This is a genomic window from Psychrobacillus sp. FSL W7-1493 (assembly GCF_038004905.1).
Taxonomy (GTDB): domain Bacteria; phylum Bacillota; class Bacilli; order Bacillales_A; family Planococcaceae; genus Psychrobacillus.
This window is the reverse complement of record NZ_JBBOSB010000001.1, coordinates 1461542-1576884: the sequence shown is the minus strand read 5'-3', so window position 1 is coordinate 1576884 and position 115343 is coordinate 1461542. Positions and strand designations below refer to the sequence as shown.

112 protein-coding genes, 2 tRNA genes, 1 pseudogene, 1 riboswitch and 2 other annotated features (2 of these 118 running past the window's edge) are annotated in these 115343 nt (G+C 36.8%); of the genes and pseudogenes, 18 read left to right on the top strand and 97 right to left on the bottom strand.

Features of this window, described 5'->3' with window-relative positions; translation table 11 throughout:
• From MKX96_RS07990 to MKX96_RS07915, 16 genes are all read right to left on the bottom strand, one after another.
• Positions 1-139, bottom strand: partial view of a MurR/RpiR family transcriptional regulator gene (locus tag MKX96_RS07990; RefSeq protein WP_251553447.1) — the 5' portion only. The gene continues 728 nt to the left of window position 1, outside the view; only the first 139 of its 867 coding nucleotides appear in the window; it begins with the start codon at positions 137-139; its stop codon lies off the left edge, out of view.
• Between the two features lie 63 nt (positions 140-202).
• Positions 203-2041 carry a metallophosphoesterase family protein gene (locus MKX96_RS07985; RefSeq protein WP_340883131.1) on the bottom strand — a complete coding sequence of 613 codons (1839 nt, stop codon included), beginning with the start codon at positions 2039-2041 and terminating at the stop codon, positions 203-205.
• A gap of 14 nt (positions 2042-2055) precedes the next feature.
• On the bottom strand, positions 2056-2976 hold the full coding sequence (gene murQ / locus MKX96_RS07980) for an N-acetylmuramic acid 6-phosphate etherase (RefSeq protein ID WP_340883130.1): 921 nt from the start codon (positions 2974-2976) through the stop codon (positions 2056-2058).
• 10 nt (positions 2977-2986) lie between these two features.
• Positions 2987-4135 (bottom strand): exo-beta-N-acetylmuramidase NamZ family protein, encoded by a 1149-nt coding sequence (locus tag MKX96_RS07975; protein ID WP_340883129.1) that lies wholly within the window; start codon positions 4133-4135, stop codon positions 2987-2989.
• 17 nt (positions 4136-4152) lie between these two features.
• The gene (locus MKX96_RS07970) at positions 4153-4770 is read right to left on the bottom strand and encodes a YesL family protein (protein WP_169359856.1); all 618 of its coding nucleotides are present in this window, start codon (positions 4768-4770) and stop codon (positions 4153-4155) included.
• 654 nt (positions 4771-5424) lie between these two features.
• Positions 5425-6315 carry a carbohydrate ABC transporter permease gene (locus MKX96_RS07965; protein WP_340883128.1) on the bottom strand — a complete coding sequence of 297 codons (891 nt, stop codon included), beginning with the start codon at positions 6313-6315 and terminating at the stop codon, positions 5425-5427.
• 12 nt (positions 6316-6327) lie between these two features.
• Positions 6328-7284: an ABC transporter permease gene (locus tag MKX96_RS07960; protein ID WP_169359854.1), complete on the bottom strand. Its 957-nt coding sequence runs from the start codon at positions 7282-7284 to the stop codon at positions 6328-6330.
• Between the two features lie 79 nt (positions 7285-7363).
• Positions 7364-8965 carry an extracellular solute-binding protein gene (locus MKX96_RS07955; protein WP_169359853.1) on the bottom strand — a complete coding sequence of 534 codons (1602 nt, stop codon included), beginning with the start codon at positions 8963-8965 and terminating at the stop codon, positions 7364-7366.
• An 87-nt stretch (positions 8966-9052) separates the two neighbouring features.
• Positions 9053-10645 carry a glycoside hydrolase family 3 protein gene (locus MKX96_RS07950; protein ID WP_340883127.1) on the bottom strand — a complete coding sequence of 531 codons (1593 nt, stop codon included), beginning with the start codon at positions 10643-10645 and terminating at the stop codon, positions 9053-9055.
• A gap of 227 nt (positions 10646-10872) precedes the next feature.
• Positions 10873-12402 (bottom strand): glycoside hydrolase family 10 protein, encoded by a 1530-nt coding sequence (locus MKX96_RS07945; protein ID WP_340883126.1) that lies wholly within the window; start codon positions 12400-12402, stop codon positions 10873-10875.
• 428 nt (positions 12403-12830) lie between these two features.
• Positions 12831-13826: a DUF3196 family protein gene (locus tag MKX96_RS07940; protein ID WP_340883125.1), complete on the bottom strand. Its 996-nt coding sequence runs from the start codon at positions 13824-13826 to the stop codon at positions 12831-12833.
• Between the two features lie 314 nt (positions 13827-14140).
• Positions 14141-14308 (bottom strand): hypothetical protein, encoded by a 168-nt coding sequence (locus MKX96_RS07935; RefSeq protein WP_298471596.1) that lies wholly within the window; start codon positions 14306-14308, stop codon positions 14141-14143.
• Between the two features lie 115 nt (positions 14309-14423).
• A complete protein-coding gene (locus MKX96_RS07930; protein WP_340883124.1) occupies positions 14424-14981 on the bottom strand; it encodes an integrase in 558 nt (185 codons plus the stop codon).
• Between the two features lie 505 nt (positions 14982-15486).
• Entirely contained in the window at positions 15487-15702 is a 216-nt protein-coding gene (locus tag MKX96_RS07925; RefSeq protein WP_445678182.1) for a KGG domain-containing protein, read from the bottom strand.
• 114 nt (positions 15703-15816) lie between these two features.
• Positions 15817-16056: a KGG domain-containing protein gene (locus MKX96_RS07920; protein WP_340883123.1), complete on the bottom strand. Its 240-nt coding sequence runs from the start codon at positions 16054-16056 to the stop codon at positions 15817-15819.
• A gap of 118 nt (positions 16057-16174) precedes the next feature.
• The gene (locus tag MKX96_RS07915) at positions 16175-18031 is read right to left on the bottom strand and encodes a DNA ligase D (protein WP_340883122.1); all 1857 of its coding nucleotides are present in this window, start codon (positions 18029-18031) and stop codon (positions 16175-16177) included.
• Positions 18032-18117: 86 nt separating this feature from the next.
• On the opposite strand from MKX96_RS07915, the gene ku reads away from it, so the two are divergent.
• Positions 18118-18948 (top strand): non-homologous end joining protein Ku, encoded by an 831-nt coding sequence (gene ku / locus MKX96_RS07910; protein ID WP_340883121.1) that lies wholly within the window; start codon positions 18118-18120, stop codon positions 18946-18948.
• A gap of 123 nt (positions 18949-19071) precedes the next feature.
• On the opposite strand, the gene MKX96_RS07905 is transcribed toward ku, so the two are convergent.
• Complete coding sequence (locus MKX96_RS07905) at positions 19072-19362, bottom strand: hypothetical protein (RefSeq protein ID WP_340883120.1); 291 nt, start codon at positions 19360-19362, stop codon at positions 19072-19074.
• 207 nt (positions 19363-19569) lie between these two features.
• Here MKX96_RS07905 and MKX96_RS07900 point away from each other — a divergent pair, with 207 nt between their 5' ends.
• From MKX96_RS07900 to MKX96_RS07890, 3 genes are all read left to right on the top strand, one after another.
• A complete protein-coding gene (locus MKX96_RS07900) occupies positions 19570-19857 on the top strand; it encodes a transposase (RefSeq protein ID WP_340883119.1) in 288 nt (95 codons plus the stop codon).
• Complete coding sequence (locus MKX96_RS07895) at positions 19854-20741, top strand: IS3 family transposase (protein WP_340883118.1); 888 nt, start codon at positions 19854-19856, stop codon at positions 20739-20741. Before MKX96_RS07900 ends, MKX96_RS07895 begins: the two co-directional genes overlap by 4 nt.
• Positions 20742-21073: 332 nt before the next feature.
• Complete coding sequence (locus tag MKX96_RS07890) at positions 21074-21469, top strand: pyrimidine dimer DNA glycosylase/endonuclease V (protein ID WP_340883117.1); 396 nt, start codon at positions 21074-21076, stop codon at positions 21467-21469.
• Positions 21470-21528: 59 nt separating this feature from the next.
• Here the strand turns inward: MKX96_RS07890 and MKX96_RS07885 are convergent, their stop codons facing one another.
• The 7 genes from MKX96_RS07885 to MKX96_RS07855 all read right to left on the bottom strand — a co-directional run bounded on the left by MKX96_RS07885 (position 21529) and on the right by MKX96_RS07855 (position 29317).
• The gene (locus MKX96_RS07885) at positions 21529-22989 is read right to left on the bottom strand and encodes an alanine/glycine:cation symporter family protein (RefSeq protein ID WP_340883116.1); all 1461 of its coding nucleotides are present in this window, start codon (positions 22987-22989) and stop codon (positions 21529-21531) included.
• 20 nt (positions 22990-23009) lie between these two features.
• A complete protein-coding gene (locus tag MKX96_RS07880; RefSeq protein ID WP_340883115.1) occupies positions 23010-24605 on the bottom strand; it encodes an amidohydrolase in 1596 nt (531 codons plus the stop codon).
• 136 nt (positions 24606-24741) lie between these two features.
• Positions 24742-25347, bottom strand: coding sequence for a YitT family protein (locus MKX96_RS07875; protein ID WP_340883114.1), 606 nt, complete (start codon positions 25345-25347; stop codon positions 24742-24744).
• Positions 25348-25479: 132 nt separating this feature from the next.
• Positions 25480-26727, bottom strand: coding sequence for an ATP-binding protein (locus MKX96_RS07870; protein ID WP_340883113.1), 1248 nt, complete (start codon positions 26725-26727; stop codon positions 25480-25482).
• A 4-nt stretch (positions 26728-26731) separates the two neighbouring features.
• Complete coding sequence (locus tag MKX96_RS07865; protein ID WP_340883112.1) at positions 26732-27601, bottom strand: tetratricopeptide repeat protein; 870 nt, start codon at positions 27599-27601, stop codon at positions 26732-26734.
• Between the two features lie 23 nt (positions 27602-27624).
• The gene (locus tag MKX96_RS07860; protein WP_340883111.1) at positions 27625-28077 is read right to left on the bottom strand and encodes a hypothetical protein; all 453 of its coding nucleotides are present in this window, start codon (positions 28075-28077) and stop codon (positions 27625-27627) included.
• A 334-nt stretch (positions 28078-28411) separates the two neighbouring features.
• Entirely contained in the window at positions 28412-29317 is a 906-nt protein-coding gene (locus MKX96_RS07855) for an HNH endonuclease (RefSeq protein WP_340883110.1), read from the bottom strand.
• Between the two features lie 233 nt (positions 29318-29550).
• On the opposite strand from MKX96_RS07855, the gene MKX96_RS07850 reads away from it, so the two are divergent.
• Positions 29551-30555 carry a hypothetical protein gene (locus MKX96_RS07850; RefSeq protein ID WP_340883109.1) on the top strand — a complete coding sequence of 335 codons (1005 nt, stop codon included), beginning with the start codon at positions 29551-29553 and terminating at the stop codon, positions 30553-30555.
• 78 nt (positions 30556-30633) lie between these two features.
• On the opposite strand, the gene MKX96_RS07845 is transcribed toward MKX96_RS07850, so the two are convergent.
• The 3 genes from MKX96_RS07845 to MKX96_RS07835 all read right to left on the bottom strand — a co-directional run bounded on the left by MKX96_RS07845 (position 30634) and on the right by MKX96_RS07835 (position 35302).
• A complete protein-coding gene (locus MKX96_RS07845; protein WP_340883108.1) occupies positions 30634-31881 on the bottom strand; it encodes a dicarboxylate/amino acid:cation symporter in 1248 nt (415 codons plus the stop codon).
• 401 nt (positions 31882-32282) lie between these two features.
• Complete coding sequence (locus MKX96_RS07840; RefSeq protein WP_340883107.1) at positions 32283-33464, bottom strand: NupC/NupG family nucleoside CNT transporter; 1182 nt, start codon at positions 33462-33464, stop codon at positions 32283-32285.
• 614 nt (positions 33465-34078) lie between these two features.
• On the bottom strand, positions 34079-35302 hold the full coding sequence (locus MKX96_RS07835; RefSeq protein ID WP_340883106.1) for a DUF819 family protein: 1224 nt from the start codon (positions 35300-35302) through the stop codon (positions 34079-34081).
• A 190-nt stretch (positions 35303-35492) separates the two neighbouring features.
• On the opposite strand from MKX96_RS07835, the gene dhaK reads away from it, so the two are divergent.
• On the top strand, positions 35493-37244 hold the full coding sequence (gene dhaK / locus MKX96_RS07830) for a dihydroxyacetone kinase subunit DhaK (RefSeq protein ID WP_340883105.1): 1752 nt from the start codon (positions 35493-35495) through the stop codon (positions 37242-37244).
• Positions 37245-37318: 74 nt separating this feature from the next.
• On the opposite strand, the gene MKX96_RS07825 is transcribed toward dhaK, so the two are convergent.
• The 25 genes from MKX96_RS07825 to MKX96_RS07705 all read right to left on the bottom strand — a co-directional run bounded on the left by MKX96_RS07825 (position 37319) and on the right by MKX96_RS07705 (position 59865).
• The gene (locus MKX96_RS07825) at positions 37319-37852 is read right to left on the bottom strand and encodes a glycosyl-4,4'-diaponeurosporenoate acyltransferase CrtO family protein (RefSeq protein ID WP_340883104.1); all 534 of its coding nucleotides are present in this window, start codon (positions 37850-37852) and stop codon (positions 37319-37321) included.
• Positions 37845-38969 (bottom strand): glycosyltransferase, encoded by a 1125-nt coding sequence (locus tag MKX96_RS07820; RefSeq protein WP_340883103.1) that lies wholly within the window; start codon positions 38967-38969, stop codon positions 37845-37847. Before MKX96_RS07820 ends, MKX96_RS07825 begins: the two co-directional genes overlap by 8 nt.
• Positions 38970-38984: 15 nt before the next feature.
• Entirely contained in the window at positions 38985-40487 is a 1503-nt protein-coding gene (locus MKX96_RS07815) for a phytoene desaturase family protein (protein WP_340883102.1), read from the bottom strand.
• The gene (locus MKX96_RS07810; RefSeq protein ID WP_340885922.1) at positions 40487-41371 is read right to left on the bottom strand and encodes a phytoene/squalene synthase family protein; all 885 of its coding nucleotides are present in this window, start codon (positions 41369-41371) and stop codon (positions 40487-40489) included. Before MKX96_RS07810 ends, MKX96_RS07815 begins: the two co-directional genes overlap by 1 nt.
• 121 nt (positions 41372-41492) lie before the next feature.
• Positions 41493-43046 carry a phytoene desaturase family protein gene (locus tag MKX96_RS07805; RefSeq protein WP_340883101.1) on the bottom strand — a complete coding sequence of 518 codons (1554 nt, stop codon included), beginning with the start codon at positions 43044-43046 and terminating at the stop codon, positions 41493-41495.
• A gap of 218 nt (positions 43047-43264) precedes the next feature.
• Positions 43265-43402 carry a YfhE family protein gene (locus MKX96_RS07800; RefSeq protein WP_251553420.1) on the bottom strand — a complete coding sequence of 46 codons (138 nt, stop codon included), beginning with the start codon at positions 43400-43402 and terminating at the stop codon, positions 43265-43267.
• A 154-nt stretch (positions 43403-43556) separates the two neighbouring features.
• The gene (locus MKX96_RS07795) at positions 43557-44522 is read right to left on the bottom strand and encodes a tRNA dihydrouridine synthase (protein WP_340883100.1); all 966 of its coding nucleotides are present in this window, start codon (positions 44520-44522) and stop codon (positions 43557-43559) included.
• Between the two features lie 377 nt (positions 44523-44899).
• Positions 44900-44973 (bottom strand) — tRNA-Arg (locus MKX96_RS07790).
• Between the two features lie 161 nt (positions 44974-45134).
• Positions 45135-46286 (bottom strand): Ger(x)C family spore germination protein, encoded by a 1152-nt coding sequence (locus tag MKX96_RS07785; protein ID WP_340883099.1) that lies wholly within the window; start codon positions 46284-46286, stop codon positions 45135-45137.
• Positions 46267-47733 carry a spore germination protein gene (locus MKX96_RS07780; RefSeq protein ID WP_340883098.1) on the bottom strand — a complete coding sequence of 489 codons (1467 nt, stop codon included), beginning with the start codon at positions 47731-47733 and terminating at the stop codon, positions 46267-46269. Before MKX96_RS07780 ends, MKX96_RS07785 begins: the two co-directional genes overlap by 20 nt.
• The gene (locus MKX96_RS07775; protein ID WP_340883097.1) at positions 47672-48844 is read right to left on the bottom strand and encodes a GerAB/ArcD/ProY family transporter; all 1173 of its coding nucleotides are present in this window, start codon (positions 48842-48844) and stop codon (positions 47672-47674) included. Before MKX96_RS07775 ends, MKX96_RS07780 begins: the two co-directional genes overlap by 62 nt.
• A gap of 453 nt (positions 48845-49297) precedes the next feature.
• Positions 49298-49630 carry an antibiotic biosynthesis monooxygenase family protein gene (locus MKX96_RS07770; RefSeq protein WP_340883096.1) on the bottom strand — a complete coding sequence of 111 codons (333 nt, stop codon included), beginning with the start codon at positions 49628-49630 and terminating at the stop codon, positions 49298-49300.
• A gap of 45 nt (positions 49631-49675) precedes the next feature.
• A complete protein-coding gene (locus MKX96_RS07765; protein ID WP_340883095.1) occupies positions 49676-49993 on the bottom strand; it encodes a hypothetical protein in 318 nt (105 codons plus the stop codon).
• A gap of 214 nt (positions 49994-50207) precedes the next feature.
• Positions 50208-51503: a cation:dicarboxylate symporter family transporter gene (locus tag MKX96_RS07760; protein WP_340883094.1), complete on the bottom strand. Its 1296-nt coding sequence runs from the start codon at positions 51501-51503 to the stop codon at positions 50208-50210.
• Positions 51504-52262: 759 nt separating this feature from the next.
• Positions 52263-52336, bottom strand: a tRNA-Arg gene (locus tag MKX96_RS07755).
• Between the two features lie 76 nt (positions 52337-52412).
• Positions 52413-52916: a metallophosphoesterase family protein gene (locus MKX96_RS07750; protein ID WP_340883093.1), complete on the bottom strand. Its 504-nt coding sequence runs from the start codon at positions 52914-52916 to the stop codon at positions 52413-52415.
• 16 nt (positions 52917-52932) lie between these two features.
• Positions 52933-53526 carry an XTP/dITP diphosphatase gene (locus tag MKX96_RS07745; protein ID WP_340883092.1) on the bottom strand — a complete coding sequence of 198 codons (594 nt, stop codon included), beginning with the start codon at positions 53524-53526 and terminating at the stop codon, positions 52933-52935.
• A 7-nt stretch (positions 53527-53533) separates the two neighbouring features.
• On the bottom strand, positions 53534-54283 hold the full coding sequence (gene rph, locus MKX96_RS07740; RefSeq protein WP_340883091.1) for a ribonuclease PH: 750 nt from the start codon (positions 54281-54283) through the stop codon (positions 53534-53536).
• Between the two features lie 66 nt (positions 54284-54349).
• Positions 54350-55147 (bottom strand): glutamate racemase, encoded by a 798-nt coding sequence (racE, locus tag MKX96_RS07735; protein ID WP_169360996.1) that lies wholly within the window; start codon positions 55145-55147, stop codon positions 54350-54352.
• 9 nt (positions 55148-55156) lie between these two features.
• The gene (locus tag MKX96_RS07730; protein ID WP_169360995.1) at positions 55157-55615 is read right to left on the bottom strand and encodes a MarR family winged helix-turn-helix transcriptional regulator; all 459 of its coding nucleotides are present in this window, start codon (positions 55613-55615) and stop codon (positions 55157-55159) included.
• Between the two features lie 73 nt (positions 55616-55688).
• Complete coding sequence (locus MKX96_RS07725) at positions 55689-55913, bottom strand: helix-turn-helix domain-containing protein (protein WP_225215939.1); 225 nt, start codon at positions 55911-55913, stop codon at positions 55689-55691.
• A 61-nt stretch (positions 55914-55974) separates the two neighbouring features.
• A complete protein-coding gene (locus tag MKX96_RS07720) occupies positions 55975-56427 on the bottom strand; it encodes an acyl-CoA thioesterase (RefSeq protein WP_169360994.1) in 453 nt (150 codons plus the stop codon).
• A gap of 240 nt (positions 56428-56667) precedes the next feature.
• Positions 56668-57444, bottom strand: coding sequence for a succinate dehydrogenase iron-sulfur subunit (sdhB, locus tag MKX96_RS07715; RefSeq protein ID WP_205964149.1), 777 nt, complete (start codon positions 57442-57444; stop codon positions 56668-56670).
• A 2-nt stretch (positions 57445-57446) separates the two neighbouring features.
• Positions 57447-59207: a succinate dehydrogenase flavoprotein subunit gene (sdhA, locus tag MKX96_RS07710; RefSeq protein WP_251553408.1), complete on the bottom strand. Its 1761-nt coding sequence runs from the start codon at positions 59205-59207 to the stop codon at positions 57447-57449.
• Between the two features lie 46 nt (positions 59208-59253).
• A complete protein-coding gene (locus tag MKX96_RS07705; RefSeq protein ID WP_277347138.1) occupies positions 59254-59865 on the bottom strand; it encodes a succinate dehydrogenase cytochrome b558 subunit in 612 nt (203 codons plus the stop codon).
• Positions 59866-60149: 284 nt separating this feature from the next.
• Here MKX96_RS07705 and MKX96_RS07700 point away from each other — a divergent pair, with 284 nt between their 5' ends.
• Positions 60150-60563 carry a YslB family protein gene (locus MKX96_RS07700; RefSeq protein WP_340883090.1) on the top strand — a complete coding sequence of 138 codons (414 nt, stop codon included), beginning with the start codon at positions 60150-60152 and terminating at the stop codon, positions 60561-60563.
• A gap of 391 nt (positions 60564-60954) precedes the next feature.
• On the opposite strand, the gene MKX96_RS07695 is transcribed toward MKX96_RS07700, so the two are convergent.
• The 13 genes from MKX96_RS07695 to zapA form a co-directional block, all read right to left on the bottom strand.
• Complete coding sequence (locus MKX96_RS07695) at positions 60955-62172, bottom strand: aspartate kinase (protein ID WP_340883089.1); 1218 nt, start codon at positions 62170-62172, stop codon at positions 60955-60957.
• Between the two features lie 202 nt (positions 62173-62374).
• Positions 62375-62550, bottom strand: a riboswitch (Lysine riboswitch).
• A gap of 43 nt (positions 62551-62593) precedes the next feature.
• On the bottom strand, positions 62594-64384 hold the full coding sequence (gene uvrC / locus MKX96_RS07690; protein ID WP_340883088.1) for an excinuclease ABC subunit UvrC: 1791 nt from the start codon (positions 64382-64384) through the stop codon (positions 62594-62596).
• A 52-nt stretch (positions 64385-64436) separates the two neighbouring features.
• A complete protein-coding gene (trxA, locus tag MKX96_RS07685) occupies positions 64437-64751 on the bottom strand; it encodes a thioredoxin (RefSeq protein WP_053588706.1) in 315 nt (104 codons plus the stop codon).
• Positions 64752-64883: 132 nt separating this feature from the next.
• A complete protein-coding gene (locus MKX96_RS07680) occupies positions 64884-65861 on the bottom strand; it encodes an electron transfer flavoprotein subunit alpha/FixB family protein (protein WP_169361110.1) in 978 nt (325 codons plus the stop codon).
• Between the two features lie 78 nt (positions 65862-65939).
• Positions 65940-66713, bottom strand: coding sequence for an electron transfer flavoprotein subunit beta/FixA family protein (locus tag MKX96_RS07675; protein ID WP_340883087.1), 774 nt, complete (start codon positions 66711-66713; stop codon positions 65940-65942).
• Between the two features lie 21 nt (positions 66714-66734).
• A complete protein-coding gene (locus MKX96_RS07670; protein WP_340883086.1) occupies positions 66735-67508 on the bottom strand; it encodes an enoyl-CoA hydratase in 774 nt (257 codons plus the stop codon).
• Positions 67509-67524: 16 nt separating this feature from the next.
• A complete protein-coding gene (locus tag MKX96_RS07665; RefSeq protein WP_340883085.1) occupies positions 67525-68106 on the bottom strand; it encodes a TetR/AcrR family transcriptional regulator in 582 nt (193 codons plus the stop codon).
• 88 nt (positions 68107-68194) lie between these two features.
• Positions 68195-69892, bottom strand: coding sequence for an AMP-binding protein (locus MKX96_RS07660; RefSeq protein ID WP_340883084.1), 1698 nt, complete (start codon positions 69890-69892; stop codon positions 68195-68197).
• A gap of 370 nt (positions 69893-70262) precedes the next feature.
• Entirely contained in the window at positions 70263-70673 is a 411-nt protein-coding gene (locus MKX96_RS07655) for a DUF350 domain-containing protein (RefSeq protein WP_169361105.1), read from the bottom strand.
• A 195-nt stretch (positions 70674-70868) separates the two neighbouring features.
• Positions 70869-73232, bottom strand: a complete 2364-nt coding sequence (locus MKX96_RS07650; RefSeq protein WP_340883083.1) for an endonuclease MutS2 — start codon at positions 73230-73232, stop codon at positions 70869-70871.
• Positions 73233-73243: 11 nt separating this feature from the next.
• The gene (gene polX, locus MKX96_RS07645; RefSeq protein WP_340883082.1) at positions 73244-74950 is read right to left on the bottom strand and encodes a DNA polymerase/3'-5' exonuclease PolX; all 1707 of its coding nucleotides are present in this window, start codon (positions 74948-74950) and stop codon (positions 73244-73246) included.
• A gap of 103 nt (positions 74951-75053) precedes the next feature.
• Positions 75054-75596, bottom strand: coding sequence for a CvpA family protein (locus MKX96_RS07640; RefSeq protein ID WP_169361102.1), 543 nt, complete (start codon positions 75594-75596; stop codon positions 75054-75056).
• Positions 75597-75600: 4 nt separating this feature from the next.
• Positions 75601-75861 carry a cell division protein ZapA gene (gene zapA / locus MKX96_RS07635; protein ID WP_340883081.1) on the bottom strand — a complete coding sequence of 87 codons (261 nt, stop codon included), beginning with the start codon at positions 75859-75861 and terminating at the stop codon, positions 75601-75603.
• 78 nt (positions 75862-75939) lie between these two features.
• On the opposite strand from zapA, the gene rnhC reads away from it, so the two are divergent.
• Complete coding sequence (gene rnhC, locus MKX96_RS07630; protein WP_340883080.1) at positions 75940-76881, top strand: ribonuclease HIII; 942 nt, start codon at positions 75940-75942, stop codon at positions 76879-76881.
• A 15-nt stretch (positions 76882-76896) separates the two neighbouring features.
• A complete protein-coding gene (locus MKX96_RS07625) occupies positions 76897-77421 on the top strand; it encodes a GNAT family N-acetyltransferase (RefSeq protein ID WP_340883079.1) in 525 nt (174 codons plus the stop codon).
• A gap of 493 nt (positions 77422-77914) precedes the next feature.
• On the opposite strand, the gene MKX96_RS07620 is transcribed toward MKX96_RS07625, so the two are convergent.
• The 6 genes and pseudogenes from MKX96_RS07620 to MKX96_RS07595 all read right to left on the bottom strand — a co-directional run bounded on the left by MKX96_RS07620 (position 77915) and on the right by MKX96_RS07595 (position 81322).
• Positions 77915-78988: an NAD(P)H-dependent flavin oxidoreductase gene (locus tag MKX96_RS07620; protein WP_340883078.1), complete on the bottom strand. Its 1074-nt coding sequence runs from the start codon at positions 78986-78988 to the stop codon at positions 77915-77917.
• Positions 78989-79006: 18 nt separating this feature from the next.
• Positions 79007-79510: an NUDIX hydrolase gene (locus tag MKX96_RS07615; RefSeq protein WP_340885919.1), complete on the bottom strand. Its 504-nt coding sequence runs from the start codon at positions 79508-79510 to the stop codon at positions 79007-79009.
• A gap of 18 nt (positions 79511-79528) precedes the next feature.
• A pseudogene (locus MKX96_RS07610) lies at positions 79529-80002 on the bottom strand (GrpB family protein); the annotation flags it as partial.
• Between the two features lie 15 nt (positions 80003-80017).
• Positions 80018-80560 (bottom strand): DUF402 domain-containing protein, encoded by a 543-nt coding sequence (locus MKX96_RS07605; RefSeq protein WP_340883077.1) that lies wholly within the window; start codon positions 80558-80560, stop codon positions 80018-80020.
• 12 nt (positions 80561-80572) lie between these two features.
• Positions 80573-80896 carry a hypothetical protein gene (locus MKX96_RS07600; protein ID WP_340883076.1) on the bottom strand — a complete coding sequence of 108 codons (324 nt, stop codon included), beginning with the start codon at positions 80894-80896 and terminating at the stop codon, positions 80573-80575.
• Between the two features lie 12 nt (positions 80897-80908).
• Positions 80909-81322 carry an NUDIX hydrolase gene (locus MKX96_RS07595; RefSeq protein ID WP_340883075.1) on the bottom strand — a complete coding sequence of 138 codons (414 nt, stop codon included), beginning with the start codon at positions 81320-81322 and terminating at the stop codon, positions 80909-80911.
• A 269-nt stretch (positions 81323-81591) separates the two neighbouring features.
• Here MKX96_RS07595 and MKX96_RS07590 point away from each other — a divergent pair, with 269 nt between their 5' ends.
• Positions 81592-81783, top strand: a complete 192-nt coding sequence (locus MKX96_RS07590; RefSeq protein WP_169361093.1) for a hypothetical protein — start codon at positions 81592-81594, stop codon at positions 81781-81783.
• Positions 81784-81833: 50 nt separating this feature from the next.
• Here the strand turns inward: MKX96_RS07590 and MKX96_RS07585 are convergent, their stop codons facing one another.
• Together MKX96_RS07585 and MKX96_RS07580 are read right to left on the bottom strand one after the other, a co-directional pair.
• On the bottom strand, positions 81834-82550 hold the full coding sequence (locus tag MKX96_RS07585) for a Fe-S oxidoreductase (RefSeq protein ID WP_340883074.1): 717 nt from the start codon (positions 82548-82550) through the stop codon (positions 81834-81836).
• A gap of 129 nt (positions 82551-82679) precedes the next feature.
• Positions 82680-84101, bottom strand: a complete 1422-nt coding sequence (locus MKX96_RS07580; RefSeq protein ID WP_340883073.1) for a sodium:solute symporter family protein — start codon at positions 84099-84101, stop codon at positions 82680-82682.
• A 923-nt stretch (positions 84102-85024) separates the two neighbouring features.
• On the opposite strand from MKX96_RS07580, the gene MKX96_RS07575 reads away from it, so the two are divergent.
• Both MKX96_RS07575 and MKX96_RS07570 read left to right on the top strand, forming a co-directional pair.
• On the top strand, positions 85025-85552 hold the full coding sequence (locus MKX96_RS07575) for an AAA family ATPase (RefSeq protein ID WP_340883072.1): 528 nt from the start codon (positions 85025-85027) through the stop codon (positions 85550-85552).
• A gap of 135 nt (positions 85553-85687) precedes the next feature.
• A complete protein-coding gene (locus MKX96_RS07570) occupies positions 85688-86020 on the top strand; it encodes a cytidine deaminase (RefSeq protein WP_340883071.1) in 333 nt (110 codons plus the stop codon).
• Between the two features lie 335 nt (positions 86021-86355).
• Here MKX96_RS07570 and MKX96_RS07565 read toward each other — a convergent pair whose 3' ends face one another.
• On the bottom strand, positions 86356-87195 hold the full coding sequence (locus tag MKX96_RS07565; RefSeq protein WP_340883070.1) for a PHP domain-containing protein: 840 nt from the start codon (positions 87193-87195) through the stop codon (positions 86356-86358).
• A 487-nt stretch (positions 87196-87682) separates the two neighbouring features.
• Here MKX96_RS07565 and MKX96_RS07560 point away from each other — a divergent pair, with 487 nt between their 5' ends.
• Positions 87683-88039: a hypothetical protein gene (locus MKX96_RS07560; RefSeq protein ID WP_340883069.1), complete on the top strand. Its 357-nt coding sequence runs from the start codon at positions 87683-87685 to the stop codon at positions 88037-88039.
• Positions 88040-88096: 57 nt separating this feature from the next.
• On the opposite strand, the gene MKX96_RS07555 is transcribed toward MKX96_RS07560, so the two are convergent.
• The 6 genes from MKX96_RS07555 to MKX96_RS07530 form a co-directional block, all read right to left on the bottom strand.
• Positions 88097-88312 (bottom strand): glycosyl transferase, encoded by a 216-nt coding sequence (locus MKX96_RS07555; protein WP_251553390.1) that lies wholly within the window; start codon positions 88310-88312, stop codon positions 88097-88099.
• Positions 88313-88464: 152 nt separating this feature from the next.
• A complete protein-coding gene (locus MKX96_RS07550; RefSeq protein WP_340883068.1) occupies positions 88465-89028 on the bottom strand; it encodes a hypothetical protein in 564 nt (187 codons plus the stop codon).
• Between the two features lie 126 nt (positions 89029-89154).
• Complete coding sequence (locus tag MKX96_RS07545) at positions 89155-89658, bottom strand: hypothetical protein (RefSeq protein WP_340883067.1); 504 nt, start codon at positions 89656-89658, stop codon at positions 89155-89157.
• A gap of 319 nt (positions 89659-89977) precedes the next feature.
• Positions 89978-92389, bottom strand: coding sequence for a phenylalanine--tRNA ligase subunit beta (gene pheT, locus MKX96_RS07540; protein ID WP_340883066.1), 2412 nt, complete (start codon positions 92387-92389; stop codon positions 89978-89980).
• 12 nt (positions 92390-92401) lie between these two features.
• The gene (gene pheS / locus MKX96_RS07535) at positions 92402-93439 is read right to left on the bottom strand and encodes a phenylalanine--tRNA ligase subunit alpha (RefSeq protein ID WP_169360282.1); all 1038 of its coding nucleotides are present in this window, start codon (positions 93437-93439) and stop codon (positions 92402-92404) included.
• Positions 93440-93486: 47 nt separating this feature from the next.
• Positions 93487-93719 (bottom strand) — a binding site (T-box leader).
• 55 nt (positions 93720-93774) lie between these two features.
• Complete coding sequence (locus tag MKX96_RS07530) at positions 93775-94539, bottom strand: TrmH family RNA methyltransferase (RefSeq protein ID WP_340883065.1); 765 nt, start codon at positions 94537-94539, stop codon at positions 93775-93777.
• A gap of 171 nt (positions 94540-94710) precedes the next feature.
• Here MKX96_RS07530 and sspI point away from each other — a divergent pair, with 171 nt between their 5' ends.
• Entirely contained in the window at positions 94711-94920 is a 210-nt protein-coding gene (gene sspI, locus MKX96_RS07525) for a small acid-soluble spore protein SspI (RefSeq protein ID WP_169360284.1), read from the top strand.
• Between the two features lie 26 nt (positions 94921-94946).
• Here the strand turns inward: sspI and MKX96_RS07520 are convergent, their stop codons facing one another.
• Entirely contained in the window at positions 94947-95285 is a 339-nt protein-coding gene (locus MKX96_RS07520; protein ID WP_340883064.1) for a DUF3221 domain-containing protein, read from the bottom strand.
• A 17-nt stretch (positions 95286-95302) separates the two neighbouring features.
• Complete coding sequence (locus MKX96_RS07515; RefSeq protein WP_340883063.1) at positions 95303-95893, bottom strand: DUF2441 domain-containing protein; 591 nt, start codon at positions 95891-95893, stop codon at positions 95303-95305.
• A 189-nt stretch (positions 95894-96082) separates the two neighbouring features.
• Here MKX96_RS07515 and MKX96_RS07510 point away from each other — a divergent pair, with 189 nt between their 5' ends.
• On the top strand, positions 96083-97477 hold the full coding sequence (locus MKX96_RS07510; protein WP_340883062.1) for an FAD-binding oxidoreductase: 1395 nt from the start codon (positions 96083-96085) through the stop codon (positions 97475-97477).
• A gap of 1 nt (position 97478) precedes the next feature.
• Positions 97479-98459, top strand: coding sequence for a bile acid:sodium symporter family protein (locus MKX96_RS07505; RefSeq protein ID WP_340883061.1), 981 nt, complete (start codon positions 97479-97481; stop codon positions 98457-98459).
• A 68-nt stretch (positions 98460-98527) separates the two neighbouring features.
• Here the strand turns inward: MKX96_RS07505 and MKX96_RS07500 are convergent, their stop codons facing one another.
• The 5 genes from MKX96_RS07500 to MKX96_RS07480 form a co-directional block, all read right to left on the bottom strand.
• The gene (locus tag MKX96_RS07500; RefSeq protein ID WP_340883060.1) at positions 98528-99838 is read right to left on the bottom strand and encodes a DUF4179 domain-containing protein; all 1311 of its coding nucleotides are present in this window, start codon (positions 99836-99838) and stop codon (positions 98528-98530) included.
• Complete coding sequence (locus MKX96_RS07495; protein WP_340885917.1) at positions 99831-100346, bottom strand: sigma-70 family RNA polymerase sigma factor; 516 nt, start codon at positions 100344-100346, stop codon at positions 99831-99833. The genes MKX96_RS07500 and MKX96_RS07495 overlap by 8 nt, the downstream gene beginning before the upstream one ends.
• Before the next feature lie 632 nt (positions 100347-100978).
• Positions 100979-101944 carry an ornithine carbamoyltransferase gene (gene argF / locus MKX96_RS07490; protein ID WP_340883059.1) on the bottom strand — a complete coding sequence of 322 codons (966 nt, stop codon included), beginning with the start codon at positions 101942-101944 and terminating at the stop codon, positions 100979-100981.
• A 143-nt stretch (positions 101945-102087) separates the two neighbouring features.
• A complete protein-coding gene (locus MKX96_RS07485) occupies positions 102088-103176 on the bottom strand; it encodes a M42 family metallopeptidase (protein ID WP_340883058.1) in 1089 nt (362 codons plus the stop codon).
• A gap of 103 nt (positions 103177-103279) precedes the next feature.
• Positions 103280-105202 (bottom strand): DUF2207 domain-containing protein, encoded by a 1923-nt coding sequence (locus MKX96_RS07480; protein WP_340883057.1) that lies wholly within the window; start codon positions 105200-105202, stop codon positions 103280-103282.
• Between the two features lie 198 nt (positions 105203-105400).
• Between MKX96_RS07480 and MKX96_RS07475 the strand changes: the two genes are divergently transcribed.
• Positions 105401-105907: a hypothetical protein gene (locus MKX96_RS07475; protein WP_340883056.1), complete on the top strand. Its 507-nt coding sequence runs from the start codon at positions 105401-105403 to the stop codon at positions 105905-105907.
• A 174-nt stretch (positions 105908-106081) separates the two neighbouring features.
• On the opposite strand, the gene dut is transcribed toward MKX96_RS07475, so the two are convergent.
• Positions 106082-106516 (bottom strand): dUTP diphosphatase, encoded by a 435-nt coding sequence (dut, locus tag MKX96_RS07470; protein ID WP_340883055.1) that lies wholly within the window; start codon positions 106514-106516, stop codon positions 106082-106084.
• A gap of 147 nt (positions 106517-106663) precedes the next feature.
• Here dut and MKX96_RS07465 point away from each other — a divergent pair, with 147 nt between their 5' ends.
• Complete coding sequence (locus tag MKX96_RS07465; protein WP_340883054.1) at positions 106664-107050, top strand: sigma-w pathway protein ysdB; 387 nt, start codon at positions 106664-106666, stop codon at positions 107048-107050.
• A gap of 231 nt (positions 107051-107281) precedes the next feature.
• Here MKX96_RS07465 and MKX96_RS07460 read toward each other — a convergent pair whose 3' ends face one another.
• The 9 genes from MKX96_RS07460 to MKX96_RS07420 all read right to left on the bottom strand — a co-directional run.
• A complete protein-coding gene (locus MKX96_RS07460) occupies positions 107282-107824 on the bottom strand; it encodes an ATP-binding protein (protein ID WP_340883053.1) in 543 nt (180 codons plus the stop codon).
• Positions 107821-108591: a hypothetical protein gene (locus tag MKX96_RS07455; RefSeq protein ID WP_340883052.1), complete on the bottom strand. Its 771-nt coding sequence runs from the start codon at positions 108589-108591 to the stop codon at positions 107821-107823. Before MKX96_RS07455 ends, MKX96_RS07460 begins: the two co-directional genes overlap by 4 nt.
• Before the next feature lie 574 nt (positions 108592-109165).
• Positions 109166-109450 (bottom strand): DUF1294 domain-containing protein, encoded by a 285-nt coding sequence (locus MKX96_RS07450; RefSeq protein ID WP_340883051.1) that lies wholly within the window; start codon positions 109448-109450, stop codon positions 109166-109168.
• Positions 109451-109683: 233 nt separating this feature from the next.
• Positions 109684-110043: a 50S ribosomal protein L20 gene (gene rplT, locus MKX96_RS07445; RefSeq protein ID WP_169360298.1), complete on the bottom strand. Its 360-nt coding sequence runs from the start codon at positions 110041-110043 to the stop codon at positions 109684-109686.
• A 47-nt stretch (positions 110044-110090) separates the two neighbouring features.
• Positions 110091-110291 (bottom strand): 50S ribosomal protein L35, encoded by a 201-nt coding sequence (gene rpmI / locus MKX96_RS07440; RefSeq protein ID WP_053588661.1) that lies wholly within the window; start codon positions 110289-110291, stop codon positions 110091-110093.
• A 30-nt stretch (positions 110292-110321) separates the two neighbouring features.
• Positions 110322-110843 (bottom strand): translation initiation factor IF-3, encoded by a 522-nt coding sequence (gene infC, locus MKX96_RS07435; RefSeq protein WP_251553479.1) that lies wholly within the window; start codon positions 110841-110843, stop codon positions 110322-110324.
• A 299-nt stretch (positions 110844-111142) separates the two neighbouring features.
• On the bottom strand, positions 111143-113071 hold the full coding sequence (gene thrS / locus MKX96_RS07430) for a threonine--tRNA ligase (protein WP_340883050.1): 1929 nt from the start codon (positions 113069-113071) through the stop codon (positions 111143-111145).
• Between the two features lie 293 nt (positions 113072-113364).
• Positions 113365-113591, bottom strand: a binding site (T-box leader).
• A gap of 50 nt (positions 113592-113641) precedes the next feature.
• The gene (gene dnaI, locus MKX96_RS07425; RefSeq protein ID WP_340883049.1) at positions 113642-114583 is read right to left on the bottom strand and encodes a primosomal protein DnaI; all 942 of its coding nucleotides are present in this window, start codon (positions 114581-114583) and stop codon (positions 113642-113644) included.
• 9 nt (positions 114584-114592) lie between these two features.
• A protein-coding gene (locus MKX96_RS07420; RefSeq protein ID WP_340885913.1) for a replication initiation and membrane attachment family protein crosses the window boundary here: on the bottom strand, positions 114593-115343 show its 3' portion. 605 nt of this gene lie beyond the right edge of the window; 751 of the gene's 1356 nt are visible here — the last part of the coding sequence; its start codon lies off the right edge, out of view; the stop codon is at positions 114593-114595.

Genomic DNA, 115343 nt, shown 5'->3' with positions numbered 1-115343 from the left:
TTTTCCCTAATTCGACTGCAGTTAAAGAAATTGCCTCTTGAGGATGATTTAATATATATCTTGCAATTTTCTTCTCAGAGGGTGGCAATGTATTCACCATTTCATTTAGCATAACTAGTCCACCGTTGGCAGATGACATAATTTATCCACTCATTTCTTCCTTGAAATAGCTATTTAACTCTACCTCTCCCTTTGGACTAGGTCACTGAGGTATTAAGTTAAAAGGCTTGTATTCATAATATATACCGTTAGATTGTAAATGGAGGAGCCCGTAACCGATGTTATTCTCCTGCTTCATCACATATTTTTTTGGTGAGGCATTGCCTGTAATAATGTATCTCACATCGCTAACTTCCCATTGGTCTTGCGTATGTAAATGTCCAAATAAAACTACAATGTCTCTAGAAGGTAATTCTTTTTTGTATTCGCTAAGTATATCTACTAATTGAACGGAATCTTCATATACCATTTCATGTGCAGTTCCAAAATGGTCCTTAGTAGGTACATGAGTAAGTACTACAATATGCTTTTGCTCATGGGTAGATAATACTTCCCTCAGGTAAGTTAACTGGGTTGAGTCTGAAAGCGTGAGACTTTGCCCTAAAGCACTATTTAAAATGATAAACAGTACTTTCCCATAAGTAAAATGATAGGATGGTGAACCCATAAAGCTCTGATATAGCGTTAAGTTTCCTCGAAATGCTTCATGATTCCCAGCAAGCGTTAATATGGGTATGTGTTTCTTCATATCCGAAAATAGAGATGTCTTCGCTAACTTAAATTCCTCTTCTGTCCCTTGATCTACAAAGTCACCCATATGTATGATAAACTCAGGTGCTTCATCCAATGAATGTACTAAAGCAGCTTTTCCATGCTCCAGCGTATGTGTATCTGGAATTATACCTACTATAAAGTTGTCCTCGTCTATTGGCCCTTTTATAGATTGAACAACAAAATTTTGCTGATATGGGTCCATTTCATTTCCTGCTCGATCCTTTGCATGAATAGAAAGGTAATGTGGACCATCTATTAAATGAGTACTAGATATCGCAAATCCCCAGCCTGTTTCTTCATCATAGAACACTTTTTGCTTTTCATTATTAATAGTAAGAATTATATCGTTCTTTTCAATCCCACTATGTTCATCACAAAGTCGAAAGCCAATCCGCGGTGTAGCTGTATAAATAACAGCGGAATCAGTTGGTGTGACATCAGATATAATGGGACATTCATAATCTTCACTTAAATCTATTAAATAATTTTTTTCTAGATGCGGTACCGACCAATTACCAGCCAAATCTTTTACTTGGATGCTAACTTTACAATTTCCCTCTTGAAGTTCTTTTACATGATAAGATATTTTGTTCGCTTGAATAGAAGGAACAACCAATTTATTATTGATTTTCATGATTAAAGAATCGAAATCTACACCTGACATGTCATCGCTCACTACTGCAGAAAAGACAAAGGAATTTCTATATACCTTCTCCTTTTGAGGTAATATGTCACTAAAAATTGGTCCCGTTAAGTCTTGATCATCAACATATACAAATGTAATATGATCCAAATAGAACTTTCCATTAATACTGGAGTCTTTTTGATTAACCAAATTTGTTTCTACTGCATATATTTGCTCCAACCTTAATGGAAGCTTCCAGTTTTGCTCCAAGTCTGCATCTAAGTATTTCCATCCATTCCAGCTAATATTTCCATTTGTTAAGTTAATTATCTTCCGTTCATTATCTCCATCTATTATTGTTGCTCGTAGCCATGGTGTTTTTCCATCACTATGTACCCAAACTGCCAGCTTTTTTGGCATCTGCTTTGTCACTAACTTCTTTTTAAACTTGATATACATAGCTCCATTTCCTTTAACCCAACCTCCGTAGTTAAAGTTAACCTCTAAGCTATACTTTCCATGTTTGACGTGATCCTTGTTTAAAGATAAATAATAGGAGGAGACAAAGGAATGATTGGTTTCATAGTCACTAAGATTGGCATTATTGAAATCGTCCAAGATTAGCTTCTTATGTTCCTTCATCCTTTTCCCTCCTCTTATAATTTCATATCCGCTATTTCTATAGCTTTTCTTACAAAACCGTTTGCCTGTTTAATATAATCTATTGCCTCTTCATAATTAACATTAGCTTTCATCATTACTATCGCAGGTTTTACTTCATTATTTGCAAGCTCTAAAAATTCTTCTGCCTCTTTATATGACCGGTTAGTAATCGTTTGAATAATACCCTTCGCTCGCTCTTTAAGCTTTTCATTACTAACGGAAACATCTACCATTAAGTTTTCATAAACCTTACCTAGCTTAATCATAACCGTTGTTGAAATCATATTTAAAATGAGCTTATGTGCAGTAGCTGCTTTCATCCTTGTAGACCCCGTAATTACCTCTGGTCCAGTCTCTACCTCAATTTTAATAGTAGCATGTTCACTGATAGAGGAATTTTTGTTTGCAGTTAAACTGATTGTTTGTGCACCAACCTCATTAGCGTATTCCAATGCCCCAATTACATATGGTGTTCTTCCACTCGCTGCTATTCCTATCACTACATCATAACTAGACAAAGCTCTTTCTCTTAAATCCTCTTTACCTTTCTCTGGACTATCCTCGGCACCCTCTACCGCTTTTTCGAAAGCTGAAAGTCCACCTGCCATAACAGCCTGCACTAAATTGGGCGGTGTCCCAAAGGTGGGTGGACATTCGACCGCATCTAAAATACCTAGTCTCCCACTTGTTCCTGCTCCAACATAAAATAGTCTCCCACCAGATTTCAATGAGTTGAATACAGCCTCTGCAGCCCTTTCAATATCATCTATTTCATCCTGTACACATTCAGCAACACGTTTATCCTCTTCATTAATCATTGCTAAAATGCTTTTAGTAGACATATGATCAATGTTTATGGAATGGCTATTTCTCTGTTCAGTTGACAGTTTATTCAAATTAGATAAATCATTCATTTTAATCATCCTAGTTATATATGTCGTATATTTTCTTTTCTTTTTGAAAGCCTTCTATTAAATCTTGACAATTCTCTATATATTCTTTTGTCGTTCCATTCCAAATACGTTCCCTTATGCTTTTAGAACCAGCCAACAAGTCAAAGAAATACTTCTTCTGCTCATTTTCTATAAATGAGAAGTCATTTGGATACATTTCTGCGATTGTTTCTATAAGCAACAGACCAGTTTCCCATGCATTTAATGTGCGACGATCGACAATATGTAGCTGAATTCCGCTGCAAATGACATTCATATACTTTTGATAGGTTGGCTTAAAAGAAATGGGCCTTGCGATAATTCCTTCTATCTTTTTCTCATTAAATGCCTTTGCAAGCCTTTGCCCATCCACATAAGGAGCACCAATCCATTCAAAGGGTCTTGTAGTGCCTCTCCCTTCAGATAAGTTAGTTCCTTCTATTAAACAGGTTCCAGGATATAATACATTCATATCAATGTTAGTAGTATTTGGAGAAGGGGGTACCCACAATACAGGAGTGTCATCAAAGTACATAGCACGATGCCATCCCTCCATTGGAACAACTGTTAAATCACAATTATAGCCAAACTTATATTTAAATAACTGTGCAAGTTCCCCTACAGTCATCCCATGCCTATTTGGAATAGGTAGCAAACCAACAAAGGAGCGAACATCCTCTTCCACAAGATTTCCTTCTATTCGGTCACCAGAAATCGGATTTGGTCGATCCAATACAACAAACTGCTTTCCTTGCTCTCCACAGGCTTCCATTACATACGCCATTGTATAGATGTACGTGAAGTATCTTGAACCAATATCCTGTAGATCAAAAACAATTACATCAACAGATTCTAACATCTCTTGTGTAGGCTTCCTTGAATCACCATATAGACTGTAAACCGGAAGATTTGTGAAAGGGTCTATCGATGACTGGACTCCCTCTCCTTCTTTCGCATCTCCACGAATCCCATGTTCTGGTCCATATAATGCTGTAAGATTTATGCCAGGATGATCGACAAATAATTCAATAGTCGGAGTGAGCTTTTGGTTTACCCCCGTCATATTTGTCACCAAGCCTATACTTTTCCCCATAAAAGGTTTATAGCCATCTTCCAAAAATACTTCTACCCCTAACTTCATGTGCTTCCTCCATTAAATTAGACATTTGAGGGTTCATACTTTGTAAATGTTTTAGACGCTCCCCATGTGAGGATAAAGGCAGTTACACTTCCGCCAAAGAAAAAGAGCAAAGCAGGAATGGTTATAAAAGTTACATAGTGAACAAATAATAATATGGCAATCAATGCAATCGTTAGTATAGGATGAATGACTCCTATCACAAATGCCCATTTAATATTCTGTAAGGTGCTTATATTAAAATGTACAAAGATTGGGAACGAATATAACAATACAATCAGTAAAACTATAAATAACGCAATTACCCCATAGCTAGCCACAAAGTAAACCATATTCTCCTGAGCTCTTAAAATTTGCAGCTCGATATATAGTAGGTATCCTATACCGGCAAGTATGTATCCGAGTAGATTAGCTTTAAAAAATTCTTGACGATAAGATTTCCAAAAGGTTTGAAATACGGGAATATCGGTATCTCCAGAAACCCATTTTCTTACTACTGCAAACATACCCGCCGTTGCAGGCATGAGCCCAAAAAAGAACAAGCCTACTAGTGTGAATACAAACCAAAGTATGTTCAAGTATGCTAACCTCATTGCCCATACTGCGAACTGATAGTATCCATTAACAAAACTGTTCATAGTAGACTCTCCCTTCTATGTTTATATTGAAAAGCGTAGGCGCCTATTCCTGCCCCGACAGGCAAATGGAAAAAAGCGAGGAGGCAGCTCTTCAGCCACCGTAGCTTTTAACCATTTGACCCGAGGGGCAAGGCGCCGAAGCCAGACACCATGAAAAGCGGAGGCGCCTATCCCTGCCCCGACAGGCAAATGGAATAAAGCGAGGAGGCAGCTCTTCAGCCACTGCAGCTTTTAACCATTTGACCCGAGGGGCAAGGCGCCGAAGCCAGACACCATGAAAAGCGTAGGCGCCTATCCCTGCCCCGACAGGCAAATGGAATAAAGCGAGGAGGCAGCTCTTCAGCCACCGCAGCTTTTAACCATTTGACCCGAGGGGCAAGGCGCCGAAGCCAGACACCATGAAAAGCGTAGGCGCCTATCCCTGCCCCGACAGGCAAATGGAATAAAGCGAGGAGGCAGCTCTTCAGCCACCGCAGCTTTTAACCATTTGACCCGAGGGGCAAGGCGCCGAAGCCAGACACCATGAAAAGCGGAGGCGCCTATCCCTGCCCCGACAGGCAAATGGAATAAAGCGAGGAGGCAGCTCTTCAGCCACCGCAGCTTTTAACCATTTGACCCGAGGGGCAAGGCGCCGAAGCCAGACACCATGAAAAGCTATTCTTTAATCGAACCGATTAATACACCTTGGACAAAGAACCGTTGTAAAAATGGGTAAACAATTAGTAGTGGCAAAGAGGAGATAATGATGACCGCATATTTAATAAGGCCACCTGTCCTCACCTGTTGGATGAGCGATTCAGTTTGCTCCCCAGATCCTTCACCTAGTTGTGCCTGATTTACTACTAAAATTTCCCTCAAAATGAGCTGCAGAGGATATTTATCCCGATCAGACAAATAAATTAACGCATTAAAATATTGATTCCATAAGCCAACTGCATGGAACAATGCCATAACCGCTATAATTGGCAATGATAGTGGTAATACAATTTTGATAAACATATAAAAATCAGATGCTCCGTCAATTTTAGCCGCTTCTACTAACTGATCTGGAATACTACTTTGGAAGAAAGTTCTCGCTACTAAAATAGACCAAGCCCCAACCACTCCAGGTATTACAATAGCCCAAATGGTATCAAGCATTCCTAAATTTTTAATCACTAAATAAGTTGGAATCAAACCACCGCTGAACATCATTGTGAATAGAACAAACCATAAGATATACTTACTTCCCATCAACTCTTTTCTAGAAAGTGCATAAGCACATGGCAATAGCACAAATAAATGGAGAAGTGTTCCTACTGCGGTATATAAAATGGTATTGCGATACCCTAACCAAATAGAGTCATTTTGTAATATTTTTCTATACCCTTCAAACGTAATATCAACTGGCCATAACCACATTTTCCCTGAGCTTACGGCTAAGGGATCACTTATGGAGGCACTGATAACAAAGACAAGTGGATAAACTATTAAAATGACGATGAACGTTAAGAATATTTTGTTTAGCACGTCAAAGCCTTTATCAGACAAACTAACTTTTTTCATTTGAACCCCTCCTTACCATAAGCTGTTATTGCTAGTTTTTCTTGCAACATAATTGAAGGTTATTAATAAAGCTATGTTAATGATGGAGTCAAATAAACCAATAGCTGCTGCAAAACTATATTGACCTTCTAGTAACCCAGCTTGATATACATAGGTTTGTATGACATCTGAGGTTTCAGAGTTCAAGCTATTTTGTAATAATAAAACTTTTTCAAATCCTACAGACATAAAACTACCAATGTTTAAAATTAGAAGCACGACAATTGTTGGAAAAATGCCCGGTATGTTGATATGTAGAATTCGTTGTAATTTGGACGCCCCGTCGACTTCTGCTGCTTCATGTAGTTCTGGGTTAATGCCCGCTAATGCAGCTAAGTAAATAATGGAGCTCCATCCTAATGTTTGCCATACTCCAGACCAAACAAATATATGTCTAAACCAACTAGCCTCATCTAAAAAGCGAATTTGTTCCCCGCCAAATAGAGTAATGATTTGATTGACTAAACCGTTTACAGGATCCAAGAAAATAACAATCATCCCAACTACTACAACTACGGATATAAAGTGAGGAGCATATGTAAGTGTTTGAGCCCATTTTTTAAAAGCACCATTTTTCAGCTCGTTTAATGAAAGGGCCAAAATAATTGGCAAAGGGAATAATAACAATTGATATAGACTAAGAATGATTGTATTTTTTATTAATCTCCAAAAGTAGTATGAATCAAAAAAGCGCGTAAAATGATCAAATCCAATCCATGGACTTCCCCAAATCCCTTGATTAGCCATAAAGTTTTTAAAGGCTATTTGTACTCCATACATAGGAACATAGTGAAAGATTAAAAAATATAAAAGCGCAGGAAGTAAGAAAACATAGAGCTGCCAGCTTTTTAGGAAATTTCTTTTGATTTTAGCAAAACGACTCACTTTCGGAACAACCCCATGCTTTGCTTTTGTTTCATTAATGTGCATATTTTTACCCCCTTCTCCCCGTTTTTCTAATATTGCAGAGGAAGATACTTCCTCTGCAAATTAGAAAGCAACTCATTTATTAATCTTTGTATCTTTCATACGCCTTTTGTTGAAGCTCCATGAAGTCCTTTAATCCCATTTTTTCAATGGTTCCCACATAAGAGTCCCATTCAGTTAAAGGAGTTTCTCCTGTTATAAATTTCGCTTGCATTTCTTGTACGTATTTATCAATATCTGCTTTTAAAACTGATACTCGATCATTTTCCTCTGCAGTATAGGTAAAGTTAGGCCATACTTCATCTATTAAATATGGTTCAAGCTCTTTCGTAGCCTCTTTATCACCTGGTGCATTCTCTGATCCAGTGAAGTAATCATCTGTAATCATTACGGGATGATTTCCACCTGGATTGATTAAATATTTTGCTAGTTCTTGTGTCATAGTAAGTCCGTCTTTACTATTTGTGATTTTATCTAATAGCTTCGGTCCATCAGCTGTTTGTTCAAATGTTTCTCCTTCAATTCCCATGAAGAACATTAAAGCTCCCTCATCACTGTAGAAATGATCTAACCATCTTACCGTTTCAGCAGGGTATTTATTTTCACTCGTAATAGCAAAGTTCCCTAAATCTCTTAATGGAGAGGTAATTCCTGTGTATAATTTTTCCCCACTCGGGCCAGCTAGTGCATTACCTACCACATAGTCCTTACCGATTTCTTCTCCAAATAGTTCAACAGGGTTGTAGAATTGAGTAGCTCCATACAACTCCTCAGCTGCAGCTGCCAAATATTTAGGTACGTCAATGGAGTAAATTCCTTGATCGATTAAGCCCTCTGAGTATAATTTATGCATATACTCTAACATTTCTTTATACTCTGGAGCAGTTGGGAAGAAACGAAGCTCACCAGCTGAGTCGGTATCAAGTAAGGTGTGAAGAGATCCTTTGTTTTGTACACCGAATGCACCGGAAATCCAATGTAGTATACGAGTCATAGAAACACTACTTAAAGGAATCTCGTCATTTTTTCCATTTCCATTCAAGTCAGTTTCTTTTACTGCCTTCAAGTAAGCATATAGCTCATCTAAATTCTCAGGGTTTTTCATACCTAATTGATCTAACCAATCTTGTTTGATCCAAGGCTTAGCACCTATTAATAGAGAAGTGAACTCTGGTGAATAAATAGTAGGGAACGAATAAATATTCCCATCTGGGAAAGTAAGTCCTTTCTTAATTTCCGGATTTGCTTCTAACACTTTACTTAGGTTAGGTGCATAATCCTCAATTAAGTCGTTTAATGGAATAAATGTGCCTTGTTGGCCGTATTTCTGTAAATCCCCTACTGGAATTGTTGCCGCATAAAACACGTCAGGCAATGTTCCACTAGCTAAAGCAAGATTTCGTTTTTCTTGTAATCCATCGGCTGGTACCTGCTGCCAGGTGATATCTATATTTGACATTTTTTCATATTCATTAAGTATTAATACATCGTTCCAGTCATCAGCTGTAGTAGCTGACTTACCAGCAAAAATGTCCAATTTAATTGTTTCGTTTACAATGGGCATTCCAGTTTTGTTAAAATTTTTGCTATCTGGTTCTACAGTACCTTTTGCTTCATCATCCGAACATGCTGCTAAGGCTAATGCTGCTATAAGTGCTAACGAAATTATCTTTTTACCTCTCATTTGTAATACCCCCTAGTTTTTTTAAAATAGTCAATGCGCTATTTCTGTAAACATATCTTCCCTCCCTGCTTATGTATCCCTCACCCCCTAAAATGTCTGATTTTCAAGTAAAGTTACTGGAAGTTTTCCACTAACGGAGACTTTTCCAAATATTGCTTGAGCTGCGGTTCTTAGTGCAAGATAAGTAAACTCGTAGGTTGCTAAGTATGCAGCTACCTTTGGGAAAAACCTTAAATCATACGGATTTCTCATTGCTACACCAACAATCGGAATATCTATTTTTAAAAGTCTATTAAACAACTCCATCTCAGAACTTGAACCCGAGACGGAAAGAGTACCAATAACAATTACATCAAATTCTTTTGCTCTTTGAATGAGTAAATCCATATCATTTAGAGTGAATGATTCAGGAAAATCATAAGCCTCTACTTGATCACTAAATTCCTTCATTGCATCACTTAGTGTTGTTTTTATTTCCTTTACATCCTCAACACCGTAAATAGTTTGGTTAGGTGGATTAATTACTAATATATTTTGATCCATCTTTAAAGGAAGTAGGCCCTCATTCTTCACGATTGTAATGCTCTCTTTAAATACCTTCTCAGCTAATATTTTATGTTCTTCACTACCAAGGGAAACAAACTCGGAATGGAAGGGAGTGTTTTCCCAAGACAAATATTTTTCCTTAAGTCTATTAATGCGATTAAGGGAAGCCTTTAAGCTCTCTTCTTGTAATACACCCTGAGCTAAGGCTAGCTCTAATTCCTTTATCGTACGTAGCTGTACTTCATGTGTATGTGAGACCATTACTAAGTCTACGCCTGCATTAAGGGCCTCAACGGCACCTTTTTCAGTACCAATTGTTTCTGAAATTGCCTTCATTTCCAGACAATCTGTTGTGACCACACCGTCAAATCCAAGTTCCTCTCTCAACAGCCCACTAATCACTTTTTTGGACAAAGTAGCAGGGACATTTTCTCCATCCTCAATTGCAGGAAAATAAACATGAGCAGACATAATAGTATCTGCCCCTTCTGCAATGCAAGCTTTGAATGGTACAAGCTCTACTTCATCTAACCTTTCTCTTGTATGACCAATCACCGGTAAGGATAAATGAGAATCTACATTTGAATCACCGTGGCCTGGGAAATGCTTTAGCGTAGTGATCACTCCAGCACTTTGCAATCCCTTCATCGCATTTTTTCCAAATTCAGCTACTAAATGTGGATTTTCTCCAAAAGAACGAACCCCAATAACCGGATTATCCGGGTTATTATTTACATCTAGTACAGGTGCTAAATTCCAATTAACCCCTAACTCTTTTAGCTCTTTTCCAGTGGCAAGGCTTATATCAAAAGCATTTTCTGAGTTTTCCGTTGCCCCAATGGACATTGCTCCAGGGAATGTAGTTGCACCTTTCCCCAATCTACGCACTACCCCATTCTCTTGATCCAAGCAAATCAGAAGAGGATATTCATAGCCTGCTTTTTGTGCTTCACGCTGAAGAGAAGAGGTTAAATTTAAGAGTTCCTGAGGTGTTCCAACATTATGACTGAACAATATAATTCCACCAATTCGGTGTCGATGGATCTGCTCAACGATACTCTTTGGTGCAATTTTCCCTTTAAATCCTACAACCATTAATTGTCCAACTTGAATAGACGCAACCTGTTGACTCAAATAAACACCTTCTTTATATTAATCAATTTAAAAAATAGTTCTCATAAAAACAACTTTTCTATTAAGTCTGAATATTAAATAACATATCATATTTATTTTGAAAATGAAACATGATTTTTGAAATTTATAATTATTTTCGTTTTAATATTTCAATTTATGTTTTAATAAAGATAGATTTCATCCATATAAAAAACCTGAAGCCTAAACGGCTTCAGGTTTTGAATAGCTTACTTTTTGGTTTTTGTTTCCTCGGCATTCTTGCTTTCCATCCCTGTGTAAGAAATAGATGTTACACCATAAGTGTAACGCTTATTCGGATCCACGTTCTGATCTTGAAAGTTAGCAAAGCCGTTTTGGTCAAAAACTACCCCGACAATATTTTTAGGGTCATTGTAATCCCCAGCGTGATTGCCCTCGAAGCGGTAAATCACATATTTCCTAGCATCTTTCCGCTTCTTATTGTCGATTGATATTTGAACAGAGTTCCCATCATTTTTAGCAGTCACTAGTATAGGTTTTTTAGGTTCTTCTGCTCCGTTCCATGGAGTAGGAGGGGTTAAGGATTTTGTCTGATAAATTTCATTTTCTACTATATCAGCATAGCCAAGCTTATTTGCAAGGATATCCCGGAGAGTAAAATGCATTTGGCCCATCGTCTTTCCATTTATACGGTTGTCCAAAATTTGCTCTGGTAATTCATACGGATTGTCCCACGCCGTATCAAAGTTAGCATTTACTTTGTAATCTGCCATTCCAATGTAAAGATTTATCGGATATCCTTCTGTTTGTCTACTCCACCACTCTAGAAGTACCGAATAGTTTGCTATAGCCAACTGACGAGACCAGTATACTTGCGGTGTAATATAGTCTATATACCCTGATTGAATCCACTTTCTACTGTCTGCGAAAAGTGAGTCATAGTGTGCAGATCCATTTGTCTCGCTTCCATTCGGATCATCCTTACTATTTCTCCAAATTCCTGATGGAGAAATACCAAATTGTACCCAAGGCTTAATTTGTTTGATATTACTATTAATATGTTGAACTAGCTCATTCACATTATTACGTCTCCAGTCACCGATGTCGTTAAAGTCAGTACCATACTGTGCGTATGTTGCAGCGTCATCAAAATTAACTCCTGGATAGAAATAATCATCCATATGAACCGCATCCACGTCATAATTTGACACTAGTTCTTTTACAGTGTCTATTAAGTAACTTTGGACACCTGGAATTCCTGGATTTAAGTAATATTGAGTCCCATGCTTAACTACCCATTCAGGATGAATAGAAGCTATATTATTTGATGCTAGTTCCTCTAGTTTTTGATTAGCCATCGTAACTCGGTAAGGATTGATCCAAGCATGTAACTCCATACCATGTTCATGTGCAGTATCTAGCATAATTTGCAACGGGTCGTACCCTGGGTTTGTCCCTTGCTTACTACCTGTGATGTAACGTGACCAAGGTGCTAACTCAGATGGATATAATGCATCTGCAGTTGGTTTAACTTGAAAAACAACCGTATTAAAATTTTTTCTTTCTAACTCTTTGATGGTAGAGCGAGCCCATGATGTATAAGCAGCTTCATCCATACCTGGCTTCAAGTCTATATTTGCTACAGTAGAAATCCATGAAGCTCTCATTTCAACCTTAGGAGAGATTGTACTCACCGCACTTCCTGTTTCGATACTTGTAAAGAATAGAGTAAACGTAAGTAACACAGCAATAAAGGCTTTAAAATACCTTCTGTTCATTCTTTTCCTCCTCTTTCCAATTTATATTTTATAAAACTAAAAAATACCCTCCTTTTCCATAAGATTTATATAATACTAAGTTATTAGTGTGATGCTAGAGAAGGAAAATCTATAATTCACTACCACATGTAATTGTGGTTTCTTCTTGGCTCACTTTCTCCACTTTAGATACTTATTACCGCTACAAAACTATTACTTCACAACACTATTACTCAAAATAACTAAATTTTACAAAATATTAGCAATAATTTGTATATTATTTGAATTGATAAAAAAAGTCAATATAATTCTTTTTAAATAAAATATAGTTTCATTATTTTCCAATAAAAAAACTCATTAATTACTACTTAAACTTAAGTGTAACGAATGAGTTTCTTATATTTATGAAATAAAGATTTATTTTCCTTTGAAAAACGCGAGAAATTAACTTAAGGCTTTTCTATCGAATTTTCTATTGTCTCAATAAATTCCAACAAGGAATTTAAATGCACGTTTTCTTCCCCAAACATAATTTTAATAAAATCAATGTACGCCATTGCAACCTCTTCATTTTTGTACCCTTGCCAGTCAAAAGGAAAAAGAGCATATGCATGGCGGTGTAAAAGCTCCGTCGTAAGCATTTGTTTAGACGGGTCTTTTTGAAGATATTCTTGTACATGCTGATTTATTTCTTCCATTCGATCTACTCCTGTTTGAGGAGGAGGAGAAGAAGGATTTACCTGCTGAGTCAAACCAAACTTACTAATTGTGATAGTATCAGTAATTCCAGCACTACCCAAAAGTAAAAGTGCTAGTGTTTGAACGGTCGGAGAAACGTCAGGATATTCTACAATTGCCTTAATTTCAGGAATAGCTGAATGGATGTCTTTATAAAAAGCTTGCTGTAGGATTTGCTCCTGTTCAACAAAGCTTAGTTGTTTAAACGTTTTTAACTCAAGTTGCTCCTTCTCAATAGGTATAAGAGCATTTCCCTCATTATCATCTATAAGCGGTTGCTCATTAGCAAGGCGATTACTTAAATCTTTTAGCTGATTAAAATTGGTCTTTCTTTCATCTGAAAAATTATATTCAGTTAAAATTCGGTTAATCACTTGATTTAACTCGTAATACTCCTTTAAATCTAATAATATAGTCAAATAAAGCTCTACTATCTGTTCAAAAACCGGAGATTTTTCTTCTAGTAGGCCCTCACATATTTGCTTTGCCTCTTTGGCCCTCCTAGTTTCTAACAAGGTAAGCACATAAACACTTAGAATCACATCATCGAGCACCACATATTTCTTCGCTTCGTCAAAGCAAGCTGCTGCTTTAACATAATTATTAGCCTCCGCATAGGCAAGCCCATCACTTATTAATGTGTCCACCATTCCCGGAAACACAATTACATTTTCATTTGTTTGGAGGTTATGTTTTTTCTTCTTCAATATATTCAGCCGCCTTTTATATTCACTATGTATATGTATTATTTTATACTAACTCTTACTTATGTACTAACTACAAACTGTAAAAAAGGCAATTCATTTATAATCGCAAGAAATAAAATCAGCCTGGTTATATTTTACCTATTATAAAAATAACTATGTGAGAAATTAACGTTATTAAGATAGGGTATTATTATTATTATATAAAAATAAAAGGATATCCCTAAATAATTCTTTCAAGGAATACCCTTTCAAACACTCACTTATTTATTGAAGCTATCTTCTTGTCTACTAATTGTATCATTCATCGGAAAGTCTTAGTTTTCTTTGGCTTTTTGTGTATGGTTTTTTTCCGTATTTGGAGGCTGCTCCTGGAAACTATTAGGCTGTCTAGTATCTTTTTCATCTTTGGGATGAGCAGAATTACCTTGCTCTTGAAAGCTATTTGGTTGTCTCATATCTTTTTGTTCGTTTTTTTGTTGCATTAAGATTTCCTTCTTTCTCTAGATGGATTTACTATATATATTCCCTTTTAGAGATTAGTGAAACCCTTAGAGAAAAAATTAAGCCATCTGTATATAGATTACAGATGACTAGGACTTACGCGATTTGTTCATTGTTTTCTTCCATAAGACTGTTATAAATAGAAAAATCAGCCTCGTATGAATCTATATAGGTAGACAAGCTATGTTTTTTAACAAATTCTAAATGAACAGGATCTACTATTTTATATGTTTCGTTAAGTGTCCCCGCATTAGTCCAGGCTGTTTCCTCAAAGACAAGATTCATTTCATGTTCTTCCAAAATCACAGATAACATTTCTAAATTATTGTAAATTTCTTTTATCGAATGATTTCGTTTCATATGAAAAATTTCTTTTGTTCGCTCCAGAGTATTCATTAATGCAACACGATCCATGGCATGACCTAGCTCATGCATTGTTAGTATTTTAACATATAACTCCATTGTTAAAGAGCAAGGCATCTCTTCTATGGCTATAAATAATCTGTGCAAATCTACTCCGATATAATTGCCTATAAAGTTGTAGCTCATATTAATCCCTGAATTGTCTTTATAAACCTCCATTGTCATGTTAACCGAGTGCACTGTTGAATGGATTATTTCTTCTATATTATTTTGTGTTTTAACATCTGTCATTTTGTTTCTTTTTTACCCCTTGTAAGTTTATTCTAAGGACGAGTTTTCAATGAGTAATACTATATAACAACAACTAAAATTTTACAATATTTTAGCATATAATCTTCAAGCACAATTCAAGTAAGTGCATAATGAGCTTAATATGCTTTTTAATAAGCAATTAGAAGTGATTTTCACTTATCTGTATCATTATCCATGGGCACGCTAGTTGCGATCTCTTTTTACCTTTTACAATGCAGTTTGGATACTATACCTAACATTAAATCGTTATGAAGTGACTAATGAAGATGTAATTATACTTATATCATTTCCGAGGAAATAAACAATATTCTATCTTTGAATACAATAAGGAATTCTTTGTACCTTTGCTTAAAAGTCAATAACCTGCTTGTAAGTAGGTCTTATATAAAGTTCCTTACAACATTCTAATACAAAAAATACCCGAGTCATAATCGACTCGGGTATTTCAGATATGTTCTTCTTTTTGTATATCAGATTGTAGTAATTAGTTATTACCTTGTTGACGAGTTTCCCCGCCCTTACGTCCAATTTCCTTATAGACGTCTTTATTATGGTTACCGGTTGTTGCTTCTCCGCCTTTACGTCCGATTTCCTCGTAGAATTCTTGTCCGTGATTATTGGATGTGGCTTCTCCACCTTTACGTCCTGCTTCTTCTACAGACATTTTACCATTATTGTTTCCTCGATTGTTTGTAGCCATTAAAATCATCCTCCTAGTAATACTTAATACTCACTATTTAGATTCTTTTTTAAATTTCATCTTACTATAATTTGATCTGGGATTAATTATTGTTCGGTTTCGTATAACTTAGGTTTAGTTGTTACTATTGTTGCCGGAATTACTTTGTGACTCTCCGCCTTTACGGCCAATTTCCTTATAAAAGTCTTTGTTATGATTATCGGAAGTGGCTTCTCCACCTTTGCGTCCGATTTCCTCGTAAAATTCTTGCCCAAGATTATTGGAGGTAGCTTCTCCACCTTTACGTCCTGCTTCTTCAAACGACATGTTTCCATTGTTATTTCTTCCGCGATTGTTTTGGTTGTTGTTAGCCATATTAATTCCTCCTTTTGCTTGTTTTGAGCTTTTATCTCAAGCTCACTAATCATATTCCCATCTAATAATTGCTGAAACATTTTCTTGTTAAAATAGTACCTTCCTCTTAAGTGTATAATTAAATTAGTATGTTTTTTAACTGTTCTATTACTTTTTTGAATGCACGTTGATTGTCTACATGTCTAAACGTATGAAATATATCTCCATGCTTACTAACTCTTTCTAAAACAATTGGAATTGTAAACAAAGTGGGACTCAGCTCTTTATTTACCTCATCCCAATTTACTGGAGTAGCAACATAGCCACCCACGTTACCGCGTGTAGAATAGGGAGCAATAATTGTTTTCCCTTCATGGTGCTGCACGTAATCCAGGTAAAGCTTGTTATCTCTATTTTTTTTCATGCGTTCAGTCGTAAAAAGGTTTGGCTCCTGCTCACATAGAAAATCGCAAACAAACTTAGTAAAAACCCTAGTGTTCTCGTAGGAGAAAATACCTTTAGGTAGTGGAATATAAATTTGCAATCCCTTTCCCCCTGATGTCTTAATAAATGAAACAAGAGAAAATTCATCGAAAATAGCTTTCATTCTAACTGCTGCTTCAACTGCCATCCAAAAATAATCCACGGACGGGGGATCTAAGTCAAATACAATTTCTGTTGGCATTTCTGTATCAACTGTTTGAAAAGGAATATGGAATTCTAGTGCTAGCTTATTTCCCAGCCAAAGAAGAGTTTCGATATTATTACAAATAACATACCTATTATCTTCAAAAAGTTTGGTTTCTACATATTTAGGGATGTTATCCTCCCAATTTTTTTGATAAAATCGTTCTTCCCTTATCGTTCCATGTGGGTATCTAATGACAGTCAAGAGTCTATTTTTTAAAAAAGGTATCATATAAGAAGAGACTCGTTGAAGGTAATAGAGATAGTCCTCTTTTCTAATATCATTTGAAAGCCATATAGGCTTGTCCGGATGAGTTACTTTCACTTTTTCGGGCAGAGGATATAACTGTAAATTAAATTGTCTTTTTGTACACTCAGCTGGTTCACAATCAAAATTAAATCGATGGAACCTTGGTTCTCTCAAACTTTTTCCATCAAAATCGATTGAAGCAATATCCACGCATATCGAAGGTTCTATGACCCACTTATTTTTCCCAACCATTTGACCGTTAGTATAAAAAAAGTTTTGAAGCGTTAGAAGCTCTTCTTCCTTTAGACCGTGGCTAAAGTTGACCACTTCTATTAATTTATCCTGTTCATAGATAGCTCCAAAAAAATAATTATTGTTCTTATCAAATGAGGTTAGGATGATGGTTGCAATCTTCCAATTTTTGATTTTGAGCCAATCAGTTGAACGCTTTCCAATAGTCCAAAAACTATTCTTTTTCTTAGCAACCATTCCTTCTCCATTATGAGCTACAATCCTTCCCCATAGTTGTTGACTCAATTTACTTTGTTCAATTATTTGTAGTCGTTTATTATTTTCACAATCAGCAGTAGGTAGACTAAGCTTCTTAAACATTAGACTAAGCTTCTCTCTTCGTGTAACAAGTGGAAGACTATGAATGCCATCTCCATTAATGGTCATGAGATCAAAAATTACTAGGTGGCAAGGGAATTTAGCAGCATGCTGTTCAATTGCATCTTTAGTTCTCATCCTGCCTCTTGTTTGAACGACTGTAAAATTACTCTTATAATTATTTACTAAATGTACAATCTCCCCGTCCATCACTATTGGTAAGTATGGTTTTATTTTGTCCTGAATGGAAATGCAAAATTGGATAATTTCTGGAAACATTTTATTAAGAACGTTCTCATTTCTACTTTTTATTATAGGTTCCTCATGCCATTCTAATATACATCGAAAACCATCATATTTAGTTTCATATATCCAATCCTCATCTAAAGGAATATCGTCACTAGGAGTTAAAAGCATAGGTTTAATATTTTTTCCTACTTTCTTTTTCATTAGCTTTTGATAAATTTATCTTCCTCATACATAAAAACTGTCGAAAGATATCATAGTAAGGGAAAAGAAAAGCAGGTGTAACACATATGCATACAGTTTGGAAAGGAAGCATCAGTTTTGGACTTGTCAATATTCCTGTAAAGCTTCATACTGCAACTGACAATAAAGATATTAAATTACGCCAACTTCATAAGGAATGCATGAAGCCTATTTCCTATAAAAAGGTTTGTGAGGGCTGTAGTGAAGAAGTGAAAGCTGAAGATATCGTGAGGGCTTACGAGTATTCTAAAAACAAGTTTGTCGTCTTGGATGATGAGGAACTTGAAAAGCTACGAAAGGAAAATGAGGATAAAGCCGTACAAATAATCGATTTTGTGAAACTAGAAGAAATTGATCCTATATATTTTGAAAAAAGCTATTTTTTAGCTCCTGACAATGGTGGCTCTAAGGCATATTCCCTTTTAAGAAAAGCTTTAGAGGAATCTGGCAAAATTGGCGTAGCTAAAATTATTATAAGAGCTAAAGAACAGCTAGCAGTTGTGCGTGTATACAAGGAATTGCTCGTCATGGAAACCATTCATTTCCCTGATGAAGTGAGAAAGGCTTCAGACGTTCCAAATATCCCACTTGACCAAACAGTCGTACAAAAGGAATTAGAAACTGCCTTGCTATTAGTCGATCAGCTAACTACTGAATTTAACCCTGAAAAATACACAGATGATTACCGCACTGCACTTATGGAATTAATCGAAGAGAAAAAAGTTAGCAGTCCGCCTATTGAAACGGACAGTAAACAACAGCCTGCAGCCGCATCAAATGTTACGGATTTAATGGCAGCGTTACAGGCTTCATTAGATAAAACAAAAAAGAAAAAGACGCCTGCTCGGAAAAGAACTCCAAAAGCAAAGACATCTTAAGCTTATTTTATATCAAAGCATACTTCCTAGATTCAATATACACATAATTTATTGAAAACAGCTTAAGCTAGTCCCAAGCTCTCTATATATTACGAGGGCTTTGTTTTGATTTTAGGAACTCCTTTAACCTACAATAAAAGGAGAGAGAATCATAAAAACTGACACTGTAGCAATAACATAAGTAACTGAATTGGGTAATTTTTTTCTTCCTTCTCCTTTATACCAACCTGAGAATTGAAGTCTATTCCTATATAGTACAAATAGTAATAATAAAATCGCCACGCCACCTAACCAAGAATAAGTTCCAACCTCGAACCTAATATAGAGTGCATTCAGTAAACCACTCAAAATTACACCAAGGATTGCAAAAATGAAAATGATACGAAGAATTTCTAAAAGCATTCTTATAAGCATTTAGATGCATCTCTCCTTTAAAATCACCTAGAAGGTCATCCTTTTTTAGTTTTACTTGTAGCCATAAAGATAATAATAAGTGCTATGATTGCTATAAAAGCAAGAACTATAATAGTAAATAAAAAACCAGGCTAGAGATAGTATAAAAAGTAGACATGTTAAAACACGACCTTCATACTTATAGAAAATAAAGGGAGCGTGTTTATTATGATAAGGACAAGTAGAGAAATGCGTGATTATCTGGTGAAATTGGTAATCGAAGATGGAAGAAAGGCAACCGAATTAGGATATGAACATGGGATCAAGCCGCAAAGAATTCGTGCCTGGGTAAGGGCCTACAACAAGAAGCAGGAGCTTTCAAATAATGAACAGCTCATCTCTTCTACAGAACTGAAAAGACGCATAGCAGAGCTAGAGAAGAACGAAAAAGAACTGAAGGAGGAAAATGAAATCTTAAAAAAGGCCATGCATGTCTTCGCCAAAGGCCACACGTGATATTTACGTTCATAGAGGAACATCAAAATGAGTTTCGCGTGGTGAAGATGTCTGAAGTTTTAAAGGTTTCAACTAGTGGTTATTACAAATGGTTGAGAGAAAAAGAGAAACGGAACAGAATTCAAGAGGAAAAAGAAGAAATCAACCAACTGATCCGAACCAGCTTCATTGAAAGTCATGGAACTTATGGCAGCCCGCGAATCGCAAAAGATTTGGAGGCGCAAGGTGTTCACGTGTGTGAGCGGACAATAGGGAAACGAATGAACGAGATGGGACTCCGTGCGACATCAGCGACCCCTTACGTGGTGACGACGGATTCCAATCACCAACATCCTATCTATCCAAATCTGCTTGAACGCAAATTCTTGGCGGAAGCACCTAATACCGTATGGGTAACAGATATAACGTATATCTGGACTATACAGGGGTGGTTATATCTGGCGAGCGTGATGGACCTTTTTTCACGAAAAATTATTGGCTGGAGTATTAGAGACAATATGAAAAAAGAATTACCCTTCGAAGCCCTCCAACAGGCAATTATGATAAGGGACCCAGGGGAAGGACTAATTCATCACTCGGACCGTGGATCGCAATATTGTTCGCAGGATTATACCGGATTATTGACCGAAAGAGAAATGAAGGGCAGCATGAGTCGCAAGGGAGATCCTTATGACAATGCCTGTATCGAGTCGTTCCATGCGACGATCAAGAAAGAGTTGATCTACCGCCATAAATGGGAGACGCGTGAGCAAGCAATCAAAGCGGTTGGGCATTATATTGACCAATTCTATAATACGAGAAGAAGGCATTCCACGTTGGGTTATGTGAGTCCTGTAGACTTTGAACAAGCGTTCATTAAAAGTTGTCTTTTGGCTGCAGGGTGAGAAAATCAGAGATGGTGGAAATAGGATAGGTATGGTTGTGACCTATCCTGTTTTCACCATCCCAGCAAGCGACAGCGCGGTAGTGGAAGAAAAAAAGTTGTGAATTAATTTGTCTACTTTCTTTACAGAAGACCAAGGCAATGCTATTGTTGGCATTCCGGCACCTCCATTTACCTAATATTAGCACAGTTATTTTACATTTCCCACCATATCTCAATTCCCTACAACAAACAAACGCGAAAATTCAAACATTCATCATTGTTTGAAATAACATGAATGTTTCTAACACAGGGGCAACTTCACAGGGGCACTTTATAAAGGAGATGTTTTATTTGCGCTTATGGCATCAACATTTACTAAGCTCTTTACCGAAATCCCAGCTGTTGGCACAATGGCGTGAGTTAAACAGTATTTTTGCGAAAGAAGATCGCCATATTTTAATAAACTATATCTATGACTACCCAAAAGATGATCTGTTTGCTTATACCCAATTGGTCTTACTGGAAATGCGTAAACGCAACATAAATATACGTACAGTAGACAAAATGGAAAAATATTTTGAAGGTCGCTCTTATAAAACGCTAGCAGATCCATTTGAGCATCATCATACGAAAGAATATTTAGAGATATGTTTTTTCAATCTAAAAGAAAAATTTATGCGTGGGCAGAAGGATTTTAATACTGAACAGTATGAATCCTTAATGTCCGTGTACAAAAAGGAAACGTGAATGTAAATACATTCACGTTTCCTTGAACCTTCATGTGTGTTTCTCATCCATGGCGAAAATCATTTTTTCTTCTTCAAACGATCCTCATAAAACACATTAAAGTTTGGATCCACCACGCCTATATTTAAATATCTAGCCTTGTAATCTCTTAATAACTCAAAGAATTTCTTGCTTAAAAATAGTAAGACAACTAAGTTTACGAAGGTAGGGATCGCTGTAGTAATATCAGCAAAGTACCATACCGCCTTCCCTGGCAGATTATACATCACAGCATAAACAACCATTAGGAATCCAGGTATTGGGTAAAGCCATTTAAACCAAAGCAAAATCTTATATTTTAACGTTAACTTCTTCTCATCTCCAAATACTTGTCTTAACAAAATTTCGTAATACGTATACCAGCCTGTAGATGTAGTTAGACCGAAAAGGAAAATAGAAATAGTGATTACATATCTACCAAACTCACCAATTCCAATTTCAAAAGCTGACAGTGTCAGCGCTGCTCCATCTAATCCTGATGACCAGACACCAGTGATAATTATAGTAAATGCTGTTATTGTACAAACGATAATTGTATCTACAAATACTTCTACTGCTCCCCACATTCCTTGTTTAATGGGATGACTAGTTTTAGCTGTTGAGTGAATCATTGGGGATGTCCCCCATCCAGCCTCATTACTATAAACTGCTCTTGCCACTCCCATGCGTATTACTTGAGCGATTGCAGCACCAGCAAATCCTCCTACTGCAGCAGTTCCAGTGAAGGCACTTTCAAATATTAAAGCAAAAACGGGAATAATCTCAGAGTAATTTTTTAAAATTATAAATAACCCCGCTAGCACGTAAAAAATACACATAAAAGGTACAAGTCGGCCAGCGATTTCTCCAATCCGTTTAATTCCTCCATAAATAATAATATAAATGAGAACTAGATAAATGAAGGATGCAGGAATCATACCTATATTAAATGAAGAACTTAATGCCTCGGAAATCGTATAATTTTGAAGCGTGATGAAGAATGTAGTAAAAATCCCAATGCCAAAAAGAATGGCAGGTATCTTCCAAAACTTAAAGTTTTTCTCTTCTCCTAGACCCTTCTCCATATAATAAGTGGGTCCACCAAAGGGCTGTCCTTTTTCATCTGTATTTCGATAATGGACTGATAAAGTTACCTCAACTGTTTTGGTAATCATCCCTAGTAAAGCAGTAAGCCACATCCACAGGACAGCACCCGGTCCACCAATAGCTATAGCGGTTGCGACACCGCCTATATTCCCAACACCGACGCTACCTCCTATCGCTGTGCTTACAGCTTGAAATGGCGTTAATATACCCTTTGTATCAGCTGATTTATCTTTCTTTTTAAATAGTTCCCCGAAAGTTACCTTGAAAATATGAGGCAGATAGCCAAATTGAAACAATTTACTTCCTATCGTAAAGTAGAGTCCTACAAAGAGAACTGTAAATATTAATGGTAAACCCCATAGCCATGCTACTATCGTTTCCAATAATGCTTCCATGCTGTAACCCCCTTATTCTATTATTTTCTATATTTTATTTCTCCGCCAATAATAGTCATTTCTACTTCTGTTTCTAAAAGTTGATCTGCATTTTCCATAGTAAATGGATTTTTGTTTAATACAGTCATATCCCCAAACTTTCCTCTTTCTAAAGTTCCTTTGGTATGTTCTTCATTAGTAGCAAAAGCCCCTCCAATAGTAAACATTTTAAACGCCTGATACATGGTAATTTTCTCTGCTTCATTATAGCCATTATGTACTTCCCCTATCTTTTTACGAGTAACGGCTGCATGAATTCCTAGCAAAGGATTTAATGGCTCTATTGGTGCATCAGAGCTACCCGCAGTGATTACACCTCGTTCAAGTAAAGTTTTAAATGGATAGGACATATTAGCACGAGTCTCCCCGATACGGTCGACAATCCAAGGATAATCGCTTGCTACAAATCGAGGTTGTACATCTATTATTCGATGAGGACTGCCCAGTCGTTCAATTAAGTCATTATTTAAAATAGACACATGTATTAGCCTATCTCTAAAAGCAACTGGCTTTAAATGGTCCAGGTTATCCAAAACGTCTATTAATGCCTGATCACCAATGGTATGCACTGCAATTGGCATGTTAAATTCTCTACAATTTTTCATAAGTTGCAAAAGCTCTTCCTTATCGTACATCGCGCTTCCATAATTACCTGGATTGTCCGCATAAGGCTCAGATAACAGCGCCGTTCTTCCTCCCAATGCACCATCAGCAAAAAACTTTATCGCCCCGATCGTCACCTTATCATTACCAAACCCAGCAGACATACCGGCATCCTTTAGTTCTTCCAGATATTTATAGTCCATTAATAGATTACTTCGTGGACCCATTCCTTCTTGATTGATAAGTTCATCAAAGAGCTTGTAAGTTTGCTTTGCACCATTCAAATATGTAGGATCGTTCGTATGAATACTTGTCATGCCAAATTTTAGAGCTTCCTTTAAGCCCAACTTTAAAGCAACTTTGAGCTGATCATAGCTTTTTGTTGGAATTTTTTCTGTAATTAAATCTGAGGCTGTCTCAAGCAATAATCCAGTCGGTTTATTCGTTTCCAAACTAGTTACGACTGTTCCTCCAAAAGGTACTTGCATATCCGAATGATACCCACTTTGCTCTAAAGCCTTTGAATTCACAAGGAAGGCATGACCACAAATTCTAGGTAAAAATAATGGTGACCCGGGTGAGACATAATCTAATTCTTCAATGGAAGGAATTTGCTTGTCGGGAAAAATATTTTCATCCCAGCCTCTACCTAAGATCCATTCACCAGGTTGAATAGAGCTAGCCTTGTTACTAATAACATTTAGTAGTTTCTCTTTCGTTTCAATTCCAGTCAGGTCTAACTCCTGTGCATTAATCCCTACACTCGAAATATGTAAATGACTGTCTATCAATCCTGGAAATACGTACTTACCATCCAAATCGATTACGGTCGTATGATCTCTCCCCCATTGAAGGAGCATATCCTCACTCGTTCCTAAATCTATAATTTTTTCATTTTCTATCACAATGGACTGGACAAGCGGCTCCTCCAAGTTCATCGTGAAAATGTTGCCGTTAGTATACATTATTCGCATCTACATTTTCCTCCCTTTTTCGTCACTACTTTATTCTAACAATTTATTTAATATTCAGATATATATTATTGAATTTTTATCGTGATTTTGATGAATAAAAGCAAATTAGAACTAGAAAGAAAAACCTTAGATAAATCTAATGTACTACAGTTTCCTTAGGAATCGGCTTAGACATTGTCTTTCTAACAATGAGACTCGTAGTCATTGCCACTGATAATATAGTCATAATCGAGAGTAAAAAAGAATCCATGGAAAGTAAAAGTCCTCCTACTACTAACACTAGTGAATCGATTACAAAGATATTAATCCCTACATTTACACCTGTTTTGGCACTTATAAACTGCGCGATTAAATCCGTTCCACCTGTACTTGTCCGGTACCTAAGCATGAAACCTATCCCGATGCCTACCATCGAACCACCGACTAAAGCACTTGGAACAGAATCGAAAACTACTAATGTACTGAAAGGTTTAAGTAAATCAATAAAAAAAGAAGAAATAATCATTCCGTGCAAACTATTATAGAAATACTCACGGTACTTAAACCAGGCAATCACAAATATTGGAATACTAAAAAATATAATAGTAGCACCTGTTTTAAAACCCCATAAATAATTTAAGATTAACCCTATACCTATTACTCCACCGTCTAATATCTCATAGGGGACTAAAAACATATTTATTCCAAGTGCGATAAAAATACTGCCAAAGATAATTACTAAACCCTTTTTAAATAAATACATATGAACCTCCATTGTCTGGATATGTATTTAATTTATGTACAGTAGGAGGACAAAATGTCTAAATCTTATTTGTTCTAAACAAAAAGAAGGTTAGTAGCGTCAAACACTACTAACTTTCTTTTTAGTGAACTATTATATACTTCTACTATGCTTTTGAAGATACTTTTCAATGTCGTTATATAAGCCACCTTGATTGGAATATCTAACATAATTCTTGGCTGTCCGTAGCCAATCCAATGTAGAAGGCTGCTGATTACTTAGTGCCTCCAGCATATCATCTGTACTTAAAGGTCTTTCGTTCCCAGTAGTTAAAATTTCAGAAAGGACATTTTCTGATGCTATTTCTATGACGTTTTCTATATCTGCACCAGAGAAAAACTCTGTTTTTTGGGCTAATAGCGCTACGTCAATTTTTTCCGCATACCGATCACTCAGTTTAAGCTGAAAGATTTGCTTCCTCGCTTCTTCATCGGGAGGTGCCACAAATATGAGTCTGTCAAATCTTCCGGGACGCTTGAGTGCATTATCTACATCCCACGGAGTATTAGTAGCAGCCATGACTAGCACTTCATCTGTACTTGTATCAATACCCTCCATTTCGGAAAGAAATGTATCGATTATCCCCCTATGAGTTGCAGAGGATTTAGAACGGCTAAAGCCGATTGTATCTACCTCATCAAAGAACATAATGCTTGGTTTCTGGAAGCGTGCTTTGTCAAAGATACCTTTTAAATTTCTTTCGCTAACACCTATGTAAGGATCAATGATGTCCGTAATATGCACCGGATAGAAGTTTGCTTTACATTCTCCCGCTGTTGCTCTCGCAATAAATGTTTTACCACAACCTGGAGGACCATAGAGCAGCACCCCACCACCTGATTTTTTCTTAAACTTTGCAAACAACCCTTTATTGTAAAAGGGACTAATGATACGGAGCGTGATCGTTTTCTTTAAATCCTCTAAGCCAGCGACGTCTTCAAAAGTAATATGGTGAGACTTCTTATTAACTACCTTAGGCTTTTCATCTCCATCGATTACCTTTAGTTTTGTCTTTAATAAACTCAGGTTATCTTTTTGTTCAACTAAATAATCTGCTTCTACTTCTTCCACTTCTTCTGATTCTACATTTTCCTGTACGTTAGTAGTAAAAACCATTTCATTGTTCACTGGTTTTTGCAAGTTCATACTTACGATAGATAACTCTTGAATTATTTCCTTTCGAAGTTCCTCGTCTTCACAGCAAGAAAGAGCAGTAGAGAGGGATTGCACTGCCTCAAAAAGATTTCCACTTTCTGCTTGTTCCTTCGCTAGCCAGTAATGTGCTTGAGGATCCTGTGGGCTTTTTTTTACCATTTCATGTAGCCACTCTATTTTTTCCACTTACTCACCTTCTCTTCTTTAATAATAACTTCACTATTGGTTCGGACACCCATATATAGATACAAAAAACCACATACAAGGAAAATAAAGCTCCTCCTGCAGTATCAAAATCTAATGAAAACAAGAGAATAGAGACACCAATGCCCACAATCCATGTATAGTGCATACCTATTTTATGAGCCCAGCGACTAATGGCTAGTAATGGATGGTTTATAATCTCTAATTCTTGAAGAATATTTAATAGCTTCTCATTATTCGGATCTAATGCAAATGCCTGGCGAAAATATTCCTCTGCCTCTTTTGTTTTATTTCGATTTTTGGCCGTTACCCCTAAGTGAAGAAGTTTGTTCAGTTCGTTATCATTTGAATTAATATAAGTTTGAATGGTATCTAAATGATCTTTTTCTTTTTTTTCGTCACCTTCGATTAAATAATGTAACCGTAGAATACGTCCGTCCTCAGGATCTAATTCAATCGCTTTTTTTATTAACCTCGAAGCCTTTTTGTTTTGACCTACACTCTTCATCAAATATGCATAGCTAGCATGAATATCTGCATTATTAGGATTCAGTCGAAGTGCTTCAAGAAATGCTTTTTCAGACTCCGGCCACTCTTCCATGGAATAATAGATTAAACCCAACAGATGAAAAGCAGATTCCTCATTTATACCTAATCGTAGAGCTTCTTTTACTTCCTTCTCAGCTAACTCAAAATTGTTTAGACTATAATGACTGTATCCAAGATAATACCAGGCTTTCTCATTATTCATGTGCTCATCCATATTATTCTCTAGCATTTCTATAACCTGTTCATAACGGTCCATTTGAAAATAATGTTCTATTAAATCAAATGAATTCATCTCTTTCTGAATCATTCTATAGTCACCTTCCCCAGCATCTATATAAGAGAAATAGTTATTATTAATATCATTTCTACTGCCACACTGGTAATACACCAAATGATGCCAGGAACAACAAGTGACTTAGTATCACCCTTTGTAGACACATGTAAATTAAATGAGCCCTTTAACAAATTATAAACAGCTGCGAAGCATATAATTGCCATTACACTCCCCATTAATCTATAAGTAGATCTTTCAATATCAATCATTTGATGGGTATAGGCATAGATTAAAAAAAATTTCAAAATAAACAGCACAGAAATTATGCTTAAAAGTGTATACAAAACCTTCTTTTTAACTTTAAGCCAAATAGCATTCTGTAAACCAAGTGCGCTAATCGCTACAAGCTGCCCAAGAGCCGCCACGACAAATAAACTCGATAAATTATAGCTTTTCGTTTCCTCTATTTGTTCTCCTGATAAACTAGGAGAATAAAGATCTCCCTCCATTTAGTATTTCCTCCCTTCCTACTTATGGTATATACATAATTTTCTATTTATTCCCTTGTAAAGTCAAATATTTATATAATAATCGTGCAGCAATTTCATAAACCCCATTTTTACTGTAAAATACGAACATTAAAGAGAAAATCATTTTACCGAGCTTATAAATTCGTATAATTTTAATTGCTATAATATTCTAACGGTTCATTTAGTCAAAAAGACAGGAAAAAACAAAAAAGCTTTCCATCCCTGTTAGAATGGAAAGCTAGCAACAAGATTAAATTTTTCCTTAGCCAAATAGATTGCAGACTGTTTTAGTCGCAGTTTGCTAGTTGATTAATTACTTTAAAACATTTTTCTTATGCCACTTAAGATACTTTTTATGCTCTTCCTGTCGTTTTATACGTATTTTCGAATGAATCATATATTTTTCATAATCCATTTCTTTTATACGATCTGAAATATGGATTTTACCTTGACCATCAAATGCAATATACCCCTTTCTATATAATGCATCATGGTTTGAGCAAAGCAAGATTCCATTAAAGGGATCGAGTTTTTCTTCCTCTGTACTGTCTTTCCAAGCCTTTGCTGGTGAAGCATGTAACAAATCTGAAGAATTAATGCTACAGATAGCACATTCATTATCCCATATCGGAGAAAGGGCTAGCTTAAACCTTTGCTTACCTTTACGGATTTTCGACTTTGCCTCCGACTCCATTATTGCTATGATTTGTAGTAGGAGATTGCGTTCCTTAAACAGAACTGGACTGATCGCAAATTCCAGCTGTTCTTGTTTTTCAAGGTTTACATTCATCTCGGCTATTAACTCTAGAAGCTTGATAGCCAATAGCTCGTTACAGGGATAAAGATACCCTTGGTTTCCATCCCCATTTTCTTGAAAAGCTGAATACTTTATCGGGAGTAATAACTCTATCTCTTGAAAATATTCCTTAATACTTAATGGGTTATGTAACTCCTCATAAGATGTTTCTACTAGATATCCCTTTTTCTGATATTCCTTGTCATAAGGGTTAACTGCCTCGTAGTAATCTCTTTTAGCAATACTAACTGCCACAATATCACCTTTTACATAATGGAAAATGCAGTCCCCTGCTTGCACTTCTTTCATACGCTCCCAAAACGGTGGACGCATCCCACTCTTATCAACCTGTTTGGACCAAATAATACTGTGCTGTTTTTCTTCTATATACGTTTGTCCTTGCATGACAATATAAAAATTCATATCAATACCTCTACTCTCCAATAAACCATTACAAATATTATAGCAAAAAAACAACAAAATATTATAGGTTAATACCTCTTCCAATTTTAGTTAGATTATTAAAAAAAGTTCGAAAAGCATATATATAACAGCTCTTTCCATTCATAACAAAATGAAGAGAAAAAATATATGAAAATAACTACTATAATATGATAAGGTAGAATATCTAGAAATTAAATTTAGAAGGTGAAGAAGTGTTAGAAGTAAATGAAAGTAAGTTAGATCAATATATAGTGCATTATGCAGGAGATTCACTCATTTTAGGTGACGAAGCTTATCCCCAGCCTGAGGTTATACTAGAAGCAGCGTTCACTCAGCTAGCATTTAACAAAGTGGATTTTGAACAACAATATGATTTTTTCCACCAAACAGATTTAGGCTTAAACGAAGTATACACATACGTGAAAACTATCTTTGAAAATAAAAATAGCTTCTTAGAACAATCCAAGAATATAGCAGTTCATTTACAAAGTGTGTCCCAGCACCCTAATATTAAAAACGGTGAATTATTTATCGGACTGTTTGAAAACTGCATTTGGAATACAGAAGCTAAAAGAGCTATTTCCATCGTTAAAATCGATGAAAAAGAAATGTATTTAGACGTTAAAAATGAACAAGAAAAAGTTATTGTAAACGGTGTAGATGGTATAAACGTAAAGAAAATAAACAACATAGCGGTAATTCTAGATATGGGTGCAGACGCACCACCAGCTGTTTTTATGAAAACGAAGAAAAAGGAAGATGTTGTTTACTGGCAAGAACGTTTTTTAAATATTAGAGTCGCGGACGAGCATTTCCAAAAAACTAGTCTTGCTCTAACAGAGTGCAAAAAATATATCGTAAAAGAAGAGAGCTTTACGAATACAGAAAAGCTAGGACTTCTTAATAAGACACTCGATTACTTTAGAAACGAAGAAGCATTTGAAGTAGACGAATATATAGAAACGGTATTTGAAAAAGCGGATCAAGTACAAAAGGATATTATTATAAATTCAGTAAAACCTTTTGAAACTGTTATTTCAGAAAGTGCGATTGCTAAGATTGAAAAGAATTATAAGCGTAAAATCAAGCTAGATTCTAATATTGAAATACAAGTGAACGTTAGAGATATCGAGCAAGTTGAACAGCTGATTGAGGTTGGTTATGATGAAGTGACCAATCGTAAATTTTATAAGATTTACTTCCAAGAAGAGCTATAAAAGAATACTATCTTGTTTATTATAAAAAAGGCTATCTAAGAGATGAGTAGATTCATCTCTTAGATAGCTTATTTGATATTATTGAATTGTCTCCGTCGATTGAACTGCTTCGGGTTTCTGATGTTTCTTTTCACTTTCTGTCACATATAGGGCACATGTTAAATCTCCAGTACAATTGACCATTGTTCGTGTCATGTCTAGTAAGCGGTCGATACCAATGATTAACGCGATACCTTCTACTGGTAAATTAACAGATTCCAGCACCATAGCCAGCATGATCATGCCTGCTCCCGGTACAGCCGCAGTTCCTATAGAGGCAAGTACAGCCGTTATTACAACAGTAAGCATTTGGACAAACGTTAAATCAACGCCATATACCTGAGCAATAAAAATGGTTGCAACCCCTTGCATAATAGCTGTTCCATCCATGTTAACTGTTGCTCCTAAAGGTTGTACGAAACTACTAATCCCCTTTGGAACTCCAAGTTTATTTTGTGCAATATCCATAGAAACTGGCAAAGTAGCACTACTACTTGAAGTACCGAAAGCGACAGTTAAAGCAGGGATATATTCTTTAATGACCTTCACTGGGTTTTGTTTAGCTAAAACCTTCAATGCCCCCCCGTAGACGATAACTGAATGAACAGCTAATGCTAAGAATACGACAAACATATACATAAGCATTACTTTTAATGCGTCAAATCCTTGTTTACCTACAGCCGAAGCTAATAACCCAAATGTACCGATCGGCGCAAATTTCATAACTAATGTCACCAAAAACATCATCAGCTCATTTGCCTGCTCCATAAGTCTTTGAACACTTTCTACCTTGCTTCCTAAATAGCTAATACCTAAACCAATAAATACAGCAAAGAAAATAATTTGGAGCATATCTCCGCTAGCCATTGCTTCAATTGGATTAGCTGGGATTATACCTAGAAGTGTTTCAGAAACTGGTGGTGCTTCTGCCGCTTCATAATCAGTTGCTCCGACTTCAAATTGCCCACTTTCTCCTGGTTGGAAAACTAATGCAAGTATTATTCCTATTGTAATCGCTATAGCTGTTGTAGTTAAAAAGAAAAGCATAGCCTTTGCGCCCATGCGCCCCAGCGATTTAGGATCTCCTATATTAGCAACCCCTACTGCTATGGAGAAAAATACTAAAGGTACAATCAACATTTTTATGAGATTTAAAAATATTGTTCCTAATGGTGTAAACAAATAATTGTCTGCCGTTTTAAAAAAATCAGGTGCAGCTAAATTCAAAATCACCCCAACGAGTGCACCCAGTACTAATGCCCACAAAATCTTAGTTGCTAACTTCATTTGACCACCCTTTACTTTAAAATATTATATAAAAAAAACTATTAGCAGGTTAGTGATCTCTTTGTTTAAATAACTGCCGCATCCTTAACACGAATAAAGAAAATAATACTATAAGTATTTGATCGAATCTTCTATTATGTAAATCCTTTAATCTCATTATTCGATGTTTTCTAAAAACAAGATACCCAATTAAACTAATCACTTACTTGCTAATACTTTTTATTAATTTAACTTAACTTTCTACTTTATAAGTTCCACAAAATAATAGATTCTAATCCTAAATATTAAAAAGTTTAGATTTTTTAGCTTAAAAAGTTATTTTAGGCACTAAATACTAATTGTCTTTTATACCAAAATAGCATCATTCCCAGTAAAGAGAGTGATGCTATTTAAAATGTAATTTAAATAAAGATACCAACTAAAGTTGCTGTTAAGAAAGATACCATAGTAGCAGCGACTAATAACTTAAGACCATGTTTCGAAATAATAGAAGCTTTCTCTCCATTAATTGCTTGAAGAGAACCACTGACAATTCCGATAGAACTGAAATTTGCAAAACTAATCAAGAATACAGAAACTACTGCAACTGTTTTCTCCGATAGGTTAGGAATTTGATCTCTAAATTGTAGCATTGCTACGAATTCATTTGTTGCAAGCTTAGTACCCATCGTTTGACCTGCTATTAAAATCTCACTTGCAGGAACACCCATTAACCAAGCAATTGGAGCAAATACATATCCTAAGATCTCAGTAAATGTGATACCGACTGTAGCTTGGAACCCTGCATCGATTAACGCCATTAAACCTACATAAGCAACAAGCATAGCAGCAACGATTAATGCCACTCTACCACCATCTAAAGCACCCATTGAGATAGATTCAAATAATGATTTAGCCTGTGACGCTTCCTTGATGTCAATAACTTCTTCTTCTGTTGAAGAATCCGGAGCAATAATTATACCGATGATCAAACCTGATAAAGCATTTAGAGCCATGGCACCTAAAACATATTTAGCTGGCAGCATCGTAATATATGAACCCATTATAGATGCGGATGCAGATGCCATAGATGTAATAGCCATCACAAATAATTTGTTTTTATCCATCTTAAGGACATGTGATTTAATAGCTAAAATACCTTCTGATTGACCGAAGAAAATATTATTTACCGCATGGAAAGTACTTACACGAGATAACCCTGTAATTTTAGATAAGAATCCACCTAAATACTTAATAATGATTGGTAAAACACGTAAGTAAGTTAAAACCGAAAGTAGCATAGATGTAAAGATAAGAATCACTAATACATTTATAAAGAATACGGATCCACCTTCTGGTACCCATCCACCTACTACAAAGTTAACCCCTTCTCGTCCAATGTTAATGACTTTAGTAAACCCATTCCCAATTCCTTCTATTACAGTTAATCCTACTGTAGTTTTAAACATGATTAATGTTAAAACCACTTGAAGAACCAACATAACCCCAACAGCTCTATAATTAATTGCTTTCTTATTATTGCTTATTAGATAAGCTAATCCTAAGACTACAACTAACCCCAGTATTCCAATTAAAATTGACATTCTCTCTACCTCAATTTTTCTATATTTTAGTTTCAACAGCTATTACTTGTTGTATTTTGTTAGTTCGCAAAAGCACTAAAGTCTCTTTCTAAAGAAGTACAGAGTAAGTTCTAAATAATTTTAGAAAACGTGATTGGGACCGCTTTCAAAACCATGTGAAATGTAGATTGATGTCTCAACTGATTTCCATTATCGTTTAAAATTAGTAAACAAAAACGCTTTCAAAAAATAATATTTTAAAATTACTGGATGTGCTTCCTCTGCGTTGCTTCTAGTACTTTTACTCGTTTTGTCATTCTACATTGAAAATATTATTTTAGTCAAATAATTAATATTTTAAAATTTTTAAAACAACTAAATGCCTAATATTCAAAATTTTCCCTTGGAATAAGCATTAGGAACTACGGAACACTAATAATTTCTATTTAATAGAAATTTTTATAGGTCATATTTCTCTCCACAAAAAAAGAAAGAAGGAGTTGTTAGTAAACTCACTTCTTTCTAATGGAAGTTAATAGTAATATTATTCAATATTTCTGTGTTTTTTAGGAAGGTATTACCACAATATAATTTGAAATTATACGCTTTACTCACATATCTATACTTTAATAATCCTACATAAAACCGCTAAACCAAATTCCTAAGAATGTTCCAACGTAATTCCCAATAATATATCCTAATGTCCCAACTATTAAGATTGGGCCTACTAAATTACTCCATCCCTTCGCTATTGCCAGCGCTGCAGCTGTGGTTGGTCCTCCAATATTGGCATTTACGGCGAGTAGTGTTTCTTCTAATTCGAATTTGAATACCTTCGCCCCTACTAAAGAAATAGTAAGATTAATAGCTACAATGATAAAAGCAAAAACTAACAACAAAGGAGCATTATTAATAATTAATGGTATGGACGCTGGAATACCTATTACAACAAAGAAAATATGAATGAGATAAGTTCCAATTTCTTGGCTTCCTCTTAACGAATCAAAGAATTTTGGAAACAATAATAGAGCAAGGAAAGTAAATGTCGTTAACAACAAATACTGATCTCCTATTAATCCGTTCAAAAGATTGAAAAGAAAATTTACATCTTCTCCTGATGGGATAAGCGTATCAAACCAAGTTGATACCTTTTTTGCTAAAATCACTAATGCAAATGCTATTCCCACTGACAGAGCTATATCTTTTAATGATATCTCTTTCGGTTTCCAGTAAGTCTTCGCCTGATTATCCTTGTCGTAATTCCCTCTAGATTCTAACTCATCTATATGAGGTGTCTTATACTTTTTACGGAAAAATTGCATGGTAGGAATGATCATTAATATCACAAACAAAAGCGCCATGTTCAAATTATCAGCAACTACTGCTGAGGATACAAGCTCACCAGGTGTCTCAAACTTAGCAGACATAGCTGCGAAGTTAACTCCCCCTCCTATATAACTAGCACTAAACATTGCAGCTAGCTTATCCAGCAGTGGTATATAATCCTTTAATATAAAAAATGCAATAATCGTTCCAGCAACAGTCCCAATGGAGCTAATCAAGAAAATCATTAAGAGCCTGCCACTTTCTTTAAATAGCTTCTTAATATTTACATGAAAAAGGAGCAGTGGTATAGCAAGAGGAACAATTATAGTCCATACCGAATCATAAACTGCAGATTCCGTTGGTATGATCCCTGTATTAGAGAGTAATATAGCAATCAATAATGCAATAATGGCTCCAGTTATTTTGGCTGCCCAACTAAACCTCTGCTCCAAAAAGATACTTAATGAAGCAACGATAACAATGATTCCCCAAAGTGTAAGGGTATCATCCGCTTGTATTAATGTATTTCCCATATTCTCCTCCTAATTTAAACATAGTTATGTAAAGGTTTCTCAAAAATACCTCCTTTCTTTTATCTATTATATTATTAATATTTAAATTTTCAAAATATATGCCATACCGAAACATTGGATAGCTTTTAAAGGATGTATTATAATTTACTGTGCTACATCAAAGAAGAGATTAGACGAGGAGCAATACATAATGAAAAAATTTATGAACCAACCTGAGAATATGGTGATGGAAATGTGTAACGGATTAGTCCTAGCACATCCAGAGCTAGAATTTTTAAAGAAGTATAAAATTATTAAAAAGAAAACGATTGATAATAACAAAGTAAGCCTAATTAGTGGTGGAGGTAGCGGACATGAGCCTGCACACGCTGGATTTGTAGGCAAAGGTATGCTCGATGCAGCTGTTTGTGGAGATGTATTTGCCTCCCCTTCTCAAATCCAAGTGTACCAAGCTATTAAGGCAACAGCTGGTGAAAAAGGTCTTTTAATGATCATCAAAAACTATAGCGGTGATATGATGAATTTTAAAAATGGTGCTGCTTTAGCCATAGAAGATGGTATTCAGGTGGACTATGTGAAGGTAGACGATGATATTGCTGTAGAAGACAGCTTGTATACAGTAGGAAGACGAGGAGTTGCCGGTACTGTTTTTGTTCACAAATTAGCCGGAGCTGCTGCAGCGGAAGGTAAAGATTTAAATGAAGTCAAAATAGTAGCCGAAAAAGCTGCATCTAACGTACGGAGCATTGGTGTAGCTTTTACGTCTTGTACCGTGCCTGCAAAAGGAACACCAACCTTTAAATTAGCTGAGGACGAAATAGAATACGGTGTAGGTATCCATGGAGAGCCTGGTATAAAACGAGAAAAAATGCTTTCTGCGGATGAGCTAGCAGATCGAATGACTACTGACCTTATAATAGATTTAGGTATTAACGAAGAGGATGAAATTGCAGTATTAGTAAATGGCTTTGGAGCAACTCCTTTACAAGAATTGTACTTGTTAAACAACTCAGTTACACGAGTACTATCACATAAGAACATTAAAGTGAATCGCATGTTCGTAGGCAATTATATGACGAGCATCGATATGGCCGGGGCTTCTCTAACATTTCTAAAATTAGATGATGAACTAAAGGACTTACTGTCAAAACCTAGTGACACTCCAGCCTTTAGAGTAGACGGACCAGTTGATCCAATTGAATATACGGAAGTGTTAGAGGAAAAGACAGAAAAGCTAGTATCCTTTAAAACTGAAACTGATGAAGGCTATGCGTTAATACAGAACGAAAAATTAACCTTACACAACATGATTTACTTAATAGATAAAATGAGTGAAGTTATTATACTAAACGAGGTGCCTTTTTGCGAATTAGATTCCCATGCTGGAGACGGTGATTTTGGGATGAGTGTGGCTAAAGGTTTTAAGCAATTGAAAAGAGATTGGAATGACATTATTCAGCAGCGCGACCTAAACATCGGATCATTTTTACACAGTTGTTCCCTAGTAATTATGGAATATTGCGGAGGAGCATCAGGACCTATTTGGGGATCTGCATTCAGAGCGGCTGGAAAAGCGACAATGGATAAACATGAATTGTCCTTAACTGAGTTTGCTGACATGCTTCAGGAAGCTGTAAAAGGAATACAAGCTACTGGAGAACGTTCCTTTGGCCGTGGTGCAGAAGTAGGAGATAAAACATTAATTGATGCTTTAATACCCTGTGCAGAATCTTGGATGGATAGCAGCTCTTCAGAAAAAACATTTAAAATAGCGTTTGAACAAGGTGCTATTGCTGCAGTTGAAGGTGCCGAAAAGACAAAAGACATTGTAGCTCGTATGGGACGAGCAGGCACAGTAGGTGAACGAAGCCTCGGTTACCCCGATGCAGGTGCCTATGGCTTAGGAGTAATCTTTACAGAGCTTTCCAACTCTATCAAATAACGATAAACGACCTATCTCTCCATAAGGAGGATAGGTCGTTTTAAATTATATTCTTTTTATTTTTACATTGGTAATCAATTCAACACCTTTTCTCTTTTTACCACGCTTTTTCTCTTACTGGATAATATTCTCTCCAAACGATTCCGATTATATCGTTGTGCTATTATAATTGGACCATTAAATAATAAGGCATACGCGACCATGACCCATCCTGCCCACAAAGGATTCCAAAGAAAAAAGAAAATTGAAGGTAAGATAGATAGCCAATGGGTCAGTTCTGCCCTTCTAGACTCTATTAAAAACTTGAAAAGATAATCCCTATTTTTACTTATAAGACTCTTTTTCTCAAAGCCCTTTTGGATGATTTTTGTTCCATCAGGTATCAGATGCTTCCATTTTTTAACTTGGAAAAGTCGTGACCATAGCTGATTTGATTTTTCCCATTCTCTTATACGATATAAATTATTATCATTTTCAAATTTACTTGAAGGAATAGCCGCCATGCAAAGCGATATAGCTATGTGAAAAAAAGCCCATGCTACTATATCTATTAAAACAGTTTCCATTATAGGTAACTCTACTAGCTGTATTGGATTCCCTTTATACATTTATTTTTCTACCTTTCCAAGTAACCGTACGAAACACCTTTGTTCGCACCAGTGACCAGGAGAAGATTCCAATAAAAAAGAAAAATAATATTGGATAAATTATAAATACATAAAGTCTAAAGTTACCAGTACGTCGTGCCATTAAATAGACTTGTACCATAAACCCTATATAACAAATACAAGCAATAGCAATCCATGAGAGAGAACCAATGTAAAATCCTAATATCAGTAATGCAATGGGAAGAAAACTTCCAGTGATCCAAGTACTTATTAACGACATTACAAGTGGATGCGTAGACCGAGAGGCAGTACCAAAGTTTTTTGTCCATCCTTCGATTAATGAGTTCATGCCTTCCGGATACATTTGAAAATTAAGTACTCCTCTACCGCTAACACATCGCACAGGTATACCAATTTTTTTAAAAGCCTTAGCAAGCTCAAAATCATCCATAATCGCCTCACCAACAACAAAATGTCCTCCAGCATCCATATAGTCCTTTCGGGATGTTAGAATACAGGGACCGAATGCTCCAGCACTTTCCAATCGCGTACTCCACACAGTAAAGACATTCATGCCAGTTATCACAATAATATTAAAAATGGCAGAAAAGTTTTCATACAGCTTACTAACCTTGTGATAAGGCTGAACTGATAAAATACCTCTCTCTTTTTGCGATTGATAGTTTAAAGCTAACGTTTTTAAGCTATTCTCGTTTTCCAGCCTTGTGTCAGCATCTAAAAATAATAACCATTCTCCAGTTGCAGCCTTTGAGCCGATCCAGCAAGCGGCAGATTTTCCCTTCCAGCTAAGGTCTCCTTCATGGGTTTGTATAACCCTGCATCTAAAGTCTTTCGCAATTTGTACTGTCCTGTCAGTGGATTCATCATCAACAACAATAATTTCCTTCGGCTTTAGAGACTGTTTTTGTAATGATTCAAGCAATGGTTGTAAGCGCCCCTCCTCATTTCTTGCTGGAATAATAACTGTGATAGAAGGGTTTCCAGATAGTTCTTCTTTTATTTGTCCCGGTACTGGGATTTTCCAAAGCATCAGAACACCACAAACCATTGCTAGGATGAGAAAAGCAACTATAATCATAAAAAGTAACTGTAACATAAGCCCACCTCTTCCTTATGATTCTTTTCTGTCTCTCTCCTCTATCATCCCGCTCACCTGCTGACCACTTAGTGTAACCATAGGCATACCGCCACCTGGATTCACTGTGCCGCCTACAAAGTATAGATTATCGTAAAGCTCACTATGTTTAGTATTCTTAAATCCGTGATTTTTCTTTTTCGAGGAAACTGTTCCATAAATAGAACCTCTATGGGAATAATACGTACGTTCAATGTCATGTGGTGTCCACATATCCTCCGTGACAATATGCTGTCGAAGCCCTTCCAATCCCATTTTTTCAAGCTTAATCAATACTCGTTCCCTTAGCTCTAAATAATCTTTATCCGTAAAGGGCTTATCTTGTATATAAGGAATATGAGGTAATATTTTTATATTTTCATGTCCAGGAGGCGCCTGACTCGGGTCTGTTTTATTTGTATTTACCAAATAGATCGTTGGGTCATCAGGTAGCTCATAGCGATGAAAAACCTGATTCATTTGTTCTTTCAAGTTATCCGAAAAGAAAAAGTTATGGTGAGCTAATTGAGGATATTTTTTATTAACTCCTAGATGTAATACTAAACCCGAGCTTGAAGGTTCAAACTTATCCTCCAGCTTTTCTACATAGGCTGGCTCTTCTTCTAATAACTTTTCATATGCAGGAATTACCTCCATATTAGAGATAAAATAATCTGCACTAACTCTTGTTCCATCGGCAAGCTCTGCAGAAGCAATACGCTTAGCTCCGTCTCTATGTAATTGCTTTACCTCTTTTCCAGTGTGGAATGATATTCCAAGCTCCTTGCCAAGCTTCACCATCCCACGGGCGATTCCATGCATACCTCCCGGAACATACCATACACCCTGTGCATGCTGCATATAAATCATCATATTTAGTACTGCGGGTGCATCATACGGAGATGAGCCAACATACTTAATAAAGTAAGAAAGCATAGTTCTTAAATTAGGATTGCTTATTCTCTTTTTTATCCCATCATACATAGTAGAAAAATAATCAAAGCCTTTTAGTGACTCTATGAATCCATGCTGCTTAAATACGTCCATGGTGCTATCTAATCCTTTACCTAAATACCCTTCTTCTGTTACTTCATATATTCTTTTTGCATATAGAAGGAATGCCTCGTACTCTCGTATATCCTTTGCTGACAAGCTCATATTTTCCTTTGCCATCTTTTCAAGATCCCCGTATAGATCAATAGTTGTTCCATCTGTAAAAAAGGAACGCCACTCATGCTCTAATCTAAATGTCGATATATAATCTGACATATTACGGTCACTACGTGTAAATAGTCGGTTAAAGATATGTGGCATTGTAAGAATAGAGGGACCTAAATCAAATCCAAAACCATCTTGTTCTAGTCGATTTAGCTTTCCGCCTAGATGATTGTTTTTCTCATAAAGGGAAACAGAATAACCTGCCTGTGCCAATGAAATAGCCGCAGATAGTCCACCTAATCCCCCACCTATTATTACGACAGTTTTTTGTTGTTCTACCATTATGAAAGCACCTTCCTATTCACTACAAAACGAGCTGCCTGATGGATTTTTTGCATCTCAGTTGGTGAAACATAATTTTTCACATGAAAACAATCATAATTATTTTTTCTCACCGCATTTAATATACCGCGATAAACCTTTGCTGCTAGTAATACCTGAAAACGACTATCCTCATCAAAATAAAAGATAGAATGAAAGAAATGGTCGTATAACTCCTCCGCATGGTGCGCTAGGGATTCCCAAATGCGAATAAAACTGGAGTTAATCGAGGCATTCTTCAAATCATCTGCGCTGTATAACTCTGAAGCTAAAAGAGACTGAGGTATATAAATTCTATTTTTTACCTGGTAATCTTCGCCGATGTCTCGCAGAATATTCGTAATTTGCATAGCTATACCGAGGCTAATAGCCTGCTCTGTTAAATCTATGCTACTGCCTTGTGCGAGGACAGGTAAAAGCATTAAGCCAACTGTTCCAGCTACATAATAGCTGTATTTCTCCAATTCCTTAAGCGTCATTGGTTCAGTAAAATTTATATCCATCCGCTGACCCTCCAATTGCTCATAAAAGGGTTCAATGCTCATGTTATATCTATTAAATACATCCCGAAGTGCTAGCCACATCGGATGTTGTATTTCTTCGCCTTTCTCAAAAAGCTGCAGCTCCTTTTTTAAGCGTTCCAGTTCTTCCTTTTGTCTAACCTTGGAACCATTCTCGTCGACACTGTCGTCTGCTCTCCTGCAAAAAGTATAAATAGCAAATACAGCATTCGCTTTATCCTCTGGCAGCTGGCTAAATGCGAAATAAAAGCTCCTCGAGTTCTTTTTAATGACTTCTTCACAATACCGATAGTAATCCTTTACAGTTGTATCCTGTTTTCTCACCAAATCCTTCGCCTCCTTCTAATATTCATAGGACTTGCGCATCCACTCTCTTAGCCTAGTAATAACAATAGCTAGAGAATAATTGGAGCAAGTGGAACAAGATTTTCATAGTTCCATTTTTTTAATTGGTCACAAGTTCTGGAAAGCCCGTTTTATTTTTTTCTTTTATTCCATCATCCAGCAGCAGTTCTTCGGTTGCGATCTTAGCAGAGAGCAATACTATAGGCACTCCTGCTCCTGGATGCGTGCTACTTCCAGTAAAATAAAGATTTTCACAGTTTTTTGCTTTACTCTGCGGACGCATATGGTTGCTTTGCGTAAGCGTTGGCTGTAGACCAAAGCAAGCACCGTTATATGCATTAAATTTCGACTCAAAATCTAATGGAGTCATGTACGTTTCAGAAACAATTTCCTCTTCTATATTTTCTAACCCTTTAACATTCTTTAGAGAATCCATTACTTTTTTTCGATAATATTGTACCGTTTCATCTGTCCAATCATACTTCGAGGAAGATAGCTCAGGAACTGGTACAAGAATATAAAGCCCATCCTTTCCTTCTGGTGCAAGACTAGGATCTAATTTAGAGCCAACGTAAACATAGAAAGAAGGCTGCTCTAACTTGTTCCCATCAAATATATCAGTGAGGTTCTTCTCTAACTCTTCAGTGATAAAGAAATTGTGGACATTGTCCAGCTCATCGTATTTTCTATCCATTCCTAAATACATCACGAAGCAGGAACAGGAATATTTCATACTATCTATTTTTTTATCCGTATACTTTCCTTTGGATTTAGTATCCTTGACTAAATTTTTCATTGCATAAGGGAAATCAGCATTGCACATAACAAAATCAGAAAGAACTTCTTTTCCTTTTACTCGGATACCATAAGCCTGTTGATCTTTTATTAGCACCTCATCTACAGATGCATTGTAATAAACTTTGCCACCTAGTTCCTTAAACAAACGCTCCATTGAAGAAGCCATTGTATACATTCCACCTTTGATAAACCAAACGCCATAGAGCATTTCTATCATTGGGATAATTGTGTATAAAGAAGGTCCATTGTATGGCGACACTCCTATGTATAACGTTTGAAAGCTTAGAATTTGCTTTATGCGTTCATTCTTTACATACTTCCCGATAAAATGGTCTGCACTATCAAACGTTTTTAGCTTAAGCATTTGACGAATCGTATTTGGATTATAAAAATCAGTGAAGTTACGGAAAGGTCTTTGAAGAAAATGATTTTTTGCTACAAGATAACGTTGGTAAATTTCCTGAAGATAGTTTAAAAAGCCTTTTGAATCTTCCTCTGATATATTCTCCAGCGTCTTCATAAGTTCTACCAAATCAGATGAAATGTCGTATTTTTCCTCTGCATTTGCTCCGAAGTATGTTGAATACATTGGATCAATTTTTTGCATAGGGATATAATCGTCCGGATCTCTTCCCGTTAACTCAAATACTTCCCTATATAGCTCAGGCATCATCACAATACTTGGCCCAAGATCAAATTGATAACCATCCATGTCAATTCGATTCATTTTGCCACCTGGTAAAGCCTCTTTTTCGTATAACTCCACTTCATATCCAGCATGCTGAAGGCGAATGGCACTTGCTAATCCAGCTACCCCTGCTCCAATAACTACTACTCTCTTTTTACTTTTTGGCATTATTTATTCTTCCTCTCCGGTCAAATGTCGTCTCTTTCCAACAAACTATATTTGTTTTAATTATTCACAAACATTATACAAAAGTCAATAATTTTGTCTAACCTTTATTTAAATTACATTATACAAACATTATATATAATTAATTCCTTCTCATCTGAATAAAAAAACCCCCTTGTGCTCCTTTAAGCACAAGAGGGTTCTATACTAAGATTTAGTTTTCACTTTTTTCGTGAATTATTTTTTTGTGTCGCTTGATCAGCCTTTTTAAATTCCTGCTGATACAAAACTTCTTGAGTTGATGTTAATCCATTGTCTTTTACAGTTAACTGCTCATGTGGCGGTTTACGGTCTGGCATCATACCACTCCTTTCAACGTATATTATTATGTTGTTCTTTGAAAGGAGAGATATACTACAACATGCTAATTTTAAGAAAGTGTAATAATCCCGGCAGGGACATGTTATCCAAAATCCCTGTGCTTTTTTACTTAAATCATGGCACCTTCAGCTATTAATCGTGTTTTAATTCCACATTATCAAGCAACATACGAACTTCATCCGTTGACTTTGTATTCATCAATTGATTTCTTAATTCACTTGCCCCTGGGAAGCCTTTAACATATATTTTGAAGAAACGATGAAGTGCCGAGATAGAGCGTGGCAATTCTTCTGCATATTTGTCCTGTAAATCCAATTGCAATCTTAAAAGGTCAAGGTATTCCTGTGTACTATGCTCTTTTGGCTCTTTTTCAAACGCAAACGGATTTTTAAAAATACCGCGTCCAATCATAACTCCATCAACGCCATATTGTTCTACTAGCTTAAGCCCAGTTTCTCTATCAGGAATATCACCATTTATAGTTAAAAGTGTGTTTGGCGCAATACGATCACGTAGCTTTTTAATTTCTGGAATCAGCTCCCAATGTGCGTCAACTTGGCTCATTTCCTTTCTAGTACGTAAATGAATAGAAAGGTTCGCAATATCCTGTTCAAGAATATGCGTTAGCCATTCTTGCCATTCATCTATTTCTGTATATCCAAGTCTTGTCTTTACACTTACTGGCAATCCACCTGCTTTTGCTGCTTCTATAAGTTCTGCTGCTGTGTCTGGACGAAGGATTAGACCACTGCCCTTTCCTCTTGTTGCTACATTCGGTACAGGACAGCCCATATTTATATCAATACCTTTAAAACCTAGCTCAGCCATTCCGATACTCATTTGACGGAAAAATTCGGGTTTATCTCCCCAAATATGCGCAACCATTGGCTGTTCGTCCTCAGTAAAAAGTAATCTTCCGCGCACACTTTTTTGGCCCTCTGGATGACAATAGCTCTCCGTGTTTGTAAATTCCGTAAAGAAGACATCAGGTCTACCTGCTTTACTAACAACTTGACGAAAAACTACATCTGTCACATCTTCCATTGGTGCAAGTACAAAAAAAGGTTTAGGCAATTCCTGCCAAAAATTTTTAGTCATATTTATATTCCAACCCTCTCGTAATGGGATTCATCTTCAACCACAGATCCCAGTGTTATTAAAAATTATGATTTAATTTACATATAAAAAGTTATTGCACATATAAAGAGAGCTATAAAGATCTCGTTTGGCTAGGCAATAAAGTCATTTTTATAGTATAACCTAGCTTTTTCAATTTATCTTCATACATGTTTCTCTTATAAAGATTTTCATTTTGCAAGAAGGAAATTTGGTAGTTCTGCTCTTTATTAATTTTCATAATGACACATTTAAAACAAGGAGCCAAAAGACAGAAAAAATGCCCCAAATCCCTTTATATAAAAGGATTTGAAGCACTTTCAGTTAGGTTCAAAACTTCAATCATCTGAACCCATCTACGTCCCAGGAGAGATTCGAACTCCCGACCGACGCCTTAGAAGGGCGTTGCTCTATCCAGCTGAGCTACTGAGACAATATTTTCTTTCCTAAATAAAATACTGGAAAGACAATATTTATTATCATGTATTTTTGATTTATTGTCAAGGGTATTTATCATTTTTTATAAATTAATAAGGAAAATAAAACATTTTTTCCTAACCTATCCCCTTATTTCCTACAGAACAAGCAATTAAGCTATTTAATTGTTTCTTTAAATGCTTTTCTCCCTGTATAAACCTTATTAACTTCTATAGTTATGCTGCTAATAGAACTTTCTGTCAAAGGAACTTTGCCATCCTTCTGTACTTTTTTCCAATTCTTCACATCACTTCTATACAAATATTCCGATAGACGATAAATATCCACGTCTTTTTCCAGTCCTTCTAAATAGGTTTCTTCGATTTCTTTTTTAATTTGCTTCTTCACAAATTGTCGAATCTCTTTCTCTGTAATCTTCCCCTCAAAGCTACTTAGTAAAGCATTCATATTTAATTTCACTTCAAATTTCACTTCGTCGCCTTGTACTTTAGGTTTTACTTTTACTTTGAGATTATCTATCGTAATCGAAACAAACTTATCGTTACGAGGAATCGTAATTTCCCCTTTTTTTGTTTCCTTAGTCATCCATTGTAATCCATTAATCTTTTCGCCTGAGATAAAGCCTTTAAATTCGTCTGGAGTAACGACACCTACCCCCTCGAATTTCGGTAGTTTATCTTTTTCTTTTTCATTCTCCCAATTATCGTCTATTTTCACATAGGGTATGTTTACTTCGTAACTAGGTTCATTTAAACGGATAACAAGCTTCCGAAAATCTATTGGTTCTATAAAGGACTCTTGTTGGTATGAACTCATAGGATCGGCTAGTTTAAGTCTAGTCATGGCACTGTTAAAAAGAGGATTTAACAACATAATTTCACCGATAGGATCTTTCGTTGTATATACCCACGTTTGATATCTAATCTCTCTAAATCTTAAAAAGGCGTTAATAACAATATTAGCTCTTCCTTCTTTCAGTGCTTCCTCAGAAAGAACCATATACGTCATATGTCCCCAGAAAAGCTTCAAATCCATTGATTTATATAATTCGAAGAATGCCTCTTCTATGGTGTCACCTTTAGCCTTTCCAACTTCCACCTGAATAGCATCCTGGTTTGGTTGCTCAGTCTTTGCAATATTGATGAAGTCGATGATTTGAGCATGTATTTCATACTTATCCTCTTTATAATCTATCCCTATTGCATAAATGTATCGTATTCTATTTGGTTCATCCACATCCCAACAGCTGGTAAGTAGAGGTAGAACTAAGCAAAGAATGCACAGCTGTTTAGTTATCCCCTTCATCATCTGCCCCTCCAATTCGAGTAGAATCCTGAGGACTTAAAGCATGTGGGCGCTCTTTATAGTTTTTGGGTGCTGACCTTATAAGCGACTTTTTAATGGTAGCCCAACTCAAATCGGTTGCAATATTCATATATGGAACTCCAAATATTCTAATACTTGATAAATAAAGAAGTAAAAAATATAAAGAAATAAAAAACCCAAACAATCCTAATATAGAAGTAATCAGTATGAGTATGATTCGAACTATACTTACAGCTGTGACAAGCGACTGATTCACTAAAGTGAAGGTAGCGATGGTAGATATAGCTATCACCACAATCATGGCGGGGCTTGTTAAACCTGCTCTTATAGCTGCATCCCCTACAATTAGGCCTCCTACCACACTAATGGTTCCTCCGATTACAGTTGGCAATCGTAAGCTTGCCTCTCTAAATAACTCGAACATAACTAGCATCGTCAGCATTTCAAGGGCTGAAGGCAACGGAAGTCCAGAATTATTTTGAACAACAGTGGCTAGTAATTGAAAGGGTAGTTGGTCCTGATGAAAAGTAGTAAGCGCTAGCCAAAAGGCAGGTAAGGCTAATCCTATCATTAGACCAATTATTCTCAGAACTCTTTCAGCACTACTAAAAGCCATCGGATATTCTACGTCTTCCCCTGATTTTAATAGCAAAAATAAGTTGACTGGGGTTATTACTACATAAGCCACGCCATCAACTAGAATAAGAAACCTTCCCCTTACCAAGGCTTGTACAGCAAAATCTGGCCTTCCAGTATAATCATTTCTAGGGAAGATGGGAGATTTTTTATTTATTTTTTCCAGCAAAAGTTCTCCACTAAAAACAATATCAATATCCACTTCCTTTAATTGACTCATAATATCCTTTAGGATGTCCTTGCTAGCAATATCATCCATATAAAGTACAGCAACTGTTGTCTTTGATCTTTTCCCTAGTTCCAGTTTTTCCACATTCAAGGAGTTTGTAGGTAATCTTTTTCTTATTAAAGCAATATTAACCGAAATATCCTCAATAAAATTATCCCTTGGCCCCTTAATAAGTACTTCCATCCTGGATTCCTCAGGACTTCTATTAGGCTTTTTAGCAATATTACTTGAGAGCGTAAGATTTTCATCCTCAAAATAAAGAATTAGAAAACCATTAAAGATTCTTGAGATTAAATCTTCTTTTGTCTCAACCTTTTGTAAATCTGGTATATAAAGCTTATTCAAAATGAACTCTTCAAGTGGTTCCTCGCTAACCTCACTACACGTTTCTTGTACCCTAGGAACAATGGTCTCATTTAGTAGTTGAAGATCGATCATAGAATCACAGGTGATAAAATGGACTTTATATTTCCCGTAGTTGTACAACTGAAATATGACATCTTCATTCTTCTTGAATAGTTCCTTTATTGTGTGAAGATTTAGTATCCCCTCCGGTGATTTCACTTTGTTTATCTCCTTTCCTACGTTTTTTCTCTTTTTTAGTTGTTTTTTTATGAAAGAAAGCTATCAAGAACAGGAAGATTGATACGAATAAAAAGAACACGAACGTAGTTATCAGAAAGTAGTTACCTTTAATGTAAAGAAATAAGTTGTCGTTTATTACCGTTAATATCATACAAATGATAAAAAACGCTGGGGCTAAGATGAACCATACAGACTTCTTTTTATTCATTTTAAGAAGGTCAACTGTGATGAATAAGAGAAGTCCAACACGTATAAAGGCCCCGGTTAACCATTGGTAGATGGAAAAAAAGTCTAGATGTTCAATGAACTGCCCAATGGTAACTAAACTCCATTCCTCATATGCCGGATAATTTTGTTCGGCTGCCTCGTGAGGTCCAAACTCTGTAATAGCCCCCAATAATGGACCTAAGGTTAGCCCCATTAACAAGAACAGAATGATTGCAAAATGGAACCATCTCATTTTGTCCTTAATATGTTGTTGTAAAAAGAGAAGTAGTATTAGCTCGATATAACCTGCAGCAGGAAAAACACTGGCTTTTAGCACTGGCTCCCAGCCATGCTCCAAAAAAGGTCGTAGTAATGAATAATCCTTCACTTGAATATTCACAAAGGCTACAAAAAAACCTAAAACTAAAACACCAAACAAGACCATGACATTTACAATGGCAATAGTTTGAATACTGCTAGTTGCTAATAGGATGCACAAAACGATATAAATTATTAATAAGACGATAATGGAGGTGGTAGGCAAGAAGGTTGTTTTCACCCATTGCATCGCTTCACGCATTGTAAAGGCCGCCAATACGAACAGATAGATCCCTACTACGTAACGAAAAATTGTACTAGTTTTGGGACCTGTTGCCTCCTGAAGCCACTCCAACAATGGCCTCTGTTTAGCTTGCTTATAAATATAAACAAGTATAAAAATCCAGAAGCCCATGATTACTGCAGCCAATATGACAGAAATCCACCCATCTCTACCTCCTACCTCTAAAATAGGAGGTAGAATAGTGACATGATTTTTTAATCCAATCATAGTCATGGATAAAGCAACAACGTGTAAAATACTTATTGGACCGACTTTTTTCAAATTCATACCTTCTAACGTTTTATAATACTTTATAGTTTTGACAACTTTTAAAGTGTTTATAAGGTAAAATAGATATAAATTGAGAACTATCCATAAATAAACTAAGTGGAGTTAAAATAGGATGTGTTTTTTCGAAATCGATAACATCCTGATACAACTTATTACTAGAGAAATTTATCTTTACGCAGAGATAACCTTCGAGCTAAGGATTGCTCTAAAACCGAAAATAAAAAGCCTCGCAAACTTTACTAGGTCGTAAAGTTTGCGAGGCTTTAATTACAATTTTTTATAGTTTTTTATTACAGCGGATGCTTACCAGGATAAGGATATCTCCCAAACAACTACAATGGAGTATTTCTTACAAGAAATAAGCTACCAAAAAAAACGTGAAATCAAGTTGACCTATTTCACTTTTTTTTTATTGATAGACTAGCTATGTCCCAGTCTCTATTCTTATTCAACTACTGAATAGTTTCCGTGCTCCATGGAAATCACATATTCAGGCTTCGGTGGTTTTCCACCGTGCTCTTTAATTTTATTTTTGTGACCAGCGATATGTTCAGGGCTCTTTTCCCATGCTTTCCATGCTTCTTCCGATTCCCAACGAACGATCATAATGACTTCTTCTTCACCGCGACGAACATTTTTTACTAATAGCTCACGGCCGATAAATCCTTCTCTTTGCTCTATTAGAGATGGCCCTTGATCAGGCTTTTTCTTAAAACGCTCTAATACCTTCACTGAATTTCCTTCTGTTACTGTCCATTTGCGAATTTGTACGAACATTGTCATCCCTCCAAATTATAACGATTGTATGTAATATCTCTCTTATTACTCTTCTAATTCGTCCACTCTAATCTGTTGACTTGGTTCGTCAACTTCTACTAATTCAAATAACTGGGCAAATTCATCCATTAACATTTCCACAGCTTTCAGCTCCCCCACTAACACCGAGTTTACTGACTGCAGCTCTGGAGTAGCGAGCTGTTTTTTTAGAGAATTCGATTTCGTCTGCATTATTTCATAGAAGGCCAAAGCTCTTCCCCGACGAAATGTTTTTGCTCCACGTCTTTTTCCATTTCCTCTATACGAACCATTTTGTTCTTCACAGTGATTAGAGATTCTTTCTCTATGGGAATCATTTTTCATTTTTCATTCCCCTTCTGTATACATTTGTATACTTAAAATTGTATACCGATGTATACAATTTGTCAATTAGAAGTAATAAAATATACTAAATAGTATACCAATTTCCATTTAATTCACGCTAAAGTATATTATTCACCATCACCTAAAAAAAACGCCTTAAATCCTTAATATTAAGGGGCTTAAAGCGTTTTTTAGATGGTTTACTTTTGTGCAATTAATTCTCTTTAACTGAAGCATCTACTGTTTCGTTATTAAAGTAGTTATTATACTTGTCCATATCAAGACGACCTTCCCATTTCGCCATGACTAATGCTGCTAATGTATTACCACATATGTTAACTACTGTACGCATCATATCTAATAGACGGTCAATTCCAAGAATGAAGGCTAGCCCTTCTAAAGGAATACCTACTGCACCGAGTGTTGAAAGAAGCACCACAAATGATACTCCCGGCACACCTGCTATGCCTTTCGATGTGACCATTAACGTTAAAACTAAAATAATTTGATCTGTTAAAGACAAATCAATATTGTACATTTGTGCAATGAATAATGCTGCAATTGCTTGGTATAAAGTAGAGCCATCTAAATTAAACGAATAACCTGTTGGAATAACAAATGACCCAATATCTTTTGGTACACCTGCTTTTTCTGTTTTCAGCATAATACGCGGCAATACAGTTTCAGAGCTTGCAGTGGAAAATCCTAATATGAGCTCATCTTTAATCATTTTGATAATGCGGAACATGCTTAACCCAACAATTTTAGCCGTAATGCCCAATACAACTACAATAAAGAAAATCATCGCAAAATAAACTAAAATCATTAGTTTCCCTAATGGAATTAAAGAAGATAACCCAAATGTGGAAACAGTTGTTGCAATTAATGCAAAAACACCAATTGGCGCAAATTTCATAATTAAATTCGTTACCCAGAACATCGCGTCAGCTACACCATGGGCCAATGCTAACACCGGTTTACCTTTATCGCCAATAGCTGCAACCCCTAAACCAAACAATACGGAGAAGAAGATGATTGGCAACATGTCCCCCGCTGCCATGGAGGAGACAATGTTTGTAGGTACGATACCGACAATTGTATCCATTATGGTATGATCTTCCTTTGCCATTTCTTCCGACGTTTCAACATACGAAGAAATGTCTCCTTTTGTTAACTCATTCATATCGACTCCGCTACCAAATTGCGTTAGGTCAGCTAACAATATACCTAATATAATAGCCACTGTGGTAATGATTTCAAAATAAATAAGTGTTTTAACACCTAGTTTTCCAACTTGTTTTAAAGAACCTTGACCGGCTACACCAACAATTAATGTCGAAACAATAATTGGGACTACAATCATTTTAATCATATTCATAAAAATCGTTCCGAATGGAGTGATGTATTTTAGAATATTATCGTTTCCATAAAATATACCGCCAACAATAATACCTAAAATCAACCCGATTAAAATTTGCCAAGCTAGACCAATTTTTATACGCTTGCTCATTTCTTTTAATACCCCCTCAATACTGTAGTTAAAGAATAAATTATCTTAAAATAATATATAGTTTTTCATTATACTAGAATAGAAACGAAAAGTTAAGTTTTTAAATACTATATAAATAATTGGTAAGAATAATTTAATTCTTTCGATTATAAAAAATGTATCAACGGATGATATTGACATCATCAACAGTTAGTACCGCAAATAAACTAGAATGCCCAACTGGAAAAGTTGCGGTTATTTTAATGTTTTAGTTAATGGACCAAACATAATCTGACTGTATAGGAAAGAAGGCTATTTGCGAGGTTCTTTGCTAGGACACCTTGTAGTTTTGGAGCTAGTAAATGGGGTATCAAGCTTTCAAAGAGTTTACTCCTACTGCAATGCTTAGGAATTTTATTTGTAGTAATTGCTGCGGTTTCTCATGAAGCCTCTTATTGTTATGGCAATTGGCAATGACTTTAATACATATGCACTCCAAACAAGTATTGAAAATTATGTTTATTATGTAATTGTTTAAATACATTAATCGTTGAATGATAAGCTTCTTATTGTTTAAAAATTACGGAAGTCGACAACTCGTAGAGTTTACCCAAGCTAGAATTGGAATCATCCCCATGAAATGTAGATTTTGAATAGTAAAAGGGTCTGATCTGAATTAACTCTCTGGTCAAACCCAAGAATAAAAAGCACCTCAAACCCTTGAAAATAAAGGATTTGAGGTGCTTTTTAGTTGATTAAAATTATTTCTGAACCCATTTACGTCCCAGGAGAGATTCGAACTCCCGACCGACGCCTTAGAAGGGCGTTGCTCTATCCAGCTGAGCTACTGAGACCAAGTACTCCCCCACCACACAGATAGGAAAGACAAGATTTATTATATAATGATAACAAATGAATGTCAACACTACTTTAAAAATTGAAAGAAACTTCTTCTATTAGTTTATGATCAGAGGAGAAGAATAGAACTTGCCAACTATCTTTTTGTATCTCGATAATCGAATAGCTTTTTTCCTTACGTCCCCTTGGCTGATGAAGACTACCAGGATTGACAAATAAAATGCCATTTTGAAGTTCTGCTCCAAGCAAATGTGAATGGCCGAAGCAGACAACCGTCGCTCCAACTTCCTGCGCCCTATAATTTAGAGGCAATAACGTGGATTTGACTTGATGACGATGGCCATGAACTATTAAAATGGTTTGGTCTTCCAACGAAATAATTTTTTCCTCTGGAAAGCCAAGATCATAATCACAATTCCCTTTAACAACAGAAACAGGTTTGTCTTCAAAATAGGAGGCCTCTAACTCACTATCTCCACAGTGAATGATTGCATTGACCTTACCGGAATATAAACGGATTACCTCTTCCATAGCCATTATATCGTTATGCGTATCACTCATGACTAAAAGCTTCATCGAACAGCCACCACCCTTATAGTAAATCAGGTAATTTTGACTTCAATTGCTTAATAGCATTTCCACGGTGAGAAATAGCCCCTTTTTCTTCTGCAGATAATTCGGCCATCATTTTATTCTCGGACGGAACAAAGAAGACTGGGTCATAGCCAAAACCGTTATTCCCTTTTCTTTCTTGAGCGATAACGCCTTCGCATGTTCCTCTGACTGTGAATGGTTTCATCGTAGGAGATGCCACTGCAATCACACAAACAAAGCGGGCACTTCTTTCGGATTCTTTTGCGTTTTTAAGCTCTTCTAACAGTTTGGTGATGTTTGCCTCATCACTCTTCTCTTCTCCCGCATAACGCGCAGAATAGACACCAGGACGACCGCCTAAGGCATCTACTTCAAGGCCGCTGTCATCCGCAATTACTATCGATTGTAAATGCTCAGCTAACGCAGTCGCCTTTAACAAGGCATTTTCTTCAAAGGTTGTACCTGTTTCCTCAACATCCATTTCTTTTGCTACGTCATGTAGGGTTAGCACTTCGTATCCAAGGGGATTAAATAATGCTTCAAAATCCTTTGCTTTCCCCTTATTTTTAGTTGCAATAATTATTTGTTTCATGTTCAAATCATCCTTTCTCATCAATTTTAGAAGCTAAATCTCCTAATGCAGCTCGTTGGATATCCATTAACTGCTGGATCCCAGCTTCACCATACTCTAGAAGCTCCAATAGCTCAGTTTTTGAGAAAGTTGCTTCTTCGCCCGTACCTTGAAGCTCAACGTACTCACCACTGCTAGTTTGTACTATATTCATATCCACGGTTGCGGAAGAGTCCTCTACGTAATTTAAATCTAACACTACTCCAATTTCATCAACTATTCCTACACTAGTAGCAGCTAGGTATTGACGTACGGGAAACTTAGGAAGCTGCTTTTGCTCGTAAAGCTTTCCAAGTGCAATTGTCAACGCCACAAACGCTCCAGTTATACTAGCAGTTCTTGTCCCTCCATCAGCTTGGATGACATCGCAGTCAATCCAAATTGTTTTTTCCCCAATTACTTCGAGGTCTACTACCGATCGCAAAGCTCGTCCTATTAGACGCTGTATTTCCATCGTACGACCAGTAACCTTCCCTTTAGACGACTCACGCTGTGTACGTGATTCTGTGGCGCGTGGAAGCATAGAATATTCAGCTGTAATCCAACCCTTACCTTGTCCTCTTAAAAAAGGAGGCACTCGATCTTCAATTGTTGCATTACAAATAACTTTGGTATTACCTACCGTGATTAATACAGATCCTTCTGGGTGCATTAAATAATCTGTCTCGATTGTTACCTTTCGCAATTGCTTTGTTTCTCGTCCATCAAATCTAATCATATATGTCTCCTTTTTATGTACCTGAACAGAAGAAAACCCCGCTATTCGAGGATTCTCTTAACAGGGTTAATGAAATGAAATTGTCCGTATATCTGCATTCGACAAGTTTAACCATTTTTCGACAATTGTTTTAAAGATTGGCACCGAACCGGTCGTATAGAAAATTGGTTCTTTTTCTATCTCGGTCGGATTGCGTAAATGATGATAATCTAAGTACTCCAAAACATCCTGGGCGGTTTCTTCAGCTGATGATAGTACATTTACATGTTCACCAACTGCATCCTCAATATGCTTTTGCAATAATGGATAATGCGTGCAACCAAGGATGACCGTATCAAAATGCTCTGATTTTAAGGGCTGCAAGGCTTCAAAAACCATTTTTCTCGCAAAGTCACCCTCATATTCATTACTCTCAACAATTGGAACAAAAGTAGGGCATGCAAGCGGAATGATTTTACTAGATGTATTCAGAGCTGCAATCGCTTTTTCATAAGCCCCACTTTTAATTGTACCGCTTGTACCTAACACTACAATTTCATTTTTTTTCGTTGCTTTAATAGCCGCTCTTGCTCCCGGGAAAATAACACCTATCACAGGGAAAGGCATTTTCTTACTCAAGGAGTTTAGAGCTACTGCTGTCGCAGTATTACATGCTATTACAAGCATTTTAATCTTCATTTTAGACAAGGCAATTGCCATTTGCCAAGTAAATTTACGAACTTCTTCACTAGTTCTAGGTCCATAAGGACATCTAGCTGTATCACCAATATAAATAATTTCTTCGTTTGGGAGTAGATGCATAATTTCTTTTGCAACTGTCAAACCTCCCACACCAGAGTCTATCACACCGATTGGGGCTTTCACGTCAATTCCTCAGTTCTTTTTCATCTCAAGATGTAATTTTGCTAATAAAGTTGATAATGTTTGTGCTTCATCTTGGTCAAACTGTTTCAGCACATCTTTTAAGTATTGCTGTCGTTTGTCAATTACCTCTTCGATGATACGCTCGCCTTCTTTTAATAAATGTATTCGTACAACTCGACGATCTTGCTCATCTCTTACTCGCTGTACGAGTTCACTTCTTTCCATTCGGTCAATTAAGTCCGTAGTTGTACTAAAAGCTAAATACATTTTATTAGATAAATCCCCGATTGTCATGTCTCCAATCTCAAATAGCCACTGAAGAGCTACAAATTGGGGAGGCGTTATCGTATAAGAATTTAAGATTTGTCGCCCTCTTTGTTTGATAATCCCTGAAATATGCCGTAGTTCTTTTTCTAAAAAAGCAACATCCTCGTGGTTTAGTTCCACTTGGTTCTTTTCTTCTGCCATGAATCTCACTCCTCAAAACAATAAGTCCTCTTATTATTGTGACTTGTTCTGAGGAAAATGGCAAGGATTCAAATCAATTCAATGATAATTCGCCTAGTCTTAATAGTTCAACAATTGCTTGAGATCTACCAGATACGCCTAATTTTTGTATCGTGTTAGATATATGGTTTCGAACTGTTTTTTCACTAATAGACAGCTGAATTGAAATGTCTTTTGTAGAATTGTCTTCTACTAATAATTGAAATATTTGACGCTCTCTGCTCGTCAAAATTGATCTTTGCTGATTACCATCGTACAATGCCATAGCCCCCTATCCACTCTCCTACTAACGTATGTAGCAAAGGGATGGTAGGTGACGGCTAGTAAATACTCTTTTGAAAAACTTCTTTTTCTTGTTCGGTCCATTTTGCAGATTTTCCGGTTTTCTTATCAATTTGTACGATACTGCCTCTTCCAGTAAACACTATATCCCCTTTTGTATTCTTTGCCATGTAATGGATATCAACCGAAGAACTACCAACGGAATTGGCTTTTACATAAATGTGGAGCTTCTCATCAAAAAATACCTGTTTCTGATAATCACATTGTAGATCAGCAACTACTGGTATCTTTTCTCCTTTAGGATTAAGCCAATCATTCATAAGCATAACCTTTTTAAAGTATTCAATACGAGCATATTCAAAGTAAGTGAATGGTACCGTATTGTTTAAGTGCCCATACATATCTGTTTCTGAAAAACGCACACTGACCTCCGTATAAAAAGAAAATCCCTTTTCCCATGCTTCTATGTCTTCTATGTATCCTGCTCTCATATAATAATCCCCTTTGTATTTAAAATGAATATCCACTTAAAAATGAATAACGATTCATTTATTATATCAGAAAATTTAAAATCCATCTAACAAATTATTAGTGAAAGGAATTAACATTTCATGAAGTTTCTTTGTCATATTTTGACGAACGGACAATACTTGAAAAAAGCCTTAAACGCCGACGGGAATTTTCCAATAAAAAAAAGCCCAGAATTTGCATTCTGAGCTTTTACATTTTTATTAGTCTACCATGTTGTCGCTTCCGAAGAAGTTTCTAAACATTTGAACTGTAGTATCACGGTTTAATGCAGCGATAGAAGTTGTAAGTGGAATACCTTTTGGACATGCAACTACACAGTTTTGTGCGTTACCACAGTTTGCAAGGCCTCCATCTCCCATTATCGCATTTAAACGCTCGTCTTTGTTCATAGCTCCAGTTGGATGCGCATTAAACAAACGAACTTGTGAAAGCGGAGCTGGTCCGATAAATGAAGCATTATCATTTACGTTTGGACAAGCCTCTAAACATACACCACAAGTCATACATTTAGACAATTCATAAGCCCATTGACGTTTACGTTCTGGCATACGTGGACCTTCTCCAAGGTCATAAGAACCATCAATTGGAACCCATGCTTTAACTTTTTTCAAAGCATCAAACATACGGCTTCTATCTACTTGAAGGTCACGTACGACAGGGAAAGTGCTCATAGGTGCTAATGTAATCGGTTGAGTCAATTGATCAATAAGTGTTGAACAAGATTGACGTGGACGACCATTAATAACCATTGAACATGCACCACATACTTCCTCTAAGCAGTTCATGTCCCATGTTACAGGAGTAGTAGCTTTACCATCTGTGTTAACTGGTCTTTGACGAATTTCCATTAATGCAGAAATTACATTCATATTTGGACGCCAATTTACTTCGAATTTTTCCCAGTAGGGTTTGGATTCAGGAGTATCTTGACGGTAAATTTCTATTTGAACCTTTTTGGTTTCTGTTGCCGTCACCATGATTATTTTGCTCCTTTCGATGATGAGTAATCACGTTTACGAGGAGCAACAAGAGATATATCAATATCTTCATAATGAATAATTGGAGCCCCTGTAGCTGGATCAAACTTAGCCATAGTAGTTTTCATGAATTCTTCGTCATTACGTTCTGGGAAATCAGGTTTGTAATGTGCTCCACGGCTTTCATTACGTTGAAGTGCTCCTAACGTGATAACACGTGCTAAGTATAACATATTTTTCAATTGACGAGTAAATGATGCACCTTGGTTAGACCAACGTTGTGTATCATCCATGTTAATGTTTTCGTATCTTTCCATTAACTCTTGAATTTTTCTGTCAGTTTCCTCTAGCTTGTCGTTGTAGCGAACTACTGTTACGTTATCAGTCATCCACTCACCTAGCTCTTTATGTAAAAGGTAAGCGTTTTCTGTACCTTTCATAGCTAGTGTTTGCTCCCACTTCTCTTGCTCAAGCTTCACTTCATTTTCATAGATAGAATCATCTAAGTCTTCTGCATGAGTGGAAAGCCCTTTCATGTATTTAACAGCATTAGGACCAGCCACGCTTCCACCAAATACAGCTGAAAGTAATGAGTTAGCTCCTAAACGGTTAGCTCCATGTTGAGAATAGTCACATTCGCCAGCAGCAAATAGACCAGGGATGTTCGTCATTTGATCATAATCTACCCATAATCCACCCATTGAATAATGAACGGCAGGGAAAATTTTCATAGGAACTTTACGAGGGTCGTCCCCAGTAAATTTCTCATAGATTTCAATGATTCCACCAAGTTTTACGTCTAATTCATGTGGATCTTTATGAGAAAGATCTAGATATACCATGTTTTCGCCGTTAATACCTAATTTTTGATTAACGCAAACGTCAAAGATTTCACGAGTCGCGATATCACGTGGTACTAGGTTACCGTAAGCAGGATACTTTTCTTCTAGGAAATACCAAGGTTTACCGTCTTTGTATGTCCAAATACGACCACCTTCACCACGAGCTGATTCTGACATCAGACGAAGCTTATCATCTCCAGGAATTGCCGTTGGGTGAATTTGGATGAATTCTCCGTTTGCATAGTAAGCGCCTTGTTGATAAACGATACTTGCTGCAGATCCTGTATTAATAATAGAGTTAGTTGTTTTACCAAAAATGATGCCAGGACCACCAGTAGCCATGATTACAGCGTCTCCACGGAAAGCACGGATTTCTGATGAGTTAAGGTTTTGCGCTTTAATACCGCGACAAGTTCCTTCATTGTCTTTGATAATACCCAGGAATTCCCATCCTTCGTATTTTGTTACTAGACCTTCTACTTCAAAGCGACGAACTTGTTCGTCAAGCGCATAAAGTAACTGTTGACCAGTTGTTGCACCAGCAAATGCTGTACGGTGCATTAAAGTTCCTCCAAAACGACGGAAATCTAATAGACCTTCTGGTGTACGGTTGAACATAACTCCCATACGGTCAAACAAATGAATGATTCCTGGAGCAGCGTCTGCCATTGCCTTAACAGGAGGTTGGTTTGCTAAAAAGTCTCCACCATAAACAGTATCATCTAAATGAACTGCAGGTGAATCCCCTTCACCTTTTGTATTTACAGCCCCGTTAATACCGCCTTGTGCACATACAGAGTGTGAGCGTTTAACAGGAACTAATGAGAATAGATCTACTTGTGTGCCTTCTTCGGCAGCTTTCATTGTTGCCATTAATCCGGCTAATCCACCGCCGACAACAATAAGTTTATTTTTTGCCATGCTATTTCACTCCTTAAATTTATAGTAGCTTAGGTGTAGAAGGGTCTTATACGAATGCTAAAAGTGCTTGTACACCAACTACAGATAACGCTAAGAAGATTACTAATGTTACATAAGTTGAAATTCTTTGAGATTTTGGTGATTGAGTAATTCCCCAGCTTACAAGGAATGACCAGATACCATTAGCTAAATGGAAGGTTGCAGAAATTACACCTACAATATAAAAAGCTAACATCCATGGGTTAGATAAAATTTCATTCATCATGTTAAAGTTAACTTCCTTCGCTCCAATTGCAGCTTGGAATCGTGTTTCAAATACATGCCATGCGATAAACACAACAAGGAATATTCCAGTAAAACGTTGTAAAATGAATAACCAGTTTCTTAGAGTACCATATCTGTTAGGATTGTACTTAACAGTAAATGCAATATAGATACCATAGAATGCATGGAACAACAAAGGAATATAAATTACAAACACTTCCAGCATTAGTCTAAAAGGTAGACTCTCCATGAAATGTGATGCCGTGTTAAAGGCTTCTTCACCTCTTGTAGCAAAATGGTTTACTACTAAATGTTGCGCCAGAAATAATCCAACTGGAATAATACCAAGTAAAGAATGTAATCGACGCATGAAAAATTCGCGATCTTTCGACAAAACAGTAACCCCCCTCAAATTTCCAATTAGCGATGATTAAACTATAGCAATAGAATAATAAATCATCACATGTTCACACCTTCTTGTTACGAATTTATGACATATCCATTGTACTCTCAACATTTTAGAGCGTCAAGGTATGTTTCCTGATTTTATTCATCTTTCTGACACTCATCTATATAATGATTAGTTTATTTTTTCACAAAGTATTCTCTCCCAGTGAAAATATTTTATGCTAGAATAGATTATAGTTTTTATTTATCTTTGGAAAGAAGGGTTGCTGTTTGAATGAAAGAGAACATTCACATGTAACTTCCTTTGGATATGAAATAATAAGAGATCACGTGCTCACTTCTATTCTCGGAAAACATGAAAAAGAAATATTGTACTGGGCAGGTAAGGACCTTGCTCGAAAGTTTCCACTCTATTCAATGGAAGAAGCCATCTCTTTCTTCCAAGAGGCTGGCTGGGGAAGGCTGGAGTTAGATAAAACATCAAAAGATTCGGCCCATTACACACTTGAAACATACAATCTTCCTCAAAGTGGAATCAATAGATGTCACCGATTAGAGGCTGGCTTTCTCGCAGAGCAGAAGCAAAAAATAGATGGCTATGAAACCGAATGCTATGATGAGTTTGTTAAAAAAACTGGATTGGTTACTTTCCATATTAAATGGGACTTAAAAAGTAAACGCTAAAGATACATAAAGAGGAGGATGGGGGCAACTTGCATCCTCCTCTCTTTTTTTAACTTAAGCTTTGTTAAAGTTATTGGTTGATTTTGACTAACATTTCTTTTTTATAGTGACTGTAAACAATAAAAAAAGGGACATTCAAATGGCTATTAAGCTCTTTATCGATGCATTAAAGCTGTTCTCATTTATTGAATGGAGCGACAGACGGCGACTCCTGTGGGATGAGTGAGACAGATAAGACATTACAACCACGCGCGTAAGCGATGGGTGATGGCTTATCGCTCACCCCACGGAAAGCGTCCGGCTGGCGCGGAAATCAATTTTTACACTCTGATTTAAAGATTTCTTTACACATAAATCAACCCTACCCTTTAACATAGCCTTAACTTATTACTTAATTTATAGCCAAATCAAATTCATCATGGAGTGCATTCGCTGCTTGAATCATATTGCCTTGAGGCACTACAACTGAAACCTTTATTTCTGAGGTACTAACCATTTTAACTGGTATGTTTTCCTTGCTTAATCGGTCGAACATTTGTGCAGCGACACCAGGATTAGATACCATCCCTGAACCTACAATAGATACCTTAGCTAAACCCACCTCAAAATCTGCAAAGGTAAAACCTAGATTCTGTTTAGTTTTCTCTAAAACGTGAATTGCTTCCGAAAGAGATTCTTTTTTTATAGAAAAGGAAACGGTAGGCTTCATTCCTTCGACAATCGACTGGACAATAATATCTACATCAATATGGTTATTGGCAAGGGTAGTAAATATGGAAGCGAGTGAACCATTAAAAGGCACTGTATACTCAATCGTTAAACGTACTATATCTGATTCAAAAGCTACCCCTCGTACTACTAAATTATTCTCCACATCTACTTCCTCCTTTAAAATGGTTCCTTCCGTTTCTTCATAGCTTGAACGTACTCGTAATGGAATCTTATAGTTCTTTGCAAATTCCACTGCTCTAGGGTGCAGTACTCCAGCTCCTAAATGAGCTAACTCCAGCATCTCATCATATTCTAGCTGTTCTAGTTTTCTTGCATGAGATACGTAGCGTGGATCTGACGTATAAACGCCATCTACATCCGTATAAATATCACAAATGTCTGCTCCGATAGCTGCAGCTATGGCGACGGCTGTAGTGTCTGACCCTCCTCTTCCTAAAGTAGTAATCTCCCCTAATTCCGACATACCTTGAAAGCCGGCCACAATTACTACGCGATTAGCCATTAAATGCTCATTTATCTTCTGGCCATCCAATTGTTTTATTTTTGAATTTCTATGTACTTCATCTGTAACTATTCCAGCTTGCCAACCCGTCAAAGATAACGTCTCCACTCCAAGTGAATTTAACTGAATAGCAAGTAAGGACATAGTTACTTGTTCTCCTGTAGCAAGCAACATATCCATTTCTCTTTTTGTTGGATTGTTAGTGATTTTACTAGCCATTTCCGCTAAGTCATCTGTTGTTTTTCCCATGGCAGATACAACTACGACGATATCATGTCCTTTCTCCTTTTCTAGTTGTACCCTTTTTGCTACGTTACCAATTAACTCCATGGAGCCTACAGAGGTTCCGCCAAATTTCATCACAATTTTACTCATTTACCTATCTCCCCTTTATCTCCTTGAGCGGACAACAAGAAAAGCGCAAGCGCCTATCCCTGCCCCGACAGGCAAGGCGCTGGAACTAGACATCAACTTATCCACAGGTTCATAATCTTATAATTTCCTAAACAATAAAAAAAGCTTCCCACATATTTGCGGAAAGCTAACTCTTCTCATACACGGTCAAAAATGATTGCCCATGTGAGATAGCCCTCCAGAATATATATTCTGACAGTCCTGCATCTCTTAAATACAGAACCAACATAGGAAAGGAAAAGCTTTTCTATGTTTCGGCGAACAACCCTTTCCTAATCGGTCGTAGGATCTTTCATCCTCTCGATTAGTACTCTTGCAATTCGCACCTCTATCTTCACTGTTTGAATAGTGAATATTAAATTGTTTTAAAGATAACATAAGATTATTCAGAAGACAATAAATTTTTCTGAAAATGAGCCATTAGATTATCAGCTAATTTACTTGGGAGTCCAGATTCTATTAGTTCTTCTCTTGATGCAGCTTGCATTCGTTTGAGGGAGCCAAAATGCTTAAGAAGCATTTTCTTACGTTTTGGACCTATTCCTTCAATTCCATCTAACGAGGAGGCAATTGTATGCTTCCCTCTCTGTTGTCGATGGAAAGTAATTGCAAATCGATGGACCTCATCTTGAATTCTTTGAAGAAGATAGAATGCTTCACTCGTTCTTTTCATCGGGATAATCGCTAATGGGTCACCATATAACAAGGAGGATGTTTGATGCTTGGCATCTTTCGCTAGTCCTGCAATTGGAATATCTAAGCCAAGTTCATCCTCGATAATTTCTCTTGCTGCTTCTATTTGTCCTTTACCCCCATCAATAATGATTAAATCAGGTAGAGGCAATCTCTCTTTTAGTACACGAGTGTAACGTCTACGAACGACCTCACGCATAGCGCCATAGTCATCATGCTTTGCTGCAGTTTTCGTTTTATACTTCCGATAGTCTTTTTTATATGCTCTGCCATCAACGAATACAACCATGGCAGAAACCGCATCGGTACCGTGAATATGAGAATTATCAAAGGCCTCAATTCTGCTTGGCATGGCAATTCCCATAAGACTACCTAGTTCTTCTACTGCCCCTACAGTTCGTTCCTCTTGTCGTTCAATCAAATGGAACTTTTCTTTCAAAGCTATCGCAGCATTTTTTTGAGCTAAATCCACTAGGTTCTTTTTTGCACCCTTTTGAGGAATAATAACCTTCATTTCCAACAACTCAGAGGCTAACTCTAAATCAGTCGTATTAGGTACAAATATTTCCTTTGGTTTAATATGCTCTGGTTTGGAGTAGAACTGACCTAAAAAGGTAAGAAATTCTTCCTCCGGGTCACGGTAAATTGGGAAAAGAGAAACATCTCTTTCTATCAACTTTCCTTGACGCACAAAAAACACTTGGACACACATCCATCCCTTATCTACTGTGTATCCGAAAATATCACGATTTGTGAAATCATTCATCGTCATTTTTTGTTTTTCCATCACTTGATCGATATGTGCTATTTGATCGCGATACTCTTTTGCACGTTCAAACTCCAGCTGCTCTGCTGCTGCATTCATTTTTTCAGTTAGCTCTTTCTTGACCGCTGCATGGCCACCGTTTAAAAAACTAGAGATTTCATGAATAATTTCGGTGTACGTTACCTCTTCAATTTCTTTCACACAAGGGGCAAGGCATTGTCCGATATGGTAATACAAGCAAACTTGACTAGGTAGCTTTTGACACTTTCTTAATGGATATAATCTATCCAGTAATTTTTTTGTTTCATGAGCGGAATGAGAATTTGGATATGGTCCAAAATATTTCCCCTTATCCCTTTTAACCTGTCTCGTAATAATGAGCTTAGGATTCTTTTCCCCTGTAATTTTTATATATGGATACGTTTTATCGTCCTTAAGCATGACATTGTATTTTGGATCATGCTTCTTTATGAGATGGAGTTCTAGAATTAATGCCTCTAACTCGGACGATGTAACGATATATTCGAAGTCGACTATTTCTTGAACTAATCTTTGAGTTTTTCCGTCATGTGATCCCGTAAAATAAGATCGTACACGATTTTTTAATATCTTTGCTTTACCTACATATATAATGACGCCTTGTCGATCCTTCATCAAATAACAGCCTGGCTGATCTGGTAGAATTGCACATTTTTGTTGTATAAGTTCGTTCATCTCATCACCTGTTTAAAAAAACCGGGAACCTTAGAGGACCCGGTTTTTATTATTATGCGTTTTTCTCAACGAATTGAACTAGTGCTTCTTTTGGTTGGAAACCAACAGCTTTATCTACTGGTTGACCATCCTTGAATAACACTAATGTTGGGATAGACATGATTCCAAATTGACTTGCAGTTGCTTGGTTCTCATCAACGTCCACTTTTACGATTTTAACTTTATCGCTCATTTCAGCGTCCATTTCTTCTAAAACTGGAGCAATCATTTTACAAGGTCCGCACCATGTTGCCCAAAAATCTACTAATACTAATCCTTTTTCTACTTCTTGTGAGAAGGTTTGATCTGTTCCGTGTACAATTGCCATAAATAATTCCTCCTTTAGTAACTCTAAATTGATTATAGCAGACAAAAAAAGCTTCATCTACAATTTAGCTTACACACTTGCATAGGCTCATATCCATATAAAAACTCGGCCCCTTATGAGCCGAGTATTTTCTTATGCATTTACCTTAAGTTTTTTGAACTCTTCTGTAAGCATTGGAAGAACTTCAAACAAGTCCCCAACAATTCCATAATCCGCAACCTTGAAAATATTTGCTTCTGGATCCTTGTTAATCGCTACAATAATTTTTGAGTTAGACATTCCTGCTAAATGCTGAATTGCCCCTGAAATACCAACAGCAATATAAAGATCCGGAGTTACCACTTTTCCTGTTTGACCGATTTGTAGTGAATAATCACAGTAGTCAGCATCACAAGCCCCACGAGAAGCTCCAACTGCACCGCCTAATACGTCCGCAAGCTCCTTCAATGGTCCGAAGCCTTCCTCACTCTTCACTCCACGTCCTCCTGCAATAACAACCTTTGCTTCAGACAAGTCAACACCTTCAGAAGATTTGCGTACCACTTCTTTAATAACAGTACGAAGGTTTGTAATTTCTACCGATAACGATGAAACGTCGACAGATTTACTATCGTCTTTCGCAAGTGGAGCGATGTTATTAGGACGAACAGTTATAAAATCGATTCCGTCTTTTACTTTTACTTTTTCAAATGCTTTTCCAGAGTAAATCGGACGAATATAAACTGCATCATCCCCTTCTCCTTCAATAGCTGTTACGTCAGAAACTAATCCGATTTGTAATTTACCAGCAATTTTTGGTGATAAATCTTTTCCTAAAGCAGTATGACCAAAAACAATAGCTTCTGGATTTTCTTGTTCAACTACTGCCATAAATGCTTGACCATAGCCATCAGAAGTATATTGCTTTAAATGTGGATGTTCTACCGTAATGACACGGTCTGCACCATATTTCCCTAGCTCAACAGCTAAGTCCTGGACTGCATCCCCTAATAATACTGCTACTACTTCTCCACCATCAGAAATTTGCTTTGCTGCAGCGATTGATTCATATGATACGTTACGAAGTGCACCCTCACGTGCTTCCCCTAAAACTAATACTTTTTTAGACATGATTTGTTCCTCCCATTTTATAAATGATTCGAACCCTCTTTAATTTCGAGATGTTCATAGATTACTAGAAACTAAATGTTATACTACTTTCGCTTCTGTATGAAGAAGGCTCACTAGCTCTTTCACTTGATCAGCTAGATCTCCTTCTAATACTTTTCCAGCTTCCTTTTTAGGAGGTAAGTAAATTTCGATTGTTTCTGTTTTAGCCTCTACATCATCTTCGTCAATATCAAGGTCATCTAATTCTAGTTCTTCTAAAGGTTTTTTCTTCGCCTTCATAATACCTGGTAAAGAAGGGTAGCGTGGTTCATTCAAACCTTGCTGTGCAGTAACTAAAAGAGGTAATGATGCCTCTAAAACTTCTGTATCCCCTTCAACGTCACGTTTGATTGTAGCAGTTGTTCCATTGATTTCAAGGTTTGTAATCGTAGTTACGTAGTTAATACCCAATAGTTCTGCAACACGTGGTCCAACTTGACCTGAACCGCCATCGATTGCAACGTTACCTGCTAAGATTAAATCTGCATCCTTGTCTTTTAAGTATTCGGATATAATATGAGCAGCAGTGAACTGGTCCATTTCTTCTATGTCGTCTTCTGTATTGATAAGTACTGCTTTATCAGCACCCATCGCTAGAGCTGTACGTAATTGTTTTTCTGCATCCTCACCGCCCATTGTAAGAACAGTTACTTCTCCACCATGTGCGTCGCGTACTTGGATTGCTTCCTCTATTGCATACTCATCGTAAGGGTTGATGATGAACTCTGCACCATCCTCTTGAATTTTTCCTCCGCTTACAACAATTTTCTCCTCTGTGTCGAACGTGCGTTTAACTAGAACATAAATATTCATGTTGAAGTCCTCCCCATATTGTTATTTACCTTTAAAGTCAGGCTGTCTTTTTTCGATAAATGCTGATATACCTTCTTTTGCATCCTCTGAAACAAAAACTGTTCCGAAGGCATTCGCTTCTGCTTTTACACCCTCGTGATAAGATGCAGGCTTCACATATTGAAGCATTTCCAATGCTGCCTTTACTGCAACTGGGCTTTTCTTTGCAATTTTAGCTGCTAGCTCCCGAGCCTTTTCAAACAATTCTTCCTCTGGGTAAGCATGGTTTGCTAGCCCGTATGCAGCTGCATCTTTCCCACTGATAGGATCGCTTGTTAAAAGCATTTCTGCTGCTTTAGCAAACCCAACATAGCGTGGAAGACGTTGGGTGCCGGCAAAGCCAGGTATTAATCCCAACTGTAGCTCTGGCAATCCAAGCTTAGCATTGTCAGCAACTAGTCTAATATGACAGCTCATTGCCAGTTCCAATCCCCCACCTAGTGCTGCACCATGAATGGCAGCAATAATTGGTTTAGAGAATGTTTCGACTCTTTCAAATATAGTTTGTCCACTAGAAGCTAGCTTTGAAAACTCTTCTCCAGAAGTCACTGTGGTAAATTCCTTAATATCTGCCCCTGCTGAGAAAAATCGTCCTTCTCCTTTTAGAAGGATCACACGAACGTTATCGTCGTGCTCCACTTCGTCTAACAAGCTATTAACTTCTAAAATGACACCCCTTGCTAGTGCATTTGCAGGAGGACGATTCAGAGTAACAGTTGCTACATGATTTTCGACATTCCATGACAAAAACTCCATTTACCCACATCCCTTTTTAGGTTGTTATCCCTTTTAATAATAAACGATGCACTTTCTCTGTAAGTCCGACCAAGTCATATTTATACTCATTCATCACCCAGGAAGTAGTCGTCTCATCAATTGTACCAAAAACCATTTGTCTTGCTAAGCGAATATCTACAGAATTTTCGAATTCCTCATTTTTTATACCTTCTCTTAAGATGGTGTCGAGCAATGTCAAATAATTTTTTAAGATTGCATTTATTCGTAAACGCAAGGCTAGATTGGATTGACGAAGCTCCAATTGGGTTACAGTTGCTAGATGCTTATTACTTGCCAGTACCTTAAAATGATTTTCAATCATTTTATATAATTTTTCAGAGGCACTGATGTCCTCTTTTAAAATTTCTTTCAAGTTATCAGCAAACACTTCCATTTTTTCTTCAAAAACCGATATTAAAATATCTTCCTTGTTTTTAAAGTATAAATAGATTGTTCCATCTGCAACACCAGCTTGTTTAGCTATTTTAGAAACCTGAGATTGATGGTATCCGTTTTCAGCTATGACGATGATTGCTGCGTCAATAATTTGTTTATACTTAGGTTTGTCTTTCTTCAATGAATTCACCACCAAAAAATAAAAATATGAATGATGATTCATTCATATTTTTATTTTATATTCAATTTTTTATATTGTCAATAAACAATTAACTCTCAACTGCTACCTTCTTCAACTTTTCTCTTTCTTCCTCTATCAGATTTCTTCTTAAAATTTTCCCGATGGCAGTTTTAGGAAGCTCATCTCTAAATTCATAAATTCTAGGAACCTTAAAGGAAGCAAGGTTATCACGACAATGTGTATTGAGATCTTCCTCTGTCGCAGTCATACCCTCTTTTAATACAATGTATGCCTTTACTGTTTCTCCTCGATATGGATCTGGTACTCCAGCTACTACACATTCTTGAACAGCTGGATGTTCGTATAATACTTCTTCTACATCACGCGGATAAATATTATACCCACCAGCGATTATAAGGTCTTTTTTGCGGTCTACAATATAAAAGAAACCGTTTTCATCCATGTACCCTAAATCACCTGTTAATAACCATCCGTCTCGCATCGTCATTTCCGTATCTTCTTTGCGATTCCAATAGCCTTTCATTACCTGTGGGCCTTTGACAGCGATTTCACCTATTTCTCCATGTGGCAATGACTCAGTAGATTCTGGTCCAAAAATGGTAGCTTCTGTATCTGGCCAGGGAACACCAATGGAGCCTTTTACCCGGTCCTCACTGTATATTAAATTTGCATGTGTAACAGGAGACGTTTCAGTTAAACCATAACCTTCTACTAGTCTTCCACCTGTTATTTCTTCAAACTTTTCTTGAACCTCGGCTGGTAGGGCTGCTGAACCACTTAAACAAGCTACGATAGAAGATAAGTCATACTTTTTAACATCTGGGTGATTTAAAATACCGATGTACATAGTTGGAGCGCCTGGAAATAGTGTGGGCTTTTGTTTATCAATTGTTTTTAGTGCCGTCTCAACATCAAACTTAGGTAATAATATCATACGATTGCATTGCATGACAGAAAAAATCATTACAGTAGTCATTCCATATACATGAAAGAAAGGTAAGATACCTAAAATCGACTCTTCTCCTTCACGACATTCATGCAACCATGCTCTACTCATAGAAACGTTTGAAATCAAATTCTTATGCGTGAGCATAACGCCTTTAGGGAAGCCAGTAGTACCACCAGTGTATTGAAGTAAAGCTAGATCTTCTTCAAAATCGAACGTTAAGTCAATAGTATCCGTCTTACCGACCTTCATAATTTCAGTAAATAGATGGTTCATACCTCGATGCTCAACTTTTACACTAAAGCCATATTGCTTCTTTTGTATAAATGGATAGATAAGATTTTTAGGAAAGGGCAGGTAATCCTTAATTCCTGTGATAATGATATTTTCTAAATCTGTTTCTTTAATTACCTTAGTAACTCTAGGAAAAAGAATGTCCATAGCTAAAATGATTTTTGCTCCTGAATCCTTTAACTGGTACGCGATTTCTCGTTCAGTGTACAGAGGATTTGTTTGTACAACAATACCACCTGCATATAAAGTCCCAAAATAACCTATAACCCCTTGTGGACAGTTTGGCAGCATGATTGCTACTCTGTCCCCTCTTTGCAGGCCTAGTGACTGCAAATAATTCGCAAACTTCATCGATGATTCGTAAAGCTCTTTGTAAGTTACATCTCTCCCCATGAAATGTATGGCTATCTTCGCTGGAAATTTCTTGTACGCTCTCGTAAGATACTCTTGGACAGGAATAGTTTCATAGTCAAGCGTGTGTGGAACTTCCGGCGGATAGTGAGAAAGCCATGGTTTTTCAATCATTTGTTTGCCCCCTTTGTATGAATTTAATAGAGTGAATATTCCTATTTTTTATTATAGATAAAAATGAATGACAATTCAATTCATAAAAAAAGAAAAGTAGTAGTCACTTTGCATTTCCAATACAAACTAAGAAGGTAATAGGCCTGACAAAACATAAACGTTAGTGTAATCAACTTAAAGCAACATAAAAAAGAGACTGTACTAATTCGTTAATTCATTCAATTGAATTTACTAACGCATAATTACAGCCTCCTCTGGAGCTTAAATAACCCTATGAATTTTTTACTATATATATTATGCCAATTGCTAGAAAAAATATTCCAACTACAATTAATACCTTTGATAATTTCTCCATCTTTATCTCTCCTAATTAAATACTCGCACCAATAACAAATGATAATCCTACAGAAATAATTAACGAAATAAATCCAACGGATCGATTATCATTTTCTATTTCTTTATCCACATTAAAGCCTGGAGTAAAAAATTCAAATAACCAATAGGCGATAATTAGAAGAGCGAAGCCATATAGTCCCCAACCAATCATCTCAAAAAGTGTATTATGCTCTTCAATTGAATATTTAAAGATATTACATACACCGAATATCTTCCCACCGGTGGCTAGTGCCACTGCGACATTTCCATTTTTAATTTCCTGCCAGTTTTTATATTTGGTCACGATCTCAAACATAACCATGGAAACTATTAAACATAATATAACCACACTAAAATAACCTGCAGATTCTACTAATGGATTTGACCAAAAACTACCTAGCAGCATGATATAGCCCCTTTCAAACTTTTCTATCTTTACGATTTATAAAAATGAAAGTTTCATTTTTTTATATAGCTGAATGAATTTCCATTTCCCAGTGCTTTTGTTAATAAGAAAATAACGAGTTATATCTACTTTTACTAATAAGGTGAGGAAAGAGAATGCGGAGTAAATCACATCTGTTTCTCCTTCCTTCCAACATTACTTCAGTTCAACGACAGTAACGCCGTGTCCCCCTTCTCCAGCTTCACCGAATCGATAGCTTTTTACTCGCGAATGATTTTTCAAATACTGCTGAATAGCCTGTCTTAGGACACCTGTTCCTTTTCCGTGAATAATAGAGACTCTCGGATAGTTCGACAATATCGCATCGTCTAAATATTTTTCTGTTCGAATAATAGCATCCTCGTAGCGCTCTCCACGTAAATCCAACTCAAGCTTCACGTGTGAATCTCTACCTCTTACTGCATTCACTGATACGCTCTGTTTCTGCTTTTCTGGTTTTATAAATTCTAAGTCTGATTCGTCTAGCTTCATTTTGAGCATTCCAATTTGTACGGACCATTCGGATTTAGACACCTTTTCTAGTAATGTCCCTTTTTGGCCAAAGCTTAACACCTTTACCTCGTCGCCCGACTGTAATTCTTTTACTCGTTCATTTATTTTTTTCTGTTTTTTCAATACAGGATTGTTCGGAAGGGCTTCATCTAAACGTTTTTTAGCATCTATTAACTCATGTTCCTTCACAAGCTTATGTGTATTAGATTGCATTTTTCGTAGCTCGCTAATAATTTCGTCCGCTTCTCTTCTTGCCTCTTCCACTATTTTTCTAGCTTTGTCTTTCGCTTTTTGTTCTAGTTTTTCTTTTTTCTCATCGTATTCTGCAAGTCTTCGCTCAAGATCATCCTTTAAATGCTTAGCCTTTTCTAACTCAGCCTCGGTTTCTTCTGCATCTCGCTCAGCTTGTCTACGACTATCCTCTAGGGAAGCAATCATAGAATTTACCTCTCCACGGTCGGTACCCGTATAGGTTTGTGCCTGTGAAATAATATGGTTTGGCAAGCCTAAACGCTCTGATATTTCAAAAGCGTTGCTTCGCCCCGGGACTCCTATTAAAAGCTTGTATGTTGGACTGAGTGTTTCAATGTCAAACTCCACACTTGCATTAGCCACACCAGGTCGGTTGTAGCCATAAGCTTTTAGCTCAGGGTAGTGAGTAGTTGCCATGACACGAGCTCCTGTTCCATGGACAGCATCTAGAATAGAGATTGCAAGAGCTGCTCCCTCCTGAGGATCAGTTCCAGCACCAAGCTCATCAAACAAAATTAATGATTTTTCGTTATATTTTTTTAGAATATCCACAATGTTGACCATGTGAGACGAGAATGTACTTAGGCTTTGCTCAATAGACTGCTCGTCGCCAATGTCAGCAAACACGGACTCAAATAACGCAAGCTCCGACCCGTCTAATGCTGGTACTGGTATCCCGCTTTGAGCCATTAAAGTACAAAGACCAACCGTTTTCAATGTAACGGTTTTCCCTCCCGTATTTGGACCAGTGATTACTATAGCAGTAATATCCTTCCCAAATTCAATTGTATTAGGAACAGCCTGTTCTACTGAAATAAGAGGATGTCTCGCTTTCACCAAACGAATGTAGCCATTATTATTAATTTGTGGCATCGTACATTTTTCTGCCTGTCCATATTTAGCCTTTGCTAATATGACGTCAATTTCACCTAGTATATTAACTAACAGGAATATCTCATGTCCAACAGCCTCTACCTCGCCTGACAAACGAATAAGAATACGTTCAATCTCTTCTTGTTCTTTTACCTTTAATGCACGAATATCGTTGTTTATTTGGATTACCGCTGATGGTTCAACAAAAAGTGTTTGTCCAGAGGAAGACTGATCATGTACAATTCCACCGTAATGGCTACGATATTCTGATTTTACCGGTATAACATAGCGGTCGTTTCGAATGGTAATAATTGAGTCGGAAAGCATTTTGGATGCATTGGCCCCACGAGTATAGCTCTCTAGCTTCTCACGTACGCGACTCACTTGAATTCTTAACTGCTGACGGATGGAGCGCAGCGTGCTGCTTGCACTATCCAGTACACTTCCGTTTTCATCGATACAGTCGTTTATTTCATGCTCTAAAGCCGTTAAAATCGGCAAAGAGTCCTTTTTAGATAGAAAATGTGGGATTGCTACTGACTCTGCTTCTGCGACGTTCTCTAGGAAATTTCGAAGAATTTTACTAGCTCTTATCGTACTCGCAGTCTCCATCAGCTCCATCGGACTTAGCATCCCGCCAATTTGAGCCCGTTTTGCATGTGGACGTATATCGACGATTCCTCCCATTGGAACATTGCCTCTTAGCCGTAGTATGGTAAGTCCCTCATCCATCTCCTCTAAAAGCTTAGTTACTTCCTCGTAATCAACAGATGGAACTAACTTTTCTATATGCGTTTTTCCGATAGAGGAAGTACAATATTTCCCTACCTCTTCTCTGATCTTATAATATTCTAAAGTTTTCAGTGCTCTTTCGGCTATCACCATGGCACCTCCTATTTATTCTTCACATACTGTTTGAACTGATCAAATGTCCATGTATTAACAATGTTATCCTTTTTCAGCCATGCTTTTTGAGCATATTTAACCCCTACATCCATATATCTTAATTGATCGATATGATGTGCATCTGTATTAATGGCTATCAGAACGCCTTTTTCCTGTGCCAGCTTCAAGTATTCTGTCTCTAAGTCGAGACGATGTGGGTTTGCATTAAGCTCTAGTATTTTTCCAAATTCACTAGCCCAATCTATTAATATTGGCACATCTGGGTCATAGCCTGTACGACTTCCAATAATTCTTCCTGCAGGGTGAGCAATCATATGAACGTTTGGGCTTTCCATTGCTGTACGAAGTCTTGCCATAATTTTATCTTGTGACTGACTAAAGCTAGAGTGTATAGACGCGATTACGAAGTCTAGCTGCTCTAGTAGCTCGTCATCAAAGTCCAGGGAACCGTCAGGAAGTATATCCATTTCTGTTCCAGCTAATATTTCAATATCGTTATATTTTGCATTTAATCCTTGTATCGTTTCGATTTGCTGTAGCAGTCTCTCTCTTGAAAGACCATTAGCAACTTTTAAGTAGTTAGAGTGGTCTGTTATCACCATATGGGAATAACCTTTTTCACGACAAGCCTCTACCATTTCTTCAATAGAATGAGCTCCATCTGACCAAGTGGAGTGCATGTGAAAATCGCCCTTAATATCCCCCAGCGTTACAAGACTTGGGATCTTTTCTAGCTTGTCTAGTTCTGTCCCATCCTCTCGTAAAGTAGGAGGTATAAATGGTAAATCGAAGAATGAATAAAACTCTTCCTCTGTTTCAAAGGACTGTACGGAGCCGTCCTCTTGCTCCACACCGTATTCACTTATCTTCAACCCTTTGTCTTTGGCAATTTGTCTCATTTTAATATTATGATCTTTAGATCCTGTAAAGTGATGTAATGCAGAAGCATATTGATGAGGTTCTACTAACCTAAAGTCTACATCTACTTCGTTTTCAACATCTAACGTAACTGATACTTTAGTGTCTCCAGCTGCAATAATTTTTAGAAGGGGAAGCTTCTCTAGTAATTGCTCTCTGACCTTTTGATGGGAATTCGTCGCAACGATAAAATCGATATCCTTACTAGATTCTTTTACTCGTCTATACGAACCTGCAACGGAATATTTAACAACTTCATCTATATTCGCTAATGTATCTTCGATAAAAGCAACAATAGGCTCAAGCTGCCAAATAGCAGTTCTTTCCGGTTTGGTTTGAAACACTTCTAGCTGAGCAAGTATCTTTTCCTCTGTTTTGGCCCCAAATCCTGCTAGTCCGCGAACCTTCCCTTCCTCACAGGCAGTCTTTAACTGTTCGATGGATTCAATACCTAATTCTTTGTACAGCTTGGCAATTTTCTTTCCTCCAAGACCCGGGATTTTTAGCATAGGCAACAGTCCACTTGGAACTTTCTCTTGCATTTCTTTGAGAAGAGAGGATTGTCCACTTTCCATTAAATCAGTGATTACCGATCCAGTTGCCGCACCAATACCCTTAAGCGAAGTTATATTATCCATTTCAGACAAGCTACGATCATCTAGCTCTAAAACTTGTGCTGCTTTTCGAAAAGCAGATACCTTAAAAGGATTTTCTCCTTGAAGTTCCATATATAATGCAATTTTTTCTAATGTTTTAATTATCGTCTTTTTATCCACCAGTAGACCTCCTTTAAGTAAGAAATCATAAGTCTTTCACAAACTATAAGTTAACTATTTAAAAAAACTTCCCTCTACTGAGAGAAGTTTATCTTAGACATTGTTACTTTTCCAAATAAATATACCACCAGTTTTTGACCATTTCAGATAAAATTGGCGTATGCTCAAGCATCCATGAAGTTAAGAATGAGCCTGATACAGCATTTTGGATAAAATCAATTGGTAAAAGCACAACGACGTATAGAAGTACGAATAAAATGAAATAGAATTCAATAAACCCTAGAATCGCACCAGTTACAGTGCTGACAAATCCTAGTATAGGCAAGTACTTTAAAAAATCAAACATAGAGGCTAATAATTGTAACCCGAACTTAACTACCATAAATATCAGTGTGAAAGCGATAATACGGTAAAACGTTTGATCGAGATCCAAAGTCTCTACTGCTATCGTAAATGTGGACTCTGAGGTTACTGCAGGAAATGGAATCCAGAGAACAAATTTATCCGCCAGTGGTTTATAATAAGTGTAAGCAACAATTAGAGCAATGATGAAGCCTACCATATGAATGAGCTGTACAATCAGCCCACGTCTAGCACCAGTTACAAAACCGGCAATTAATAAAATCAGTATAATTAAATCTAACATTTTTTCAGTCCTTTAGCCTTTTCAATTCTTCTTCTAGAAGTTCTAATTGTTCTTTTACTTTTATGTAATCGTTTACTGCATTAACAGCGGTAAGCACTGCCAATTTTGCGATGTCTAGCTGTTGATTGTGAGAGTGTATTTCTCTCATTTTATCATCTACCATGGAGGCAACGAGTCTCATATGACCAGAAGTTTCTGTACCTAACATTTTATAATTCTGTCCATAGATATCAACAGAAATTCTTGTTTTCTCTTGTTCTGACAAAGACATACCCTCCCCCAGAAAATCCTATGTATAATAATAACACGAAATAGATTACGATGTGAAGAAAGGAACATATGAATGTCAAATGAAGTTTTACTAATGCCCGCAAATGAAATAGAAAAAGTAAAGGCACATTACTTAAAATACAAAATCGAACGCTCGGCACCGGGAGTCGTTTTCGCTGCTAAGCTATCAGATACAGCAATCACTATCTATAAATCTGGGAAGGTTATGTTCCAAGGAAATGGCGCTTCTAGGGAGGCAGCTCTATGGAATGGTGGAACCTCCTCTACAACAACTACTGTAAAAAGCCCCCTAACGAAAGGTGACACGCTCCCGGAAAACTTTGAATTACAATCTGTAGTTGGTTCAGACGAAACTGGAACCGGAGATTATTTTGGACCTATTACGGTAGCAGCCTGCTTTGTACCTTCTCATCAAGTAGAGCTTGTAAAAGAGCTCGGTGTGAAAGATTCTAAAATGCTCACAGATGAGCTAATGCGTCGTATTGCTCCAGATTTGATGAAAACCTTAACACATAGAGTGCTCGTATTAAAAAATGAAAAATATAACGAAATCCAAGGACGTGGCTGGTCACAAGGTAAAATAAAGGCTATGATGCATAACCAAGCATTGAAGCATGTTTTGAAAAAAATGGAACCCGAGAAGCCATCATACATCCTAATTGATCAATTTGCTGAACGTGGTATTTATTATAACCATATTAAAATGGAAAAGGAGATCATTCGTGAAAATGTTTTGTTTTCCACAAAAGCAGAGCAATTACACGTTTCCGTTGCTGCTGCCTCTATTATAGCAAGATATGCTTTCTTAAAGGAAATGGACCGCCTCACAGAGATAGCCCAAACTCCAATTCCTAAGGGGGCTAGTGCAAAAGTCGATGAGATAGCGGCAAAAATTTATTTAAAGCATGGCGTGGAATTCCTCAAATCCATTACCAAATGGCATTTTGCAAATACACAAAAAGCCATGAAGCTTGTGCAAAAAAGGAAATTTTAAAGGATGGGAAAATAAATGAACATTATAGGGGAAACAGAAAGATTACGCCTTGTAGTATTTGAGGAAAGCCATGCAGAACCAGCAAAGCTTTTTTGGGGAGACAAAGAAGTGATGAAATTATGTGGTGGCTCGGCTTCCGTCGAAACATTGCCTAAAACGATCGAGTTTTATCACCACTGTCATGAAAATAATAATCTATCCGTTTATGCAGTGATGGAAAAAAGTACAGGAGGAATAATTGGAGCAGCTGGCTTCAATGTTGAAAATACAATAGAGGAAGTAGAATTGATTTATCATTTCAATAAAAAATCTTGGGGAAAAGGGTATGCAACAGAAGCCGTGGGAGCTTGTATGAACATTGTAAAACTTCATCCAAAGGTTGAACTTGTCTCAGCTTCTGCAAGCAAAGAAAATGTTGGATCCCTCAAAATTTTAGAGCGAGTGGGCTTTACTTATATGGGGTTGAAATGGTTTGAAGATACCCAGCAAGAAGAGCCCGTGTATGAATGTAGATTGAATAAGGAAACTATATCACAATAGATTATAATATGCTTTTATGGAGGAATTTCGTGAGAATATTATGAAATTCCTCTTTATTTAATTGGCTATGTTAAAGAGTAGGGTTGATTTATGATACATAGAAAAAGAAATCTTTAAATTCGAGAGTAGAATTGATTTCCGCGCCAACCGGACGCTTTCCTCGGGGTGAGCGATAAGCCATCACCCATCGCTTACGCGCGTGGATGTGATGTCTTATCTGTCTCACTCATCCCGTAGGAGTCGCCGTCTGGCGCTCCAATCAATAAATGGGAACAGCTTTAATGCATCGATAAATTGCTTATAAATTTACTCGCATAAACTAAGCCGAAAAACTGTCACGAACTCCAATTTCATAATTTATTTTTGATCTTAATAATCATTTGAATGTCACTTTTATAATGTTTACAGTCACTATAAAAAAGAATGGTTAGTCAAAATCAACCAAAAAATTTAACAAAGCTATTTAATTTAATGGCACCATATTTCTTAAAGCCTACTTATTTAAGATTAGGTTAGCCTCATTTACAACACGGCGTACAAGTTGTTCAACCGTTTCCTCTCTAGCTAATGTTGGGCTTTGGCCCGACCATAGAGACATGAAATCTGCATTCTTTTGCTGAGTGGCCGCTTTTCTTAAGTTTTGGGTAAGAGCATTTTGGACGGGAAAGGGCGGTAGCTTGTTTTCATGCACATGCATTTCTTTCATAAAACGATTTTCAATTCCTCTTGCTTCCTTCCCGGAAAATGCTTTCGTACTCACTATGTCCTCGCTTTTCGCTTGCAGTACGGCTTGTCGATGCACTAGGTGTGCCCCACTTTCTTTGCAGGTTAAGAAGGCCGTTCCCATTTGTACGGCATCTGCTCCTAAACATAATGCCGCAGATAGTCCTCTGCCATCCATTATTCCTCCTGCTGCAATAACTGGTATCGATACCTGATCAGCAACTTGGGGAATCAGTGCCATTAAGCCAATCATGCTGTTAGGGGAATCTACTAAAAAGTTCCCACGATGCCCTCCTGCCTCACTTCCTTGTACAACTACAGCGTCCATCCCCGCCTGTTCGATAGCTATGGCTTCTGGCACAGTAGTAGCTGTCCCTATTGTCATAATCCCGTTTTGTTTAAGATTTTCAATCGTTTTTTTGGAAGGAATTCCAAATGTAAAGGAACAAGCGGCCACTCTTTCTTCTATAACAATCTTTAGGAGTTCCTCATATGTTTGCTTTTCAATTTCTTTTGTAGGTAAGTCCGGTTCTTTCATTTTATGATTTAAAAGGAGCTCATAATTGTCTATTAGCTGCTTAGATTTTTCAACCTGGTCCTCATTCAATTCAAAATGCTCAGGAACGAACAAATTTACTCCGTAATTTGCATTCGTAAGTGCCTTCACCTGATTTATTTGCATTCGTAATTGATCAGGCTTTAAATATCCTGCACCAATCATTCCAAGGGCACCTTGATTGGAGACTTCACTAACTAGCACAGGAGTCGTAATTCCTCCAGCCATTGGCGCTTGAATGATAGGGAACTTTAAATCTAATGCCTTCAAAAAATTATTTCCTATCATAGAAAACCTCTCCTTATTTCAGTTCTTTTTAACTTTCCACTGTTCATAATAAGTAGCTTCAACAGATATCTTTTTTGTTCGCAACCATTCAAATGCTTTTAAGACTAAGGGCGAGGAATTTTCCGTCGATGTTTCCTGTTCCGAAATCCAAACAGCTCCTAGTGAGTCCTGTCCTTCAAACTGCAATGGTGCAGATATCGATCCCCCTACATGCTCAACTTCATAAAAAACGGCTACATGGTGTACAGCCGTGCCTTCTCTCCAATCGGTGTGAATAATAAAGTCAGCTGCTCCAATCTGTTTACGCACATCGATTAATAACCCTGTTTCTTCCTGGAATTCTCTTTCAATTGCCTCCTGCAGCGATTCACCTGTTTCTAAATTCCCACCTGGAAGGTCATAGCGGTTGATATAAGGGCCACCATTTTTCTGAATAACTAGAAGCTTGTTTTCATGTATACAGATACCATACACTCCAAACGCTCTATGAAAATTCAACTGAACTCTATTATTCCATCGCATAGCTTTTTCCTCTAATGTTTGCACAAACTTGTCCTTACCATTAATATAACTCTCCACATCATAAGGAAACTGCTGGGCAAGAGCTTTCTTTAGCTCACCGTATTTCTTGGCCTCCACAGAATGTTTTCTTAAATAATCTCTAAAAATAAGATGTCTCTCTATTTCAGGATTCCCTTGTTCATAAATATGTACATGATGAGTCCTATTGTCTCCCCCTTTTTGAAAGTAGCGTCGACCTGGTAAACCGTTTTCTCCTTTTGGGGTATAGCCAAGCGCAATCATTCTTTCATTGTACAAATCTACTCGGTTAATATCCCGAACAATTGGCATTATATCAATAATCGGCTTTGCGGAAATCCCTTCTATAGCAGTGCTCCCTATATGGTGAATTTCTAATAGTTCTTCCTTAAATATATTGTTTAGATGCTCTGATTCGTGTTGAAAATCAGTAGCCCATTTCTTTGAAAACTCTTTAACTTCAATTTTTCTCATTTTACATCCTCACTTTTATTTAAGAAGTGCTGTCAACTCGTTTTTATGATATACGGATAATCTTAATAGGTTCATGTTATTTCCCTCTAGCTCATCCATGATTTTTTGAGCTACATGTTTAGCCAGCTCATATTTCTCTTGATTTATTAGACCAGAATGTAAAGCCTCTTCAAGCTCCTCTTCATCCACGAGAAAATAATCACCAGATGGAAGGACGATAATATCTAAAAATAAATCATCCCACCAAGGACCTTGATCGTCTAAACCATGTTTATAACATACATCTATATACCATTGAACAACTTTTCCGTTTTGATCGAACATGGTCGTTACCGTATAGTTTTCTGCCGTGGGGAAGTGCTGCAGCCACATATACCCTTGGTCGACAATACAAACCTTCTTTGAATCATAACTAACCCATAATGGTTTTGCCGTCTCTACTAAATGTAAAAGGGATGCCCCTCCAGTAAACTGTTCGGAATTAATCTCTACAAAAGTATATCGCCTTTTTAAAATTCTTGACCAACCCGGGCGTTCACCATATTTTCTTATAACCATCCTAATTCTCCTTTAATAGGATAATGTCACTTCTATAGTGATTAAAGGTAATTCCAAATTGTTTAATCCATATAAATCAATTATCTCTGGGATTTCACTTCTATTATTTAGAGTGATAGATACAGTATTGCCTTCTACAATGATCTCTCTGTGCTTAGAATCATATAAGGTATCTCCTTTTTCTATAAGTATATCGGTAGATAAATACATATAAGTGGCAATTGGAGTAAAGTGGATGAGTATGCCAACTCCTAAATCATCGTCCTCGTATATCCTATCAGCCTTACTGCCTACATTATCTTTGCTGGGACTAATATTTTTAAATAAATGAAACACTTCAATTCCCTCCTAATTGTTTTGAAACGTATAGGGTGCTGCTGAATTTAACAAGCTACTTATTCCTCCTAGGTGATAGGGCATCCATTTATTAGCGGTTTCATGATCCACCCATCTTAGCTCTTCTATTTCATCTGGATATTGTATACTACACTCTCCATTAAGTACGTTCATTTTGAAGGTTACAAACAATACCTGGCTATCCTTGTGTGTAAAAAATGCTTCATTTAGTGCCACTACTCTCTCTACTTCCGTTATTAATCCAGTTTCTTCTTGAATTTCTCTCCTAATTGCTTGCTCAAGTGTCTCGCCAGACTCGACTGTTCCACCAGGAAGTGTCCAGCCTGCCCCCTTATTCTTGACCATTAGTATATTTTCTTCATTTCTATCCGTTATTAAGCCGTATACCACGTCTACTCTTTTCAATATATGATTCTCCCGTAAATTAATTTTTAGGAAGAGGGCTTAGACTCAATCCTTAAACTATTGAACAGCCTCAATCTAATAAAGAAATTATAACAAAATTGATAAATTTATGTTCTGAAATTTTAGAATATTCACCAAACAAACGTTCCGAGTCTTTAGGATTAATTTTCTAAAAAAAGGGTATATATTAATATATTTATTTAACAATTAATACGTCTCACTAAGAGTTTTTTCTTTGTATGGAAGAGCTTTTGGTGGGAGGTGATTAGTTGAGAAGAGTCTATGGAGTAAAAAAACTAACGACATATTTAGATTCTGTTGGCTATCCGCTCACAGAAGAACAAATCCACCAATTGATTCTAAATAAAGAAATACCACATCTTAGACCAATCGGAGATATTATAGCCTTTAATTTAGAACACATAGATTGGTGGATCAGTCACAAAAAAATTTCTCCATAGAACAAGCCCTGCCATAAAAGGCAGGGCTCTAAATTTTTGGAAGTATAGTTTTACAAGTTAGTCTTAGGGCAGTACCCACAAGCCCCTTGCCCGGGTATATCCATCGACATACAACAGCTCCGTCGGATCGGCTGATTGACTAGCATTGCAGGATTTCTCCCTTTTGTATATTCATAAAAAAGAGATTTAGTTGAAAATGATTTCCAAGCCTCAGTACTCTCTAAAATTTCTATATCATCCATCGCCTGAGATGCAGTAGATGGATTCTCTAAAAGTTTTTCATACATTTTAACAATGGCAACAAAAAAGCTTTCCCAAATTACCAATGGCGAGATACTTGTTGTCTTTCTTAAATACTGAACAATCTCGTACCCTTGCTTCTTTAATATTTTCATAATGACGTCTTCTCGTTCTGTTTCTTTCACATAACAAAAATCATTTGGATTGATGAACATAGCAATGGTGTAGGCATCATACTCCTTGGTGACATCGAAATGAAGTTCAGTATGCTTACCATCCCAAATCATGTCGTAAGCCGCTAACATATAAAATTGATTGGCAAAAAACAGACCATATCTTTTAGCAAAATGAGAAACAGCTGCTACCTGATTTTCTGCATCCGTAATTCCTTGCATCAGTTTTGCAAAATCATCCTGGAAAAATTCTTTGCTGAGGCGTTCTAAAGTGAATAGAGTACGAAGCGGCTTAGTCGTGTATATTCGATGTTCATTTAATATAAATTCTTGTTCAAACGTAATTGCTGGCATATTCTCACCTATTCAAATAATTTATTCAATACTTCTATTTTATCGGAAGGAATCGCCATTGCAACATTTCCAGCTTGAACGAGAGAAAACCCCTATATCGATTGCGGAATCGGTATAGGGGTGTATTCGTTATACCTCTAAAGATGTCTCTTTTGGAGTAGGAACCATTTTGGAGATGATCATAGTTAATAATACAGAAACTAAAACACCCCATAAAATTCCTAAGGCAAGTGAGGCAATAGAGCCAGCAACTATACCAACTCTTGCTCCCCAAACAGAAACCTGACTGTTACTTGAACCCATTGAAAATTCTTGACCCTTTTTCTTTTTCCAAAGTAATCCGACAACTAAGACTGGCACAACTCCTCCACCAGCCATCGAATAAGCCAAGGAGAATAAATCTATAATAGAATCTGCCCAAATAGCTGTCCCAATTGTAAAAGCCCCAATTACGACAACTCCTATTCTCGTTATTTTCAAGTAATAGGAATCTTCTTTAGGTTTCATATTTGGAATCACTAAGTCGTTTACAATGACGACTGCTGCGGAATGTAAAAGAGAAGAAGCACTCGAGATAGCCGCTAAAAATATCATGATAAAAAACGCGAGAGCAGCAAGTTGCGTCATTTCTTCTAAAATAAGCCAGGAAATAGCCTCATCTGCAGCTAAATTAGGATTCTGTATTTTTACTACCATTCCAGCTAGTGTTGCAAAAACAGTAAATACAATTGCTACTATTCCACTGATTAGCATAGCTCTGCTTGCTGCCTTCGGATTTTTTGAAGCAAAACACCGCTGCCAATATACTTGAGCAGCCAGTATCCCTAAAGTTCCTGTAACAAATAGAGAAATAACCTCTATAGCAGAAAGATTCATTTGAGCTAACTCGATTGCCCCTACATTTTCCAACCCACTTTTTAGGGTCGTAAAACTAAAATCCACTTTATCGAATACTTGTATGTAAAACCAAACAGCGATAGCTATGAGTATTCCTCCCTGTATGAGGTCAGTCCATACAACAGAATACATACCGCCAACTGCTGTGTAAATGATGAATACAGCAGAAAAGACTAATATCATCATCAGAGGATCTGCTCCTGTAAAAGCTGAAAATAAAGCCCCCATTCCCATAGCCTGACCGCTTACCCACGCAATCATAATTGCGGAGGTTAAGATTGCTATCAAACCACGAGACAATCTATCTCCTATGATTAAATCATCCATCATTTCTGCTAGTGTATTATATGTAAACTTTGCCGCAAAACCTGCAAATACAAGTGCAAATAATATTTTTGCACCCTGCTCTCCAATGACGAATGGCACATTAGCTATTCCAATCTCGTACCCCTTTGAGGAATGGCCTACGAAATTGCCGACTCCCATGATGGTTGCAATGTCTGTAAACAATAATAAGAAAAATGGCAACGTTCCACCGGCTATTGCATAATGCGCAAAGCTCGTATCTGCTTTTTTCTTAAATAGGAAAGACATCCCTATAAAAGCTAACGATAATATAATCGTAACTGTCCATGTCCAAAACGATAAACCCATACAACCCCTCCTGTAGAAAATGTAACGCAAACATTATTAATAAAATTAGTAAATTATTAAAAATTTGCTATTACTTTACTACCCCAGGTTTGATTGACATAAACCATAATAAAAGAACGAATAAATATCTATTTATCTAATAATAAGATTAGAATTTCCCATAAAAATTGGAGTCTCTCTTTTGCTAAAGAAATAGGCTATGTTAAAAAGTAGGGTTGATTTATGAGGCATAGAAAAAGAAATTTTTAAATCAGAGAGTAGAATTGATTTCCGCCCCAGCCGGACGCTTTCCGCGGGGTGAGCGATAAGCCATCACCCATCGCTTACGCGCGTGGTTGTGATGTCTTATCTGTCTCACTCATCCCGTAGGAGTCGCCGTCTGGCGCTCCAATCAACAAATGGGAACAGCTTTAGCATCGATAAAGCATTAAAAAAATTTACTCGCATAAACAAAGCCGAAAAACTGTCACCAACCCGAATTTCATAATTTATTTATGATCTTCATAGTCATTTGAAGGTCACTTATATAATGTTTACAGTCACTATAAGAAAGAATTGTTAGTCAAAATAAACCAATAACTTTATCAAAGCTAAGAAATATTAGAAGTAGTTCGAACTTTGCCGGACCATTTTCGTGAAATATTTTAGAATACTAAAAAAATAGTAAGGTGGAGTTTTATAATGGATAGTAGAAGCTTACCAATGCAGGATTAGAAATCCTAAAGGAAAACAGCAAGTGGAATAAAATTAAATGTGAATGAATGGCTTGAAATGTAACCACCATTTCTTCAATTATCGGATCCTTAAGTAAAAATCATAGGCTAGTAAAGGCAGCTTTTCTTTCCTGTTTCACGAAGGTCACAAGTTAGTTGAGCAACGATTTTAACAGTGAAGTACATAAAAATTGGAGAGAAGTGGAAAGAATGAATAAAATATATATTATATCTGGACCAGCGGGGGCTGGTAAATCCACGATTTCAAAAGGGCTTGCAGAACAGTTTGAGAATAGCGCCTATATTGAAGGTGATTTAATAAATCATATGGTTGTTGGAGGATATCTTCCTCCTTGGAAAAGTAAAGAATCTCTATCGTTAGTTTGGGATAATATAGCCGATTTAAGTATCAACTTCGTACAGGCAAATAAGGATATAATCATTGATTATGTTGCGTTTCCAGATGAAGTAGAGAGATTCTCTGAAAAGATTTATGCTGAGGTTAAAAACGCGGAAATTAGGTGCGTTGTTTTATGGGTCGAGAGAAAAGAACTTTTAAGAAGGGATTCTTTAAGGATCCAGGAACATCAGATGGGATTAAGGTGTGTAGAATTACTAAATGAATTTGAAGCTAAAGGAAAAAATAAACGCTTTCTCTACGATACAACCTACTTACAGCCATCTGATTTAGATGAAGCTTTTGTGAATATAAAAAACAATTCCTCTTTTAAATATTAAAGGCTATGTTCTATGGTTGGTTTTGTATGTGAAAAGTTACACTTTAACGAACGGGACAGGTTAGTTGTATAAGAGGTGTATTTGAAAAAGCAGCGAAATAGTAAATAAAGTTGAATTGTTGAGAGGGAGATTATTATGTTAGAAGTAAGAGCTTTAGAGAGCATAGATTATGAATTGATTAAAGAGGCAGAAAACGTTATTGAAAAGAATTATAGATACGAACGACATCACATTGGATCAGCGGTAAGGACGAAAACGGGAAAGATTTACTCGGCGGTACACGTTGAAGCCAATGTAGGAAGAATTACAGTATGTGGCGAAGCAATGGCTATTGGTAAGTCTATATCTGAGGGCGACCATGAATTTGAAACGATTGTTGCAGTAGCCCACCCTCATCCACACGAGGATATAGAAAAATGTTGGGTAATGCAATTAATACCAGAAAAATATACAAGTGATACTGAATGACCTTCTTAAATGTAGTGTAGTGAATTAATTTGAAAATCGTATAATTGAATACAAAGAAAAACCCCTTCTTTCAAATAAAACTAGGGGTTTTTGCGTTTTAATAGACTTAGGGATATGTGAAAAATAGGTGACTTTATTAAAGTAAAACTCCTGTTAATGAAACAGTGGTTGAACTATTCTGTAATCCTTCTTTAAAAACACAATAAAAATGTCAGCCTTTCCATGACAAGCTATTTACTCCGAAGACAAGAAGGATTCACCGCACCGTTTTTAATGTCGATTTTTTATTAAAATGAAAAAATCCTGTTTTGTGCTACCATACACGGTTATTAAATTTAACCAAAAATCTCAATATCTTCCAGATTCAATTTACTAAAATCGACCTTAACTCCTCCCATTTCATAGATAACATTGGATCTATTGTTAAATCCACCATGATCATCGTTGCCTACCGTTATTAACATATTATTTGTTTGACAAAAGTCAACGAGAACTTTTGTTGTTTCTTCTGTATGGGTCGTGTAATAGCATTCAAAGCCATCTGCACCCATATTTTTAAGTACTTTTAAACGAGGTACTATTTCTTTAAGATTGTTCTTCAAGTTTTCTCCGATGTGGGCAATAACGGCTTTACCATTTGCTTTATGTATTGCATTTATTACATATTCTATCGATGGAAATGACCTTTTTGATTGAACATGATAATCGCTGACGAGCTTAAAAAAACTAGAAACATTATTAACTAAATTTTTGGTTTTTAAGTAATCAAAACCTTTCCACCCACCGTTATTTATATTTCTATTGTAAGAGTTAAATTCCTCTATACTTATTTCCTGATAATCAACACTCATACTTTTGATTAATTCTAAATCAATATCAGCATAAACCGACTCAGATTGTTTGCAAATATTAATAATCTCTTTGTTTTCAAAATCGAAATCATAAGCGAGGACATGAAATTCTTTACCTTTAAAAGAGGTAGAAATTTCTGCACCTCCAATTAATTTAATTTTGTACTCTTTACACAATTGAACAAGCTCGTTATAAGCTGCTGTTGTGTTGTGGTCGCTTACACATAATAAGTCAATGCCGAGCTCTCTTGCCTTCTTGACAATTTCCTCAGGAGAACGGGTGCTATCGGAGTAGTACGAATGAATATGTAAATCTGCATACATTATAATTTCACCTCTAATTTGTAAATGGATGTCTTATTCCTTTTTTCTTATATACTATTAATTCTATTATTCGATGACGGTCATTTACCTTTATTTCATTTCCATTAAATATAATAAATACGAAATGAATTTCAGTATTCCTCCTTAAAATAAAAAACTATCAAAATTTACAGAACCTATTTTGCTTGTTATATTATTGTGGACAGTGTCGTATTGAACATGGAGTGCCTTAAATGGGCCTAGAGAAAATATCCTAGCATATTTTTTAAGTGTATTTAAAATCAACCCTTCCTTTTAACATAGCCATATTAAATTAAAGTGAGCTCGGAGACACGAGCTCATTTTATGTTTTGGCTATGTTATAAAGGCAAGATTTGATTGTTCACCAGATGGTTTTTGCCTGAAAAACTACAGGAACAGTTTGATAGCAAAGTGTAGTAACAAAACGACTATCCAAAACGTCTAATTGATAAAGGATGGGTGTTTTTTGAAAAGGAAATATATCTGCTTTTACTTCCTTATCTTTATATTTCTCTTCGTCACGGGTTGTGCAAAAAATGAAAAAGAAAGCAACGTTGCAAAAAAGAATGACACAGATACAGAGGTCATAAACGTAGTACAGGAATATTTTCAAAATCAGAATACGAACCAACATAGCTCAGTAAATGAATGGAAAAACGCATCGGTGAAAAAAATTATGGTAGATGAAACATTTAAAAATTTTGATCATTCATATATAGGAAAAGAAATATTTTTAGTGACAAAAGTAGATTCAGTTGCATCACCACTAGTATTTGTTGATATGGAAACATTTGAAGTCATAGCATTAATGCCAGGGGAATAATTTCTCTGTTTCAGGTTTCCTTCTTGAAATAACACATCAGTGAAGTTAATACAACGATTAATCTTTATTTTTTATGAAGGTAATTACACCAATGCTAAATACCAAAATACCGACTAACATCAATGAATATATAAATCCGTTAAGAATTGGTACATATTCTTCAGCTAAACTTTTGTTTCGATACACGATCTTAACTAAACTGTACCCTAATGGTGTACTAATCAGTATGACACTTATTCCTAAGATAAAATAAGTTACAGCTTGTTTATTCATAAATTCTCCCCTTAAGCTAGTATCGATATATGGACACAAGTTAGTTAAGTCCTCTCCTATAAAATAGAGAGGACGTTCCGAAATGAGACATAAGCGTTCTAATCAGGCTATTAAACTCTTTCTCTCTTTTAAAAGAATATGATTAAAACAACTTACGGATACCAGGACAGCTTAGTATCACTATCTAATGGTAGATCTTTAACTTCAACACTTAATGTATCAAACCATTTATTTAATATTTCGTCCTTGGCTAGCTTTGAGTACTCGTCGTCTTCCCATATTATATGTGAAAACCAAGCGCTAGTTTGCCATTCAAATTGCAGCTCCGCAAATGCAATGGTTGGGTGATTGGCCTGTATGAAGTTATCATTTACTGCTTTCACAACATCGGTTGCTTGAGGAAGCAGTTCGTTTTCAATTTTTTCTTTTATATCCTGATGCTCAAGCTGATGCCACATAACTAAACTTCCATCTACTTGATAAAAGATATCAAAAGAAGGTTGTTCCCCAAAATCGATGAGGACAAAAGCTCGTTCAACAGAATTGTTGGTTGCCTTAACCGTGTTCACAATAATATTTTGAGCCATTTCCACCCAATAATCCTTTGCTTCTTCTACAGGTGACTCAAGATAGAACTCGGATTCCAGTTCAGAAACAGCTACTTCTCCCTTATTAATATCTTCAACTTTTTTAAACAAGCGATTAAAAAAACCCATTTTTACACATCCTCAACAAGTTATTTTTTCCAAGGATTAGCTATATTATAGCTTTCATGATTTCGAGTATATTTATAAATTCTGTTCATTTCTTCCTAAGAAGCTTTCGATTTCTATTCTTCTACTCTACATGGGTCCACCCTCAAACCCAATTGGCCAACCATTTTCTTTGAATTTCACCTTATATTGATATTCATGCGGTTTTTCGCTATAAAAACCTATTGTAAAGCCGGTATAAAGCTGATCATCAAAATTAATTATTCTTCCAAAGGAAATCGTAGATAAATAATAGTCCTCCGATTGTTGAGTAGGAAAAAATTCTTTCAAGTAATTTAATGCACGATTAATATGCTGAGGAATATCTTTTAGTATTTTCTCGGCCATTTCTATACAGCTGACATAAGGCTTTTTATCATCACCTTGTATAAATATTTCTACCTCTTCCCACTCCCCTATATCCGCACGACAAAACCACTGCTTCGGTAGAAAGGTATCCTCTTCATTTTCAAGATTGTTGTTTGCTAAATTCAATTTCTCTGCTTCACTTTTGGTTAAAGGCTTCGATAGAATTAGCTGTTTCTCTAATATTTCTTTCGTGTATGTATTGTTGTTTGGATCAAAGGTACCCATTCGCACACCTCCAATTTCGTAACTTTTTATACCTATTTTAACATAAATATACTTATACTTTCAGAGTTCAACTAAAAGGAGCAACACCTATTTTGGTGCTGCTCCTTTTTCATTTATTTAATTCTTTTAGTTATTCTCTAAAAGTATTGTGGTTTTCTGCAAGGTTTGGGGTCATCTCCGCAAGGTTTTGACTCGTTTCCGCAAGGTTTAGAGTCATTTCTGCAAGGTTCTAACCCATCTCTGCAAGGTTCGCTATTCTCTGTAAGGTTCTAACCCATCTCTGCAAGATTTGGGGTCATCTCCGCAAGGTTATCAGCCTTTATCCTCGGAGCTCGGCTCCAGCTTGCTCAGCTAGTGCTTTTAGAACTTTGTTATGTGCATTGACTACTTCTTCATCCGTTAATGTACGCTCTGGATCGAAATACGTTAGAGAGAATGCAACTGATTTTTTGCCTGGTTCCATTTTTTCTCCTTCATATAAATCGAATAAATGTACACCCTTAAGCAATTTTCCACCTGATTGTTGGATAATTGCTTGTAGCTCTCCAGTAGCTTTTTCCTGATCCACTACTAATGCGATATCGCGAGTAATAGAAGGGAATTTAGAAACTGGTGAATAGTACAATGTTCCAGCATCTTTGTTTAATACCTTCATTAAATTCAGTTCGAATACATACGTATCCTTTAAGTCACGTGCTTTTTGTTCCGCCGGGTGTAATTGACCAATAATACCGATCTCTTCCCCTGCCAATTGGATAGTTGCAGTTCTTCCTGGATGCATTCCTTCTATTACAGCACGTTCAAAGGTTAACTCACTTGTATGGCCAAGTAGGTCCATTAAGCCTTCAACAATTCCTTTCAGAACAAAGAAATCTACTGCTTTTTTCTCCCCTTGCCAGCTATGCTCAACCCATTTACCAGCAATAACGCCTGCTAAATGCTCTTGCTCATGAGGTAATCCAGATGCTGTTTCTCCTAAGAAGACAGAACCAATTTCATACAATGCAACGGTATCTGCTTGACGAGCAGTATTATACGTTACAGCCTCTAGCAAATGGGGAATTAGGCTTTGACGTAGCGTGCTACGCTCCTCACTCATTGGCATTAACAGTTCCGTTACAGGAGCAGTTTCTAAAGCAAACTTTTGTGCTACTTCTTTAGAAGTTAATGAGTACGTAATTGCTTGGTAAAGTCCTGCGCCTTCCATAAAACCACGCACTTGGCGACGTTTTGCTTGGTAGGATGTTAAACCACCTGGTTTAGACTCTTCCACTGGTAATGTCATTGGAATTTCATCGTAACCATACATACGAGCGATTTCTTCCACGATGTCCTCAGGAATTTTAATATCCTGACGTCTAGTAGGTGCTTTAATATATAAATATCCATTAGCTGCTTGGAATTCAAATTTCAAACGGGACAAGATAGATGTCATATCCTCTAAAGATATCTTCATTCCTAAACGACTGTTAATGAAATCTGGAGAAACGATGACTTCAGCTGGTGATTTATCTAACTCGTCTACTACCACGGAACCAGCTAGTACTTCACCATTTGCAAGCTCTGCTAATAGGCTTGCTGCGCGCTCTGCTGCCATCATTACACGATTTGGATCCACACCTTTTTCAAAGCGAGCACTTGCATCACTACGTAGGTTATGGTCTTTAGATGTTTGACGAACAGATCCAGCTGCAAAGTAAGCTGACTCGATTACAACGGTTGTCGTACCTTCATGAACCTCTGAATTAGCCCCACCCATTACTCCAGCTATAGCAACCGGCTCTTTACCGTTAGTTATTACTAAATGATTAGATTTAAGTGTTCGTTCTTGGTCATCGAGTGTAACAATCTTTTCACCTTCAGCTGCAGGGCGTACAACGATTTCCTTTGTCGCTAAACGGTCATAGTCAAATGCATGAAGTGGTTGACCAAACTCCATTAATACATAGTTAGTAATATCAACTACATTATTATGAGGACGAATTCCAGCAGCCATCAGACGATTCTGTAGCCATAATGGAGATTCTTTTACTTGTACGTTTTTAACTACCTTAGCAATATACAAAGGATTTTCTTCTATTGCATCCACACGAAGCTTCAAATAGTTTTCTGCCTTTTCGTTGCTCTCTGTATAAGCAGCCTCCGGATATTTCATATCCTCTGAAAGAATAGCTCCTACTTCATAAGCAACTCCTAGCATACTTAGTGCATCCGAACGGTTTGGTGTTAATCCTAACTCTAGCACTACATCGTCCAAGCCTAATAAAGGAAGTGCACTTTCACCTGGTACAGCTGTTTCAGGAAGAACATAAATACCTTCTGCATACGCTTTAGATACGAGACGACCTTCAATACCTAGCTCTTGAAGAGAACAAATCATTCCATTAGATACTTCACCGCGTAGCTTCGCTTTTTTTATTTTAATGCCGCCTGGTAGTACAGCTCCAGGACGTGCAACGATTACTTTTTGACCAGCGTCAACATTCGGAGCACCACAAATAATTTGAGTGATTTCATCTCCTACATCCACCTGACAGATGTTTAGCTTATCTGCTTCTGGATGCTTCACTTTTTCCTTTACATATCCAACTACTACATTTGCCATGCCTAGAGAGCGATCAATCACTGCATCTACTTCTATTCCTGAGCGAGTAATTTTCTCACCTAAGTCTTTAGGGTCCAACCCTTGTGTGTTTACATATTCTGATAACCATTTCGTTGATACTAACATGTCATTTCCTCCTTACACTTCTGTTCGGTGGAATTGCGATAAGAAACGCACATCATTTGTATAGAAATGACGAATATCTTCCACTCCATATTTCAACATTGCAATACGCTCTGGTCCCATACCAAACGCAAAACCAGAAAGCTTTTTAGAATCATAGCCAGCCATCTCAAGAACATTAGGATGAACCATACCTGCTCCTAGAATTTCAATCCAGCCTGTTTTCTTACATACGTTACAACCACTTCCTCCACATTTGAAGCAAGAGATATCCATCTCTACAGAAGGCTCTGTGAATGGGAAGAAACTTGGACGCAGTCGAATTTCACGATCTTCTCCGAACATTTTCTTCGCGAATAAAGATAAAGTACCTTTTAAATCACTCATACGAATATTTTCACCGATGACTAAACCTTCGATTTGAGTGAATTGATGAGAATGGGTAGCATCATCATTATCACGACGATATACCTTACCAGGACAAATGATCTTAATTGGTTGCCCTTCTTTTGCTTCCATCGTGCGCGCTTGAACTGGAGAGGTATGCGTACGCAATAGAATATCCTCTGAAATATAGAAGGAATCCTGCATATCACGAGCTGGATGTCCTTTAGGTAAATTCAACGCTTCAAAATTGTAGTAATCCTTTTCTACTTCAGGACCCTCGGCAATTTCATAACCCATGCTTAAGAATAGATCTTCGATTTCCTCCACTACACGTGTGAGTGGATGATGATTACCTGTTTTCACTGGTCTTCCCGGTAATGTAACATCGATAGACTCTTTTGCAAGCTGTTCTTGAATCGCTTGTTCTTGAAGTAATGTCATACGTGCTTCTAAAACGGCAGTTACTTCTTCACGCACTACATTCACAAGTGCTCCCATTTTTGGACGTTCTTCAGCTGGGAGTTTACCCATACCCTTTAATAAATCTGTGATCGGTCCTTTTTTTCCTAAATACGCTACTCTCACATCATTTAATTCTTTTGTGTTTTGTGATGCTTCAATTTTTTGTAATGCTTCTTCTTTTAACTGTTGAAGTTGTGCTTCCATTTGAAAAATCCCTCCTAATTGACAAAATAAAAAATCCCCGCCCCTATAAAAGGGACGAGGACTAATTTCGCGGTACCACCCTGATTATTGCACAACAAAACGTGCAATCACTCAATTCGAATAACGGCTCTACACCGGCACACCTTTACAGTAAATACTGGTCCCAGTGGCAGCTAACGGGGTGAACTTCTTTATGAATTCTCCATTTACGCTTCCAGTCTAGGCGCAAAATCCCTACATTCGAATAATCATATATACTTTTCCCGATGACAGCTTTTCTTATTTATCAAATTATTATCTATTATACGGACTTTTAAACATTTCATCAAGGGTATTTATCTCAATGTAAGCCCATAAAGAAGAATTCCTGTTGCGACTGCGACATTTAAAGATTCCGCTTGGCCCAATAAAGGAACAATAATATTTTGGTCCGTTTGATCTAAAAGACTTGCTTGTATGCCACTACCTTCGTTTCCTACTATTAATGCAAACGCATCACTTTTCTCTACTTCATGAAACGGCGTTGAATTTTCAAATGCCGTTCCATATACTTTTACATTTTTCTTTTTTAGCTGATCGACCCAATAGCTCAAGTCACCTTTTAAAATAGGTATGTGGAAATGAGAGCCTTGAGCAGAGCGAAGCGTTTTAGAATTGTACGCATCAGCTGATCCCTTTCCAAGAATAACAGCGTCTATCCCTGCAGCATCAGCCGTACGAATCATCGTTCCAATATTCCCTGGGTCTTGAACCGCATCGATCAATAAAAATTTACTCCAATTTTCTTGTTCATCTGCTTTAGCTGCACTTTGTTTACAATGTGCAAAAATGCCTTGTGTATGCTCTGTTTCAGCAAGCTCTTTTTTAATAACATCATTAATTTCTACTATTTCTAGATTGTCTACGTCCCAACTGGCAGGAATTTCACTTGTATCGCTTAACATGATAGTTAAGACAAGTTCTTTTTGTTTGATTGCTTCTTCTACTAAATGATAGCCTTCAATGATAAATTCACCAGTTTTATCTCTTTCTTTTCGAACACTGAGTAATTTTTTCCAATGCTTTACTAAGGAGTTTTGAGGAGATTCGATTCGTTTCATATTATGTACCGCCTTTTTCTAAAGTGCTGTAAAACTAAAGTTTTAGCATCTTTTCATTGTAAAAAATTATATCACGTTCTTTCGGTAGTTCATATTTATCTTCTATCAATTAAACAAAATTATGTATACCTGAAGAAACATGGGGAAAGATAAAGACAAGGAGTGATGAAAATGGATTTTCAAATTCGAGAAGCAATAGCAGCTAACCTAAAGGGTAATTCAGCTACTGATATTAAAGAAGTGGTAGAAGATGCGATTAACCGAGGAGAAGAACATTTATTACCTGGTCTTGGTGTAATCTTTGAAAAATGGTGGAAATCGGCTGATGAATCCAGCAAACAAGCAATGCTCAATAATGTTTCTACTGCATTTGCTCAATAAGTATTAGCTAGTGGAGACCGTACATTCTACGGTCTCTTTATTAGTTCGATTTTAGTGCCATGGCCAGAGCCTGGTAAGCGTGTGTCTAGGACATCATACCAGACTTTCACCTTGTCCCCGACCTCTATATCCGATAGTTTTTCATCAAACACAAAGGATGAAGATTGTATAGATTTAGATGTAACTTCCTCCTTTGTTAAAATTCTATCTATTCCTGGTTGCTCTTCATAAATAAAAACATGAGCATCAGAGACCTCTGCTACTATACCCTCCATTATAAATCGCTCTTCCTGACTTTCTTCATTACAACCCCATAAACTAACAACGGATACCAGTATTATAAGAAACCCCAAATATCGAATCATTGGTTAACCTCCCAACATTATTCATACTCTTCTAGAATTTCTACAACTTCTATTTTTCCATCCACTAACATCTCTGGTAATCCACTATTTACATTTCCTTGCCAATACTCTCTTGCCTGCTCTATTTTCCGTGCAAAAGGTACACCATCTTCCTTTGGCAAATGGCTTGCATCTCCCTCAAAAGTTTTACCATCAACTCGAAGCTTAACAAGCTGCAAGACCTGCCGATTATAGGAATTAAATAAGTCTACCCATTTGAGTGCATCCTCTAAGCTTTTTGTAGCATATAGACAGGATAATCTAGATGGGTAAGTCGGATATTCCTCTAATCTAACCATTTCGACTATCGTTTCGCGGATTGCTCTAGTCGTTTGATCCAAATATTTAAGACCAACCTCTGCATCCTCTTTAGTTAAGTTCACCCCTTCATTTGTATATTGGTTTTGAAAAATTTTAACAAAGTCTTCTCCCTTGGAATTTAATTGTTCTTTTTCAAAAAAGAAGTGATATAACGTATTCTTTTGATTCTCACTAAAATCAATTATCTGTCCTACCCTCATCTTGTTTCTTGTAACAATATGATAAACAACTAGTTCATTCTCCGTCATTTTTTTCTCCTTTTATTAATAAAATAGAAAATAAAATATTTCAATTCACTAAACTACTAAATTATTTTATTTATTAGATAATTTGTTCTTGATTTATATAATATACTGTATATAATTACTCTATGAGTTTGAATAATTAGAAAAATCGTAAAAGTTATACATCTAAATTATAGCAAAGAGGCGAAGCGAATGAAGATTTTAATGGAAAATATTGTGGAAGCATTGGAAGAACACCTAGAACAAGATCAGATTTCCACCAACCAAACTATCCGAGAATTACATGGAAAAGATGAATCCTACCATTCTATTAGCTTGCCAGACATTGTCGTTTTCCCTAAGAATTCGGCAGATGTCAGCAATATCATGAAGACTGCTAATAAACTTGGAGTTCCCGTCGTACCGTTTGGACGTGGCACGAGTTTAGAAGGGCATGTTATTCCCTATGATAATGGAATAACTATCGATTTTTCTTTAATGGATAAAATATTAGAAATAAGAGAACAGGATTTACTTGTGGTAGTGCAGCCAGGTGTAACGAGAACACAGCTGAACATGGAGTTAAAAAAGTATGGTTTATTCTTTTCAGTTGACCCCGGTGCTGATGCTACTCTCGGTGGAATGGCCGCAACAAATGCCAGCGGGACTACAACTGTGAAGTACGGCGTTATGAGAGACCAAGTTCGAGACCTAGAAGTAGTGCTTGCAGATGGAACAATCATACATACAGGAAACTTGGCAGCTAAATCTGCCTCTGGATTTCACTTGAATGGGTTGTTTGTTGGTTCGGAAGGTACTTTAGGCTGTTTTACAGAACTGACTTTAAAAGTGTACGGCATCCCAGAATTCACGACAGCTGCTAGAGCAACATTCCCTACTGTCAAACATGCAGTAGAGGCAGTAACCTCCATTTTACAGGCAGGTATACCGATTGCTCGCGTAGAGCTAGTAGATGAAAGCTCTATTCGTCAGGTAAATCAATTTAGTGAAACTAACTACGCTGAAAAGCCAACTCTATTCTTAGAATTCCATGGCAATGAAGCTGGACTTGCTCAAGATGTAGAATTTACTCAAGAAATTGTGAAAGACCATGGCAGTGAGGATATTCAATTTGAAACAGATAACGCTGCTCGAAACAAGCTTTGGGACGCAAGACATAATCTAGCCTATGCTTACATTCATGGAAACGTAGGAAAGAAGCTCATGGTGACCGATGTTTGTGTTCCTATTTCCGAGCTAGCTGACGCTGTCATATTTGCACGTAAGGAACTTGATGCTTTTGGGTTAATAGGAGGTCTTACAGGTCATGTCGGTGATGGAAATTTCCATGCCCTTATCATGATTGATATGAACGATTCGGAAGAAATACAGAAGGCAGTGACCTATAACGAAAAAATCGTACGATACGCTCTGGAACGAAAAGGTACTTGTACAGGCGAGCACGGGGTAGGTGTAGGGAAGCAAAAATACCAGGCAGCTGAACATGGGGAGGCACTTCAAGTTATGGAAAAGATTAAAGTTGCTTTAGATCCCAACAATATTTTAAATCCAAACAAAATTGTAAAACTTGAAAGAGAAGGTGAGTAATATGAAAACATTAGAGAAAATCAGTAGCTTTGCTGGAAAGTATTTTGCTTTCCTAGTTATCTTAATTGCAGTAGTTGCTTTCTTAATACCAGAGGCATTCTTACCTTTTCGTAGTTATATAACTTTATTACTTGGAGTAGTTATGTTTGGGATGGGGCTTACGCTTAAAGCAGTTGATTTCAAACTGATTATTACTAATCCTAAACCAGTAATTATCGGTGTAGCAGCACAATTCCTCGTAATGCCTTTAACCGCATTTGCTATTGCGTACATTCTACAGCTGCCTAATGAGTTAGCAGCTGGCCTAGTTCTACTTGGCTCCGTACCCGGTGGAACTGCATCCAATGTAATGGTTTACTTAGCGAAGGGGAATGTACCACTTTCTATTACGATGACCTCCTTCTCGACTCTAATGGCTCCATTAATGACGCCAGTTTTACTCCTATGGCTAGCAGGGCAATGGATGCCGGTAAATGCCATGGATATGTTTATGTCCATTGTACAAGTGATTATTGTTCCAATCGTTCTTGGTTTACTTATTAAAAAGTTATTACCAACTGCTGTAGAAAAAAGCGCAAATGTTGTACCATTAATCTCTGTATTAGCTATTATCATCATTGTTTCAGCTGTAGTAGCAGGTAATGTAAATAACATCGCTTCTGCAGGACTTTTAGTTTTTGTGGGAGTATTCCTTCATAATGGTGCTGGCCTATTGCTTGGCTATTACACCGCAAAGATGATGAAGCTTTCCAAATCGGACTGCCGTGCCATTTCAATTGAGGTTGGTATGCAAAATTCAGGCTTAGGCGTTGCACTTGCAACTGCCCATTTAGGACCGTTAGCTGCACTCCCTAGTGCCTTAGGAGCCGTTTGGCACAATATCTCAGGTCCAATTATAGCAACTATTTGGTCAAAGAGTGCTGGAAATGAGGAAGAAGAAATAGAAGCTATCCCGTTAGAAGGTAAGCCTTCACAGGTTTAAATTTAAATAGGAATGGTAGTGTATTAATCCACTACCATTCCTATTTTTGTTTATCCGTTACTCATAAATTATTTTTCTGGTACCTGTAATTCCAATTCTTCATACATAATAGGCTTAGAATATTGGAAGGTAGCTAAGTTTACTCTTTCAATTTCACTTGCCTTGAATACTTGCTTAAAGCTATTGTCTTCTATTCTCTTTGCAAACGGAGCTTCCTCGAGCATTAAATTATTCCCGTGTTCATCCTCTAACCATATCGGATTTCTAGTAAGTCTATTATCGTAAAGTGATTCGCTGTTAACATCAAAATATACAATAATTTGCTCTTCATTTGACTGAATCTCTGTAACGGTAATATCCCCGAAATCTCCTTGACTTAACTTAAGAGGATATTTCTGTCCTTCAAGAGGAATCATCACTTTTTCTAAGGGAATATGGTCCTCTAGCTTATAAGGAATAACTCTAACCTTTTTAGTTCCTTCTTTTAGTGGACTAAAGAGATATCCAACTGTTGTTTCAACCACACCACTTTCCGTATCACCATGTGCATCTTTTCCTAATAGATCAAGTACATTTCCATGATCATCTACTAGAAAAAATTCTAAGTCATATGGCTCTAAATTCATTTCTTCCTCTTTGGAAGTTATTTGAACAGCTAAATCTGTTCCTGCTGGACCTATTTTCAATGAGTTAATTCGCACTTTCATTTCTTCAATCATTTGAGCCTCTTCTAGACGTACTACCATCACCTGATTCGACTGTTTGACATGAAATTGGAAATTCCAATTACCCGGTATCAGTCCAATAGCGTCTATCCTCATGTTTAGCTCGAATTCTTCTGGGAGCTCCTCAGTTGGATTGATCTCCACCATCCCCTTATACTTTTGTGGTGTTATAAATTCTCCTGAATAGCTAGAACTGAAATTGATTTCTCTTCCATTTACCTCGATTGTTGGTCTTTCTAACTCGCCAATTGCCAACAATGATTCTTGTGTGTAACCGAAAACAAGTCTTGTTCCGTCATAAAACATTTCATTGATAGTTAAAGTAATACCACTATCCTTGGAAGATTGATCGATTATCTGTGTTAATCCTTTTTGCCCAGCTATTTGTAAACCTTCATCTTGCACATCATTAAAAAATGTACCAATAAGTGGAACGTGTGAAGCTATTTTAGCCATTGCAGGAGAAACACTAGCCGATCCAACAAAAATAAATAACGCGACAGCGGCTGCAACTGCTGTATAGGACACTATTTTGAGTTTAGATTTTTTCTTCTTTATCGAAGGAGCAACGTTTTTTATGATTTTATCTAGCTTCTCCAGTGGCACTTGTATATTATCCATTTCCTTTTTTAAATCTGGCCATTGCTTACTCATTTATACAATCCTCCTTTATTGTTTTTCTTAAGAGAATTAGTCCTCTGTGGATGTTTGTTTTAACTGTCCCCTCTGGAGATTCCAAAATTTCGGCTATTTGCTTAATGGCATAATCCTGATAATACCGTAAGACTAATACAGACTTATATTTTTCGTCTAGCTCCATAACAGCCTCTAACAAGTCGATTTCTTTTTCAGGTGTTATGTAAGGCTTCACTTTATTTTCAAGTAAGTCTCTGTCCATGGGCACTACCCTATTCTTCTTTTTTATATGATCTAAGGCAGTATTTATAAGTATGCGAGCCAACCACGTTGAAAAATATCGCTCTTCCTTTAAATTTTTGATGGAAATCAACGCTCTATAAACGGTTTCCTGAAAAACCTCTAATGCATCCTCTTCATTTTTTACATACATAAACGCTATTTTATATAGCTTTACCTTCTCCTTTTCCATGAGATCCTGGAATGCTTTATGGTTCCCTTTCATAGCTTTTTGTACTTTCTTCACATCCGACAACTGAGTACCCCCTTTCGTTCTATATGTTAGATAAACGAGATATGTAAAACGTTTCATTTTTTTATGTATTAAGTAATTGAATCATAATGCGTTTTACAAATTTAACCTAAACATTTTCTATGTATTGATTGTAAGTGGCGGGCGGCGACATAAGTCGGGACGAGTGAGACAGATAAGACATTCACAACCGCGCTTGTTGTGCTGTGGATGATGGCTTATCGCTCACCCCGCGGAAATCAATTTTCACCTCTATTCTTAAAGTATATAAGTGCCTTTACTCTCTTTTTATCGTACGTGTTTATCCTCTTATAAGAATAAAATAGAATTCACCTACCAGTGAGATATAATTCTGCAGGTTAAGATACTAATTTTCAATAGATTAGAGGAGTTACTGCTGTATAAGATTGGAGTTGAGAAAGAAGATATATCTATATTGACGTATTGGGGAATGGTTGTACATGACTGAGGTTTTTATCTCTTGCTCAAATAAAATAAAAAGCGATCCCAGCGTCTCCCGGAATCGCTTTTCCTATGTAGCGATGAAGTCATCCTTCTAGATAAGCAACATCGCATATATATAAACTGTAGGACACACCCTGTCGTTACAGCTTATTCAAAAATTTTTAAGCCATCAAAGAAGCAAGTACAGCTTTTTGTGCATGCAAGCGATTTTCTGCCTGCTGGAATATATATGAGTTAGGTCCATCTATTACTGAGCTAGAAACTTCTTCTTCTCGATGAGCCGGAAGACAATGAAGGAACATATAATCTGCTTTCGCATTGGCTACTAGCTTGTCATTAATTTGATAATCCTTAAATTCCTCCAAACGCTTAACAGCTTCCTCCTCCTGCCCCATGGAAGTCCAAACATCTGTATAAACTACATCTGCATTCACCGCAGCTTCTAGTGGATCATTAGAAACAAACAAGGAACCTTCGTTTGCAAGAGCGATTGCCTTTGCCTTTGCCATAATCTCTTCATTTGGCTCATAGCCAACTGGAGTTGCTACAGCAATGTGCATTCCCATGTATGCAGCAGCAATCACTAAGGAATGTGCAACATTGTTACCATCACCAATAAAAGCTAGCTTCAGACCTTTCGTATGACCTTTCACTTCTTGTACTGTTAATATATCTGCTAATGCCTGACATGGATGGTAGAGGTCTGTTAGGCCGTTTATTACAGGTATACTTGCATGCTCCGCAAGCTCTTTAACCATAGCGTGTGAATTAGCACGAATCATAATACCATCTAGATAACCCGAGAGGACATGTGCTGTATCATAGACAGATTCTCCACGACCAATCTGCAAATCTCTAGCGTTCATGAACATACCATTTCCGCCTAGCTGCTTCATCCCCACCTCAAACGAAATCCTTGTACGTGTAGAGTGCTTTTCAAATATCATTCCTAATGTCTTCCCTTCTAACAATGGAGGACATTTACCAGCCTTCGTTAAAGACTTTAAGTTTGTTGCCAGTTCTAGTAATTCAGTCACTTCTTCCTTAGAGTAATCCAAAAGTGTTAAAAGATCCTTTCCTTTTAAACTATCAACTAATTTAAGATTTACCCACTCCAATAATTTCATACTCATAATCCCCTTTACCCGTATCTTCTGTAATTGTTATTATAAGTATGAATATTTATAAAGTCAAGCGAATTTATATACATTTTTTTATACATAAAAAAACTAATGAGGAATACTGTGTATTCTTCATTAGTTTTGTTTAATTAGTTAAAAGTTATATTGTTTACTGTATCACGATCAAGCTTTTTAATAACTTCAACAATCAATTTAACTGTATTCTCGTAATCATCTCTATGCAGAATTCCTGCATGCGAATGAATATAACGAGTAGCGACACCGATTGACAAGCAAGGTACACCATTTAAGGAAATATGCATAGACCCTGCATCTGTTCCCCCACCAGCAATTGTTTCAAATTGATAAGGGATATTATTTGCTTCTGCTGTATCCACTACAAAATCGCGTAATCCTTTATGGGATACCATAGATGCATCAAATAGGACGATTTGAGGGCCATCTCCCATTTTACTAGATGATTCTTTTGGAGTGATTCCTGGAGTATCACCAGCAATACCCACATCAACTGCAAAGCCGATATCAGGGTTAATTTTTGCTGTAGAGGTTTTAGCTCCGCGAAGACCTACTTCTTCTTGAACATTCCCGACACCATATACGATATTTGGATGATCTTGGCCTTGTAAATTTTTCAATACATCGATTGCAATAGCACAACCAATGCGATTGTCCCAAGCTTTTGCAAGTAGAAGTTTATCGTTGTTCATTACAGTGAATTCAAAATACGGAACGACCATATCGCCTGGTAATACTCCCCATGACATAGCTTCTTCTTTAGAGGAAGCACCAATATCAATAAACATTTCTTTAATATCGACAGGCTTTTTACGTGCTTCTAGGCTAAGAATATGTGGTGGTTTAGAGCCGATAACACCTGTAATAGTTTCGCCCTTACGAGTAACGATCGTTACACGTTGAGCTAGCATTACTTGTGACCACCAGCCTCCCACTGTCTGAAAACTCACGAATCCCTTGTCATCAATTTTGGAAATCATAAAACCAACTTCGTCTAAGTGACCTGCAACCATGATTTTAGGTCCGTTAGCATCTCCCACTTTTTCAGCGATTAAGCTACCAAGGTTGTCATATTCAATTTTGTCTGCATAAGGGGCAATATATTTTTCCATTACTTTACGCGGTTCACGCTCGTTACCGGGAATCCCTTTTGCATCCGTAAGTTCTTTAAGCATTGTTAATGTTTCATCTAATTTTGTCATTATTTCGCCCTCCTAAATATACTCACCAATTAATTATATGATAAATTGAATGCTTATTCAAAATATATTTTTAAAATTCTAAAGATACATAAATACATCTGAATTAATCGGCACCGGCGCCGCCACCACTATCCCCACTGCCACCTCCATGGCTTCCACCACTATCTGAATATGTAGTGGAGCCTCCAGAAGAACCATCTCCAGAAAATAGAAACCCTTTTGTCCATCTCCATGAATCCTCTACATATTTCATAGGGTCTGTGTCTGTTAACAGTAATCCAGTCAATAGGGTAGCACCCGCTGTTTCTAGTGGATAAGACTGGCGACTTCGTTTAAACAAATAGGCTCGAATGATCCACTTATCTTCCTTGTGCAATACAGTATGATCTTGTTTGCTTAGTGCTTTACTAAAAGTCCTTATAGAATCCTTAGCTCTGACTGCGTTCATCGATAAAATGTTCCTTGGTACAGTAAAATATAAAACAATGAAAGCAAGCAACAAATCATACGTTTGATTAAGTAATGCTTCATCTACTAAATTTACGCTAGCAAAAAACATGAAACCTATATATAAGAATAAAAATCGTTTTGATTTTTTCTTCCACCATAGCATTCCGATATATATAAGAGACACTGCTATAATGCATACAATTCCCCAGATGCTTCTTAAGTCTGCATAATATGCAATAGAAAATAGTATAGCCAATATAATGGTCGCTATACTTAAAATCCCAAGTGGAATACGGTTATTAAAAGCACCAGCCTCGATCATCTCTGATTCAACTGCTAACTCCCATTGCTTCTGCTTTTCTTTAAATATTTTTTTCCGCTGAGCAAAATAGCCTTTTTGCCTTTTCTCATCTCTTGCTGCTCCTGCGACATCGTGTAAGTTAAACGTCCATTTGTTAGATCCATTTTTTACTCCGAATAGCCAATCTATCATTGTATTTTCGAAATCTGCATTCCCTAGACTTCGATTGACCAGCTGAAACTCTAATGTCTCTCTAGGAGCCTTTGGATCATTTTGAAAACGAACTGCCGCTTTTCCTTTGCTTACCTTTACTGCTCCTTTTTCCACTAATGAAAATAATCCTGCCAAAAAGCTTTTTTTATGAGTCTTGCCGGTTTTATCAACAAAAAACATATATAAAGCATCCGTCTCTATCACATCTTTTTCAGAGCCAATCCTCCAAAAATGTCTCTGTGGTAATAAAACAATTAATAAGACAGCAACAATAAGCATTCCCATCATAAATTTTGGGATGAGATTCTTTACCATTTCATTTTTATCTAAACGACTCTGCATCTTATCAAATTGTTTTTGCTCTAAAGCAATGGCTCCACTTAAAGTTTGTGCTGACTTAATCTTCGGCATTGTCGTCATTACGGAAGAAGGAAAATAGAAACTAGTCTCAGTAGTAGAATACGCCTCCGATTTAGGAGTCACAAATCGTATACCATATTGGTTTTTTTCTCGTTTTCCCGCATGTCGATTAAACATAAATCCCTCGAAAGTATCAGGATTTAGTGGTTGCGGAAGTATAAAATCGATTGTCACATTTTCGTAAGCTTGATCATGTGCATCCCCGCTAAAGTATGTCACCTTTAACTCACTGTAATTGTCATATGTCTTAACAGCATTCTTTAAGGTATAAGCATAGAAGTATGACACCTTCTCATTAGTCTTTTTGATGTTTGTGCGAAAATGGCCTTCCTCATAGGAGACAGTTAATGGAATCATCGATTCTGCTCCCACAAAGCCTGGCTCCATGTCTAAGCTAGTAAGCTCATAGGAATAAAAATCTACTACCTGCCCATTGTATGTATCAGGAAATTCTCTATAAAGGTTATGAAAGGTACCATCAAAAGTATAGGTAAATACCTCATTAACTAGTAAGTCACCATTGGGTTGAATCCATGACTTTATATGTACTTTATCAATACTATAAGTTTTAGCTTCTCCGATGGAATGAAAGGATAGGAAAACTAAAAAGAAAACTAGGTAGGAAACAATCGATTTTTTCATGTGACACCCCCATACCAAATTTATATATATGTATCGTACGAACAAGAGATTATTAAGTTTCATTTTTGTCATTTAATCCGAAGATGGATGGTTTGTGTATTATATTTTTCAATCTATTTAAAAGGATTATTACCAATTTAATAGAATAAAGTCATAGAACAACATTAGTGCAATAGAACTGCTAGAGGGGTGAGCGAATTGAATAGAAAGAAAAAGTTATTAGTCAGAATCTCCATAGGTTTAAATATTTTTCTTATCTCACTTGTAGCTTGGGCAATGGTTACTATGAACTTTGTTAATGAGCAAGTTCTTCTTACAGAAGTACAATATAATTTGGTCGAGCTGGACGGTTTAATAGGCTACCAAATCGATGAAAGCTGGTCTGAGCCCAACATGGTTACAATTGAATTAAGTGAGGTATTGAATGGTCTTTGGCTTAGTATTACTACTGGAGAACAATTAGGAACCCTATCTAAGAGTGATAAGGAAATTCTTCAAAAATTGTATTCCAGATTAAGTCAATATCCAAAACATGAATTATATCATTTCGGAGATCTTACTGATGAAGATAAAAAGAATTTTGAAGACCTAAGGGAGGCACTTCGAGAAGTAGGAATAGGATTAAATATTGCTATGAGTGATATGGATTCTTTTATGATAAAAGCAGAGAAATTAGTAGGCAAAATTAATTCTCCAATAAATTAGAACTTCTAGCTCGGTTGCCCTTTCAATGAATAGTTATAAACTGAACAAAAACTTGTATTTAGACTTATGAGGTGACTTAGTAAACAACAAAGTAAAAGGAGCATGACAAATTTGTCTCAAGCTCCTTTTTAATGTGTACTTTTAACATGACTATCTTTAATTCAGTATACTCGCTTATTTACCCGACGAACCAAAGCCCCCTCTTCCTCTATCAGAATCGGTTAAGCTTTCCGTTTGCTCGATTTTCACTTGTAAAACTGGAGCTATAATCATTTGAGCGATCCTCATATGTTTTTCTACTGTAAAGTCTTCTAAACCATGGTTTATTAATATGACTCTAACCTCACCTCTGTAGCCCTCATCTATCGTTCCAGGACTATTTAAAACGGTGATGGAATGTTTTAACGCCAAACCACTTCTGGGTCTAACCTGTGCCTCTGTTCCTTTTGGTAGTTCCATCTCAATTCCTGTTCTTATTAATGCTGATTTCCCAGCTTGTATTACCTTTTCTTCAATTGAATACAAATCCATTCCTGCATCGCCTTCATTTGCTCGGTTCGGTAGCTTTGCATCTTCATGAATTAATTTTACTTTTAACGTTTGTTCCATTTCAATCCTTCTTTCCTTTGTATAGATTTATATGTATTGTGAAAAAATATATTTATTTTCTTTCAAAAAAAAATAAATTATTTTGAAACCAAACTACTTCTTCTATCGTATAGCAGGTATCATGTATTTTACAAGGAGGACATTTTAATGGTCCATATTATACGATTACTAATAATTATACTTATTATATATGTATTCTATAGAATATTACGCTATTTATTTGATCCGAGGCGAAAGTTGGACGAAGCAAATGAAAAAGAACAATATTATTTCTATGACGATATAAAAAATGTTCGCAAAAATTTCTTTATTACGTATAAAGGTGCTATGTTTGAGGGCGAAAAATATCTTGGTACTACTGATCAGGCTTTCGAGGTAGTATCTATTTTCATTTGGATTAAAGATTCTTCAAAACTACAGGGATTCACAAAAGAGGACTTCCACTTCCTTCAAAACGAAATACGGATGAATTACCCGAACGCTAAAATAAATTGGAAGAGTCCAATTGAACAGCTGATGAAGGAACAGGATTAAAAGCATTTGCACTTTTGAAATAATGTCGGTAGATTAAGTAATCAGGACTAAACTATCTTGTAAAAAAATAACTCGACTTTGCTGGTTGCTATCAATCAACAAAGTCGAGTTATTTTAGAGTCAAATCAAAAATTATATAATGTCGTAATCGCAAAATAAACTAAGATTCCCAGGATAAATATACCTGCCAATTTCTTAATAGATAATCCCCCTTTTAATCACCAACAACAGTTAAGCTAATCGGACAATTTCTGGAATGACGGCTTCAACGTCTTCGATATTCTTAATAACGTATAGATAATCCGCTTCCTCTTCAGATGGATCAGTAACGTCTTCTCCATTTTGACGCATCAAGACTTCCTCAAAATTTAAGGCAGTCCTTAATATAGAAGTGCTTCTCTCACTAGTCTTGATCCTTTCTAATAATACCTCTTCCGGTATATCAAAGTTCACGACAATTGTCGTAAAGCCAAGACTCTTATAATACTCTAAAAATCTTACTCTACCACCAATGCCTCTATTAGAGTTACATACAATTAGATGGCAATCAGTTTCATTTAGTGCATAATCAACAATCATTTGGGTTAGTCCGTACTTTAACTTATTGCTTGCAGTCTTAGGTAATAAGCTTTTGTAATGAGTATTTAGAAATTCCGCGTGATTGTCCTGATCAATCACTACTGAGTTTGGTAACTGCAGTTCTAACGCCTTAGCAAATGTAGTTTTTCCACTATGTGTTTTTCCAACGGTCATTATAACAATTCTTTTTTTCATATAATTGACTCTTTATCTAATGAGATAAATAAGTTCTCGACGTTAAAATATGTACTAAGAGGCTCTTTTCTCCCTGCTTCATGCCATTGATTGTATCGTTTAAAGACTTCCAAAGGATTATTATTCGCTTGTTCTTCCACCAGGTATTTGATGGTTAAAAAGCTTCTACAATAATCAAACATGATATTAGTTAAATCATGAACATAAGAGTTAGACCCAAACTCATCTATACTTCTCTTTCCATGCTGTTCGTTAAAATGAGCAACTATTGCACGTTCTACTTTCGAGATTATTTCAAACGCTTCAGTGGTCATTAAATTTTTTCTAGAAATATAGTCACACATTCCTTCTTCAAACCAAATACTTTCCCTTTCTTCATCAAACTCATCTGGGAATAAATCGATATGATGAACCATTTCATGGCCAGCTATTGTCAGAATATGCTCTTCTTTGAAATTGCGGTAGAAATCCTTTATATACTCATTTTCCACGTTCCCATATATATTCATAAAAAAATTTCGCCATTCCATAATATCAGGGGTCATATAGACTAAGTGTCGATTTGTATACGCTGGTATGGGAACATCTGAAAAGACACTGGTTGCTATGTCCCCCGGAGTCCAAATAAATCCTCTCGGAGAATCATTCAATTCATATCCTTTTTCTAATAATGCTTTAAATTCATTCAGTTTAACTTTAAAGGATTCTATGATTTCTAGATATTTGACTGCTTCATATGGCGTTTCAAATGCATAAATATGCTTCATTTCATCAATCACTCCATTTTATTTTTAATTGAATCAATCATTAATATGATTTAAATAAGAAAGTAGAATTGATTTCAGCTATGGCGACGTCTTCTCTATCTCACTACTTGCGTTGCCGCTAATTGCTGCAATCTATAGATAAATTATATATTAATTTAATTAAAAATTCATATTTTTGTAAAAACCTATATCTCTATTTATACTTTTCTACCAGCTCTTTGCTCTTTTTTTCTGGTTTTTATTATTTTTTTCAAATAAAAAAAGAGCCTAACAATCTAGGCTCGTTCCAAGGCTTCTATTCATTTCTTACACTCAAAGGAATAATCACTTGTTAAGTTATTATGTATTACCAAAGTCGAAGCTCCCCCAGTTTTAGTGCAACCGCTGGTGAGTAAGTTAATTTCCTTTGTATGAAAATAACTAGACGTAACAATTATTAAAAGGAGTCCTGTTATAGTCACTCCTATTAGACCAATCATTGGTAGCAAATACTTATTGTATTTAGTCATCATCTCAGTCCTCTCATTAAGTTCATACGAATTACCCTTCGGAATTATGCTTTCTACTACTGAGACTAGAATATTATGGGACTATTATCTGTCAGTAACCAGACAATTAGAAAGACATACACGATCAATAGCATAAGAAAACCTACACGAAAGCTAGTATGCAATGTTTTATGACGAAATAGCTGCATCCCTAAATACGCACCTATTCCTCCACCAAAGATTGCGAAAGTCCATAATGTTTTTTCCGATATTCTTTGTCCCCTTTTCTTTGCTTGGGACTTATCATAGCCCATCAAAAGGAACGCTGACACCGACATTAATAAAATAAAAATAAGAATCACATTAACCATAATAATCCTCCTTAGAAAAGCATAAGCCCCTATCTCTGCCCCGACAGGCAAATGGGGAAAAGCGAGGAGGCAGCTCTCCAGCCACCGCAGCTTTTATCCATTTGACCCCGAGGGGCAAGGGGCTGAAGCTAGACAATATGAAAAGCATAAGCCCCTATCTCTGCCCCGACAGGCAAACTAAATTAGATTGTAAAAAAAGGCTGATAGAAAATCTATCAGCCTTTTCATCTAACTTATTTGTTGATTGCTTTTTTTGCTAAATCAGCAATTTGTGTAAATGCTGCTGCATCAGTTACAGCTAATTCAGCTAACATTTTACGGTTTACTTCGATTTCAGCTAATTTCAATCCGTGCATTAAACGGCTGTAAGAAAGTCCGTTCATACGAGCTGCCGCATTGATACGTGTGATCCATAGTTTACGGAATTCACGTTTCTTTTGACGACGGTCACGGTATGCATACATTAAAGATTTCATAACCTGTTGGTTTGCTACTTTATATAATGTATGTTTAGAACCGTAATAACCTTTAGCTAATTTTAATACCTTTTTACGACGCTTGCGCGTCACTGTTCCGCCTTTTACGCGTGGCATGTTCATTACCTCCTGCTATTCTTTCGAATAATTTGATTTCGTTTAAATTATTTCATGTAAGTAAGTAAAGTTTTGATACGTTTGTAATCGCCTGAAGAAGCTACTTTAGTTTTACGTAGTTTACGTTTAGCTTTAGTAGATTTGTTAGCGAATAAGTGGCTTCCAAAAGCACGGTCATGTTTTAATTTACCTGTACCCGTTTTTTTGAAACGCTTTGCAGCTCCACGGTGAGTTTTCATTTTCGGCATGTCGAATTCCTCCTAAACAATTGTACTCTATTACTGTTTTTCGTTCTTCGGTGCAAGCACCAAGAACATACTGCGTCCGTCCATTTTCGGTTTTGACTCGATAGTGGATACTTCCGCACAAGCTTCTGCAAATCTATCTAAAACTCGTTGTCCGATCTCTTTATGAGTAATGGCACGACCTTTAAAGCGAATAGATGCTTTCACTTTGTCTCCTTTTTCAAGGAACTTGATCGCGTTTTTCAATTTCGTTTGGAAATCATGCTCATCGATAGTCGGGCTCAAGCGAACCTCTTTCATTACGATAACTTTTTGATTTTTACGAACTTCACGATCTTTCTTTTGCTGCTCAAATTTGAATTTACCATAGTCCATGATACGAGCGACCGGTGGCTTGGCTTGAGGAGCCACAAGGACAAGATCCAAATTTACACGACCTGCTATTTCAAGTGCTTCGTTACGTGTTTTTAAACCTAATTGATCACCATTTTGATCAATAACGCGTAGTTCGCGTGCTCGAATGCCATCGTTCACATACATGTCTTTGCTAATAATGATCCACCTCCAGATAGTGTCGCGAATACATGGTTTGGGCATAAATTCCGTAGAAACGAATCAGTCACGCCGTTTTCGATCCAATAAAAAAGCGAGCAGACATCTGTTAATGTCTGCCCGCCGATATGAGAAATATGTAGCAACTACATATTACAGTCGATCGTGTGCTTACCAGTCAACAACCAATGTGTCGAGCAGGTGAGAAGCGGGCAGCCTCTTCTTATACCACAAACTTGTATTCAATAACCTAAATAACTATACCATCCACAAAACTATTTGTCAACAATATAATTATATAATTAGTTGTGTGCTACTTCTTCTTGCAAACGAGCTAAAAATTCGTCGAAAGGAATACTTTCGGATTTTTGCTCTCCATATTTACGAACGTTTACATTACCTGATTCTAACTCTTTATCTCCTAGCACTAGCATATAAGGAATCTTTTGCATTTGTGCTTCGCGAATCTTGTAGCCAAGCTTTTCTTCGCGGTCATCCATTTCTACACGGAACCCACCTGCAACTAATTGCTCTTCAATTTGCTTAGCATACTCGAAATGTACTTCATTAGAAACTGGAATAATCTCAACTTGTACTGGTGCCAACCAAGTTGGGAAAGCTCCTTTGTATTCTTCGATTAGGAATGCAACAAAACGTTCCATAGTAGAAACTACTCCACGGTGAATAACGACAGGACGATGCGGTTTTCCATCTTCTCCTACATATGTTAGATCAAAGCGCTCTGGTAGTAAGAAGTCTAATTGAACTGTTGATAATGTTTCTTCCTTACCAATAGCAGTTTTCACTTGAACATCTAGTTTTGGACCGTAGAATGCTGCTTCGTCTTCTGCTTCAATATAATCTAATCCTAATTCATCCATAGCTTCTTTTAGCATACTTTGAGCTTTTTCCCACATTACATCGTCGTCAAAGTACTTTTCTTTATTGTTAGGGTCTCTGTAAGATAAACGGAATGAGTAATCTTTCAAGTCAAAGTCTTTATAGACAGAGATGATTAATTCAACAACCTTTTGGAATTCCAATTTAATTTGATCTGGACGTACAAATAAATGGGCATCGTTCAAAGTCATCCCACGTACACGTTGAAGTCCTGATACTGCTCCAGACATTTCATAGCGGTGCATTGTTCCTAGCTCCGCGATTCGTAGAGGAAGGTTACGATAAGAATGCATACCGTTTTTGAATATCATCATATGGTGCGGACAGTTCATTGGACGCAATACTAGTGTTTCATTGTCCATCTCCATAGGAGGGAACATAGAGTCTTGGTAATGCTCCCAATGTCCTGATGTCTCATAAAGTTCTTTAGACCCTAAAACTGGTGTGTAAACGTGTTTGTAACCAAGCTTTAGCTCCTTGTCTACAATATAACGCTCAATTACGCGTCGGATAGTTGCACCGTTTGGTAACCATAGAGGCAAACCTTGTCCAACCTTTAAAGAGTTAGTGAAAAGCTCTAGCTCCTTACCAATTTTACGATGGTCACGTTCTTTTGCCTCTTCCAACATTTTAAGATGCGCTTGAAGGTCCTCTTTTTTAAAGAATGCAGTTCCGTAAATACGTTGAAGCATTTTATTGTCACTGTTACCTCTCCAGTATGCTCCTGCAATGCTTAACAGTTTAAACTCTTTTAGCTTTCCTGTAGAAGGAACATGAACACCACGGCAAAGGTCAAAGAAATCTCCTTGCTCGTAAATCGAAACTTGTTCTCCAGCTGGTATCGCTTCAAGAAGCTCTACTTTATACTCATCATCCTGAAACTTTTCAAAAGCTTCTTCGCGAGAAACGTCATGACGAATAATTTCGATGTTTTCATTAATAATTTTTTTCATTTCTTTTTCTATTAACGGTAAGTCATCAGCTGTAATTGGCTCTGGTGAGTCAATATCATAGTAGAAACCATTTTCAATGACTGGTCCGATTCCTAGCTTTACATCTTTAAATAGACGCTTTACTGCTTGTGCCAGTAAGTGAGCTGAACTATGACGCAGAATTTCTAACGCTTCATCTGACTCGGGAGTAATAATCGCAATCTCTCCATCCTCAGTAATTGGTGTTTTAAGATCGATCAGCTGACCGCTTAATTTACCTGCTAAAGCTTTTTTTCGAAGCCCTGGACTAATAGATTGTGCTATTTCTTCTGTAGTTGTTGATGAAGGAAACTCTTTTACTGCTCCATCTGGAAATTGTAATTTAATAACATCTGCCACGTTGAACACTCCTTAATAATTTTTAGATTAAGTATTAGCCTAAGACTGCTCTTCCCTAGAGCAGATTAGTTGGTTTAGGTAAGACGATTCATTATTTTTAGACAAAACAAGAAAAGCGGAGGCGCCTGTATCTGCCCCGACAGGCAAATGGGGAAAAGCGAGGAGGTAGTTCCTCAGCCACCACAGCTTTTATCCATTTGACCCCGAGGGGCAAGGCGGTGGAGCTAGACATCAATTGATTCACATGTTCAGAATTTTTTAATTTCCTAAACAACAAAAAAACCCCGTCCCGGTAAAGGGACGAGGTTTAAATCGTGGTTCCACCCTTCTTCTATCTATACGAATATAGACGAAGCTTTGCATCGGTTAACGGACCGGTGACCGGCAAGCTGCTACTACAATTTCACAGCTGCTGCTCGGAGGTGGTAAATCGATTGCCGGTGCTTAAGAAGCTTTCAGCCAAGGCTTCTCTCTCTAAAAAGTCGTACAAACTGATCATTATCCTCTTCAACGCATCTACTTGTTCTTATGAAAATGATTATACGCCACGACTTTAGCATTTGCAAGTAGTTATTTATGCTCTCTCCAGTTCTTCCCTTGAAGAGCAACTGGGATAGTCAGCGCCTTGATCCGTTCCATAATACGTCCTGCTTTTACTACCTCTTTTTCTCCTCGTTGAGTATAAGAAAGATGATGCTGTAATTCATCATAGTTAAAGTTAGAAGACATAAAGGTTGGAAGCTGTTCTGACATCCTGTAGTGGAGAATAGTTCCTATAATTTCATCACGAGTCCAGCTAGACATTGTTTCTGCACCAATATCGTCTAGCATAAGCACAGGTGCTTTTTTTACAAACTCTACTTTTTCAGGAAGAGATTGATCTTGTATAGCCTGTTTCATTTCGCGAAGAAATTCAGGGACGTATACAACTACTGAATGAATATGTCTAGCTGCTAGTTCATTTGCTAGTGCGCCCAATAAGTAGGACTTACCGACTCCAAACTTCCCGTAAATATAAAGTCCTTTTGCAGGCAATTTATTTGTTCTTTCCCATTCATTTAAGAAGTCCTTAGCAGCTCGAACTGCTACAACACGGCTATCATCTTGTAAGTCTAAGCTTGAGAGACTAGCCTCCATAACCTCTTTAGGCATATGAATACTGTCTATCATAGAGGTCACTTTTTTACGCTCATCCTCTATAACCCCTCGTTTACACCTTACATACTCAACATCTATTAGGCTCCGGTCTAACACTAGCTTCGGCTCATAGCCCTTCATAAAATTCGCACATTCGTCTAAGGAAGGACAGCCCTTGCAATCGTGAGACTGTGATTTATATTCATATAACTTACTCAAGCTCCGATTAATTACCTGTTTAGATATTACATCTGAGTTTTCCTCTATAAATGCTTGTATATTCGGTTCCTCTAATACTTCCTGCTGCAACTCATCCAATCGAGAAGTAAATTCAGGAGTGACTACTCTTTTGAGCGTTTCATTAATCCGTTCCATTTCCTTCACCTACCTTTTCATCATTCCTAGTTCTTCTAATAGCTTTTGCCTTTCAGCATCTATATCTTGTATGCCATTTGTCTCTTTTCCTGTAAGCTTTAACTCGTCATCTTTTTTATAAAACCAATCTGGCACCTTTTCTTCTCTAGTCGGTTTTTTCGAATATGTCTTTTGCTTAGATCCTTCGCTTTTCCATTTCATGTACTGCTCATGCTCGTTTCTTGCTAATTCCATAGCTTCCTTAGCTGTTTTAACGTCCTTGCGCATCCAGTGAGAAGCAATCTTTTCTGCATAATTCTTCGTCAGCTTCATGTCTGTACGAAGAAGCACATATTGTAACAGGACATTAACTACCCCGATAGGCATTTTATAATGCGTGACAAAATAATTGGCTAACTGAACGTCTGCAAGTATAGGTTCTTTCCCATTAGCAATATCCTTCAAGACCTTTGCAGGAGCAGTCGTTTCCAAATATTGAATCAGCTCTTCTTCTTTGGTTAGTTTCTTTTCATCTGTTTGTACTACTTTCGAAGCTGGTTCTATTTTTTGAATAACTGGGGCAGTGCGAGAGACCGTTAACTTATAATACTCTGCACAAGCTTTTTTCAATCTAGCATCCGAAAGACGAAGTTCATCATTCAAAGCTAGAATAACGACCTTTTGCATTTCTACTGGCGATAGATTATACAAAAATGCAAGCTTTGCAATTACTTCCTTAGCTTCTGTTGTCATGGCAGACTTCGGAACCAGTTGCTCAGAT

What these genes read in the sequence shown, in the direction of transcription:
- rpmI (WP_053588661.1), bottom strand. Translation starts at nt 110,291, where the DNA reads ATGCCGAAAATGAAAACTCACCGTGGAGCTGCAAAGCGTTTCAAAAAA.
- MKX96_RS07975 (WP_340883129.1), bottom strand. Translation starts at nt 4,135, where the DNA reads ATGAAGTTAGGGGTAGAAGTATTTTTGGAAGATGGCTATAAACCTTTT.
- MKX96_RS07485 (WP_340883058.1), bottom strand. Translation starts at nt 103,176, where the DNA reads ATGACAAAATTAGATGAAACATTAACAATGCTTAAAGAACTTACGGAT.
- MKX96_RS07480 (WP_340883057.1), bottom strand. Translation starts at nt 105,202, where the DNA reads ATGAAAAAATCGATTGTTTCCTACCTAGTTTTCTTTTTAGTTTTCCTA.
- MKX96_RS07920 (WP_340883123.1), bottom strand. Translation starts at nt 16,056, where the DNA reads ATGGCTAACAACAACCAAAACAATCGCGGAAGAAATAACAATGGAAAC.
- MKX96_RS07925 (WP_445678182.1), bottom strand. Translation starts at nt 15,702, where the DNA reads ATGGCTACAAACAATCGAGGAAACAATAATGGTAAAATGTCTGTAGAA.
- sdhB (WP_205964149.1), bottom strand. Translation starts at nt 57,444, where the DNA reads ATGGTGACGGCAACAGAAACCAAAAAGGTTCAAATAGAAATTTACCGT.
- MKX96_RS07680 (WP_169361110.1), bottom strand. Translation starts at nt 65,861, where the DNA reads ATGTCTAAAAAAGTATTAGTTTTAGGGGAAGCACGTGAGGGTGCACTT.
- MKX96_RS07500 (WP_340883060.1), bottom strand. Translation starts at nt 99,838, where the DNA reads ATGAGTAAGCAATGGCCAGATTTAAAAAAGGAAATGGATAATATACAA.
- MKX96_RS07450 (WP_340883051.1), bottom strand. Translation starts at nt 109,450, where the DNA reads ATGGTTAATGTGATTCTTATTTTTATTTTATTAATGTCGGTGTCAGCG.
- MKX96_RS07545 (WP_340883067.1), bottom strand. Translation starts at nt 89,658, where the DNA reads ATGGGTACCTTTGATCCAAACAACAATACATACACGAAAGAAATATTA.
- MKX96_RS07550 (WP_340883068.1), bottom strand. Translation starts at nt 89,028, where the DNA reads ATGGGTTTTTTTAATCGCTTGTTTAAAAAAGTTGAAGATATTAATAAG.
- MKX96_RS07655 (WP_169361105.1), bottom strand. Translation starts at nt 70,673, where the DNA reads ATGCTGCTAGGTAGTTTTTGGTCAAATCCATTAGTAGAATCTGCAGGT.
- MKX96_RS07570 (WP_340883071.1), top strand. Translation starts at nt 85,688, where the DNA reads ATGTTAGAAGTAAGAGCTTTAGAGAGCATAGATTATGAATTGATTAAA.
- ku (WP_340883121.1), top strand. Translation starts at nt 18,118, where the DNA reads ATGCATACAGTTTGGAAAGGAAGCATCAGTTTTGGACTTGTCAATATT.
- MKX96_RS07860 (WP_340883111.1), bottom strand. Translation starts at nt 28,077, where the DNA reads ATGGAGGGAGATCTTTATTCTCCTAGTTTATCAGGAGAACAAATAGAG.
- MKX96_RS07955 (WP_169359853.1), bottom strand. Translation starts at nt 8,965, where the DNA reads ATGAGAGGTAAAAAGATAATTTCGTTAGCACTTATAGCAGCATTAGCC.
- MKX96_RS07465 (WP_340883054.1), top strand. Translation starts at nt 106,664, where the DNA reads ATGGTCCATATTATACGATTACTAATAATTATACTTATTATATATGTA.
- MKX96_RS07555 (WP_251553390.1), bottom strand. Translation starts at nt 88,312, where the DNA reads ATGAATAAACAAGCTGTAACTTATTTTATCTTAGGAATAAGTGTCATA.
- MKX96_RS07620 (WP_340883078.1), bottom strand. Translation starts at nt 78,988, where the DNA reads ATGATAGGAAATAATTTTTTGAAGGCATTAGATTTAAAGTTCCCTATC.
- MKX96_RS07670 (WP_340883086.1), bottom strand. Translation starts at nt 67,508, where the DNA reads ATGGAGTTTTTGTCATGGAATGTCGAAAATCATGTAGCAACTGTTACT.
- rplT (WP_169360298.1), bottom strand. Translation starts at nt 110,043, where the DNA reads ATGCCACGCGTAAAAGGCGGAACAGTGACGCGCAAGCGTCGTAAAAAG.
- dnaI (WP_340883049.1), bottom strand. Translation starts at nt 114,583, where the DNA reads ATGGAACGGATTAATGAAACGCTCAAAAGAGTAGTCACTCCTGAATTT.
- MKX96_RS07930 (WP_340883124.1), bottom strand. Translation starts at nt 14,981, where the DNA reads ATGACAGATGTTAAAACACAAAATAATATAGAAGAAATAATCCATTCA.
- MKX96_RS07885 (WP_340883116.1), bottom strand. Translation starts at nt 22,989, where the DNA reads ATGGAAGCATTATTGGAAACGATAGTAGCATGGCTATGGGGTTTACCA.
- MKX96_RS07625 (WP_340883079.1), top strand. Translation starts at nt 76,897, where the DNA reads ATGAACATTATAGGGGAAACAGAAAGATTACGCCTTGTAGTATTTGAG.
- MKX96_RS07515 (WP_340883063.1), bottom strand. Translation starts at nt 95,893, where the DNA reads ATGACGGAGAATGAACTAGTTGTTTATCATATTGTTACAAGAAACAAG.
- MKX96_RS07845 (WP_340883108.1), bottom strand. Translation starts at nt 31,881, where the DNA reads ATGAAGTTAGCAACTAAGATTTTGTGGGCATTAGTACTGGGTGCACTC.
- MKX96_RS07840 (WP_340883107.1), bottom strand. Translation starts at nt 33,464, where the DNA reads ATGTCAATTTTAATTGGAATACTGGGGTTAGTTGTAGTCTTAGGATTA.
- MKX96_RS07985 (WP_340883131.1), bottom strand. Translation starts at nt 2,041, where the DNA reads ATGAAGGAACATAAGAAGCTAATCTTGGACGATTTCAATAATGCCAAT.
- MKX96_RS07905 (WP_340883120.1), bottom strand. Translation starts at nt 19,362, where the DNA reads ATGCTTATAAGAATGCTTTTAGAAATTCTTCGTATCATTTTCATTTTT.
- MKX96_RS07900 (WP_340883119.1), top strand. Translation starts at nt 19,570, where the DNA reads ATGATAAGGACAAGTAGAGAAATGCGTGATTATCTGGTGAAATTGGTA.
- MKX96_RS07785 (WP_340883099.1), bottom strand. Translation starts at nt 46,286, where the DNA reads ATGATGAAGGGGATAACTAAACAGCTGTGCATTCTTTGCTTAGTTCTA.
- dhaK (WP_340883105.1), top strand. Translation starts at nt 35,493, where the DNA reads ATGAAAAAATTTATGAACCAACCTGAGAATATGGTGATGGAAATGTGT.
- MKX96_RS07720 (WP_169360994.1), bottom strand. Translation starts at nt 56,427, where the DNA reads ATGAGAGCAGGATACATAGAAGACATAGAAGCATGGGAAAAGGGATTT.
- MKX96_RS07935 (WP_298471596.1), bottom strand. Translation starts at nt 14,308, where the DNA reads ATGCAACAAAAAAACGAACAAAAAGATATGAGACAACCAAATAGCTTT.
- MKX96_RS07970 (WP_169359856.1), bottom strand. Translation starts at nt 4,770, where the DNA reads ATGAACAGTTTTGTTAATGGATACTATCAGTTCGCAGTATGGGCAATG.
- pheT (WP_340883066.1), bottom strand. Translation starts at nt 92,389, where the DNA reads ATGTTAGTATCAACGAAATGGTTATCAGAATATGTAAACACACAAGGG.
- MKX96_RS07510 (WP_340883062.1), top strand. Translation starts at nt 96,083, where the DNA reads ATGAAGATTTTAATGGAAAATATTGTGGAAGCATTGGAAGAACACCTA.
- pheS (WP_169360282.1), bottom strand. Translation starts at nt 93,439, where the DNA reads ATGGAAGCACAACTTCAACAGTTAAAAGAAGAAGCATTACAAAAAATT.
- MKX96_RS07730 (WP_169360995.1), bottom strand. Translation starts at nt 55,615, where the DNA reads ATGGCAGAAGAAAAGAACCAAGTGGAACTAAACCACGAGGATGTTGCT.
- MKX96_RS07750 (WP_340883093.1), bottom strand. Translation starts at nt 52,916, where the DNA reads ATGAAGCTTTTAGTCATGAGTGATACGCATAACGATATAATGGCTATG.
- MKX96_RS07575 (WP_340883072.1), top strand. Translation starts at nt 85,025, where the DNA reads ATGAATAAAATATATATTATATCTGGACCAGCGGGGGCTGGTAAATCC.
- MKX96_RS07765 (WP_340883095.1), bottom strand. Translation starts at nt 49,993, where the DNA reads ATGAAAAATGATTCCCATAGAGAAAGAATCTCTAATCACTGTGAAGAA.
- MKX96_RS07800 (WP_251553420.1), bottom strand. Translation starts at nt 43,402, where the DNA reads ATGCCAGACCGTAAACCGCCACATGAGCAGTTAACTGTAAAAGACAAT.
- MKX96_RS07960 (WP_169359854.1), bottom strand. Translation starts at nt 7,284, where the DNA reads ATGCACATTAATGAAACAAAAGCAAAGCATGGGGTTGTTCCGAAAGTG.
- MKX96_RS07880 (WP_340883115.1), bottom strand. Translation starts at nt 24,605, where the DNA reads ATGCGAATAATGTATACTAACGGCAACATTTTCACGATGAACTTGGAG.
- MKX96_RS07815 (WP_340883102.1), bottom strand. Translation starts at nt 40,487, where the DNA reads ATGGTAGAACAACAAAAAACTGTCGTAATAATAGGTGGGGGATTAGGT.
- MKX96_RS07805 (WP_340883101.1), bottom strand. Translation starts at nt 43,046, where the DNA reads ATGCCAAAAAGTAAAAAGAGAGTAGTAGTTATTGGAGCAGGGGTAGCT.
- MKX96_RS07965 (WP_340883128.1), bottom strand. Translation starts at nt 6,315, where the DNA reads ATGAAAAAAGTTAGTTTGTCTGATAAAGGCTTTGACGTGCTAAACAAA.
- MKX96_RS07675 (WP_340883087.1), bottom strand. Translation starts at nt 66,713, where the DNA reads ATGAATATTTATGTTCTAGTTAAACGCACGTTCGACACAGAGGAGAAA.
- MKX96_RS07855 (WP_340883110.1), bottom strand. Translation starts at nt 29,317, where the DNA reads ATGAATTTTTATATTGTCATGCAAGGACAAACGTATATAGAAGAAAAA.
- MKX96_RS07820 (WP_340883103.1), bottom strand. Translation starts at nt 38,969, where the DNA reads ATGTTACAGTTACTTTTTATGATTATAGTTGCTTTTCTCATCCTAGCA.
- rnhC (WP_340883080.1), top strand. Translation starts at nt 75,940, where the DNA reads ATGTCAAATGAAGTTTTACTAATGCCCGCAAATGAAATAGAAAAAGTA.
- MKX96_RS07915 (WP_340883122.1), bottom strand. Translation starts at nt 18,031, where the DNA reads ATGAAAAAGAAAGTAGGAAAAAATATTAAACCTATGCTTTTAACTCCT.
- MKX96_RS07660 (WP_340883084.1), bottom strand. Translation starts at nt 69,892, where the DNA reads ATGATTGAAAAACCATGGCTTTCTCACTATCCGCCGGAAGTTCCACAC.
- MKX96_RS07865 (WP_340883112.1), bottom strand. Translation starts at nt 27,601, where the DNA reads ATGATTCAGAAAGAGATGAATTCATTTGATTTAATAGAACATTATTTT.
- argF (WP_340883059.1), bottom strand. Translation starts at nt 101,944, where the DNA reads ATGAAATTATTGGAGTGGGTAAATCTTAAATTAGTTGATAGTTTAAAA.
- MKX96_RS07505 (WP_340883061.1), top strand. Translation starts at nt 97,479, where the DNA reads ATGAAAACATTAGAGAAAATCAGTAGCTTTGCTGGAAAGTATTTTGCT.
- MKX96_RS07760 (WP_340883094.1), bottom strand. Translation starts at nt 51,503, where the DNA reads ATGAGCAAGCGTATAAAAATTGGTCTAGCTTGGCAAATTTTAATCGGG.
- sdhA (WP_251553408.1), bottom strand. Translation starts at nt 59,207, where the DNA reads ATGGCAAAAAATAAACTTATTGTTGTCGGCGGTGGATTAGCCGGATTA.
- MKX96_RS07835 (WP_340883106.1), bottom strand. Translation starts at nt 35,302, where the DNA reads ATGGGAAATACATTAATACAAGCGGATGATACCCTTACACTTTGGGGA.
- dut (WP_340883055.1), bottom strand. Translation starts at nt 106,516, where the DNA reads ATGGAACAAACGTTAAAAGTAAAATTAATTCATGAAGATGCAAAGCTA.
- uvrC (WP_340883088.1), bottom strand. Translation starts at nt 64,384, where the DNA reads ATGAACGAACTTATACAACAAAAATGTGCAATTCTACCAGATCAGCCA.
- MKX96_RS07585 (WP_340883074.1), bottom strand. Translation starts at nt 82,550, where the DNA reads ATGCCAGCAATTACGTTTGAACAAGAATTTATATTAAATGAACATCGA.
- MKX96_RS07455 (WP_340883052.1), bottom strand. Translation starts at nt 108,591, where the DNA reads ATGAAGCATATTTATGCATTTGAAACGCCATATGAAGCAGTCAAATAT.
- MKX96_RS07640 (WP_169361102.1), bottom strand. Translation starts at nt 75,596, where the DNA reads ATGTTAGATTTAATTATACTGATTTTATTAATTGCCGGTTTTGTAACT.
- trxA (WP_053588706.1), bottom strand. Translation starts at nt 64,751, where the DNA reads ATGGCAATTGTACACGGAACAGATCAAACCTTCTCACAAGAAGTAGAA.
- MKX96_RS07875 (WP_340883114.1), bottom strand. Translation starts at nt 25,347, where the DNA reads ATGTATTTATTTAAAAAGGGTTTAGTAATTATCTTTGGCAGTATTTTT.
- MKX96_RS07605 (WP_340883077.1), bottom strand. Translation starts at nt 80,560, where the DNA reads ATGGTTATAAGAAAATATGGTGAACGCCCGGGTTGGTCAAGAATTTTA.
- MKX96_RS07745 (WP_340883092.1), bottom strand. Translation starts at nt 53,526, where the DNA reads ATGAAACAAATAATTATTGCAACTAAAAATAAGGGGAAAGCAAAGGAT.
- MKX96_RS07695 (WP_340883089.1), bottom strand. Translation starts at nt 62,172, where the DNA reads ATGAGTAAAATTGTGATGAAATTTGGCGGAACCTCTGTAGGCTCCATG.
- MKX96_RS07460 (WP_340883053.1), bottom strand. Translation starts at nt 107,824, where the DNA reads ATGAAAAAAAGAATTGTTATAATGACCGTTGGAAAAACACATAGTGGA.
- MKX96_RS07615 (WP_340885919.1), bottom strand. Translation starts at nt 79,510, where the DNA reads ATGCGATGGAATAATAGAGTTCAGTTGAATTTTCATAGAGCGTTTGGA.
- MKX96_RS07580 (WP_340883073.1), bottom strand. Translation starts at nt 84,101, where the DNA reads ATGGGTTTATCGTTTTGGACATGGACAGTTACGATTATATTATCGTTA.
- rph (WP_340883091.1), bottom strand. Translation starts at nt 54,283, where the DNA reads ATGATTAGATTTGATGGACGAGAAACAAAGCAATTGCGAAAGGTAACA.
- MKX96_RS07945 (WP_340883126.1), bottom strand. Translation starts at nt 12,402, where the DNA reads ATGAACAGAAGGTATTTTAAAGCCTTTATTGCTGTGTTACTTACGTTT.
- MKX96_RS07520 (WP_340883064.1), bottom strand. Translation starts at nt 95,285, where the DNA reads ATGATTCGATATTTGGGGTTTCTTATAATACTGGTATCCGTTGTTAGT.
- murQ (WP_340883130.1), bottom strand. Translation starts at nt 2,976, where the DNA reads ATGAATGATTTATCTAATTTGAATAAACTGTCAACTGAACAGAGAAAT.
- MKX96_RS07565 (WP_340883070.1), bottom strand. Translation starts at nt 87,195, where the DNA reads ATGTATGCAGATTTACATATTCATTCGTACTACTCCGATAGCACCCGT.
- MKX96_RS07530 (WP_340883065.1), bottom strand. Translation starts at nt 94,539, where the DNA reads ATGAAACGAATCGAATCTCCTCAAAACTCCTTAGTAAAGCATTGGAAA.
- sspI (WP_169360284.1), top strand. Translation starts at nt 94,711, where the DNA reads ATGGATTTTCAAATTCGAGAAGCAATAGCAGCTAACCTAAAGGGTAAT.
- MKX96_RS07825 (WP_340883104.1), bottom strand. Translation starts at nt 37,852, where the DNA reads ATGTATAAAGGGAATCCAATACAGCTAGTAGAGTTACCTATAATGGAA.
- MKX96_RS07770 (WP_340883096.1), bottom strand. Translation starts at nt 49,630, where the DNA reads ATGTTCGTACAAATTCGCAAATGGACAGTAACAGAAGGAAATTCAGTG.
- MKX96_RS07795 (WP_340883100.1), bottom strand. Translation starts at nt 44,522, where the DNA reads ATGACTAAAAATTTTTGGCAGGAATTGCCTAAACCTTTTTTTGTACTT.